Genomic DNA, 115343 nt, shown 5'->3' with positions numbered 1-115343 from the left:
CGAGTAAAAAACAACCTGCACATGGTTGTTGGTTTATTAGCAAGTCAAGTTGAGTTTCTGCAAAATGAAGAAGCTGTTCAGGCCATTAATAACAGTCAGAACAGAATTCAGGCAATGTCACTGATTCATCAAAAATTGTATCAATCAGAGAATTTATCGATCATTGATATGCCTTCTTACATATTCGAATTAACAGAATATTTGAAAGATTCATTTGAAATTAGAAACTCAATCCGATTTATTTTGGATATAGACAGTTTTAATCTGCCTTTGTCGCACTCTATTCCAATTGGGCTTATTTTCAATGAAGCGGTTACAAATGCAATAAAATATGCCTTTCCAGATCATAAAAACGGAATTATTACTATTTCGCTTAAAGCGCTCGAAAACAATAAATACATATTAATGATTCGTGACAATGGCATTGGGCTTCCACCCGATTTTGACCCTTACAACAATCCTTCATTAGGAGTAAAGTTAATGCATGGACTTTCTGCGGATATCGATGGAAAGTTTCTCATCACGAATGCAAACGGTACAAAAATAACGCTGGAATTTATTTTTAATAAAAATAGTTCTCATTAATTATTGGCAAAATGGCAAAACCACTAAAAATACTTATAGTTGAAGATCAGTTTGTTGAGGCAAATCACTTACGATTAATGCTGAAAAAAGCGGGGCATTCTATAATTGGGATGGCACGCTCTGTTGCTGATGCCAAATATTATATTGCGCAGCAAAAACCTGAACTGGTTCTTTTGGATATTTTTCTTTCGGGAAAAGAAACCGGTATTGATCTTGCAGAAGTACTGAAAGATGATAACATTCCTTTTATTTATCTTTCGGCTAATTCTAACGAAGAAGTTCTCAGCAAAGCTAAATTGACGCATCCTTACGGTTTTTTAGTAAAACCTTTCAGGGAAAAAGATTTATTAATTACCATTGAAATTGCCGAATATCATCAGGAACACGGCATCGAATCTACAATCAGAAAAGAGCTTTTATTTCAAAAACAATTAAAAACAATAGTAACAAAAAACGGTACTTGGGACGACAGAGTTCTTACGATTGTTACCGCCTTGCAATCTCTAATTTCTTTCGATCTGGTAATGGCAATTTTTTATATAAACAATAAATTATCCAACAGGGTTTTAGGGTATTCAAGAACCGGTTTGCACGAATACCAAAAAATAGGAATTGAAGAATTACAAAATATCACTGCTTTAAAAGAATCTGAAATAAATGAATTACGAAATAAGAGCAAGGTTGAGACTGAAGCAACTTTTTATAATGATCAGGATTTTATAAAAATATGCGATAAAACGCCAATCAAAAAGATGATTGCGAATTCAATGAATATGAAGTCTAATCTTATGCTTCCTGTTCCTTTATCTCTCAATGAAAATGGCGGACTGTATTTGTCTTTTTTCAGCAGACAATCTAGTAATTACAATAAAAACCATTTAAGATTATGCGAAAGACTTCAGGAACCTTTAATTTATGCAATTGAAAATTTAATCAGTCATGATAAAAAATTAGACCAAAAAAATAATTCAGCAACAAATGATGATTCTCCCAGAAATACAAAAGTAACGGGCTTCGAATCGATTGTAGGCAAAAGTCCCATTCTGCTAAAGTTATTTGATCATATACTGCAAGTTGCTCCTGCTGATACCACAGTTTTAATCACCGGAGAAAGCGGTACAGGAAAAGAAAGTATTGCGCATAGTATTCAGCATCTTTCAAATAGAAAAGAACAGCCTTTTATCAAAATTAACTGCTCTGCCCTTCCTCCGAGCCTAATTGAATCTGAATTATTCGGGCATGAAAAAGGTGCTTTTACAGGCGCTTCCGAAAGAAGAATCGGCAAATTTGAACAAGCACATAATGGTACTTTGTTTCTAGATGAAATTGGTGATATGCCATTGGAAATGCAGGCAAAACTGCTTCGGGCAATTCAGGAAAAAGAGATTGAACGTGTCGGCGGTAATCTTCCCATAAAAGTAAATGTCCGTATCATTGCTGCAACTAACTGTAATTTGGAAAAAGAAGTTGCCGATGGCCGTTTTAGGCTTGATTTATATTATAGACTGAATGTCTTTCCTATTCAATTACCACCACTGCGAGAGCGTAAGGAAGATATTGGTCTTTTGGCTCGTCATTTTATTGCTGTCTACAGTGCTAAAACAGGAAAAAATGTAACCGAAATAGCCGAAAGCGCCCTTAAAAGTCTTTTATCCTATCAATGGCCCGGAAATATTCGCGAACTTGAAAATCTTATTGAAAGAAGTGTTCTTTTGGCAAAAACCGAAACCATTGAACATATTCCGCTTCCCGCTTTTGATGAAATCAAAATAAACAACAACTCAAATGAATGGTATTTCAAAACCATTCAGGAAAACGAAAGGGAACATATTATCAATGTTTTGGAAAAATGCAACGGCAGAATCAGAGGCTCAGGCGGTGCATCAGAAATATTAGGGCTTCCTCCTACTACATTAGCTTCAAGAATGCAAAAACTCGGCATAAAGAGAAGCCATTTTTAATTGTTAATTATTAATGGTTAATTGTTAATTGCCTAACTGTTGTGATGAAAGTAACTTGAAATCTCTTTAAAATACTAATAATTAACCATTAACAATTGATAATTAACCATTATTAACGACGTTATTACGTTGTCTTATTTTCGTCGTACGACGATATATAGTTATTTTAAAATCAGCATAAAACACATAATAAACTAATAATCAATTAGTTGCAAATTAGGTTCGGTTTTAGTTTACACTTTGGCATAACATTAAAACGTGTATTATGCTAACCGAAAACCCTACAACTATCCTTTTTATCACAGGTGCATTTGTCAGCCATAAATGCTGGGACGAATGGAAAGTCTTTTTTGAAAACAAAGGATTTAAAACCCTGGCTCCGGCATGGCCATACAAAGATGCTCCAGCTACTGTTTTGCGCGACCGTCATCCCGATTCCCAAATTGCAAGTCTGCGCTTAACCCAGCTAATAGAACATTTTGAAAATATTGCCAAAAACCTTCCTGAAAAACCAATTGTTATCGGCCACTCAATTGGCGGACTAACAGCTCAAATACTTTTACAACGCAATTTAGCATCAGCTGCAATCGCTATACATTCGGTTCCTCCTCAAGGAATTATGACCTTCAAATTTTCATTTTTAAAAGCCGGCTGGGGTCCGCTTGGTTTTTTTACCTCTGCAAAAAAAACATTTTTAATGAATTTTAGCCAGTGGCAATATGCTTTTACAAATGGAATGCCTGAAGAATGGCAAGATAAGGCCTATTGCGATTCTGTAATTCCTGAATCTAAATTAATCGTTCGAGATACTATAACAGCGGCTGCAAAAGTAGATTTTAAAGCGCCTCACAAACCATTGCTTTTAATTGCCGGATCAACAGATCATACTATTCCCGAGTCGTTGAATTATTCCAATTACAAAAAATATTCAGACAAAGATTCTATAACAGATTTCAAGGTTTTTCCTGACCGAAATCACTATGTCTTAAATCAGCCTGGATGGCAGGAAATCGCTGTCTTTATTGAAAACTGGATCGAAAAACTTCCAGTTCAAAATTTATAATAACCAATTATTTTTTAACTAATTAAAATTTTAAAATCATGAAAACGAATTTAGTAAACACCACTTTTTTAAACCTTAAAAGAAAAGCTATTCAGGTTTTAGCCTTCGGGCTTTTATTATTAACTTTAATTTCCTGTAATAAAAAAGCAGAAGAAACTCCTTCAACAGAAGCAAAACCCGCAGAATCAACTGAAACGGCTCAAGCAGCACCTGCAGATCCGCCTACAAATTTCAAACATGCTACTGCTGAAGTCAACGGAATCAAAATTCATTATGTTATTGGCGGTAAAGGAGATCCGCTTGTTTTAGTTCATGGATTTGGTCAAAACTGGTATATGTGGAATCGTTTATTGCCAGAATTGTCAAAACATTTTACTGTAATTGCTCCCGATTTAAGAGGTGTTGGCGAATCAGACAAACCTGAGGGCGGTTATGATAAAAAAACGATGGCATCTGATATTCACGAATTGGTAAAAAAATTAGGGTACACGAATATCAATTTGGCAGGACACGATATCGGACTTATGGTAGCATATGCTTACGCTGCACAATACGGAAGCGAAGTTAAAAAAGTAGCTTTAATGGATGCACTTTTACCTGGAATTGAGCCTGTTTGGTCTAATGTGAAAGGATCTGCATGGTGGTTTGGATTTTTTGCATGGCCGGCTTCTGGAGATATTGTAAAAGGAAAAGAAAAAGAATTCTTGACTAATTTCTGGCCAGTTGTAGGACACGTAAAAGATCCTTTTACAGCCGAAGAATCTGCAGAATTCATTAGAGCTTATGCTGTTGAAGGCGGTACAACTGCAGCTTTTAAATGGTTTGGTGCTTTTGACCAAGATGGAAAAGACAACGTAATTTTCGCTAAGAAAAAACTAAAAATGCCATTATTGGCAATGGGCGGAGAATATTTCGCAGCAGCTTTTCTTAAAGATCATTCCAAATTAGTTGCTGAAAATGTTACAGAATCAAAAATTGCTGGCTCAGGTCACTGGTTAGTTCAGGAAAATACAGCACAAGTTCAAAAAGATTTACTAGCCTTTTTCTTGGCTAAATAATTAAAGTCATGAAAAATCTACTATTATCAATATTGCTTTTTGTTGGGCTTTTATCTCAAGCCCAGCAAAAAGCAGATTTAATTATCTACAACGGAAAAATTGCAACGATGCAAAAGCAAAACGAATTTGTTCAAGCAATTGCAATAAAAGACGGAATTATTCTGGATACAGGAACTGAGAAAAATATACTCTCCGTTTATAAATCTTCGGCAACAAAATTAATTGATGCCAAAGGAAAAACTGTAATTCCGGGGCTTAATGACAGTCATATGCACGTCATTCGAGAAGGTTTAAACTATAATGCTGAATTGCGCTGGGACGGTGTAAAAACCTTAAAACGCGCCATGGAAATGCTGAAAGAGCAAGCAGCAAGAACGCCAGATGGTGTTTGGATCAAAGTTATCGGTGGCTGGAACGAATATCAATTTGAAGAAAAAAGACAGCCCACAATTGACGAAATCAATGCCGCAGTTCCTGATAAACCGGTCTTCATAACTTATTTATACGGCAAAGCTTTCCTGAACAAAAAAGGAATTGAAGTTTTGGGTTATACGAAAGATACTAAATATGAAGGAAGTGTTTTAGAACAGGATGCTAACGGAAATTTAACGGGCTTAATGTATGCCAAAGAAACGCCAAAAGCAATTTACATGACAATGGGCCTCACAACAAAATTGAGCCCGGAAGAACGTGTAAACAGTTCGATTCAGTATAATCATGAACTCAATCGTTTCGGACTTACAAGTGTAATTGATGCTGCGGGCGGAAATCAAAATTTCCCTGCCGATTATGTTACTTCATTGGAATTGGCAAAACAAAATAAATTGAGTCTCAGAATTTCCTATTATTTGTTTGCGCAGCAAAAGGGCAAAGAATTAGAAGATTACGAAAAATGGGTTGCCACAACTCAAATCAATAAAAATGATAATCTGATTGTTGCAAACGGTTATGTTGAAGAAGGTGCCGGAGAAAATATTGTCGCATCTGCTGCAGATTTTGAAAATTTTCTGGAACCGAGAATCGTTTTATCGGATGAAATGGAAAAAGATCTCGAACCTATTATTCGGTTATTAGCTAAAAACAAATGGCCTTTCAGACTTCATGCAACTTATGGAGAATCGATTGACAGAATGCTGAATGTTTTTGAAAAAGTAAACAAAGAAATTCCGTTTAACGGATTACGCTGGTTCTTTGATCATGCCGAAACTATTACACCTTCAGAACTGGAACGTGTAAAAAAACTAGGCGGCGGTATTGCGGTTCAGTTCAGAATGTATTATCAGGGGGAATTGTACAACAAATTGTACGGAGCTCCAAAAACACAATTGCCTCCAATTAAAAAAATGCTTGAACTCGGAATTCCAGTTGGTGCCGGAACAGATGCTACCCGAATTTCAACGTTCAATCCTTGGGTGTCATTACATTGGCTTCTTACAGGAAAAACAATTGGCGGTATGCAGTTTTGGCCAAAAGATCAGACTTTGGACAAATTCACGGCTTTACAATTATACACTTCGGGAAGTGCATGGTTTTCGGGCGAAGAAAAAGACAAAGGAAAATTAATAAAAGGAATGTACGCCGATTTAGCGATTTTATCTGATGATTATTTTTCACTAAAACCAGATGATGTTCGAAAAATCGAATCGGTTTTGACGGTTGTTAACGGTAAAATTGTTTATGCTTCCGCGGAATATAAAGCGTTGAATCCAGAAATTCCTGCTGTAATTCCAGATTGGTCTCCTGTGAAATATTTTGGAGGTTATCAGAAATAATGGCACGCTGAATGAAATGAGAATGGCACGCAGATGACGCAGATTTGAGCAGATTGACACTGATTTTTTTAAAACTAATCTGCGAAAATCTGTTTCATCCGTTCAATCTGTGGGTAAACTTTTAAAACATTATAAATATTAAATCATGAAAAATTATAAATCCATTTTAATTGCTATGCTTTTTGCAGTCGCATTTTTTTCGACACAAAATACATACGCACAAATGCCAATGCCACCCGAAGTTCCTATTTGGGATGCCAATAAAGTGACTTTACAATTACATAAAATATCCGAGAATGTTTATGCCGTTTCGCCATCGACAACCGAAACTGAAACGACAAAGGGAATTCCGCAGGCAACTTCTGCGGGTTTTATTGTGGGAGACAAAGGCGTTTTGTTAATTGAAACCATGTTAAATAAAAGATTATACGATCAGTTGTATAAATTGATTCGTTCTGTAACGCAAAAACCAATCGTTTATGCAGTAAATACCAGTGATCACGGAGATCATTGTTTTGGAAATTATCTTCTTCCGAAGGAAACAATTTTAATTCAAAATGAATTCTGCAAAGATAACCTTGCCAAGAACTACGACGGAATCAAACAATTTATGATCATGCTTTTTGGAAAAGACCGCGGGATAGAACAAAGTGTATATCGTCCCGCTGATCTAACGCTTGCAGTCAATCAAAGTTTGAAATTGGATTTGGGAGGCGGTAAAATTGTAGAAATCATCAATGTTGGAACCGCACAGTCTCCAGCGGATTTGTTTGTATTTCTTAAAGATTCAGATAAAAATGTATTGTGGGCAGGAAATCCTTTTATTGCTGAAAGTCCAACAATTCCGTGGTTATTTGATGGTTATTTTCTGGAACCGGTTCGTAACCTTCAAAAAATTTATGATATGATCGGCGATAATGATGTTGTGGTTCCAGGACACGGCCGAATTACTAATAAAAAAGGAATTAAATTTACTATTGATTATGTAAATGCTTTAAAGAAAAATGTTGAAGACGCGGTTAAAAAAGGAGAAACATTAGAACAAGTTAAAGCTTCGGTTACGATGAAAGAGTTTGATAAAGGCTATGTACTTTTTAACTGGCTGCATTACAATTTCAATATTCCAAATGCGTATAACGATATTAAGAAAAACAGTTTAGGCAAATAGCCATGAAAAAAATTATTTTATTATTTCTTATTTGTATGCAGCTTCAGGCTCAGTCATACCCAGATTTTAAACCATTGCGGTTTGACGAAAATTATGAAGTGTTACAAAAAGATACGGTTAAAAAAGATTGGTACAAAACCATGAAATATCTGCCTCTCTCCTCTTCGGGAAAAACGTATTTGAGTTTTGGAGGGGAAGTAAGATATCAATATTTCTATGCCAAAAATGAAAAATGGGGAGACGATCCTGTCGATCACGACGGCTATATCTTAAACCGATTTTTGCTTCATGCTGATTTTCATGCCAGTCGCTATTTCAGAGCTTTTGTACAGCTTCAAAGCAGTAATGCCAACAGCCGAATTGACCCGAGTCCGGTTGACAGTGATCCGCTTGAAGTACATCAAGGTTTTGTGGATATTAATCTGATTACAGAGAAAAACAAACTGCTGCTTTTTAGAGCGGGAAGACAAGAATTAAGCTATGGCTCACAGCGTTTAGTTGCCGTTCGCGACGGACCAAACAATCGCCAGTCGTTTGATGCTGCAAAAGCTATTCTAGGTTTTAATAATTATCGCGCTGATTTATTTTACAGCCATTATGTAGTGGCGCAAGATGGCATTTTTGATGATTATTCGAATAAAAAAAGACAGTTTTGGGGAAGTTATTTTGTCATCAATAAAATTCCTGCCATCAAAAATATTGACCTTTATTATTTAGGATATCAAAGAGCAAATGCCAATTTTGATGATGCGAGCGGAAAAGAGCTTCGTCATTCTGTTGGAACACGTATTTGGGGAAAATATGACGAATGGCGTTATGATGCCGAAGCCGTTTATCAGTTTGGAGATGTGGATTCTAAAGACATTAAAGCCTGGACGGTTTCTCTAAACACTGGATATAGACTCACTTCTGTTGTTCTGCATCCCGAATTTGGTTTTAAAGTCGAATTAATCAGTGGAGATAAAACAAATGGAGACAACAAATTAAACACCTTTAATCCGTTGTTTCCCCGAGGCGCATATTTTGGTTTGGCCTCTGTTATCGGGCCTTCCAATCTTGTTGATTTTCATCCGTCGATCAGTTTAGAATTGGCCAAAAATATTGATTGGGTTATTGATTATGATATGTTTTGGAGATACAGCAGCGAAGACGGAATTTACGGTCCAAATACCGCGATGATTTATCCGGGAGATTCAACAACTGCGAAAGAAATTGGAAAGCAACTGGAAAGTGAAATTATTTACACTCCAAATCAATACCTGTATTTTAGAGTTGAAGCAACCTGGTTTCAAGCCGGAGATTTTTTGAAAGCTGCCAGTGCAGGAAAAAATATGTTTTTTACAGGAGTTACTATGCAACTTAAATTTTAATGACTTTATAATTTAAACACATAGAAACATAGATTCATTGCTGTAAAAAGGCGTTTCACTTGCATTAACAAACATAGGCTATGTGTTAAATGACTTGTCATTTTTTTTCAATCTTTATCAAAGGAGTTAATCCAAAATCTATGTTTCTATGTGTTAAAATATTTTAATGAATTATAATATACAAACAATGACAACAAGAAGAAATTTTATAAAAATGGCGGGCTTAACAGGCGCAGCTGTAATGGCAAATCCTGTTGATACATTTTCAAATACTATAAATGAAAATAAAATGGAATCTGAAATACAAAACAAATGGTTAGATGGTTCACGTTTGGTTGTTTCTGTTTCTATGCAGTTTGAAGCCGGTGGACAACCCGAAAACGCAGAAAGTCCGTTTCCTCAAAATATGCAAAAAGGCTATATTGATCTGCCCGCTTTAACTTGGTATCAATATGGTTATAAAGAAGGGATTCCCAGAATGCTGGACAATTGGGATAAACACGGCATAAAAATCACATCGCACATGGTCGGTTCTGCTGTGCTGCAAAATCCTGCTCTTGCTAAGGAAATAGTACAGCGAGGCCATGAAGCCGCTGCGCATGGTATGAATTGGAGTTCCCAGTACGCTATGTCGTATGAAGAAGAGAAAAAATTTATTAAAGCAGGTGCCGATGCTATAAAACAAGTAACCGGATTTACTCCTGTTGGATATAATGCAAACTGGCTCCGTCGTGGAGAAAACACCATTAAAATTCTGCAGGAATTAGGTTTTACGTATCACATTGATGATTTAAGCAGAGATGAACCATTTATAATTCAAGCAAATAAAAAAGATTTTGCCGTTGTGCCCTACACCATTCGCTCCAATGATATTGTCTTGATTGAAGGTAAAAACTTCTCAACTGACCAATTTTTCAATCAGGTAAAAGCAGAATTTGACCAGCTTTATGCCGAAAGCGAATCGAAACGCAGGCAAATGTCTATAAGCTTTCATGACAGGATTGGCGGAACGCCGCAAATGGTTAAAACAACATCTGATTTATTAAACTATATCAAAAGTCATAAGGGCGTCAGTTTTAAACGAAAAGATGAAATTGCTAGAATGACTTTAGAAGATAAAACTTCAATCAGAGAATAGTAACTTTACATTACAAAGGTTGAGTGAAGTCGGCGCCAAAATCCAAATTTCTCCTATAACCCAAAATGTGATGCCGTCACATAATCAATTTTTATAGTCCCCTTTCTTTTGTACCCTGCTTCTCAATAGAATAATTTTTAATAAACGTAATAAATAACATTATGAAAAAAACATGGTTCATTACAGGAACATCTCAGGGAATTGGGCTTATTTTGGTCAAACAATTATTAGATCTTGGATATAATGTTGCCGCCACTGCCAGAAATATTGCAGCCTTAAAAGAAGCAGTTGGAATTTCGTCATCCAATTTTCTTCCGTTAGAAGTTAATTTAACTGATGAAAAAAGTGTCTCAGAAGCCGTTGAAAAAGCCGTAACACAATTTGGCACAATTGATTATTTGGTAAATAATGCCGGTTATGGTTTAATTGGAGGGATAGAAGAAAGTTCTGATGCTGAAGTGCGTGCTAATTTTGATGTTAACGTCTTCGGTTTGCTGAATGTAACGAGAGCAGTTCTTCCTCATATGAGAGCAGCAAAATCTGGGCATATTATTAATCTTTCATCCGTTTTTGGTTTAGTGGCCGGAGCTGGCTGGGGAATTTACTGTAGCACTAAATTTGCAGTTGAAGGCATTTCTGAAGCTCTTGCTCAAGAAGTTAAGCCTTTCGGGATCAATGTCACCATCATAGAACCGGGTTATACGAGAACTAATTTCTTAAATAGCTCTTCGCTTATTGTGGCAAAAAATCCAATTGATTCTTATACGGATATTCGTGATAGTGTAAAAGCGCATCAAAATGATATTCCTGGAAATCAAGCAGGAGATCCAGACAAAGTAGCCAATTTAATTATCCAAGTTACTAAAAATCAAGAGCCTCCTCTTCGATTACTAACAGGATCAGATGCTTATAAATATGCGAATTACAAAATTGAATCTTTAAAAAACGAAATTGAAACCAATAAAGAACTTACTTTTTCCGCAGATTTTAAGTAAATGTTTGCAAGTCTGTTAAAATCAAAAAATGTCTCAGATAAAGTCTGAGACATTTTTTACATTTCACTCTTCACTCTTCACTCTTCACTCTTTACTCTTTACTCTTTACTCTTTACTCTTTACATTTGCATAAATAAAACTGACAAATGGCTTCATCATCTATAAAATTTCCATCGAAATTACCTTTCGCTTATTATCTAAACCAAGATGTTCTTTTTCTAGCTAAAGATCTTTTAGGGAAAGTGCTCTGCACAGAAATTGACGGAAAAATAACTTCCGGAATTATCGTAGAAACAGAAGCTTATTTTGGCATTCAGGATAAAGCGTCACATGCTTATGGAGGCAGACGAACGAACCGAACTGAGATAATGTTTGGTGCTGGCGGTGTTTCTTATGTTTATTTATGTTACGGTATTCATCATCTTTTTAATATTGTCACTTCGGTTGAAGGCGAACCGCATGCCGTTTTAATCAGAGCAATTGAGCCTTTAACAGGAAAAGAGATTATGGAAGAAAGACGAAATATGCCTTTTTCTAAACCTGCAATTTCATCTGGTCCAGGCTCGGCAGCAAAAGCTCTCGGAATTGACAGTTCATTTAATAAAAAGGATTTGGGCGGAGATGAAATTTGGCTGGAAGATCATGGCATCAGATATACTGAAGAAGAAATTGCTGCCACACCTCGCGTAGGTGTTGCGTATGCTCAGGAAGATGCGCTTCTGCCTTGGCGCTTTTTTATTAAAGGAAATAAATATGTGAGTAAACCTAATAAGATATAACTTAAGTGATTTACTTATTTAAATCTAAAGATTTTTAGTTTTGATTTCATCCATTATCCGATCGATCTCTTTTTTCATCCAATTAATAGCTAAATATGTTCCTCCGCCGTTAATGTTTTTTACTAGGACTTTATTATTTTCCCAATCCAAAATATATAGCCCTAATTTCGGAGCGTAATTATCATTCTTTCGAACAGCAGCACTTTCGTAATCGAAATATATAGGTTTTGAATTTTGAAAATAAACGTTTAAAGTAAAAACATAAAAATGTTCAAGATCTTTAGGATAATTTACATAAGTAACTTTATAAATTTCGTTTTCCTTCTTTACTACGGTTATCGTTTTCTTATCAAAAGGTGATTCATTTGGTCTATTCTTTACTCTGAAACTTTTAACGTTCAGCGATTTATCATCATCAATTTGATTCATCCATTTATCGGTTTGCAAAACTTTAGAATCATCATATAAAGAAACCATTGGATTTCCTCCCGTATTATAGATTACATAACAAAATTCACCTTTGATTTTTACTAAAGCCATTGCCATTGTACAATACCTGTCACCTTTATCATAATACAACAGCTCATAATTTTTGATTTTATTTTCGGCCATGCAAAATGCAACGATTGCTATTTCATCAGTATAATCAGTACGTTTCCAATTAAACATACTGGAATTATAGCTGTCACTTCTATAAAATTTTTGAACTTCAGCACGTTTTGCAGTAACCAAATCGCGGTACTGAACATTCTTCTTGTCTTGTTCAAGATTTCCATTGCTTTTTAGTAAACAAAAAATACTATCTTTTTTGTAGTAATAATATAATCCTAAATCTCTGTTTGGAGTAAAATTCCCAGAACAGTCACCACTTTTGGTAATTTTTTCCAAATAAAAACAGATGTAATTTTTGTCTATGATTTTGTATTTACCTTTAGTATTCGTAAAACAATCGTTTCCACAAAATGCGGTATAGCCACTTACAAAAGTTTGATCAGGATGAAGTGAAATATAATTTCCAGACCTAATCTGCTCTCCATTATTAGGATATAGCCAATACTCTTTCGTTTCGACACTTTCTATTAATTCACTTATACTCCAGGTACCTTCTAAATCAGTGATTTTGGGATTATGTTTAACTGCATCAAAACCTTGATAGCTAGAACCTTTATCGGTAAAATTTTCAAACTCTTTTTGCTTTTTCATACAGCTAATAGCCAAGCAAAACAGAAGTAATAAAAAAAATGATCTCATAAATTGATTTTTAGTAATGATACTATTTATTTCTTTTAGATTTAGATATCCAATTATCTTTTATCCAAAAACAAATAATGTATCAGTACTATAGAGCACATTTTTTATAAAAAGGTTGGAATTACTTCAAAAAAATCAACTTATTTCCAAAGCATTTGCAAATGACGCTTCAGGTTTTTGTTTTGGAAAATATACTTCGAGAGCTTCATCATTTTGTTTAAAACTAAGCGTTTCTCCAGTGCTGACTAGTTTAATCTTTTTTATTTTCTCAGTATGATAAGTTTTTTTTGCGCCTAAACTTTTAATAACTGCAGTTCCGTTTTCTGGCCACTCCATAACAGTCGCATAAAGAATTTTGTCCTTTTGCACAAAACGAATATCTTCAGCTGTAAAAGGCTTTCCTTTTCCTTCGTTGAAACCTTGAGCTGTTAACGCTCCAGCACTTCCCTGTTGTGGGCCTTCGCCAAAAATTTTCCATGGGCGCGTACCATAAATACTTTTGCCGTTAAGTTTCATCCAAGCCCCAATTTCTTTTACAATTTGGCGTTCCAATTCGTCAATGCTTCCATCACCTCTTACTGGAATATTAAGCATTAAATTTCCATTTTTACTTACTACATCAATTAAAGTGTGAATAACCGTTTTAGCCGATTTATAACGCTTATTTTCATAAACACTTCGATCATAATGCCAATGACCAATACAAGTATCTGTCTGCCAAGGCAAAGGTTCAATTTCATTGCTTTGTCCTTTTTCAATATCCCACACTATAGCTTTTTTTTGCTGTTCGTCTAAAATTTTTCCGGTAATTACGGCTTGAACGGTTTTATTTTTTTGAACACTTTTATTATACAAATGTGCTGCAATACGCAAACCTGCATCGCTGATTGGCCAAAGCGGCAAGGCTGTATCGTCAAAATAAAGCATATCAGGATTGTATTTGTCGATCAAATCAATTGTTCTGTTATGAAAGTTTTCCATATAGGCTTCTGATGGTTTTGCTACTCCACTGCCCCAATTCCATTGGCTGTGTATTCCGCCGTTATCGTCACTTTTTTCGCTTAATGGATGATTTTGAGCGTACAGTTCCTGCGGATCTAAACCTTCCCACCAAGTTCCTTTTCCATCTGCTTTCGTTAATTTTCCATCATATGGCACACCAGCCAAAGGACCATTTATGTCAGAACGCTGTGCAGTTTCAAACCAGCTCCAGGCATGTGCTGCGTGAATGCTCACTGCAAAAGGAAGATTGGCTTTTCGGGCCGCTTTTTCCCAACCTGCTATGATATCTTTTTTAGGTCCCATTTTGGTTGAATTCCAATGAGGCTGATATTTGCTGTCATAAAGATCCAAATTATCATGATGATTCGCCATCGCCATAAAATATTTGGCTCCGGCATCTTTATACAGACTGACTAATTCTTCGGGATTCCAATTATCTGCTTTCCAGACATTGATTACATCTTTAAAGCCAAATTTAGAAGGATGACCGTATTTTTCTACATGAAATTTATATTGTCGAGAACCTTCCTCATACATGCCTCTTCCATACCAATCACCCGCTTCAGGCTGGCATTGAGGTCCCCAATGCGCCCACATTCCAAACTTTGCATCACGAAACCAATCTGGAACTTGATATTTGGCCAGAGAATCCCAAGTGGGTTCAAAAGGACCTTTGAAAATAGGTGCAGTTAAAAGTTCCCCTTTAGCCAGCAAAGGTGATAAATACAAACCCATTAATCCTGATGCTGCTAATTTTAAGGCGCTACGTCTATTCATTTAATTTATATTTTTTTTGCTTTTCAGCGTTTTTACCAATTCGGATAATCTTATTTCAGATTTAATTTTCTGCATTTATTTACAAAAAAAGCATTGCTTTTATCTGTTTTAATACTAAAATTCAAATCATTCAAAAGCAAATATATTTTATAAGTGATATATTTGTTTTATTCAAATCCGATTTTTTATTATTCAAAAACGACTTTTTATTATGTTCAAAAGTAATTTTAAACATTCTTTCTCTTTATTACATGTAGATTATGTGAAACTGTATCAAAACTGGAATTACAACAATGTAATTAGTCCCTATTATCGATTGTATTACATAGATGAAGGGAAAGGATATATTTCTGATAATTATGGCCGATTAACTTTAGAACCTGGAAATTTATATCTCATTCCAAGTTTCACCATATGCAATCTAAATTGTGACGACTATTTAAGTCAGTATTTTATTCAATTTTTTGAAGAATCACCAGACGGAATATCGCTATTCAACAATCATAGACGCGCCATGAAAATTCCTGCCGAAGAAATTGACATAGCGCTAATTAAAAAACTGCTTAAAAGTAATCCCGGAAGAGGAATCAATCGCTCTGAAAATCCAGAAGTTTATGAAAAAGAAGCGTTTTACAAAGAATATTTGTCTTTGAACAACAAAATGAAAACACACTTAATCTTTGAAAATCAAGGAACACTTATCCTTTTAATTTCCAAATTCCTAAGATTAACTAGTTTCAAAATAGACGATACCAAATCTATTTCTTCAAAAATCTTAGATACAATGAGTTATGTGCAGATTAACTTAAGTAAAAATATAACGGTTGCACAATTGGCGCAAAGAGTAAATCAAAATCAAGATTATTTTTCGAAACAATTTTTAAGTCATACAGGACATCGACCTTTGAATTACATTCACGAAAAAAAAATCGAAAGAGCGCAATACCTGATTGCTACTACAAACAAGAGTTTTCTTGAAATTGCTTTAAATACCGGTTTTTCAAATCTGCCTCACTTTTCAAAAATATTTAAAAAGACAATTGGCATTACTCCTGGAGAATATCGTAAAAACACACATTTTTGAGCTCAATCGCTAGCAATTTTTTTATTCCTGAATAAAAGATTTTTCATCACTTAAGATTTCTCCTGTTTTGCCATCAATTTTTATTATTCTCGTTTCTTCAATTGTTCTTATATCTATTGAATAACAATAATTGGTAAAAAAATACAGTCGCTTGTATGGAAATCTGTCTATTGTTAATGATTGATAATTGGTATCGTTAATCAAATCAATTTGCAGATCTTTCTTGAGCAAACCGGTTAATTGTTTTACTGTAAAATCATAATCTTCATCATAATTTTTCCAGTTTGTTAAAGTACCTTTTTCATCATAACTTTTCCATATACCAACTGGCATTCCATAAAAATATGAAAATTCATTTACCAATAAATTAGTCGATTTATCATAAACAAACGTATGCTTAAAACTATGATTAACAGCTATTATTTCTTTTTTAAAGTGCTCTTTTGCTTCAGACAATTTGATAATAGTATCTTTTACAGAATATTCATAAGTACTATCAATTTTATTCTCATTGAATTTTTTCAAATCAAATTTTTCAGAAGACTTTGCACTAAATTTTTTAGGAGATATTGTTTTTTTATCACTACAAGATAAAATACAAAGCATCGTGAATACTATTATTATTTTTTGTTTCATAAACTACGTTATTATCTTTAAAATTGTCCGTAACAAATTATGTAGACGGCGAAAATGAAATGGAATATCTGCATCTCACCTTTCTTCCATTTAGTTCTGCGGGGTTCCATTTAGGTAATAACTTTAGAACTTTAGCAAACGCTGTACTTGAACCATAACCGGGATTCCTAGGGATTCTAAGATTGCTTAAACTCCCATTTTTTTCTATTACAAAAGTGGCATAAATCCTTGAAGTTTCACTGCCAACTAATTCTGTGGGTACAATATAATTCTTATTCAAAAAACTGTACAATTTATCAATACCCCCAGGATACTCAGGTTTAACTTCGACGGCCTGAGAATCGTATATATAATCAGGGTCACTTGGATCCAAAACCTTACCGTCTGTATAGTTAACACCGGCATATTCTTTAGGATCTTCGTAGATCGCAAAATTTTTATGAAAATGATCGTACACCAAATAATCATACTTTTTGTTTTGCATAAAAAGTATTACCGTAAACGAACTCCTTATTTTTTTGGCATATAAAACTTTTGGTTTACTAAGTTTTAACTCGGGATGATCCGGAAAAAAATCGGAAAGCATTTCTTTCATTCCTGTTTTATTTGTCGGTCTCCATTTTAAATAATGCAAATTAGGAACCCCGTTATTTCTATCAAGGGAATCTATTAAAGCAGAATATTTTACGTTTTGCAAATCATTTTTAATTTTACCATCACTTTTAATGAATTTTATAGATACTGTATCTTTGTAGATAAAAAATAATCCTTTATCCTGATTTGGATTTGGATTCAGATTTGGGTCACAATCACCTGCAGTTTCGACTTTTTCCAAAAAGAACCGAATATGATTCTTATCCTGCATTTTATATTTCCCAGTGTTTCGTCTAAAACAGTCTAATGCGCATGGAGCCGACTTTCCGCTTTCAAATGTATTATCAGCATTTAACTTTATATAATTTCCGTAACTTATTGCTTCAGCTTTATAAAGATTATATTCCGATTCCTCATCTGTCCCTATCAAATTATCACTTGCCCAGAAATCAACTAAAGCAATGGTCATTTCTGGGCTCTTTAATTTCTGATTTTTTGATATTGTATTTTGAGAATTACAAGTAATTATAATTCCTAAAATGGAGCAAACTATATAAATTGATTTTTTCATCTCACTTAATTTTTAATTATTCTCATCTTTAATAACAACATTATCAGCTGTTATAAAACGAATCTCTTCATTAGTATTACTGCAGACAAAATAGTTCTTGCTATCCTGATAATACACTGAATCATAAATCATTGGAATTACAATTTTATTATTTAAATCTATTACTCCTACTTTAAAAGGATCGGAAACTATTAGATATTTATTCTTCACAATTTGTAATATGTTTCCATATGAAACTGGAATTTTTACTGGCAGCATTTTATTTTCGTCAGCTTGTAGATCAATAATTCCATGCATTCCGTTTAAAGAAACAACCACATATCTATAATCTAAAATTTGAACCAAACTGTCATAAATAACAGGTATAATTAGCGTTCCCGATTTATTAACTAATCCAAATTTATTGTTGCTTTTGACTTCTAAATTACCCTGAAATTTAGAAAAATTGATTTCATCATAAGCTGGCGAAATTATTTCTCCTGCTGCATTGACAATGTACTTTTTAGAATCTTTTTCAATTATAAATAAATTATTAGCGAACGTTTTTTCAACTTTTGAATATCGCAGTGGAAAAATTAGTTTCCCTTTTTCGTCTAAAAATCCTTGCTTTCCGTTTTCGTAAATTTTATAAATTCTAGGAGCATTGTACTTCGTGTCCACCAGTGAATCACATTGCACTTGAAACAAGAAACTTCCTTGATTACTATAAACCATAGTTTTATTGTCCTTTCTGGCAATTATAGGGTTATAAAGCGTTCTATCTTTCCTGAAACCGTCAAATTCAATTGGCAGAATACTTTCTAAATTTGGGCCAAGAATTCCCATTTTATGATCTTTTGAAACTATAAAATTAAATGAAGGTTTTTGAGGCATTCGTTTGTCATTCATCTCTTTAATAATTTCAACATCATTGCTGTTAATTATTCTTTCCAGTAAATACTGCGTTTCTATTTTATCGTATTCAAAACTCAGCAATACATTGTTATTGCGGTCAATCATTCCGTATTTAGAATTCTTTTTTGCGATGTAAACAGAATCTACAGATGGAATTATGGTATCATATACAAAAGGAATGAAGATTTTTTCATCAACTTTTGTAATTCCATATTTATTTTCTTTTTTCTGAATTAGGTAGATGCGCCAATTATCTAAATATCTTATATCTCGGTTTCTATCAATTAATCGTTCTGCGATTAAATTTCCTTTTGTGCTGTATTTTTGAACCAGAACTTTTGCATCTGAAGTGGAATTATTATTTTTCATAACAGTAAAACCGCTGTCATCGTCAAAAAATAAATTGCCATTGACTTTTTGAATAACTTTATTTTCATCTAAACTAAGAAATATTGCTTCGTCAGAAGCTTTTATAATGGCAATCCCTTTTCTAAAATCAATCGCATAGTCTTTTTTAGGAAGCATTATACTTGCCACTTTATTTCCATTAGAAGAAACAAAATCAATTTTATCAGCAGCTTTATCTGACTTGTCGATACAAATTAAGATTTGTTCTAACTCCTCTTTTTTAGACTTTTTACCGTAAAGTGTAATTCTCTTTGACGCTTCATAAATTACATCATAAATATTAGATTTAATGATAATCTTTCCCTTATCACTGACAAGTCCGGGCCTTTTATCGTTTTCATAAAATTTATACAGTTTTCCTTCGGCCGAATAAATAGGATAATTTACATCTACATTTTGAAAAGTATTTTTTGTTTTCTGTCCGTTTTTATCAAAAAAACCGTACTTGCCGTTCTTCTCATAAAATATCACATTATTAGTTATACTTGAAATCTGATCTTTTGAAACTTTCTCATATAAATTTTCATCGATAATAGTTTCAAAATATTTATCTGTTTTAGCATAAATAAGATTTTTTGGATCGTAGACAATCTGAATTTCTTTAAATTTCGGTTCAATTAATTTTTGATTGTTTAGATCATAAAATCCAATTAATTTATTTGATTCTAGTTCGATAATTCTATTATTATAGATTTGTCGAATGTTGTATTTTTCCAAAATTCTAGAACTTCTATTATTTTCTATTTTTATTAAAAAGTGGTCGTCAGAATACTCATATCCTCTTTTTGATCTAAATTTCAAATTATAAAATTCCTCTCCTTTAAGAGTTGTAATTTTTTCAAAACCATAAACATATTCCGTAAACTTAGGAAAAACATAAATATCTTTTTTGCGCTGAACATCCACAATTCGGCATAAGTTGTCTTGATCTTTAACGAAATAAAATCCGTCTAAAAAAACCTTGATTTCTTTATAAGTAGCAGGAAAAAGTTCTTTGCCATCTTTATCAAAAAGCCCGAAATAATACGATTCACCTACGAGATAGTATTTATTATCAAAAGTCGCAACCGAATTATACTGTGCAGGAATAATCACTTTTCCATTTTTATCAATAACACCGGCATCTCTATCAGTATTGACAACTAAAAATTGATTTTCTAATCCGCTAAGAATCTGCGTGTAAATTGGCTTTACAATTTCGTTGCCCATTTTGTCATCAAGACCAAATAATTTTTGATCTTGAGGTTCCTCTTCATCAGCAAACTTTGTTTGACTTGATAAAATTCGATCCAAATTTGGAACTGCATAACTCCAATCTGTATAGGGATACTCTTTTTTGCTTAATCCTTTCTCTGTTTTTGATTCTGAATTTCCATATTCCTTTCCTTCTAAAGTGAATTTTTTGATTTTACTTTTGAAGCAGGTTTCAAGGTAAGTTTCTGTAGAATCTTTATAGTTTCCGGGATAACCTGACCGTATAAAATCATACTTTACATAAACATGATCAAACTGAGGTTTTACAATGGAAATTTTATCTTTTGCGACAGAAATCCATCCCCATAATTTTTGTTTTTTAGTAAAAAACAAAGTCGTGTTTATTTGTTCAATTTCATCAAATTGAGCTTCGGTGATTGTCTTATTAGCTATTGTTTTTAATCCAAACAAATTGTTTTTAGTATAAACAACTGCAACTGTATTTGAAAAATAATCAAACTCTTCTTTTATTGGATACTCATATTTTAAATTCTTCCAAACTTTATTTTTCAGACAATTGTAAAAATTATTTATCGAATCATAAACCGGTTCTGTGTCATATTTATCTTTTGTCAAATTGTAAATACCAAATTTTGAGTTCTTCTTTACAATAATAAGTTTGTCCTTATCTGTCTTTATTTGATTTTGCTGAAATATATCTGATCCTTTATCGAAAATAACAATTTCATCAAAAGCATTCTGTGCAATAATACGGTTTGTATTGAAATTTCGGACTTCGGTTTTATTATCTTTTTTAATAAAAAATCCATTTATATTTACATTAAAATATTTGTCAATATCTTGAATTTTATCGCAGTCATCAATCAAAAATTGTGCTTTTTCTGCATCGAATAATCCAAATTTATTTGAGTTTTTTTGAGTGAGAAAATAGTCTTGGTTTATTTGCTGTGCATATTTCAAATCATTTACAAGCAATTTTCCCTTATAATTGTACAGGCTTATTTTAGCATTTTCATCATTTGAAGTCAATATAATACACTTGGCAGGTGAAATTATATAATTCCCAAATGCAATAATTGTTTTTCCTGATAAATCAAGCAACGTTTTTTGACGATTTAAATTGGCAACTATATAATTTGAATTTCTTTCTCTCAAAGGAATTTCGTCATAAACTGGAGCAATTATATATTTTTTTGTATTGCTATTATAAAGACCAAAATGCGTTACTAATGAAGTTTTTACAACAACAATTTTAACGGAATCATTGATTACAGCTCCATCTTGAAATTTATAATCCAAGATTTCTTTGCAATGCTTTTTCCAAATATTAATATCAGTTTCGGCAAGCGTTTGTTCGTCTTTAATTTGTTCTAAAGTCTGCAAAGCTTCCTGCACATTTCCTTCATTAAAAAACAGGATTGCTTGTTGCTTCAAATCTTGATTTTGCGCAGGAGAAAGCTGTATTAGAAGCAGAAAGAAAAATAGTATTGGGGTTTTCATTTTTTATTAGGAACTATAAATTAGTCTGAGGTGTTATATGGCTAGTTTTCTTGTTGTTTGTACAATAAAATATTCCTCTATTAAAATAAACACTATCGTACTTAAACGGAATCACTATTTGATTTTGTGAATTTACCGCTCCATATCTTCCTCCTTTTTTTACTACATAATAATCTTCATTGATTTGTATAGTAATTTCCTCATATTGAAAAGGCAGTATCTGTTTTAAGTCTTTTGTATACAAGCCGTAAAGATTATTTTCGTCTTGAATTAATAAGTGTTCAAAATATTCTCCGATAAAATCTCTATTGTACTCAACTTGTTTGAAACTGACAACCGGCGTTTTATAAAGTATGATATCGTTTTTTGCAAGATAATATTTTCCTCCTGTTTCCTTTGAATTAGCCATTTTAAGCTGATCATCCCAACTTATGTATGGGTTTTTGTCTGTTATAACTCCGTTGTAATCTCTATATAGCTCTTTGCCATTTTTATACAGCCTGTAAGAATTATAATTAGAATTGACCGTAACACTATCTAGCACTGCAGAAAAAAACGGATTTCCCTTATGATCGTAAACATTAATCAAAGAATCTTTTTTGCTGATGATAAAACTTTGATACAATTTAATATTATCAAATACAGGTGGCAAAATCATTTTTGAAGTAGAATCAAAAAGTCCGAATTTATTTTTTTCTCTTACTTTATATGCCGAAAACATTGTTAAAGTGGGAGCATACAAATCTTTTACTTCTACCGTTTGAATATCGTCGTACTTACTATCTGTAACTAACTGATTATCTTCATTAATAATTCCAAATACATTATCTTTTTTACTGATAAATATTTTCCCGTTTTTAGATTCTAAAGAATCATATACAAATGGAATTCCGGCTTTTCCTTTAGAGTTAACGACGCCGTACTTATTATTTCTTTTTAAAATATAATTTTCATTAAAGCTTCCAGAATATTGCTGTTTCGTATCTACAATAGTGTCAAAAATAAATTGGCCATTACAATCGTATTTTTCATATTTATTTTTAGTCGCGCTAGCATCAATATAGGCTGCAGTATATCCAAAATCTTTGTCGTCATGAAATTGATTTGCTCTTATCTTCCAAAATATTTTTTTAGTTTTTAGATCATAAACATTTATTGAATCGGTACTTCTTATAATGATTGCGCCATTATTAGCGCTAAAATTCCAATTCCCATTATTCTTTACCTCAAACGTTGCAATAATTTCTTTTTGGCTTGAAATAATTTGCACCGTTTTATTTTCTTTCCCATATTTTGTACAAGCAAACAAATCACTATTATATTGTTTTAAATACTGGTTTTGTTCAAAATAACTATTTTGGTATTTATACATGTCTGGAAAATACTTCAATTGAATTTCATCATAAATTTCTGGTTCAATAATTATTTTACCGTCAAAATTTATTATGCCGTCTTTTTTTGAAGCGGTGTTTGAATTAAATCTGAAGTAAGAAGAACCCTCAAAAATTTTTAAAACAGGATATCTAAAATTAGTGGCTTGCAGATTTTTGTTCATTACCCCTATTTTATTCTCATCTTTAAAAAAATAAATGTCGTTTTTTATTTCATATAAAGGGTATTCTAAAGTTGTTTCATTACCGAAACTATCAACTACGGTATCAAATTGATTAACTCTGGTAGCAAAAAATCTATCATTAGCATAATCGTTAATAATATTAAAACCACGAATATCATCTATAATTTTTCCGTTTTTCACGTTATAAAAAACTACTTTTCCTCCCTGATAAGTATGAGCTCGTATATAATTAGAGTCTACAAATTCAAAAGAGTCTCCTTTCAATTTTTCAACTTTGTCGTCTTTAATTTTTAGAGCGGCTTTTATATAGGATTTCTCTTTTTTGCCAGAATTGTTCATTTCAGTTTCAGGTGAAAGTTCTGTAACAAAAACATAATCAGTTTTTGTTTTAAAATCAAAATACTCAATTGTAACTTCTTTAATAGTAGCCGGATAAAGCTGTATTCCTTTAGAATTAAAAATACTTTGCAATCCATTATCAGATGTTACAAAAAACACATCAGAATAAGGATCTTTATATTCGATTTTGGCATATTGAACCGGAATAACTTCTTTTCCATTGCGATCGATTAAACCAGCTTTTGAACCTTGTGAAGCAATAAATGTATTATTTTTAGCAAATTGGATTTTACTGTATGTAGGAGGCAAAACTTCTTTATAATAAATATCATCTAAACCAAACTTCCCATTTTTCTCAAATACACTCCTGTCAAAGTCATTTACTCTTGCATAATCATTGATATTTGTAATCGTAATCGACTGTTCAAAACTTACATAGTTTTTGTTTTTTATATCGTTTTGGACTTTAACATCTGGTTTTTCGCCATTTCTTAAAAACTTGGTTATTTTTTTGTTTTTATAACAGGCAATAATTTCAAAATAACCACCTAAAAGATCAATGTAGTCAAACTGTGGCGCTATAAATGCATCTCCTTTTTGAACACCAGTAAAACCCCATTTTTGCCCTTTTCTCAGCGTAAAAATACCATTCGACAAATATCTGATTTCATCAAAACTGGCTTCAACGAGAATTTTACCACTTAAATTCATCAATCCAAATTGACTGTTTTTCTTAAAAACAATTGCTTCAAATCTATCAGATTCCGGCTCACAGATTTCTTCATCATAAATCAGATTAATCCACTTTCCATTATAAAAAGTATTTCCAAGTTTATTGATTGAATCATAAACTGGTTCTTTATAATATTTATCTTTTGAAATGTTGAAAATGCCATATTTATTGTCTTTTTTTACTATTGTATAATAGCTGAAGAAAGACAACTTACGAATTGTATCTGTTACAAATGGCGCATTGTCTTTAGTATTTATAAGACTTGTAATTGCATTGTCAAAATAGTTGTTCTTATAATATAACGGTATATAATTATCAAATTTATGTGTGTCTATAAATTCATTTGCTATGATTTTATAGAGATAATATTGGCCGTTTTTACGAAATGGAAGCCATGTATTATTATACTCAATTCCATTTTCGTATGTAGGTCCGCTTGGGCTAAAAAATTGGTCAATATCATCAAAAATTATCTTTTTGGTGTTTGCATCAAATACCCGATACTTATTATTCGTGTTTTTAGTAGATATATAATTTGGATAAAACGTATTAAAAGTATTTAGATCTTTAAATAATAAATTTCCATTTAAATCAAAAACGCTTATACTAGTATCATATGAAAAATAATCATATCTAGTATTTTCAGCTGTCAAAACGTAATCTCCATAAATCTCAGAGGAGTGATAGCCTAAAGGAATAATAACTTTTCCTGTCTCAATATTTACAAATGCCTGTTTATTGTTTTTATAAACACTTTTATATTTGAAATATCGTTCATGAAAAGGAATCGAATCATAAACTGGCGCTAAAGTATATTTTTTAGATTTCTCATTATAAACGCCTTGCGATTTTAATACACTCGTTTTGATATACACTTTGTATAAAGAATCATTTAACTTCGTTTTCTTAACAAAATGATATTGCATTATATTTTCTAAATGTGATTTGTACAAATTAACATTTGTAGTTTCGAGAGTTTCTTTATCCTTAATCTTATTGTAAGTTTCATACGATTTTAAGAAATCACCATTATTATAATATGTTTCAGCTTGTTGACGCAATGTTTGGGAATTTTGCGAAAGCACAGCAAACGGAAGGAAAATGAATAGGAATAGTATTTTCTTTATCATATGTTTTACAGCGTAATTTGGGACATTAAAAGTGGATTTGGAAAACTGATGCTTTTCTTATTTATAAAGATGCCCTAAAATGTAAAAAGGTTGGAAAGATGTGAAAATATTTTTGAATTAAAAAAGGGAATCCCTTTTTCATTAAAATAAATATATCTTCACTCCCAACCTTTTTTGTTAAATTGTACTCTTTAGTATAAAACCTCATGTGAAAAAATAAATTATGTTGTTTAAAGCATTTCAAACCTATCTCCAAAACAAAAATAAAAGGAATGAAAAAAGTCTTAAGATAGGATATTACATTTTATTTATCCTAATCATGGCACCGCTTATGGCATACAACATTTTTATGACAACAGAAATATTTATTCCAGAGCAAGTACAATTAGCGAATCCTAAAAAATTATTTTCTGCTGTTATTTCTGAAATTGCAAAAATGGAAGAAAAAACGGATACTATTTATGTTTCAAAATATTCTTTTCATAACGATTGTCCTGAGATTTCATTCAAAACTTCTTACGAACAAAAAATAGAGCAAATCGAAGAAAGAAAAAAACCGATTCTTGATATCGACAAATCAATAGACGCTTTATATCTGGTTAACAATAAAGTAATTATAACCGGTAAAATAAGAAACACCAAGTCTTTTCAAAATGCTTTTATTGGCAACATCGACAAATACACTTTTGATAAAGAGCATAATAAAGACAAAAAACTGTATTATCTTCAATACAAAATCATCAATAAAAATAAGGTTGAAGTTTATGTCTACACCAATATTCAGCAACAAATATGGAGTTTTATTTTAACTCGGAAAAAGGATAAATGGGATCTAAAACTTTCATAACTTAATCTGTATCAAAAATCAAAAGCCCTAAATGTCTGTCAAATCTGAAGAATACTTGGATTTTTCTACCGCATTATTTTGAGCTATTTTTTGAATTTCTGCATCGATTTCAATATCGTTTTTGAAAATTATATTCAATGCATCAACAATTTCTTTCGATGTAATTTCATTAGAATAGCCAACAAACTGAATTAGCTTATCTTCTCTTTGATGCATTTTAAAACCAGCCAAAGGAAGCTCAGATAAACGATTGGAAATATCGATATTATTGATTTTTATATCAGATTTTGTAACAAAAACTACTGGATTTCGTGCTTCTAAATCAATTAAAAACGGAACACCATTTTCTATTTTTAAACTGCAAAAATCACCAGTCCTATAACGAATTAGAGGAAGAAATGGATTACTGCCTCCGGTCACAACTAATTCACCCCTTTCGCCATTTGGAAGTTTTATATCTTCATGTTCATCAAAAATTTCTAAAAATAAATCGGGCCGAATAACTTTATGCCCAATTTCAGTTGCAAAGGCAATATTTCTGCATTCTGTCATTGAATAAAGATCAATAATCGGACATTTAAAATAGTCTTCTAATTTGTTTTTAGTTCCTTTTGTTAACTTCATAGCTGAAGATATCAAAGCCTTGGGATTTAATTGCGGTTTTAAATCTAATAATGCCGTAAATGCTATTGGGTCGCCAGTCAGAATTTCTGGATTGTATTTTTCAAGGTATTTTAAAGTATCATCCGGATGATTCCAATCAGATGGATTTAGGTTTATTTTTAAAATGCCGGCGCCTTCTAAATAAGTTGATAAAGATGCGTAGGTCAACGTTTTTTCTTGCGCACAGATTAGAGCAATTGCAGTTGTATTGTTGCTTTTCGTAATAGAAATGTTAAACGCCGCAAGAACAGATTCTATTTGCGGAAGCCAGCTTGCTTGCGACACCGAATCAAAAAGAACATCTAATTTTGACCCCGTAGATCCGGAAGTATGATAGACCAAAAGTTCCTCTAAATTTGCTTCATTTGAAACAAATAAATAAGGAAAATTTCTAATATCTTCTCTTGAAGTAGTTGGAAAAACATCGAAGTCATTTCCTTTATTCTGATAAAATGGAACCGTTTTAAAACACCAATCAAAATAGTCTTTCAGCCAATTTGGAGTTTGGTCTTCATTCCAGAATATTTTGTTTTCATAAAATTTCTTCTTGTAAGCCTCCACTCTTAAAAGTTGTTCTGCATCTAATCGATCGCCACTTTTAAAATTGAATTTTGGCGCAAAAACATCTTGTCTAAGTTCATTTAAAAAACTTAAATCATCAAGCAACGGGAAACGTTCCTTGTCGGTTAATGCTATTTGTGGTCCATTACTCGCGCCCATAAACATTTGCCGCTTCACGGGCTTTTTGTTCGGCCATTTCTCTTTGAATTTTCATGATTCGTTCATGCGCTTCATACGATTCTTTTAAAACTCTATATCGCTCTTCACTGTTTATGGAAGATAATTTATCTGCTGCCTCATTATGATCTTCTCCGTAAGGTATAATTTCACAGCAATACAATAGCAATCGCACCATTTCTTCCGCACGTTCGTCATCAGAAATCCATTCATTATATTTTACATATACAGTAGCCTTAAGCAGTTCTTCAAACCAAAATTGATATAATTTATTTTCTATTTGAGGATTATTTACGAAATCTTGATGACTTAACAGCCAAGTCGAAATATGAATTGCCCGCCAATGATTATCATCAATCAGTTTTAAGTCGAAGTCTGTTGGATTTTTAAAATCCTTTTTCAAAAAATTATTGCTTACAATCCTGTAGGTATCAGAAATCAAGGCAATCGAATTTAGTCCTGCCTCTTCAAAAAAATCAGACGGTTTTAAATAAGAATCTGGACATTTTCTTAAATGTGTAACCAGTTCAAAAACATCATATTTAGACATAAGCATAATTTTGTTGTGAAAACTCTGATGCGAACTTTAAAAGTTCTGCTTCATTTGTAACATAATAAACATTCCATCCCATTTTTTCCAATCGAAGTACTAAATCTTTATGATAATCAGGCGGAGAATGTAAGACCATTGTTCCGTGTCCGCCCGCATTTTTTAATGCAATTTCGGCTAGTTCCCAATTTGTTTGTTCTGTTCCCGTATCAGCATCCAGCATACTGAAAATATCGTTATCCGTAACAATGACAATATGTGATCTTTTATCTGGTTTTACTTCAAACGGTTTTCGTAATCGTTCAATTCCGTAGGCATAACCAGTTCCTAAATAAGAAGTTAAAGTGGTCAGCAAATCGGTTTCATCTGTAATAAAACCATCTGTTTCCAAATAACTTCCGGGCTCACCAGAAAGACATCCCATCACAGAAGCTCCGGCACGCAAAGCTGATAATCCGATAATTGTGGCCGCCAAAATTAGCCAGGAAAAGTTATGTCTCGGATTTCCCATCGAACCTGAACAATCGATACCGAGGTAAACATTTAACGGATTTTTTGAAATAGAATTATCAGAATCTGAACCATATGTTCTCTTTTGCGTCGTTAATCCCGGAATAAGTTCTGGAGATAAAATAGCAGACTGAAGCCAATCTACTTCTTCAATAGCATCGCCAATATCCCAGGTTTCCAAGCCTTCTGGTAAATCCAACGATACATTTTCAGAAATTTCTACTGGAAAATCAATCAAATGCGGTAAAGCAATTTCTTTGTAATAGGCATTGATCAAACGCTGTTCATCTGCATTTGGGTTGACCTGTTTCATCAAATCAATATAACTTCCCGGTCCCATATAACCTTCTCTTGGGCCGTGTCCTCCTAAATCATTCTTTTCAAAACCTAAACTTTCCTTTTTATTTTTATCGCCATTTTCCTCTTTTAAGTCTATGGCTTCTTTTCGCATGTCAATAATCTCATCGTAGCCTTCTAAATCAAGTTTAGTCAAACCAGAAATATCCATAGCACCCTTTCCTGCATCTTCAGCATCTAGTAGTACTAAGATCTTTTTGCGGGCGTCTTGAAACTTTTTGTCATCCATCAAATAAGGATATACCATCACGGCAAAACGGCCTCCGCCATGAATCCAATTTTTCGAATAACTTCTTATCAAAGAGGCTAATAACGATGCATCAGAATCTATTTTTTTGCTATGAAGAGACATTTTTGTTGCCAATTCTCCCCTATTTAAACGCCACAAATATTCATAAGTACGCATCATCAGCGTCCAAAATTCAGAAAAACTATCCTCTGTATTAATCGCTTTGTAAACCTCTGACATTCTTAATTTATTGATGCGCTGTAATTTATCGTTTATTAAAAAATCAGCGTATAAATTAGACACCATTGGCGCTCTATCCTCAATACTCGGCAGTCCAAAACGAATTCGGTTCAATAAAATAGCATTGTCGTATAAATTCGCAGGCGTAAAAATATGATGCCCAATTTCATGTGCCAGCACTTCAAGAGAGTAATCCGTAATATTACGTTCGACAATTTCTTCTAAATTAATCACGATGCGATGATCTGTTAATCGAATCATTGCAAAACTGCCTGTAAGCCCTTCTTTGTAAGCGTCTTCATTCGATAAACACCAAATAGGTTCTTGCAAACGCAACATAGGATTCCATTCCAACTTTGCCTGTTGCCAATGCGATTTCCATACTGCGAGCGTTTCTTCTATTTTGGATTGATTATGCATTTCCAAGACTGTATAAATATATAAAATAGGAATTCTGTAAAGTAAAAACCAACGTATCTGGCGTTGCTACAACAGATGAAATTGCAGTTGTATCTATTTCATTACGCTCTTTTCCAAGCCATTTTTCTAAGCTTGTAATTCGTTTAGAATTTAATGAAATCTCTGTTGTGTCAACAGCTACAGCGGGAATTAAAACTTTTCCAAATTGATCCGCAAATAACGCATAACTGCTTTTTGAATCGGTTGCAAATATATATTCTCCTATTTGCGCTAATACTGGCGGATTTTCAAAAAATCCAGTCATACCTTTAAAACCGCCTTGAACTCCTTCAAATTTTGTATTATTATTTGCCCACGGATTTTCAAAAAATTGAGTTGCATTTTTAGTCGAACCGATAGCTTTGATAATGTTTTCCTGCAGACTTTCAGAAAGCGTTTCAAAATCAGCTTTCAAACGAATTCTCAAATGTGCCAAACCGCATTTCCAAGCATAAATACGTCCTACAATTTTAAAATCTTCTATCGTTTTAATTTCGGTACTGCTGCTCTCCACAAGTTTACACCATTGAATAGTTTTCTCTGGCACATGCACCTCAAGGTTTAAAAGAACATCATGCAGCAATGCGATGGTTTTTATCGGAAATTTTATCGCTAAATTTGGCATTTTGGCCAATAATAACCAGGCTTCTTTGTATTCGTCTTTATAACGAATTGCCATACCGCTTCCAATGAGTTTCAAGGATTCCAAATAAAGTGCTTTTACAACTTCATGAATTTTTTCTGAAGCAGTATCCAAAGCTGCGATAGCTTTGACAATAGGTTCAACAACTTCTACCATCCAACTGGCAATAATGTGAGCATCTAAATTGCCAAATTTCATTTCACTTTCATTGTACCATTGATTGTATAATGTGCTGTTATCGCTTAATTCAGCAATAAGTGGCGGGAAACTTATTTTTTCCATTGCAGCCATCTTTTGTAGTTTGTATAACGCTGATGCAAGTATTTCAGTTTTAAAATATCATCTGCCCTATATCCATACAACTTCTTCTCTTGCGACCATATCTGAAGCTGTTTTTCAATATTTAAAAGTCGATTATCAATTTCTTTTGAAGATATATTTTCGAGTCCTTTTTTAAATTCTGTTTCAAAGTCATCAACTGGATCATTTCTGTCTAAATCCTGGCTGACATATTCATCGCAAGACAAATCAAACAGTTGTCGCAACCAAACAATTCTGTCGACTCTATATACCTCGTTGCCCGCTTGGTCAAAAAATGGCGATTCTAAATGAGGCGTTAAACTATCATGCAAAACGAACGGCAAAACTTGTCTTACATCTTCTAATTCAACTTTTTTGTTACCTCTAAAATAAGCCAGCGACTTAGAAAACATCAATAAAGTCATTATTTTTCTAACCGATAAACCGTTTTTTGCCTGCGAACCTAAATCTTTAATCGGATCTTTTCCTGTTTCTTTTCTAAAAAGAGAACGCATGTCTATACCCGACAATTTTGCAGTGTCTTTCGTCATATATTCCAATCGATTCGATGCAGGTTCAAAAAACTCAAATTGACGGCAAAAAAACTCGATGCGTTTACGCAATTCAGGCTCTATCTGTATACCTCTAATCTGTTTGTTTATCGTATTCAGCTCTTCTTCAGTAAAAATAATTTCCTCTGGAATTATGGATTCTGGCTTGAAGTTGAGTTCTATGCGCTGCAATAAATCGTCAATAAATCTTGTATTAAAATGCATCGCTCTAATCACAATATCGATCCTGTCTTTTAAAGCTTCAATTACTTGATAAGTTCCTCCGCCCGCATCATCATTGGCAGTCAAATACCATGCGCCTTCCGGACATTCATAAATCTGATCGAAGATTTCGGCATAATTATCGGCCAAAACCGTTAATAATGCCGATTGTGTTCTGGTAGGAATTCGGTTGTATTCATCAATGATTTTCACTCGCATTCCGAGCCATTTTCGCCAAGCAATTCTGATGTCTGAAGTTTTTTCAGCCTTAACCATATCTGAAGGTAATGGATGACCTAACAAATCTGAAATTGTCATTTGTGGCTGACCATGCTGAATGGCACGCATTACGTCCTTTTTATCATATCCCGCCAACAAACCCATCAGTACAGAGGTTGCCGTTTTTCCGCGTCCTGGTCCGCCGACAATAAGACATTTGCCTCGTGCTGCTAGATTCAATAAAGGCATTAACACAAAACTGGAATAACTTTGATCTGTCGGCAAATAAACAGGCACTTTGCTGTCTCCAAATAAAAACTTTTTAGGATCATCATCATTGAATTCTATATCATAATACGGACTGATAACGGCGGTATTAGTGATCCAAAAATACGCTTGACGCAGCTTTTCATCCAAAGTAACAGCGTCACTAGCTTCATTTTGAGCTGTGTCGCTTGAATAAAGATCTTCTATTTGAAATTTGGCCGTTTTATGCGTTTCTTGAGGATTTGTAGGTGATTCTGGAACTTTCTTAAAAAATCCCATTGTTTTATTTATTAGATCAGACATAGTTATATTTTATTTCTAAGTTAGATTAAATTTACTGTTTTCTTTAGCAGATAGCACTTTTGACACTTGATCAATTCTTTCTTCAACGGTGCCCCTAAGCATATAATATTTAAGATTTCTGGTATTTAAGTCGTCAATTATTTTTTCCTGAAATTCTTTTCTTTTCACATCGCCAGATCGATCCCAAGTATCATCATAAGGAATATCAGTATCACATACAAAAATAATATCGTGTCTGCTTTCGGCTGTTTTAGCTAAATCTTCCAAGGCGGGAAGCGCTTTTCCATGATAATCTAGCGAAAACAAATAAGTAGTAATAGCATTCGTATCAGAGAATAAAAACTGATTGGATTTCAATACCAAAGCATCTTCTCTTTCAATATGTGTTTCCGCTATTTTTAAAAGATCTTCTAAGGTAAGCCTTTTATTTATTTGATGATTTTCCCAATATTCTCTTCCATATTCAGGCATCCATTGGGTATCAAAATGGACGGCTAATTTTTCTGCCAAAGTCGTTTTGCCAGTTGATGGCGCACCAAGCAATACCACTTTCGTAATTAAATCTCGATAAACCTTAGGATGAACAAATTCCTTGTTCGTAAAGGAATCATTTCTAATTTTCGTAGCTGATATTGGAACCGTATGCCGACTAATATCCACCTGTCTGTTCATTGCTTTCAACGCAATACTCATATGTTCACCATATGGTTCACTAGAATAAAAATGAGAAACTGTACGTCCGTCCAAAATTTTCAAGACATAATCTTCCTGAATTTTCATTATCTCAGCTGTATACCCGCTGTCGTTAGGTGAATTTACACCTTCAATAACTGTAATTTTTGGATAAATTTCACGTATCCAGCCAGCTCGTATGGATAAAGGAATATTGATTATAGGATCATCATAAACCAGTACTATCAATTCATCAACTTCGTTAATAGCAGTTTCTATTAATAGCTGATGTCCTTTATGGAAAGGGGCAAATTTTCCTAATGTCAATCCAACTGTATGCTTAACTCTCATAAATTAATTTTTGATTATATGCTTTTTTCCATTCGAAATAGCCAAATATTGCCATAATCAAAAAAAGCACGTACAATACTGATGTAAAATATAACTCTTTATAGGCATATACACCAATGGCAACCACATCAACAGCGATCCAAAAAAACCAAGACTCTAATACTTTGATGATCATCAAATATTGAGCGACAAGGCTTGCGACCATTATAAAAGCATCGATATAAGGACAAGATGCATCGGTTCTTGTATCCATAAAATATCCCACCAATATTGAAATAAAAACCGTTAAACCAATCCAAAGAATTCTTTTTGTCAGCAACGTAATACGCAATGTATCTTTATTAGCACCACCATACTTCCAACTGTACCAGCCGAATACCTGCAGAAATATATAAATAATATGCAAAATCATATCGGAATATAATTTTGATGTATAGAAAACAAAGCAATATAACATCACCTGAATTAACCCAAAAAACCAACACCAAATATTTTGTCTGATTGTAAAATAAACGGCTAAAAAACCGAAAATTGCGCCAAGAATTTCTATAACTTTATCCATAGTAGTGGATAAAGATATAATAATGAATTGAAATTTTAGGGGATAGATTGTATTTTTTGAAACAGTATTTATTCAAATTTCCTCATGCCCTTTTTAGTGCAAAAGGGCATTTATAAAAAAACGCTAAACCAAATAGTTTAGCGTTTTTTATATCTTTTTTAAAGACTATTTAATAGTCTTTTCCATAATTCAAATTACTATTTCACTTCTTCAAAATCGCCGGGTTTCCAGCTTCCGTTAAATGCTCCAGCTTCTGGTCCATAAATTCGAATGTAAGCAAACCATCCCCTGTTAGGCAACGTTTTGATCCATTGTCCTTCTTTTCCCTCAGGTGCTTTTGGCCCAAAATATAAATCTACACTCTGCCCTCCTATTTTGTCTTTCAATTCAAATAAAGAACGAAGTGCCGCTTTATTCTGATCTGTAATAACCTGACTTCTGGTTTGTGCATCATAAATGGTTATTGACCAAAAAAGCTTAGCCGGAACTGGTGTAGGCACTGTTAATTTATAGGTCTTGCCTCCATCAACATATTTTCCGTTATTATCTTTAAGTCCAAGCCAATATAAAGAGCCTCCGCCTTCTTTTCTTCTAAACATTGAAGGAGATGCTCCAATCGCCTGATAAAACCATGTCTCGCGTCCATCTAAATCTACATAATCAGCTGTATTGAAATCTCCATCTTCAAATCTTAATGCAACCCATTCCCATTGACGGTCTTTCCAAACAACGCGATCTGGACGACGATCTGCAAATGATTGTACTCGCATTTGAGCATTGGCTATTTTAGCCGCTTTTTGAAGGATTGCTTTTAATCTTGCATCGGGTTTAAAAGGTTGTCCTTTTTTAATCCCTAAAACCGCAAGTTCTCCATAATAATTTCGATATCCATCATACGCTGGTTCTCTCTGAATTACATCATTTAAATTTTCCCAATATTTTATATTAGTTTCCCACGCCACAGGTGTAGTGTTTTGCGGCTTATCTGTAAGTTCTATCCAAGCTGGCTCTTTCCAGTCAGATGGCTTATTTAACGGATACACTTTTATTGTTTTAATTCGTTCCATTGCCGCTTTAACATCACCGCCTACAGGAAGCGATCGTATACCTACCGTTAGATTATTTGAAGAAGATTTCCAAACATGGTAACCAGAAACTGGAACCGAACCTTTATAGTTTGGAGGAAGAAGAAGATGCTTTCCGCCATTTCCTGCATCAGGTCCCGGAATACCCATATCAGCAACCCAGCGCTGATTTACATCCATAGCAACCACAATCAGAGGGCCTTTTGGAATATCTATTATCATTGGTCCTTTAGACAAATCTATTGGAATTGGTCCATAAGGTGTATCAGAATTTAATGTAAAACCAATTTGTCCAGGTTTGGTATCTAAAGTCCCAAATGATTTATTAGGTACAATTTTAATACTGTCATTTCCTTTAACAAGCCCCTCGCCCGAAACCGTTGGATAGAAAAATTTGTAAGCTTGGATCGCTCGTGCTAAATCGGCATCATCATATGCTTTTTTAATCGTAGCTTCTGTAGGATATCCGCCTACAAATTCATAATCCGAAACTGAGTCAATGGTCCTGTCTGTATACTTTGTGTTTTCCGTTTCTTTTTTACAGCCGATTAGAGCTAAATACAGAAAAAAGAGATAAACTATTCTTTTCATATAAATTTGTTTAAATGGTTAAACATCATAAGAATATCAAAGTTATTGTCTCAAATCAATTTTAAATTGCTTCTTGAACCCAAATTATGTTTCATATTATAATATGCAACAAAGTTTTAATTATTCATTATAGCAGAATTAGCGATTTAGTATTTTTAAATCTTAACCAGATTAAAATCATATCCAGCAGATTGAGTATCAAAAATTAGAAAAAAATAAATTATCTTTATAGTAATACAAATTTCTTAAATAAAAATTCAAGCTCTTAAGAGCAAATTTTAAAATTAGAAAATTACAATAACAGCCATACCCCAAGTTAAAAAAAGCTATTTTTTAACAAACCATCACTCTTTTTTTATGAACGACACATCACAATTCCGAAGTTCCATTTTTAGACATCTTGATGGTTTAGCCACTGCGCCAGTCGCAATTGCATTGAAAAACAATTCCGTTTTAGCGTTTATTTTGGATAAAAAGCAAATGAAGCTTACAGAACTTGTAAATGCCTTTAAAGCAAATGAAGGTTATTTGAATATTGGTTTGAGAATTTTGGCTTCGCAAGGTTTTTTAGATTATGAAGTTGACAACAGCAGTCAAGAAATCACCATTTCTGTAAATAAAAAGACTGAAATTGCCTTTTCAATGTTTCATTTGTATGAAGATGTTGTCGATTTGCTTCAGTTTTCAGGACAGTTTCATCCACGTCTTTTTGAAGATGCTCCATTTGAAAAACTCGATTTAATCTTCGAGAAATATAAAAAGAATTATGATATTCTGCCCTCTGACGATTCTCTGACAAATAGTATACAAGAACAGATTTTAAAGCATATAGAAGGCTATTTAATTGGCCCGACAATAGTACGTTTGGCTATGAAAGGAATGTTTCATAAGTATTTTATGGAAACCTCTTTTAAACCCGAAGAATTTCATAAGTCGCCTGAAAATTTCAAAAAAATATTAGATTTTTTCGCTCATTTGGGATGGTTTACCGAAAAAAAAGGCAATTATCAATTTACAGAAATGGGATTATTTTTTGCAAAAAGAGCAAGCGCTTACGGTGTTACAGTATCCTATTTGCCGACATTTGCCAAAATTGAAGAATTGATTTTTGGAGATCCAGCTGTTTTACGAATGATAACTGAAGGCGAAAACGAAATTCATGTCGATCGTGAAATGAATGTTTGGGGAAGCGGCGGTGCGCACGACACTTATTTTAAGATTGTCGATGAAATCATAGTGAAACTTTTTAATCTGCCAATTGAAGAACAGCCAAAAGGAATACTTGATATGGGCTGTGGAAATGGTGCTTTTCTGCAGCATATTTTCGAAGTAATTGACAGGCAGACTTTAAGAGGAAAAATGCTTGACAAATATCCATTATTTTTGGTTGGAGCCGACTATAATCAGGCCGCATTAAAAGTAACCAGAGCAAATCTTATAAAAGCTGATATTTGGGCAAAGGTAATTTGGGGCGATATTGGACGTCCGGATCTACTTTCAGATGACTTAAAAGAAAATTACAATATTGACCTGAGAGATTTGCTGAACGTACGGACATTTTTAGATCATAATCGAATTTGGGAAGATCCTAAACACATCAATAAAGACAGAATAAGCAGCTCAACCGGCGCATTTGCGTTTAGAGGAAAAAGAATAAGCAACAATCTTGTCGAAGATAATTTATTGGAACATTTGCAAAAATGGTCGCCATATGTACGCAAATTTGGTCTTCTATTAATTGAACTGCACACTATAAATCCGAAATTAACAGCCAGCAATTTAGGAAAGACTCCTGCGACAGCTTACGATGCCACTCATGGATTTTCTGACCAATATATTGTCGAAATAGATGTTTTCAATAAAATTGCAGCTGAGGCTGGATTATTTCCCGATAAATCATTTTTTAGAAGATTTCCAGATGCCGATACCGCGACTGTCAGCATTAATTTATTAAAAGGCAACGCTTAACAACTATAAGAAATAAAAAAACTCCAAAATCAAATGACTTTGGAGTTTTTTGTTTGTTATTGTATTCTATTACATTTCGTTCAAATCGTTGAACTCATGTAAAGATTTTAATGTGCTTTCGTAGAATAAAATTGCAGCAATTAGATTTCCTTTATCAGAATAAGGCATCATCTTTCTTTGAAACTCTACTGTAGTATCTAAGAAAGTTGTAGTTCCTAACGCTTGACCATCTAATACTTTTTTGTGCTCATTATCGTCTGGAATACCTAAATCTGCCATAGTAACCCCTGGTTTAGTAACCAAAGCAATGTAAGGCAATGTTTTTACCAATACTTTAATACGCTCAATGTACAATTCTAAAAGCTCTCCTTTTTGCATACCACTCAATTCTTTTTGATCATGGTATTTACGGATTAAGGCTGTTGTACTGATAATACTTCTTGGAGCATTTTTTGCCTGTGCTGATACAGCTACAGTTGCCATGAAGCAAAGGAAACTTAGTAAGAAAATCTTGCTCTTCATTTGTTAGTAGATTTGGTTAATTGGATGGAAACAAAAATATATAAATTAACTTAAATTGCAACTTTATTGATTTATTTTTTGCAATTATTTTTTCATTTTACAGTTCTTGTAAGTAATTTATTGCATTTAATATTGAAAATGATCAGAATAAAATCACTAAGACTTGATTATTCTAAAACGGCCGGGATATTTAATCCAGATACTTTTTTTGTTGCCGTAATAATCCATATAGTCTTCGCAAACAAATACGGCATGTGCTGTTGACCATGCCACAACACCGCAAAATTCACTTCCTGATTCTCTTTTTAATTTTTCGATTTGTTTGCCTTTTTGGAACCCTAAATATTTGTAGATCGTTGGCGTATAGACTTCACCGCTTTCTAAATCCTCTAAGGCCTTATCAAAAGTAGCTTCTTTATCAATAATCTGTTTGTATTTTGCCATTACGGCGTAGGTCAATATTGCGTATTCTATAATTTTTTCGTTTTCGCAATTATCTTTGATACAAACAAAATCGGCAGATATTTTAGCTTTGCCTATTTCTTCATTATTTAAATTAAATGACTCATTATTTTTCAAAGTTATTTTTTGAAGGTTGTCATCTATTTTTTCAGTAACAAAAAGGTTGTCTAGTCCATAAATATTCAAAGAAGCTTTAATAAAAGCAATCGATGAGCAGTTTGTTCGTTCTCCCTGCTTAAAACTTTCGAATATTTTATCTGAACTTAATTGCGCGTAAGAACTTGACCAGACAAACATTAAAAATAAAAATATTGAAGTAACAGATTTCATTGTCTTTAGATTTTATAATTGTTTCTCAACTTATTTTTGGAATGCATTGATTTTACAAATCTATAAAAATCAGCTTATAGTTGAGCGAAAATCTTCATAGTTAAGTCAAATCGTATAATTTTTCCGTTTAAGTACCTGATAATGTTGGATTATTTTTAAAAATGTTAAAAACTCCGAACAAAAATAGCAGTAAAAAGAATATCTTTATGTTGAATTTAATATAAAAATACTTCATAATATTGAAATCAATTATATGGAAACAAATACACTAATTCAGACTGAAGCTTGGGTAATTTCTCTAATACTTTTTATATTAATGATTATTTCATGCTTTGCAGGAAAAAAAATCGGAAATTATATTCGGAACAAAAGACCTGCAAAAGAAAAATCTGCCGAAACTTCGTCACTTATTGCGCTGCTTTTTTTCTTATTGGCATTTACTTTTGGCATGAGCAGTGAACGTTATGACTCACGAAGAAAAATTGTTGTAGAAGAGGCAAATGACATTGGTACAGCCATATTAAGAAGTGATTTATATCCTGATTCAACAAGAACACAATTCCGAAAAGATTTTAAAGAATATGTCGAGGTCAGAATATCGTATTATGAAACAGGAGCAGATACAAAAGGAATTTTAAAAGCCGACAGTTTATCGCAGATAATCTCTGCTAAACTTTGGAAAAGAGCAACAAATCTTTCTAAAGATCCTAATAATCTCGCCGCAACACAACAAATGATACCCGCATTAAATGCCATGATTGATGTCGCTACTTCTCGCCTCGCCGGAGAAAAAGCAAAAGTACCGCAGAGTATTTTGGCAATGTTGTTTTTCCTTTCGATTATAACAGCATTTTACAGTGGTTATTCAGAAGGCCGAAATGGCAGAATTGATTGGTTAGTTCAGATTGGTTTTTGCCTATTAGTATCGCTGGTTGTATTATTTACAATGGATTTAGACCGACCACGAAGAGGCTTTGTCAATCTTGACGTACCCAACCAGACGATTATAGATTTAAGAAAAAGTTTTGAGTGATTTGTTTCGTAAAATAAACTTCATCAAAATGCATAAAATAAAAGGGATTATTTCATTTAGCATGAAATAATCCCTTTTTATGTAAATCTAAAAAAGATCTAAAATTTAAACGTCACATTTGCTGTTACACGCGTTGGATTTTGTGCAGCAAGCCTGTATGACCAATATTTTTCATTTGTCAAGTTATCAACCTTTAAACCGATTCTGTATTTTGGCTGATCGTAAAAAAGAGAAGCATCCAAAACTGTATACGACGGAATTGAGAATTTGAAAGTCGTTGTATTTGTCTGATAATATTCGCTTCCGTAAATACCTCCAAAACCAATTCCTAAACCTTGTGCACGACCTGTAACGAGTCTATAACTTGCCCATAAGTTAGCTGTTGTAGGAGATCCCGCAGTAGTTGGTCTTAAACCTTGAACACTGGCGTTGCTCTTTTCATATTTACTATCGTTATAGGTATAACCTGCGACAATATTTAATCCTGAAATTGGATTGGCAATAAATTCGGCTTCAAAACCTTTACTTACCTGCGTTCCGTCCTGAATTGTATAATTAAGATGATCTGGATCATCACGTGTTATGTTGGTCACAGCAATATCATAATAACTAAGTGTTGCCGAAATTTTATTAAGATCAAATTTAAAACCACCTTCCCATTGATTGGCTTGATTTGGTTTGAAAGTGTTCCCATTGAAATCAGAACCAGAAACATTGCTGAAACCATTCATATAATTACCAAAAGCAGCAACTTTATCTTTTACGATTTGATAAACCACTCCAAATTTTGGAGACACTGCAGTCTGATTGTAATTTCCTGCAATAGAATCCTTGCTAGGATAATACGTACCATGATTCTCATATTTATCAATACGAACACCGCCCATTACTAATAATTTCTCGGTTACATTTAAAACATCCGAAACATAAGCGCTATACGTATCTTCATCGTTTGATACAAAGTTTGCAAAAGTAGCAGTGGCAAACATTGGTTCCACTTTTTGGAGCGTAAAGTTATCATAAGCTGCACCTGGCTTCTTATAATCCATTGCTGGCATATTAACTGTAGCATCATTTCTTGTAGCACGCAGACTGTAAAAATCTACACCAGCCACTACTCTATTTTTAAGTTTGCCGATATTAAATTTTCCAATAAAATTTTGTTGAATATCGGTTCCATAAAATGGTGAATCTTGGTTGGTTACCTGTTGTCTTAATGTTGTAGCCGATCTCATTTGCAAAGCCACTACATAACCCTCAGACGAAGATCTTGTTCTTGACAAAATAGTTTGAGAAGTCCATTCATCAGAAATTTTATATTTTAACTGTGCAAAAATATTGTATTGCTGGCTCGTATAATTGATCGTATTATTAGCAAAAGATAATTTATACGGAATATTAAGCGCCTCAATGCTGCTTTGTGTGTTAGCCACTACAAAAGGAGCAAGTCTGGTTGGCGAAGTTGCTTTGTACATACTAAATTCTGCATCGATCAACAGCGTTAATCGATCATTGATTTCGTAGGAGAAACTTGGCGCAAAAGAAAAGTTTTTATTGAAACCAGCGTCTTGAAAACTTCTTTCACTGTGCAGTGCGGTATTAATTCTCAATAACGCGGTTTTGTCTTGATTTAATGGTGTATTCACATCAAAAGTTAATCGGTTAAGGTCCCAGCTTGCTGCTGAATAGGAAACTTCACCTTTAAAAGTATCAAAAGGCTTTTTGGTAACACGGTTAAACAATCCGCCAAATGATGATAATGTGCTTCCAAAAAGAGTTGCAGATGGTCCTTTGATTACCTCAATACGCTCTAAATTTGAAGGGTCAATTGTAGTGTATGTAAAACTTCCAACACCGTTTCTAACTACTTGTGGTGTAGGGAACCCTCTTGAAATTGAAGTGGTACGGCCTTGGTTTCTAACCTCTGCGATACCTGCTCCCGGAACATTTTTAAAAGCACTGTTGTAATCTGTCACAACCTGTTCCTTCATTAATTCTTTGCTGACCACAATATAAACCTGTGAGTTTTCGATGTTCTTCAAAGGCATTTTAGCAACATCAATACTTTCTTTTTTTGCAAATCTGTTTCCTCCAGTTCTAATAACTACATCATCTAAATTTTCAATCGATGAATTTACTTTGATATCAATAGAAACTGACGGTGCCTGATCTGTAATTTCGACAGTTTCTAAAGAAGACTCATAACCCGGCATGGTAACTTCTAAAGTATATTTTCCGAAGGGAACTTTTTTAAACTCATAATGGCCCGCTGAGTTGGTCACTGCCGTTTTATTAATTTCAACCAGTTTTACTAATACACCCTGACCAGCATTTCCTTCATTGGTAATTACACTTCCAGAAATTTGTCCCGATGAAGCAGTTTGCGCCTGAAGAAATCCAAAATTAAAGACAGTAAACAAAAGCATAATTACTGTATTTCTTCTAAAACTGGATGTTTTTATAAAAGAGGAAACTAAATGTAATGCTATTTTCATATTATTCTTATTTATACTTATTCTAAATTAAAGCGCAAAAGAACAATATAAATTTGAAAATATCAACTGAAGTAGGTTATTTTTTCTAAAAAAATCCTTAAAATAAACGTGTACAATACACTAACCTTTACAATTTGAAAGGTCTTATTATTATTTGGACTATTTCTAAAATACAGTTATATTTGCCCACAACACCTACGAATTCAGTTCTAGGAATACATCTTTTTCTTTATGATTTCAAAACAAATTAAAAATACAGCTCGCCAAATTCATTTATGGCTTGGATTAGCAACCGGAATTATTGTTTTCATCATTAGCATTACCGGCTGTATTTATGTTTTTGAAGAAGAAATAAGAAGTTTTTCAAAAGAAGAAAAATTATTTGTTCCAATTCAGGAAAAGCCTTTTGCTGGACTTGAAAAAATTGTCAGCAGTTTTCAGAAGGAATTTCCAAAGAACAAAATTACTTCTATCAAAGTCAATAAAAAAGTTCCAAATGCAGCTGTAGAACTTTCTACAAAAAAGAAAACTTTTTATTTTAATCCTTATGACGCTGCTTTGATCGGCAATGAAAAACAAGATTGGCTGACTGTTGTAAGAAAGCTTCATACAGAACTGCTTTTGGGCGAAGCGGGAGGTTTTATTCAACGCTGGGCTGTGGTAATTTTTGCATTGATGCTTATTACCGGATTAATTTTATGGTTTCCGAAACAAATGAGATCTTTAAAACAATCTTTGAGCATTAAATGGAGCGGTACTTTTAAACGAGTTAATTATGATTTGCACAATGTATTAGGATTTTATGCTTCCTTTTTTTTGATTGTAATTGTATTTACAGGTTTATTTTTTGCTTTTAAAGAAGTAAAAAGCGCTGCTGCTTTTGTAACAGGAACAGAACTTAGTGAAGGAATAAAAGTAAAATCTGAAACCGTTCCACAGAAAGAATCTTTGGCAGTGCGTTACGACCGAATCTACAAAACGGCAAATCAGAAATATCCAGGTGCAAACACTGTAACATTTTCAATAAAAAAGGAGAAAGAAATAAGATTACGAATGCTTTATCCTTATAATTGGTCGCGAAAACAAAATACATTTTATTTTGATCCTAAAACAGGACAAATGCTTCGTTACAAATTATACCAAGATTTTAATGCTGCCGATACTATAGAAGCGTCCAATTATGATATTCATACAGGAAGATTTTTTGGCTTATTTGGCAAAATCATAGCTTTTTTAGCAAGTTTGATTGCTGCAAGTCTGCCAATTACTGGATTTATTATCTGGCTAAAAAAGAAGAAAAAAACAAAGAAAAAAATGCCAGTAAAAGCTGTAAATAAAAAATTGAATAAGGCGGTCGTTTAAAGATTACATTCTAAATTTAATCTGCTTTATGGAATATTTTAACACATAGAAACATAGATTTTGTAAACTTATAAAAGGCGTTTCACTTGTATCAACAAACATAGCTATGTGTGAAAAATCTAGATTTTTTTCAAATTATCTTTTTTGATATTAAAATCTATGTTTCTATGTGTTAAATTACCTTTTTGCTAATTACCAACAAGACAGGCTAATTTATAATTTTAAGCTTTAACACCATAAAGAAAAATTCTCTTAAAAGCATAAATGGCAGGAAGTTTCGGGAAATTAGCCGCTACTTTTTCTTTAAATGTCTTAGTAAAAAACTTCTGTTGATCCTCTTCTAAAAATTCCATATACGGAATCAGTGCCGAACCTGAAATAAAATCATAAAGTGCATCATGATCTTGAGCGATTATAGGATATACCTTCGTCATAACTTGAATATTTTCAAGATTTCCATCAAACATTATCTGTGCATATTGATCCATACTCAAAACCGGAGAATCTCTTTTCCAACCTTTTAGATAACTTTTAAAAGGTTCTTCATCTGCCACTTCATATAATAATTTATTCAGCGTATTTTCTTTCTGAACAGGCATTTGAACTGCAAATTGTCCTCCAGAATTTAGTGAATCAATCAATTTTGGAAATAAAACTTCATGATGGTCTGACCATTGCAAAGCCGCGTTGCTGAAAACCAAATCCCATTTTTTATCAGAATTTGCGATGCCTTCAATTGTTGCTTGTTGAAAATGAAGATTTTCTGTCTCAAATGCTTTTGATTTCAAAAGCATTTCAGCCGAAGAATCAACACCTAAAAAGTTTAGCTCCTTAAATTTTTCTGCCAAAAAAATTGACTGCTCCCCTGTTCCACAGCCCAAATCAATAGCATTTCCAGATGCTGCAGGTTCTATAAGTTCCATCAAATCAACAAAAGGTTTAAATCGAATGTCTTTAAATTTATTATATATTTCAGGATTCCAAGGCATGTTTATCTAATTTACTAACTGTTAGTATTTAATTTATTCAATAAATCTGTTGGTGCATAGCCAAATCTCTTTTTAAATGCTGCCGAAAAATGCGAAAGATTTTCAAAACCAGTTTCATAACAAACATCAATTGGTTTCTTCCTTTTTTCAGCAAATTGATAATGTGCCAATTCCAATCTTTTCTTAGTGAGCCATCGCTGTGGTGTACTGTCAAACGTTTTGCTGAAATCTCTTTTAAAGGTCGTCAAACTTCTCCCTGTCAAATAACTGAATTTTTCTAAAGACAGATTGAACATAAAATTCTTCTCCATATATCCAGCTAAATCAATTTTGCCCGGCTCTTCAAAATTAGCCAGTACATTGTCAATGTCTTTGTCAATTGTCCTTAGAATCGTAATTGCTTCTGTAATTTTTAGAGAAGCAATATCTTCCGGAAGTTCTTCCATATCAAAATACGGAATCAATGATGCCAGACAGCTTTCCAGCAAAGGATGATTATTGAAACTGTATATTTTCTGCGATTGCAATGCTTTTGTTTTTAGATCCAATTTTGCATAAAAATCACGCAGTTTTTGTATTGATAAATGCATTACAACTGTTTTATGCGGCTGTCCGTCTTTTGGATAATTGATAATAGTTGCCAATTGATTTCTGGGTATTAAAAAAATATCCCCTTTTTTAAAAATATAAGTCGCATCAGCCTGCACAATTTTTGTTTCTCCGGAAATAAACCATATCAGCATATGATGCTCAAACATAATATCTGATTTGAAGAATGTATCTTCATATCTAGAAAGCTTAATATCTTCGGTAATGTATTTTGCTTCGTAATTCATCGTATTTCTTTCTAATAAAAAACACTGCTCTTTATTATTTAATCTTTATTCTTCTAAAGATATTAAAAAATAAAAAAGCAGTGTTGATTTTATTTATTATATGTCGAATTTAATGCCCGTCATTTCTTCACTTAAAGTCCACAAACGTTCAGCATTGGCTTGATCTAATGAATGAATTTTAACGCCCGGAGCTATCGAATCACCAATAGCAATTGATGCAATTTCTGAATCTTCGCAATAGACGCCACCAATATCATTCAGTTTTGGACTCACAGCGCACCAAACTGTAGTTGCAGCACCTTGAGGTATTGTTTTAAGAGAAGCTGCAACTTCTGGTTTTATATTGCCTTCAGCATCGCAAAAGCCCATTTTAATAAACAAATCTAATGGTGCTTCTCTGGCCAATTCAGTGCCTCCAATCGAACCTGGATGAAGTGAATAAGCTCTCACTTTATGTTCTTTAGCTCTTTCATCTAATTCTAATGCAAATAAATTGCTCGCAGTTTTTGACTGACCGTAAGCCTGCAATGTTTCATATTCGCGATTAAAAAAATTAGGATCATCAAAATTAAAATCGCCAAACTGATGTCCTTGAGAAGAAACATTAATCACTCTTGCTCCATTAGCCTTTTTTAAAGCCGGCCATAATCTGGCAGTAAGCTGAAATTGAGCCAAATAATTTGTAGCCAATTGTGATTCAATACCATTGCTGTTTCTGCGGAGCGGAACCCACATTATACCTGCATTGTTAATCAGTAAATGAAGAGGTCGATTCGAATCTAAAAATTTCTCAGCAAATGCGTCAATCGATTTTGGATCTGTTAAATCCATTGCTTCGACTTCAACATTTTCAATCGCTGCCAGATTTTTATTTGCTTTTTCAATATCTCTTGCTGCAACTATAACGGTTGCTCCTGCACTTGCCAGTACTTTTACTGTTTCTAGACCAATTCCAGTGTTTCCACCTGTTACGATTGCAATTTTACCTGCAAGGTCAATGCCTTTTATTACATCACTTGCTGTTGATGATGAATTAAATCCTGAATTAATCGGTTTTTGCTGTGCTCCTTGATAATTATTCTGTTCCATTGTTAGAAAATTTTTAATTGTTTCTTGATGGAACAAAGGTATAGGCGATACATTGCATCAATTTTGTTTAAACGTCCGAATGTACTTTGTTTAAACGTCCACAATATTTATACAGCAAAAACGGTAAATTACAATCCTTTTTTAGCATCATAAGGAATATATTGATCCCATTCCCATGGCGTATAGGTATCTGCAATTCCTGTTTCCAACAAATATTTTATTATCCCGCTTGTAGGATAACTGTTGGACATTATGAGCATTCCAATTCCTTTTTCAGGATACACAATACTATAATTTTGAAAACCGGAGCCCTGCCCTTCTTTAAAAGCGCCAACGCCATATGGTGATTTTAGAACTCCCCAGCCTAATCCGTAAGAAAGCTCAATTCCGTCATTCCAATTTCCATCTTCCAAGGCTCCGGGACCGAATTGATTTCTAGAATGAATACGAATCTGCGGACTGAACATTTCCTTATATGATTTTGCTTTCAGAATCTTTTTATTCAAAACTGCAGTAATAAATTTGCTGTAATCTTCAAAAGTAGTTTCAAGTGTTCCTGCTCCTCGTGGTGCATTGTCTTTATCTTTTTCTTGTTTTTTACCTTCTGTATCGTATCCGTACGCAAAATCTTTTTCAAATTGCGATTGCCATTTATAACTGGAAGAAGTCATACCAAGCGGTTTGAATATTTTTTCCTGAGCTAATTCTTCTAAAGGTTTTCCAGTAATTTTTTCAATTACGACCTGAAGATACGTCAATCCTTCTCCTGAATAACTGTATCTTGTTCCTGGCTCAAATTTTACTCGCAGTTTTTCATCAGATTCAAACCAGCGCCAATTTGGAAATCCGGCTGTATGATCGAGACACATTCTGGCTGTTATTTTTGTATATTCAGGACTGTCTTTCAAATCTTTATAATCCTCATGCCAAACCTTGTGCTCATACTCATAAATTGGTTTTGGAAGATAACTCTGAAGAGGTTTATCCAAATCTAAAACTCCTTCTTCAACAAGTTTTAAAACCAAAACAGCAAAAACGGCTTTGCTAAGCGATGCTCCGTATAAATTGGTATTTAATTGCAATTGCTTTTTACTTTCGACATCGCTGTAACCAAAAGTTTTAATATAAACAGGTTTTTTTGAATTAAAAACGGCAACGCCCAAACCTTTGACGTCGCCGTTTTTCATTAATTGTTCAATTTTTTTTGTCAGACTATCCGAAGAAATTGTGCTTCCGTCAAGCTTCTTTATTAAAACAGAATTTTGTGCCGTACTTCCAAAAATACCGGCAAAAAAAATAATCAATAACAGTTTTCTCATTTTCAAGTTTATTAAATTATTTATAGTTTTTTGAATTTATTTACTTTTAAACCTTCATTTTTAAAGCGTTTACTTAGCAAATAAACATATAACAATCTAATTATAAACTTAATAGAAAAACTAATACAATCAAAATTACTTTAATTAATCGATTTTAATTTCAAAACTGTTACCGAAAAAGGCTGTAGATTTACTACTGTTTTCTCACCTTTCAATTTATATTCTGTTTCTTTTGGACTTATTTTTTTAGGCTCATTAAATGTATTTTCATCCTGCAAATTCGGGCTTGTCAGTGTAATTACTGCACCTTTTGAAGCTAATTTTGCACCTTTCAAATCAACGGCAACTTCTCGCATCTCAGCTCCTGTATTTACCAGTTTTATAATTACTTCTTTTGTGTTGACATCTTTTACCGCAGATGCATATAAATTGTTTTCACCTATTACTGCTTTTCCGTCTTTCGTAATAGCCAATAAATCAGTTCCTTTATTGGTTGAAAATAATTGCTGTACATAATAATTGGCAGAGCCGAATGCTGTTAAGTTATTGAACCAAATCATATCTGGCGTCCATTGCCATGCTTCTTCATGCGCCATTAATGGAGCGTACGAAGTCATGTTTACCACTTCGGCATTTCTTTCCAATCCAGTCATAAAAGCAGCTTCAGAAAACGCACATTCCCAATTGTTTCTATTATTTGGATTAGCACCCGAAACACTTTGCGCTGCATATTCCCCGGCAAATATTTTTGGTCCTTTTCGGTCGTATTTATCGTAACGCGCTGCATTTTCTCTAAACCATTTCGGACTTTCATAATAATGTTCATCTATGAGTTCTGCATTTAACTTTTTAAGTTCCTGCATTCCAAAATCAAAAAACTCTCCATTTGGCGATGGTCCGCTGCCCGAAACAATTGTAATATTTGGATATTTTGCTTTAATCGCTTTTTCAAAAACTACAAATCTTTCAATATAAGCTGGTCCCCATTGTTCATTACCTACGCCAATAAACTTTAAGTTAAATGGCTGTGGGTGTCCCATATCCGAACGTAATTTACCCCAAACCGTATTCACTGAGCCATTTGCAAATTCAATTAAATCTAAAGCATCTTGCACGTACGGATCAAGTTCTTCCATTGGAGCTAATTCTCCTGTATTGTATTGACAAGCCATTCCACAGCTTAAAATAGGCAAAGGCGTTGCACCAATGTCTTCTGAAAGCTGAAAATATTCAAAGAAACCAAGTCCGAAACTTTGAAAATAATCTGGTGTTTGCTTGTGGCTGAATTCCATATTCCAACGATTGATCATGGTTCTTCTGTTCTCCACTTCTCCCACCGATTTTTTCCATTGATAACGATCTGCCAAAGTTCTTCCTTCCACAATACATCCGCCCGGGAAGCGTAAAAATCCAGGTTTCATATCATATAAAAGTTGTACAATATCTTTGCGAAGTCCATTTTTTCTATTTTTCCAAGTATCTTCCGGAAATACTGAAATCATGTCTAAATCTATCGTTCCTTTGCCTTCAAAAGTTATTCTGAGTTTGGCTTTTGCTTCCGTTTGAGTTGCTGTAAATTGTGCCGAATAATTTTTCCATTCATCAGATGTTGGTACAATACTCGTTTCACCAATAACCTTTTTATCTTTATCAATAAACTGAATAATTATTTTTTTGATGGCGCCTTCATGATTGGCCGCTTTTAATGAAAGATTATATTTTGCATCTTTTTTGACGCCCATTCCTCGAAAACCTTCATTAATGATTTCATATCCTTTTGGATCATTTACAAGAATTCTGCAAAAATTAGTATTGCTTTTATTTTCCGATACGTTAATAGGTGTTGCAACACCAGAATTCATATTCAAAGAAGATCTTTTGGTATTGGGCTGTTCCCATCCCATCAAAGGTTTGTCAAACTCAAAAGACCTGTTTTTAATCATTTCAGCATACAAACCTCCATCTGCAGCAAAATTGATATCTTCAAAAAACAAACCGAACATCGTAGGCTTAATTTTAGTGATGGTTTTACTAACATCAACTTCTAAAGTTGTCTTTTGGGCATGCCCAGAAATACCGCTAAATAATAAACTTCCTAAAATGATTTTTGTAATTATGTTTGTTTTCATTGCTTAGATTTTATGTTGAAATGTACTGCTTTTTAATTTCTTTAAAAAAACTTATTGTTTTTTCACCGCTTCATATTTCTCAAGAAAAGCCGATTCTCCGTCTAAATTATTCACTTTTAAAACATCTACATTTTTACTTTCAACAGCATATTTAAAATAATCCTGCTTATTGTTTCCCCAAGTCACAGCGCAATTTTGCACTTTTATATTTTCTGCAGTATCAAAATAAAATCCTGAAGTGCTTCCTTTTACAAAACCATCCACTTTTGACGGACGACGATCATACACTCCACCCGGGAAATTAGAAATTTTATTGATCGAAACATTGACGCCTTCAAAAACTATATTTTTAATTTTATCTTTAGTTTCTCCGCTCACAAAAACTCCATTCTCGCCTGTGCATTGAATATTGATAAAATAGATATTACTTATTGTCCCAACTTTTCCTTCCGTTGCTCCTTTCGGGAATCGCCAGTTTGCATCTTTATGATTGCCGCTGGCACGACTGAATGCTGTTACATAAATTGGTTCTGCCTTTCCCCACCAGGTATCTGTAGTCAAACGCCCTTCAATAATTATGTTGGAGAAAATGACATCGCTTACTGTTCCTTCGTCTCGATTTTGAATTCCAACTCCGCGGTTACTGTTTTTAATAATACAATTATTGAAGACTACCTGTCTGATTGCATCCATATTTTCTGAACCAATTTTGATGGCACAGCTGCTGCTGGTCATTGTGCAATTCGTTACCGTTATGTTTTCACAAGAGCCAAATTCTTCAAATTCTCTTCTGTTTTTAAGACAGATACAGTCATCACCGCTTTCAATATAACAATCGCTGATGCGAACATTTTTTGAATGGTCAATATCAATACCGTCACTGTTGCGGACTTTTAAACTGTTCAGTAAAGTAATCCCGCTAATTACAACATCATTACAACCAATAAGATGAACGGTCCAATACGCTGAATTTCCAATATGAACGTCTTTAATTCTGATATTTTTTCCTCCAATTAAAGTCAAAACATGTGGTCGTGGATCGAGAATATTAAACGGTTTTAAAACATAAGAATCTGCTAATTCTTCTCCCATAAAAGAAATTCCGTTTCCGTCAATTTTTCCGTTGCCACTAATAGTCAAATTCTCAACGTTTTTTCCGCCTATCCAGATTGTGCCTTCGCCTTTATTCTCTCGAAAAGCGCTTTCTGTATATAATTTTTCATCTGGGCTCGCTAAAATTTTTGCGCCTCCTTCAATATGCAAATCCACATTTGATTTTACATTAAAAGGACCTGCTAAAAATGTAAAGGGAGCAGGAATAAGTACTTGACCCCCTGTTATACTACAAGCATCTATTGCTTTTTGAATAGCAGCTGCATCATTCGTTTTCCCATCTCCTTTGGCTCCAAATTTTTTGACATCATATACTTTTTGAGCAGTCATAGTCAATGAAATACCAAAAGCAATTATGGCAATTATAGATTTTTTCATCATTTTATTTTTATTTATAAATCTAATTCTCTTGAATTTATCTCGCTGGCAAGACAAATGTATTTTGTATAGGTTCGCTTTTTCTCTTTAAGGCTTCTGCATCAAGCTTGCTCGAAGAAACATCCTTAAAAATAATTTGATTTATTTTATCCGAAGGAACATCGATCTTTTCCATTGAAAGTCCTTTTACATCATCAAAAACAAATGCTGGACGAAAATCCTCTTTTTCGTGGACTACTTTTATGTTTTTCATTTCAATTCCGTTGACATGACGAACGTAAAACCCAAACGAAGGCAATTCTCCAAACATGGTAAATTCAGGATATCCTTTCTCATTTTCAAGAACGTCTTTTAATCTGCTCAAAGGCAAATAGGCCATTCCTTTTGAAGCTCTGCCCGGATACGTAATTTCAATATTTTCTAGAACTACATTTTCAATAGAATATCCCGGAATTCCAGCAATTGAAGCCGGAAAAGGATTGTGAAAATAATCAACCTCTGGTCCGCGCATATCATAATCTATGTCTGGGCGCCCAAACGGAATTTGAGCTTTTACATTTTTAATAGATACATTCTTGATGTAACCTGGCTTTTCGCCATTTCTATGACCTAACCTAATTAAAATCGCATTTCCTGTGTTCACAGCTGTTATGTTTGATACTTTAATGTTTTCAATTTCAGCACCATCTACAGATTCAATTGCAATTGCCGATCTGAAAGTATCGTAAACCTTAATGTTTTCGATGGTAACGTTTTTGAAACTTCCGTATGAACCTGTTCCAAACTTAACGGCGCTCGCACTTGATCGTACCGTGCAATTTGCTATATAAATATTATTATTCTGCAGTCCCGGAGAATCCGATTTTAAACAAATTCCGTCATCTGCTGCGTTTACATCGCAATTGGTTACGCTTACATTTTCACAGCCGTCGATATCAATTCCATCATTATTCCAGTAAGCTCTGCTGTCAACTTTTATACGATCAACAACAATATTTTTAGATTGTTCAAAACATTGTACCCAACCTGAGCTGTTTTTCAATGTAATGTCAGTCATTTTTATTGAATCACATTTTACGAAAGAAACTAATTTTCCTCTTCCATCTGATGGACGCATTCTTCTGTAATTATAATTGGGATCGATTTTTATTCCAAAATGATGCAGACTATCAACCGCCAATGCCAATTCTCTTCCCTGACCGTCAATAATTCCCTTTCCTGTTATCGCTATGTTTTTTGAATTATAAGCCAAAACCAATGCTCTTATTCCTTCATATTTAGGATAATCATTAGGATTTGCACTTCCTAAAAGTATTGCTCCATCTTCAAAAAATAATTCAACATTATCTTTCAATACAATGCTGCCTGACAGGAATTTTCCTTTTGAAACAATTACTCTTCCTCCCTTATTTTTATATGCAGCATCAATCGCTTTTTGAATTGCTGTTGTATTTAATGTTTTGCCATCGGCTACAGCGCCAAAAGACGTCACTAAATAGTCTTTTCCTTTTGCGTAAATCCCAATATTACAACACAATAGGAAAAGCAAGATGATTGAACTTTTCTTTAAAAATCTTTTTTTAGTCATTTTTATATTTTTTAACTTTCATAGAACCTAAATCTTGCAAAACGGTTTACCAAAAAATGGTGTACAACGCGATTAAGATTCCACAAATAATAAATGATCCAACAACAAACTCTGATGATACTCCGAACATCGATTTATCGACTTCAATTTTATGCGCTTCGTTTTCCACTACTGGCTCCGGTTTTAAAATACTTAAAGCTCCCATAATTACTACAATTGCAACAAAGGTTATGCTCATTCGGTCTAAAAAAGGATAATCTGGAAAAGAGCCATTTGTCCATACTGGCAAAAATTTCAAAACTGCCGCAATTGGCACTGTCAGCAATGCGCCGGCAAGTCCTGCGGTCGCTGTCGTTCTTTTCCAAAACATCCCCAATAAAAACACAGCAAGAACGCCTGGTGAAAAGAAACCTACATATTCCTGAATAAACTGATAGGCTTGATCTAATGTTTTTAATGCTGGCGCTACAATAGCTGCAATGAACATGCAGACTACAACACAGATTCTCCCAATTCGTACCAATTTTTTTTCAGAAGCATTTTTATTGAAATATTTCCTGTAAATATCTAATGAAAAAATAGTCGAAATACTGTTTGCTTTTCCTGCCAAAGAAGCGACAATTGCTGCGGTTAGAGCAGCTAAAGCAATTCCTTTTAATCCAGAAGGCAATAAATTCATCAAGGTTGGGTATGCACGATCTGGCTTTAAAACTCCCGCTGCATCAAGCATTTCATGCTGAAACATTCCGTTCTGATGCATTACATACATTGCGATGCCTGGTAAAACAGCAATAACTGGAACTAATAGCTTTAAAAAAGCCGCAAATAAAATTCCTTTACGGGCCGTTTTTAAGTCGGCTCCCAATGCTCTTTGTACAATATATTGATTACATCCCCAATAAGCTAAATTATTGATCAGCATGCCTCCAATAATGACTGAAGTTCCAGGCAATTCAGCATAATGCGGATTCGATTTGTCAAATATCATTTGTAAGTGGCCCGGCGCTTCATCTTTTATAATAGCCAATCCTTTTAGAATGTCTTTGCCAAATCCAAATTGCTCTGAAAGCAAGGTTAATGCCAAATAAGTTGTAACCAAACCGCCCAATATCAAAACGATAACCTGAAACATATCGGTATATCCAATAACTTTCATTCCTCCTAAAGTAACTATAACAGAGAACAAACTCAATGCGATAATACAAAATTCAAAGCTCAGCGGCGCAATTGATGAAATTGCCAAGGCTCCCAAATAAATAATTGATGTAAGATTTACGAATACATAGATCAATAACCAAATTACGGCCATAATGGTACTTACAGTATCATTGTACCTTTTTGCCAAAAATTGCGGCATCGTAAATATTTTATTTTTAAGATATACCGGAAGGATAAAAACGGCAACGATAATTAATGTAGCAGCCGACATCCATTCATAAGAAGAAATCGCTAATCCAAGTGCAAAGCCTGAACCGCTCATGCCGATAAAATGTTCTGCCGAAATATTAGAAGCAATTAAAGATGCCCCAATTGCCCACCATGTAAGTGATCCTTCGGCTAAAAAATAATCATTAGAGCTTGTCGCTGCATTTTTTTTGCTCCTGTAGATATATATGCCGTATGACGTAACGATCACAAAGTAAATAAGAAAAACGATGTAATCTGCGGTGGTTAATGTATTCATAATTTGGTGGTTGACGGTGGTTAGTATAGTAAAGTTTTGCCTTTTAATTAAAGGACGGTATTCATCATAATCTTTTTATATTGAGTTCATTTAGTGCACATAATTACACTCTTAAAACATAATTTTTTTAATCTTAAAAAAGCCTTTCTGTTTGTTTTCAGACTTTTAAGAACCACTTTCGTTTGTACAGAAAATAAAGTAAAGCCAGCTGTACAATTGTGACAGACATGGTTGTAAAAACAGGCTGCCAATCTATTGACGAAAATTTAATAAGTCCTCCAAATACATAATCTGCGGTATGTTTAAAGTTTACTAATCCTTCGGAGGCCATATAAATCAAAATCGAATTTGAACCAATCAATATTAAAGGGAATGCCCATTTATTAAAGTGCAAGACATCAATTATCAAGTAAAAAAAGGTAAAAAACAAAATACTGAAGCCGCCAACAAAACAGACAAATGAACTTGACCACAGATGCTTATTAATAGGAAAACTATAATCCCACAAAAGTCCTATAACGATCAAAATAATTGCTGAAACTAGCATCATCAATACTTTTTGAGTTATCGAAAAATCATTTTTTGTTTTCAAAAATGTCCCGAGAAATATTCCAAGCAAAGCTGTTGCAATGGCTGGTATAGTGGAGAATAATCCTTCAGGGTCGTATACTTGACTGTGCAATCTTCCCGGCAAAAACATTCGGTCGATGTATCCTTCTAAAGAACCTTCTTTGGTTAAGATACCAGCTCCAAAACCAGGAACTGGTATCAGCTTCATTGCTAAAAAATAACCAATCAATATACCTATTAACCAATATATTTGCTTTTTTAAATCAAAATTCAGAAAAATCAAACCTGCAAAAAACCATGCTAGTCCTATGCGACCTAACACACTTGCAAAGCGGGTTTGATCAAATCCATCAAAGCGCAGCAGTCCGTTGACTACAAATCCCAAAATCAATAAAATACAAGTCCGTTTTAACATAGACACGTATATTTTTCTTTTTTCGTTTGATGGCAATTCCATGGGAGATGCAACACCTGCATTATTCACTTTCTTTTCGAACGAAAACGGCATTGAAACTCCGGCTACGAATAGAAATACAGGGAATATCATATCATAAAATGTGATCCCATCCCACTCTGTATGATGCAATTGCGACGACATCCAAACAAAAACCGGAATTGGAGCGGCTTTTGCCAAAGCATGAATAATGTGTTCACCGCTCATGATCCAAAACATCACGAACCCTCTCAACGCATCTAAAGAAGTTAATCTTCCATTATTGGTATTGTTACTCATTTGTTATTCAGTATTCAGTTTTTTTTAGTGTTCAGTGTTCAGTTTTTAGTGTTCAGTCTTGGCTTATAATGAGAACTGAATACTAAAAACTGAACACTGAACACTATTAATTATTTAATTGGTTTTATTACAAAACCGTAGTTGTATTCATTTCCTTTCAATAAATATTGCTCGTGCGGAGGCAATCCCCAGCTGTTGTCTCCTCCTAAACCTCGCTGGGTTAAATCAGTACATACGACAATTTCTTTTCTTGGTGTGATGTCACTGATATGCTGATTCTTTTTTGTTAAACCCGGATCAAAATCACTTGGATAATTATTCAAAGTACTCATCCCCAGAGACTGCAACCCTTTTATTTCAAGTCCATTGCCGTTTTTGTCTGAAAGTTTGAACCAGCGAACATCTGTTTTGTATCCGTTTTCCTGTGGGCGTGTGTACGAAACATACTGATCAGCAACTTTGCTTTGATAAATTCCTTTTAATGCCGATTCATTTCGATCAGGGTAATTTTCCCAAGGGCCTCTTCCATAATAATCAAGATTTTCAAAGTCGCTTTTTAAAGAAAAAATCATTCCGAAACGAGGCATTTCAGGCAATGGATTATTTCCTCTTTTGAAAGATGGAAGTATTTCTAATGAACCATCATTGTTCAAACAATATTTGATTATATAATCTGAAGAAACGTCATTAAGTTTCAGCTTTGCAACAATATAATTTTTTCCATTTTCCTCAGTTTGCTGAATTGATTCCAAAGTGTAATTATTGCCTGCAGTTCGCCAAACATTTGATTTTATTGGCATTTTATTTCCAAAATCATTATCTGTCGGCGCTCTCCAAAAATTAGGTTCTGGATATTGTTTAAAATATTGTTCTCCTTTTGAACTATAAAATGTTATTAATCCTGTTGATTTGCTAATCTTAACTGTAACATCTGAAGCAGTTAAAACATATTCGTTTTTATCCTCTTTTATATTTGATGAAGCATTCTTTTGAACTGCTTTTGCAAAATAATCGCCGCCTTCGATAACAAATTGTTCTCTTGCTATTTCAAAATTTTGAGGCATTAATTCAGAACCTATTTTCGTATTTGCAAAAACATTCAGTAAATATTCAAAACCTGGTTTAGCTGTTATTTTTGGTAAATCAATTTTAAACTCTTTTTCAGATTTTGGATTTAAATCAACATCGATTTGGCCTTCTTTTATAACTTTTCCATTTTCTAAAACTTGGTAGTTAAAGTTGTAACTCTTCAAATTTGTAAACCCAAAATCGTTTGTTATTTTAATCAATCCGTTTTTAATGTCAACAGCATGAAATAAAATATCCTGATATACTTTTTTAACTTCATATGCTGCAGGATTTGGTGTTCTGTCTGGCAAAAGCAATCCGTTGTTACAGTCGTTTTCATCATTAGTATAATTTTGGCTTCCCAAGTCACCTCCATAAGCCCAATACTTACGGCCTATTTCGTCTTTCGCTTCAAATCCTTGATCCACCCAATCCCAAATAAATCCGCCTTGCATGTTGTTGCTTCCGCGAATAATATCCCAGTATTCCTGAAAATTTCCGTTGCTGTTTCCCATTGCATGTGAATACTCACACATGATAAACGGACGACTAACTTCCTTTCGAGAAGCATATTCTTTCATGTAAGCAATTGTTGGATACATTGGGCAAACAACATCTGTGTTTTCGTTTTCTTTTGCTTGCTCAAACTGAACTAATCGGGTATTATCTCTTTTTTTTATCCATTTGTAAGCTTCTTTAAAAACAGGCCCGTTTGCAGATTCGTTCCCCATTGACCAAAGTATTACTGATGGCTGATTTTTATCCCTTTCGACCAAACTGTAAATTCGGTCCAAATGAGCCTCACGCCATTCCGGAAGATAACCTGGATTCGTTTTTGGATTCATCCAAATAAGAGGTTGTCCCTCGACTCCCATTCCGTGGCTTTCAATATTGGCTTCATCGATTAAATACAATCCATATTTGTTGCAAAGTTTCATCCATAAAACATTGTTCGGATAATGACTAAGGCGAACTGCATTGATATTAAATTGTTTCATCAATTTAATATCTTTCATCATCGTGGCTTCATCCTGATAATGTCCGGTAATAGGATTTGTTTCGTGAATATTTACCCCGTGAAACATGATTCTCACTCCATTTACCAGCAATTGCCCGTTTTTGAGTTCTATTTTTCTGAAACCAATTTCAGTAGAAACAGATTCTACGATATTCCCTTTTTCATTTTTTAGCGTAAGTACCAAATTGTATAAATTAGGAGCTTCAGAACTCCATAATTTTGGACTTGATACCTCTTGGGAGAAATTGATGGTCTGAATTTTATTTCCTTCGAAATTGATTTTTAGTTCTTTAGTAAAAACAGCTGCTCCTGAAGCATCAATCAATTTAGTTTCTAATTTTTGATTGTTTATAGCCGTTGAAGTCAAGTTTTTCAAATTGACATCAACACTTAAACTTCCGTTTTTATAATGGGAATCTAAATCAGGTTTTGCAAAAAAATCGGAAATGCGAATATGATCTGTACTATACACATAAACATTTCTATCAATTCCTGAAAGTCTCCAAAAATCCTGATCTTCAAGATAAGAACCGTCGCTCCATCTATACACTTCAACAGCCAGATTGTTTTTTCCTGGTTTTAAATATTTCGAAATATCAAATTCGGCAGGGCTTTTTGTATTTTCGGTATAGCCTACTTTTTCTCCATTAACCCAAATATACATGGCTGATGTTCCTGCTTCGAAATGAAGAAATACGTGTCTGTTTTTCCAATTTTCAGGCAGATCAAAATCTTTTTTGTATGATCCAACCGGATTATCTGAATGGTTTATAAAAGGAGGATTTCTTTCAAAAGGATAGGTAATATTAGTATAAATTGGAATGCCGTATCCTTTTAGTTCCCAATTTGAAGGCACTGAAAGCTCTTTCCAATTTATGGTATTAAAATCTGTTTTATAAAAATCTTTCGGGCGCTCATCTGGTGTTGGTGCCCAGGAAAATTTCCAATTTCCATTTAATGAAAAATACCAAGGCGAACTAATATAAATATCTTTTATTGCCGATGCTTCATCTGCATAAGACAGAAATGATGCACGCGCTGGCTCCCTATTTATCTGAAATACTTCAGGATTTTCCCAATCGTTTCTATTGTTTTTGTCTTGTCCAAAAACAATAGAAACGCAAAGGGTAAAAAGGTTCAATAAAACTATTTTAGTTCTTAAGTTCTTCATTAATTATTCTTTTATATGAAACCATAAAGAGTTACACCTGCAAGGTTTTGAAAACCCTGCAGGAAGAAGCTCTTAATTTAAAAAGGTTGTGATTTGTATTCTAAAAATTCAGTTTTTCAGGCAAATACTTAGCGACTAATTCTTTGTAATAAGGAAGCAAGGCTTTTACATCTGGTTTAACAGGTGCTTTTGTATATAAATCGTACGGATTGAATTTTTTAACCCATTCAAACATTTCTACATCTTTTTCATTCATCAAATGTGCATAGGCATTTTCTCTGTGCTGTGAGTAAAATGAATGATATCTAATCATATATAAAGCTGGATCTGGCAAATAATCTTTCATGATCTGATACAGATATTCGTCATGACCCCAGCTCATTTTTACTTTATCTAGACCACAATTTTCTGAATAAATACCCAATTTGGTATTAAACCTATTATCTGTAAAATCTGGATTATCTTTGAAAAATTCGGGATAGACTATTTTATCTGAATACGCACAGCCTACTGGAAAAGTATCCCCAACAACAGCCCATTGCGGTTCTCCAAACAAACATAAAACTTTACCAAGATCATGCAAAAAACCAGTTAAAACAAACCAGTCTTCGTGTCCATCTGCTCTGATAGCTTCTGAAGTCTGCAGAAGATGCTGTGTCTGATCTAAATCGATGTCTGGATCACTGTCATCAACAAGCGTATTTAAAAATTCAACAGCTTCCCAAATAGACAAACTCTTTTTGTTAAACTGCAAAAATTCCTCTTCTTTGCTGCAAACAAAATCATAGGTTTGATAAGTGTGATTCATTCTGTAAAACTCCTTAACGGTTTCTACTCTTTCTGAATCAATGTAATTTCTAAACTCTTCTTTTTCTTTTATATTTTCACTTGGATCAGGATAACGAATTAGCAAATCATCTTCCCATTCGTCCAAGTTCTTTAATGGCTTATCTGTGTCTATTATCTTTTTCATTTGATTTTATTTAAAGATTACTACACAAAAATATACTATCAAATAGAGAATTAAATGGACTAATTCGTCAAAAACATGGATAGTTTTCAATCACTTTAACTGATTTACAATACATTACAAAATAAATATTCGTTACTTATATTAATTATGAAAATGGTACGCAGATGACACAGATTTAAATCGATAAAACGGATTTTTATATTAAATCGGTGAAAGTCCGTTTAATCCGTTTTATCTGTGTGCTTTGTCTTATCTGTCCGAGCGGGCAGGCATATTACAAAATCAGCTCGTAATTAACTTACTTGGCGGGAAACCAAACTGCTTTTTAAAGCATCTACTGAAATATAGAGGATCATTAAAGCCAACTAATTCTGTAACTTCAGATACATTATATCTTTTTGTTTTCAAAAGCTGTGCTGCTTTTTTCAAACGTATGGTTCTAATAAATTCGTTTGGAGCCAAATCTGTAAGCTCTTTAATTTTTCGGTAGAGTTTTGAAGAACTTACACCTAATTTATCACATAGAAATTCTGTAGACAATTCAACTTCGCTTAAATTATCATTTATTAAACCTGTGATTTTTTCCATAAATTCTTCGTCGATAGGAGAATGTGTCAGCAAACCAACTTTGCTTTCTACTTCGCCTGAGAATTTTTCTTTTAACTCTAATCTCGATTTAATGATATTTTCAATAACCGTTTTTAGCAATGAAGGCTCAAACGGTTTTACAATATAGCCGTCGGCACCAACGCCGTAACCTCGGACCTTATCATCGTTTTCAGAAAGTGCGGTCAATAAAATAACTGGAATATGACTGATAAATTCATCTCTTTTCAATTCCTCACAAAATTCTAGTCCGTCCATTACGGGCATCATAACATCGGCCACACAAAGGATTGGTTTAATTTGTCTGCATAATTTCAGACCTTCCATTCCGTTTTCGGCTTCATAAACTTTGTAATAATCAGATAAATAATCTACCAGATATTTTCTTAGTTCGGTATTATCTTCTACTACAACTATTTTTTGTTTCAATTCAGTATTCTGGAGAATCTTTTTCACCGTTTTCTCTGGAATAGACATGCTTTGATTATCATTTTTCAAAACAAATTCAAATGCTTCTTTATCACTGTAAAAACTGCGATCGATTGGCAATTCAACAGTAAAAATACTTCCTTCGCCTTCTGTACTTTCTAATTTAATTGTTCCTTTATGAAGTGCCACCAACGATTTCACTAATGACAAACCAATTCCTGATCCCGTATTTTGATCCTTATTGCCTTTAACCTGATAAAAACGCTTGAAAATTTTCTCCTGACTTTTTAAGGGAATACCAATTCCATCATCACTTACTTCAATAATTAATCTGCCTTCTTCTCCATCTTTAAGCCTCATGAACAAGTCAACATTTCCGAATTTATTCGTAAATTTTAAAGCATTGGATAATAGATTGTATAAAATTTTATCATACTTATCATTATCAACCCAGCCCGTAAGATTTTCGTTTTCGGTATTAAAATTTAATGTGATGTTTTTATTGTAAGCCAGTTCTTTAAAGGATTCAAAGATATTTTTAGAATAAGAGATAATATCTGTCTCCGAAACTTTAAGTTTTAATTCGCCAGCCTGAGCACGTCTAAAATCTAAAACCTGATTCACAAGATTCAGCATTCGGCTTGCATTTTGATGAATCAAATTGTACCTGCTTTTTTGATAATCGCTTGCATTCCCTTCTTCTAATAATTGTTTGGCAGGGCCTAAAATTAAGGTCAAAGGCGTTCTTAATTCGTGCGAGATATTAGTAAAAAAACGAAGTTTTTCATTGTTGAGTTTAATATCCTGTTCACGTTTAATTTTTTCAGTTAATAATTCTTGTTTTAAGCGAATACGGTTTCTAATTTCTTTTCGAACAAAATAAAAAATAACCGACAAAAGTATCAGAAACAGAAACAATGCAAATGGCGTCAACCAAAAAGGAGGCTGAATTACAATTTCATAAGAAACGACTTTGCTCCAATGTCCGTCACTATTACTCGATCTGATCTTAAAAGTATAGCTTCCTGGATAAAGATTGGTATACTGAACCGTTCTTGAACTGCTATTTGTCGTAATCCAATCTTTATCAAAACCTTCCAGCATATATTCAAACTTATTAAGTTTTTCATTTGTAAAAGAAGGCGTCGAAAACTGAAGCGAAAAATCGCGGTTTTTATAATTTAGTTCGATCTTTTTGCTGTAATTCAAATCAGATGAAAGCGGTACTTGCCCGTTAATTTCGGCTCCCGGAACAATCTCTTCATTCTGAATTTTAAATTCAGTAATTACTGGCGATGGCGACCATTTATTATTGATTATTTTATCCAAAGAAAAATAAATAATACCGTTTTTAGTCCCTAAATAAATATTGGAACTGTTAAAATTGAAAAAACTGCTGGAACTAAAAACATCCAGTCTGTTCCCGCTTTTTACATGATAAACGTTTACATCTTTTAAATTCGAATTAAGTCTTGCAACCGTATTGTTGTTGATATTTAGCCATAAATTCCCCTTACTGTCTGACAACATATCTGTTATCCAGTTTCCTGATAACTCTTTGGGATTTGTAAGCGGAATGAAATTATCTTTCGAAGGCGAATAAAGACATAACCCAACACGCGTAGAAGCCCAAATTCTTCCTTTTATATCAACTAAAACATCACTAATATTATCATCGTGCGGTATACCTTTTTCTTGAGCATAAAGCGATTTGTAGATTTTTATATTGCCTGTTTTTGTATTGTATTTTGCTGCGCCAGTTTCGGTCGCAATCCAGACATTATTGTTTCTGTCTTTTTCAATAGCATTAATTTGAAAACCAGGAAGCAATTTACCCGTAGCACTTTGTACTTGCAAAGTCTGTGTATTCAATATCACTGCTCCTTCACCAAAAGAGCCAATCATAATGGTTTTATCATCAATCTTGCTAAATGCAAAAACCGGTGTTGTAGTAAACCCAACATTCACTTCTTTTGACGAATTGGTCAAATAATTATACACCAAAACATTCCCATTCCAGAGTCCGCAGTAAAATATTTTTCCGTCATCAGAATAAATACTTACCATGTCTTTTTTGTTGTTGTATAATGGTGCAAAACCTTTTGCATTAGATATAAAAAGTCCGTCGTGTCTTGTTTCGACAATTACTTTTCCGTCATACGTTTTTGCAAACCCTCTGATTCTAGGAGATTGATTTCCAATGTAATGAGAAATATCTTTATTGAGAATAAACTGGTTTTCGTACGGATCATATTTATCTAATCCATCTTCGGTACCAATCCATAAAACGCCTGAAGCATCAAAATATAACGCCGATACCAAATTGTCAACTATCGAAGTATCATCAGACAATATCGAATAATACCATTTATAATTCCCTTTTTGAATGTCTTCTAACTGATTACAAACCAATAAACCGCCAAGTGTTCCAACCCAATATTTTCCGTCTGGAGCTTTAGCGACTGACAGAAAATAAGGTCCCAAATTGTTTCTAATCTCTTTGTTTTCTATATAAAGATTTACAAATTTATTTGCTGCTTTATCCAGTTTATAAAGGCCTTCGCGGGTTCCTATAAAAATATCCGACTTTGCATCTTCATAAATAAAATTAATGTATGGATTTTTTTCCGCTGAATTGGGAACCAATAACGTATAATTATTTATGCGGACAATTTCACCTTTTGCATCTAAGGTAATTTTTGCGACCGATCCGGTTTCATAACTTCCAACCCAGATTCCGCCGTTTTTGTCTTCAAAAATTTCATTTACATATTGAAATCCTGGAATCGAAACTTTTTCAAAACGGTTTTCTTTTTGAAAAAACATATAAACTCCTTTGGTTTTGGTTCCTACCCAAATCCTTTTGAATTTATCCACATGTACGGCTCTAATTTCTTCATCAGGCAAGCTTTTTGAATTGTTTGCCTGAGGCAAAAATGTTGTAAATTCGTTGGTGTCGATTTTATAAAGTGTCAGTCCTTTTCTGGTACCAATCCATAAATTGTTTGAACTTTCATCAAGATCTAAAGCCGTGATATCATCATTATGCAATCTGTTTTCACTTGCCGAAGAACTCATGTATTTTTTAAACTGATATCCGTCAAAACGATTCAGTCCAGAGAATGTACCAAACCACAAAAAACCTTTTTTATCCTGAACAATATGACGCACAGAATTGTGTGACAGTCCGTTGTTGTCGTTATAATGATCAAATTTAATATTCTGAGAATGAGAATAATAAACAAAAATCAAACAAAAGAATAATATAAAGGAATTCTGTTTCATACAAAGAATTATATATGCAAGCTAATTATTTTTCGGCATTTAAAATCTTAAGATCTATTTAAGGTTTTATACGCTCTATAGTGTTGTTTTTTAAGTTGATTTTAAAATGATTTGAAGGCTGGCTGTTCATTGTCTTTAAAAATATTTTTGCCCATAAAACCAGTTTTTCATCGTCAGCTTTTTCAAGTTGTCTGCAAACGATTTGATATTGTTTTAATCTATTAAGACCAATTTCAGGAACCGCTAATTCATCCGCATTTTTTAATCTGTAAAAATCGAAAATCATATCAAGGCCTTTCCATGATTCAAAATTGTCAAGCTTTAAATTACGCTCCGATACTTCTTTTTCTATTTCTGAACTATTTTTATTGATCACTAACAAATCTTTGCCTGAAAGATTTGCAAACGACGCTAAGAATTTGACTGGAAAATCTTCTGGCAAAAACCGAAGACGCACTAATTCTTTTAAATGCCATTGTGTAAAATCCTCATAATCTTTAGCTTTCAAAATACCCTTATTCCAAATAGCGGGGCTTTTTATATTCTGTAAATGAGCATATTCTTCTTCGTAAAAAGGAAATAAACCATTAAATTTCGGAACAGAACCAACCACTACAGTTTCAATCTCAAAATCAGAATTTGAATGAATGGTAAGTATTTTATAAGCCGGTTTGTAAGCTGCTAAAGATGGAGTTTGAATATTGAATAATGTATTTCCGTTTGCCGATGTTTTAACTCCAGTATCGTTAATATGCATGTGTCCGCCAAAGTGAATCTGAATGCCAGCATCTGCAAATACCTGCGCTACTTCTTCTTCAGGAACTCTTGACAATTGCATTTTATCTGATCCAAAAAGATTTTTCATTTCTGCTGAGGCATTATCGTTAAAATCAACCATCGGATAATGACTGAAAGCAATCAGTATTTTTCCTTTTTGTTTGGCTTCCGCCGAAACTTTTCTGACCCACTCGATCAAGTGTTTTTTATAAATAAGAACGTTATTATAACCTATGCTTGCTCCTGAAAAATCATTTGGATTATTGGGTAAACCAGATAACTTTTCGTTAGGAACATAAGCATTCGCATCAATTGCCAGAAGCCATATACCTTTTGTTGGTTCAACTAAATAACTTGCATCTGGAAGAAATAGATTAGTGCCTTTTACAGCATAAATTCTCTTTTCTAAGACTGATTCATTTACTGCTTTATCAAAACTATAATCGTCATAGGAATAACTTGAAAAAGGTGTTTCCCAATACAAAAATTCTTTTCTTGGAAAAAATCCAAAACTGGCCATTTCATTCAAAGTCTCTTTATAGCCTCCATTTTTTATATCTGATGTAATAATGGGTTCTAACTGATTTTCTTTAGCTTTTAAAATACTTTTAGAACTGCTGATAATTTGTTCGTTGCCATCTTTTCCTAAAAAATCCGTTTTCGCTGCATCTTGAGCAAACGGTTTTGGTGCATCATGATTTCCAGTTGTTACAAAAAATGAGATACCATATTTTTTTGAATATCCATCCAGAATCTTTCTTAAACCTCTAATGTGAACTGGCTGTCCGTCATCGCTGAAATCACCCGGAAGCGCAACTTGTTTAATACCTCTTTTTGAAATATCGTCTAGAGCCGCAATAAAAGCAAAATAATTTTCATTGAATATTCGAGTCGAATGCAATTGCGAATTCATCGTTCGAATATTGGCATATTCTCCAGTTATAGGATTCTTGATTCCTTGATAATTATTATCCTGAAATTTCCCGAAAATGTCACCTAAATGAGCATCGGCAATAAAGGCAATTTGTTGCGATTTTCTTTCTTCTGGTTGTTTAATTTTACATCCATGCAAGGCAAACAAAAGCAATATTAAGCACGATATTCTAAACATGTAATTTTATTCTTTTTTATGACTATTCGTTACTTGTACCAATTTTTAAAATGGCACGCGGATGACACAGATTTAAACCGATAAAAACGGATTTTTATATTAAATCGGTGGAAATCCGTTTAATCCGCGTTATCTGCGTGCTTTCTTGAGTTATTTAGTACGTTTTTTGCCGACAATCATAATCTCATTTATATAAAACCTAGTTTCTATGTGTTAAAAAGAGACTTAACGAAACATAGCAATACTATTTTATGTAAGCTTCCAGTTTATCCAAAGTATTTAATTCCTGTTCTCTGGCGCTTGAAGAAATGATTTGCGTTTCTAAATTTTTTGTTGGTTTAGAAATCAGCAAATACTGTGTCCCGTCGTCTGTTGTTTTTTCATAATCTTTAGGATTATACTTAATTGCAGCTCCAATTTCGATAACTTCGGCAGCAACATCTTCAGGGTGTTTTCCCCAAACGGCAATATAATTTGTTCCTTTTTTAGTTTGAAAATCTTTAAAATAATTTACTCCAGTAGCAAATTGTACTTTTTCTCCAGTTAAACTAACCGCTTCAACTTTAGCTTCTCTTTTTCCAGAAAATACAGTTACTCGAACTAAAATATCAACTTTTTTTCCTTTGTACGGAACTCCTTTTGAAATCATTTCCATCCATGAAGTCGTGTCTGTTTTGCCAACACGTGCCAAACGATTCGTCACTGGATTTAACGGAACTAATTTTTCTCCATCCCAAAGTTTCACCCCTCCTAATCCTACAGTTGATGCCACTTTATAATAATCAGCTCCCCAGCCTTCTTTTTGCTGTTCTGGTGTTGGATACCAATGTGCCGCTTTTAATTCTAAACCTGGTTTTGCTTTAGAATAAACGTCAATAGCCACTTTATCACTAAAATAGATTCTCAAAGCCATCCATTCATTTTCGACTGCTGGTCCGTGATGTCCAATTGTTTGATATAAATCGCCTGATTCTGAGCCAATATCAGTCAAATAGGTAACTTTATCCGACTTCATATACAAACTTGTGTCGGTTTTATTTTGTGCAAAACAAACACAGCTAAACATAAGTGCGGTCAAAAAAGGTAATTTCATAATTTCAATTATTTATAGTTTTAAATTTAATTTTCGTAAATTTAAACTAACATTTTAATACTTTCACTATTACGCAAACGATTTCTCAAGAAATAGTCATTTTGTGATAAAATGGCGTAAATCCGGTAATATAAACATGTTCGCCACTAGTACGCAGACTGCCTTGATGATAGGTATATTCTTCGCTGTCTAAATTTTCAACGCTATAATGCTCACATTTTCCAGGGCCAAATTGTATTGCATCTCCGGTCGCTGAAGCTTCTCCAGATCCCGATTTTAGAAAATAATTCTTTTTACCGTCTTGTTCTGTTCCCTTTATCACAATTCCTTCGCTAAAACACATTTCAATGGTAACTTCAACATTTGGCGGACCGTCTACTTTAAAATCTAAATTTAAAGTGCCATTATTCTCTGTGATTTCAATTACTGTAGTCTGCAATTTTACGTTGCTTTTAACTCGTGAATCAAAATCCATTTTATTCCAAAAACGGCCATCTGGTGAAGGTGATAATTTATAATCTCCATCGGCTTTGCGAAATTCTGGAGCAAGAGGCTGGTAATAATCGCCTTCTTTGGTTTCTTTCAAAATATATTTGTTTCCTTCTTTTACAATTCCGTCACTGCTAAAATATCCCAGTCTGAAAAATGAAGTAGAAAGACGCATATATTTTAAGATTGCGTCTCCTTTGCGATACATTAAAAAGTTTGGATTTGAGGATCTTCCCGAAACAATTTGTAACGGTTTATCATTTCCTCCAAATAATGTCATCGAAGCTTTTCCACGTCTGATTCTGGCTAAATTTGAAACTGCAAAATATTTCTCGAAGTCATTTGTAACTTTGCCTTCAACAGAAATCTCTCTTTGAAGCTCTGGATTTTCCATAAAAAAAGCCAAAGAATCTGGGAGAATGTCGGTAGTAAATTCTGGAAGACTTTCGATAAGTTTAACCATGTACACAAACATTGGATTCTTGGTATGAATAGCCATGTATCTGTACTGCAGATAGAATTTGTTTACTTTGATATTCATAAATTGATCCTGTCTTTTTGAATCAACTGTTACCAAATCGCCATTTGTTTCGGTATAATAAAAATAAGTTGTCAAATTTTTATTTACGATATCTAATAACTGCGGTCGATGCAGTAATCGCGCCATTGTAATCAGTGCTTTATCAATTACGGCAGAATATACCCCGCTTCGCTCTGAATAATGTCCATCTTCATTCAGGTAAATTCCTTCGGCGAGCCATTGGTCAATTCTTTGCACATATCTTGCATCTGGATAAAGTGAATTTATATTGGCCAGCGCCGCACAAATTACCCATCGGTGATTTGGAGTATGAACGCCGCCGGTAATCATTGCTTCGCCGGCATTTAAAATGAACTTTTTTAATTTATCACTTATAACTGCTAAATCTTTTTGTTTGGCTGTATGCAACAAAACCGCTGCAGGAAAAATGTATTCTAAAATAAAAGCTGTATCGGGAGGTGATTGCCTGTTTCCTCCGGCATCCAGAGTACCATCGCTGTATTGTTCTTTCAGTAAAATATCTATAGCCTGATTCATTTTTTGAGCGACAGATTCAGATTTATAATATTCGGATTTTGAATTGGATATCGAAGCTGCTAAAACTGTTACAGCACCCGCTATTGGTCGAAAATTACTGATTCTGATTCCTGGTTCTGTCAGTTCTTTACTTAATATGATTTTAACTTTGGCATCATTGCTCGAAATGAGCTTTTGCATCAATAAAACATCTTCTTTTGCAGGATTATTATTTGAAAAAAAATCATTGGCAAAAGCTAAGTCACTTACTAAAGTTCCTGCCAGCGAAAGGCTTCCCAGCCTAAGAAATTCTCCACGGCTCATTTGATTTTTCATAAAATCTCATTTTGGTTGTGATAGTTAATAGTTTGCGTGCCGAATTGTAAAACCATTGGTCAGATGGTTCTTTTTTTTGATAAATTACTTATCTACAATTTTCACAAGCGTAAAATTTATTCCTAAAGGATTTTCGGTTATTTTACAGATTAAAGGAAAATTCGGATTTTTGATAATCCACATTTCGGTTTTATCAATTTGTGCTACAACATGAAAAGCATCAATTGTTTTTCCTTCTAAAACTACATTGCCTTTATCTGTTTTTTCGTCCAAAACATAGGTTGTATTATTATAAACGAACTTTTTATTTTTCACTAAATCTTGATAAGCCGATTGTGAAATCATAAAAAATGTCTCGTTCGGTTTTAATGCTAAAACAGGTGAAAATTCACCTTGATTAAAACTTAATGCATTTCCATTTTTCAATGCGCTTTGGCTGGTAATAATACTGCTTTTTACGCCTCTTGTTTCTAAATTAAACACAAGCGTGTCTTTCGACGTTTTAGTCAAAAGTGATAAAGACCTTGTTTGCCCATGCAATTTGCAGACGTAATTTAGCTCTGTATTATTTTTAATTGACGGCACATAATTTTGTGAAAATCCGAATTGGAATGATGCACAAAAAAGAATTGCTAAAATTGTATTTTTCATATGATGAATATTTTATTTTTTTGGTGGTAAAATTGTTGTTCCCCAATTTGAAGGTTTTGAATCCATTTCATAACTTAATTCACCTCCTTTAATAATATCATCGTGAGAAATCCATGCTTTGTTGTATGGTTTTCCGTTTAAAGATGCGGTCTTTATATATTTATTTTTAGCACTCATGTTTTTAGCGGTAATCTTAAATTGATTTCCATTTTCCAACTGAATACTTGTTTCTTTAATAAATGGCACATTCAGCAAATAATAAGGCTGACCCGCATTTGGGTATAATCCCATCATGTGAAAAGCAAGCCAAGATGACATTGCTCCCGAATCGTCGTTTCCAGGTAAACCTTCAGCAGAAGTATTGAAATTATTCGTGATAATTTCGTGAATTCTGTCACTGCTCAAATAAGGTTTCCTAATCCAGTGATACAAACAAGGCGTTAAAAAGGAAGGTTCGTTGGCAACATTGTACAATTTTGAATCAAAAAAGGTGTCCAGTCGTTTTTTGAACGCTTCTTCGCCTCCAGATTTACGAACAAGTTCAGGGACATCATGAGGAATGCTGAATGAATATTCCCAAGAAGTTGCTTCGTAGAAAAATACGCACCAATGGCAAACATACCAAGGCGACTCAATAATTACAGGCGTATATTTAAATGTTGGTTTTTGAATTTTTGATTCTCCAAAAACAATATCATCCAGCCAATTTCCAGACGCGTCTTTTGGCATAATAAAGCCTTTCGCTCCATTGTTTTCATAATCAGAACGCCATAGATTTTGCCAGCTGTCGGCCTGTTTCATGTATTTATCGTATAATTCCGTATAACCCAATCCCTTTGCGACTGTTGCAATATTGTAATCATTGTAGGAGAAATCAATTGTCATGTTTCCTGCTCTCGGAACGTTGTAAGGCACATAACCTAAACGCAAATACTCCATCAATCCGCCTCTTCCTTCTTTTTCTTCATTTCCTCCGGGAGGTACCGTAGCATCTTTCAACATTGCTTTTAATGCTAATTCATAATCGATTCCTTTTAGATTTTTCACAAAAGCATCTGCCACAACAACCTCAGCATTTGAACCGCCTTGTGTACGGCCGTTATCATTGCCGCTTCTACCTTCAGGCATATAACCTTCACGTTTATAAATGTTTAATAAGGCATTTACAATTTCAACCTGACGCTTAGAATCAATTAATGTAATCAGTGGACTTGAACTTCTGAAAGTATCCCAAATACAGTAAAAATCATCATAATAAGGCTCATCGTTTGTCCACAATGGATTTTCACCTGTTCGGTTTACTGGTGCTAGCATCGTGTGGTATAAGCCTGTGTAAAACATTTTTTTATACGCTGGAGATGTATCTTCTGAAAGCTTGATTCGGCTTAATAAAAGCTCCCATTTGTTTTCTAAACTTGTTAATACCGCATTAAAATCCCAATGCGGAATTTCAACCTCGATATTGTTTTTTGCTTTTAATTCGCTCAAGAACGAGATTCCGATTTTTACATTCAATTCTTGTTTTCCTTCTTTTCCAAAAGAAAGCAATGTCGCTGTTTTTTTTCCTGAATCAAATTGAGCCGTTTTATCGCTATAAAATTTACCGTCTTTCCAAGTAACATATTTTGCAATTGGCTGATCAAAAATAGCCCAGAAATAAACCGTATAAGCGCGTCCATTATTCCATCCACCACGGATTCTGCTGTAACCTCTAACTTCATGATCTGAAACAATTTCGATTTGTGAACCTACAAACTGCTGTGCTTCTCTTCCATCTGGTTCAGGTGATTCTCCCAAGAAAAATCCGGGATCGATTTTTAAATCTTTTGATGCATTTTTTGGATATGTAATTCGGTAAAACGCAGCTTTTTCAGCTGTTGTTATTTCAGTTTTGATATTATTTTCTTTGAAAACAGTTTCATAATATCCCAATTTTACATTTTCTTCAGCTCTATGTGAAGTTTGATCCAGTTTATCTAAAGTTCCCGAAAATGGCATAATTTGGATATTCCCGTATTTAGGACCTCCACCAGTTCCGCTAACATGAACTTGGCTGAATCCTGTAACTTCTTTTGGCAAAGCAAGCCATCCACTGTTTGAATTTACCGTACAATCTGGACTCGGTTTTACCATTCCGTACGGACAAGAAGGACCGACAAAAACTCGACCAACACCTTCTGACCCAATCATTGGATCTACGTTATTGTGAACCTGATTTTGTGCATTAATGGTAATGGTAAAAAATGATGATATTCCTAAAAAAAGTATAGTCTTCGTATATTTTTTCATCTGCTTATTTTATACTTTAATTGTTGTTTTATTTTAAAAATCTACTATTCCGGTTTATTAGCCATTTCTAAAATTAATTCGCCTCCGCCTGTAATATCTTTATGAGAAATTGTAAAATTCTCGACAGGTTTAGTATTGAATTTTGTTTTGCTTATATAAATATTTTCTGCACTGTTATTAACAGCTTCAATTACAAACTTTTTGCCTTTGTAATAATCCGGATTTAATTGAATGGACACTTTATTAAAAATAGGGCTTCCTATTTGATACACTGGATTTTCATCTGTTCCGCCATTCATTTGAAACAAACCAATCTTGAGCAATACGTTCAGACTTCCCATTAAACCTTGATCTTCATCGCCATTGTAACCCGTTGTTGGAGATAATCCGCTGAAAGTTTCTTTTATTACTTCACGTGTCCAATATTGCGTTAAATCTGGTCTTCCAATTAAATTAAAAACAAAAGAGGTTTGAATGGAAGGCTGATTTCCAAAATTAATTGGAATTCGGCTAAACTCCGGATGTAATTCTGCATCATGCGAAGTACCAGAGGTAAATTTCATTTTTTTGGCCGTTTGAAATTGCGTATTCAATTTTTCCACTGCTTTTTCATTTCCTCCCATCAATTTAACCAAACCATCAATATCATGCGGTACAAACCAAGTTGCCTGTGCGCCATTGGCTTCTATAAAACCATTTTCATATTTATACGGATCGTAATTTGCAAGCCATTTCCCATCAACATTTTTAGGACGCATCCATCCAGATGATTTGTCAAAAACATTTTGATAATTTTGAGATCGAGCTAAAAAATATTTATAGTCATCTTCATGATGTAACTTCTTAGCCAATTGAGCCAAAGTCCAATCCTGATACGCATACTCTAATGTCTGGCTGGCACCGTCCTGATGACTTCCAAATTGCCCTTCAGGAAGCGGATAAGGAACATATCCTTTTTCTAAATAATATTTCAATCCTCCTCCACTATCTGTATTATGCTCGTATCCGGCTTTTCCCATAATACCATTCAGCATATGATTTTTCTTCAAAGCGATATAAATTGATTCTAAATCGTCTTTTACAATTCCTTTTTGAACAGCAGTAACAATAAAAGGCGTAGTCGAAGCTCCGGTCATTACGTACGTATCGTTTCCTCCTGCAGGTCCGCGCGGAATCATTCCTCCATCTTTATAATATTGCATTAATGAATGTACAAAATCATCCATGATTTCAGGATAAGCGAGTCCCCAGAGCGTGTTGATTGTCCATTGCGCTCCCCAAAACGAATCAGAATTGTATTGATTGAACTTTGGTTTTCCTTTCGCATCAACTGGTAATTGCCCAATTCTGAACTTTTCTCCAGTATTATCTGGATAGGCACCATTTGCATCACTTATCATTTTTCTTCCCTGCAAAGCATGCCACAAATCGGTATAAAACCTTCTTTGATCATTTTCAGAACCGCCTTCTATTTTAATTCTTCCAAGCAGGCCATTCCATTCTTCACGCGACGCTTCAACTATTTTATCAAAATCCCAACTTGGCAATTCATCTTGAATATTAAATGAAGCATTTTCGATTGACGTATACGAAATACCAACTTTCATCAATATTTTTTTATCAAAATTACCAAAGTTAACCAAGTAATTTCCTGTTTTAGAATCTTTCTCTACAGAAGTAATCGGCGCATTTAATTTAATTTTAAAGAATACTTTTAAGGGTTTTGGACGTCTGAAATTAGTACTTAAAATCAATGAACCTGAAAGTTCATTGTCGTTATTTTTTTCTAAAATGCCGTCTGTATTTTCGCAAGGCCCTAAAATCGTATTCAGATTCAAAAGAATTGCTTTTTGAGTATTGGCAGGAAAAGTATATCTGTGAAAACCAACTCTTTTTGTACTCGTCAGTTCTGAAGTAATTTGATATCTGTCAAGTATAACCAACTGATAACCCGGAGTTATTTTTTCTGTTTCATGACTAAATTTAGAATAAAAATCCTTAAAGATCTCTTTTCTGTTTTCGTTAGAAACTACTACCGGCATTACTGAAAGTCCTGACATTTGCCATTCATGAACATGGCTGAATCCTTTTATGGTATCTGTGTCAAATTTATAACCACAACCCCAATCACCTTTAATTTGTGTATCAGGACTTAAATTTACCATCCCAAATGGACGGCTCGCGGATGAAAAGTAAAACCATCTTGAGTTTTGAGTATCAAGCAAAGGATACACCTTATCTACCAATTCATTTTTTTGGAGATAAGCTGTTTTTTCACTTTGGCACGATACTAAAAAAATAAGACATAAACTTATTCCTAAATATCCAATTTTATAAATTTTGCTTAATTCCATTATTTTGTCCTAAAAAAGTTTTGAACTTTCTATTTGCTGCTTTTAATAAAAAAAGGAGAAGAATTTTTTCTCTTCTTCTCCTTTTATAAAAAATTCATATCTATTTGCAATTTGCAGTTTTGATCAATTTATATTCTAATATCCAGGATTCTGGTCTAGCTTAGGATTTAAAGCTTTAGCGTAAGTTGGAACTGGAAAAATACGACGAGTAATATCCGAATTTGTTTTAAAGCCCCATTGACCTTCATATTTGCCAAATCGAATCATGTCATTTCTATGCCATGCTTCCCAAGCAAATTCACGGCTTCTTTCTTTGTACAGATCATCTAATGTTACAGCAGTCCATGCTGCAGATGTTGAACGATTAGAACGAACCATATTTACCAACGAAACAGGTGTATGTCCCAAAGTAGCATTTCCTCCACGAAGAATAGCTTCAGCTTTCATCAAGATAACATCTGAATAGCGTAAAAATGGAACATCGTTATTTTGGTTACGGCTTGTTGATGTATTATCAGGATAAAATTTAATGTTTCTATACCCCATATTCCATGCAATTTCATCATTCCCACAATCAAACAGTGCAGGATTTTGACGAAGAACAACATCAGGAGTTAAGTTTACCTGATATGTATAGGTTGCACCGCCATCTGATCCTGTATAAAATTGGTCATACCCTTTCTTTGTTGTAGTAACCATTACCGGAGTAACACCATCATTCATGTATTGCAGACCAGTTAACCATTGTTTATTACGAATGTCATTAGCATCATTAAAATAAGCGTAAAATGAAGGCAGCGTACTTCTTGGTGCACTAGGAGTAAATGGAAGTCCGAATTTTGCTCTTTCAGAACGTGGTACATCATAACGTGAATGATACATTTGCCCATTAAAACCTACTGATGTAGCTGAAGGATCAAAAGGTACAGCAAAAATAAATTCCTTCATTTGCGGACCATTATTTGGATAAAACATCTGAAGATAAGTTGCTCTAGGCTCAATAGAATACAAACCAGAATTAATTACAGCATCAGTTGCCGTAATACAATCGTTGTAACGTTGTGTTCCTGTATAAACTTCAGCATTTAAATACAATTTAGCAAGCATTGCATTTGCTGTTTGTTTATTTGGTCGGCCGTAAGTTGTTATTCCAGATGCAGGATTTAGATTAGGAATAGCATTTTTTAATTCTTTTTCAATGAAATTAAAAACTTCAACTCTACTAGATCTGGCTTTAGAACTAAATTCGCCAAATACCGTATCTAATGGCACACCGCCATAAGAATCCATCAACATAAAATAACTAATGGCACGCATTGTTTTTAATTCAGAAATCATTGTTGATTTTTCTGCACCTTTAGGCATATTTTTATCTAGAATAGCAATCGTCTGATTACTTGTTCCAATAACTCTTTCTGCCCAATCCCAAGGACCAACTCCATTATCTGCGGTCCAATCATGATAATGCTGACAAGCATAAGCTCTGTTGTCAAACCAGTTTCCTCCACGTGCAGGCATAATGGCTTCATCAGTAGTAATTGATTGTGACCACCACCAAGAAAATGCAAAATCGCCACGAAAAGCAGCATATACTGCACCAGATGATTGAATATATTGTGCCGAATTCTGAGGAAATACATCTGGCGTTAATTGTGTCGTAATTGGCACCTCAAGATCGTCGCAAGAACTTACTAGACCGCCGACTACAAGAAGAGGAAGTGCTAAATATTTAAGTATATTTTTCATAGTTTTTACAGTTTAATTTTTAAAATACCACGTTCATACCAAACAAAAATGTTGTGGTTTTTGGATAAAAGTTATTTGAATCTACACCAGGAGCTGTTCCTCCTTGTTCTACTTCAGGATCAATTCCGCTGTATTTTGTGATAACAAAAAGATTATTAACCGTTTCATAAATGCGGATTTTTTTAATATATCTGCCCACTTTCCCAAAATCGTAGCCCAAAGTCATATTATCCAATCGAATGTAGCTTCCATCTTCTATAAAACGAGTTGAATATTTGTAAGCATTAAGATCGTTTGGTGATTCATCTGCCGCAGACACAAGAATATTGTTTGTCATCGCCGTACTTGGTCTGAATAAATCAGCTTTCGTAGCATTGAAAATTTTATTGCCAAATACTCCACGGAAGAAAATATTCAAATCAAATTTTTTGTATGTAAAATTATTATTCCATCCCATCATAAACTTAGGCTGTGCACTTCCTGCATAATGGTAATCTACACCAATTTGAGGGTTCGTTGTCAAACTTCCATCTTTAGCAACATATTGAGAAACACCTGCTGCATTTTTTCCTGCATATTGAAGTGTAAAGAATTGTCCAAGAGGTTTTCCTTCTTTGAAAATCTGCAAAGTACTTCCTGTTTGTCCGCCTCCATCAGGCTGTACTCTTCGTATTGAGTCTCCTCCAATAAAATATGGATTTGTCAATTTCGTGATTTCGTTTTTGTTGTGTGAAAAGTTTAAACTTGTTGCATAACTAAAGTTTTTAGCCTTAACCACATTAGCATTCAACGTAACCTCGACACCTTTGTTTGACATGTTTCCACCGTTTGCAACGATTGTTCCTACTGGTACAAGCACTGGATTTACAGAATAGTTGTAAATCATATCGGTTGTTTTTTTGTCATAAACCTCTACAGATCCTGATAATTTTCCTTTTAATACTGTAAAGTCAAGACCAATATTGGCTGTTGCTGTTTTTTCCCAGTTCAAATCTGGATTTGCAGCCTGATTTGGTCCATAAGCTCCGACTTGCTGTCCGTTATAATAAAATGTACCTAAACTTCCTGAGATAAATTGAGCCGTGTAAGCATTAAATCCTGAAGAGTTTCCTGTTTGACCCCAGCTTGCACGAAGTTTTAAATCTGTAAAGATTTCTTGGTTAGCCATAAAACCTTCTTTATCAATTCTCCAAGCTCCACCTACTGATGGAAAATATCCCCATTGATTGTTTGCTCCAAATACTGACCCTCCATCTCTTCTGATTGATCCTTGTAAAAGGTATTTATCTTTGTAATTGTAATTTAAACGCCCAAAGTAAGAAATCAAACGTTTTTTCTGATACGCTTTGCTATCTCCAAAATCTACTCTATAACCTGAAACCGAACTATAATTCCCTAAAGCAAGATTGTTATAGCTCACATTGTCTACTGGGAAATTAGTATTTGTTGCTTGAAATCCATCTCCTAAAACATCTTCCTGCCATGAATAACCCACAACTGCTTTAAGTTTGTGATTTCCAAAAGCTTTATCCCAATTCAAGAAACTTTCGATAATTGTATTGTTGGTCTGGTATGAATTTCTCAAAGCTGATCCGTTTACACCAAAGTTTACTAATGTTTTTGTTTGAGGTGGATCTGGATTGTTATAGAAATTCGCACTATTATATTGCTGATAATAACTGTCATAATATTCACCATGCAATGAGTTTAATTGTTGGTAAGACAAATTCAAGTTATAAGTAAATCCCCAAGGAAGTTTTACTTCTGTAGTTAAACTAGCAACAAGGTTATTTGTTTTTGTATCATCATCTGCATGATTCATCATTGCAACTGGGTTAAAATAACCTGTCTGGATGAAATTTTCAAAATAACTTCCGTCAGGATTTGTTACAGGAGAAACTGGTAAATGATTTATCGATTGCTGCAATACTGTGTTACGCTGTGGTACATTACTGTATTTACTGTTTGAGTTGGTAACATTCAAACCAAATTTAACGTTATCATCAAAGGCATTTTGCTCAATTGCCAAGTGTGCAATTACGCGTGAAAACTCATTTCCTTGCAAAACTCCTTCTTTATTGATATAACTTACACTTGCAAAATAATTACCATGTTCGCCTCCACCGCTCATTGAAAGATTTTGAGTTGTTGACGGCGTGTAACCTGGTCTAAGAATTGCTTTTTGCCAGTCCGTATCTGCTCCTTTATCATTTTCAGGAGTAAAACTTAATTTATTTTTGGTTACAAAATCTCTCAACTGAGTTGCATTCATCATATCCAACTGATTTGATACTTTTTCAAAACCAAAATAATTACTGTAGCTAACTTGAGATCTGTCTTTGCTTCCTCTTTTTGTTGTTACCATAATTACACCATTTGCAGCACGATTACCATAAATAGCTGTTGCAGCGGCATCTTTCAATACATCAATTGTAACAATATCGTCAGGAGCAATAATAGAAATATCTACGCCCGGGATTCCGTCCACCACATAAAATGGCCCTTGAGAACTGTTTAACGTTGATGCTCCACGTAAAACCACTGAAGAAGCTTTAGTAGGATCACCACTTGTTGAAACATTCAAACCTGAAACCTTACCCTGAAGCAATTGACCAACATCAGCAATTACTCCATTATTTAAATCATCTGCTTTTACAGATGAAACTGCAGTTGTTAAATTTTTACGAGATCCTTTTCCGTATCCAACAACCACAACTTGTTCTAAGTTTGTAGTGGTTGAAGCTAATCTAATTGTAATATTTTGTGATCCATTAAGTTTAACGCTTTGATCAACAAACCCGACAAAAGAAACTAAAAGGGTTACATTTTTATTTGAAACAGTAAGTTTGAATCTTCCGTCAAAATCTGTCATGGCACTGTTTTTAGTTCCACTTTCAATTACATTGGCTGCTGGTAATGGCATGCCTTTGTCGTCCAAAACTACACCGGACACATCTGTTTTTTGTGCCCAGCAATTGAATGAGAGGCTTGTAAAAAACACTAATAATAATAGTTTAAGTTTTTCCATATTATATTTAAGTTAGTTAGTTAAATAATTGTTAAGCGAAAATAGAATTATGCTTTGTTTAATGAATGGACAGATTATTCATAAACATGGATATTTTTAATTATCCCAGCAAAATAAGGGTTTTCAGCGCTTATTTCTTCACAGTATATTGCTTTAAAAAAGTTAAATCTATTATAAAGCACTGCCTATTAAAAGTTATTAATTTATGATTGTTTTATAATTCTCACAAATCTTGCTGCCTGCATTTTTCAGCAATGTTTTAATTCTTTCAATTAATCCATTTTTGCACTTTCGCACCATTTTATCTCCCATTCATTTATAGCTTCAACCTCTTTCACTTCATCAAATGATTTGTTAGTGATAACTGATTCTCGTTGAGCCTCTAAAAACATTTTCCATCTTGGCCAATAAAATCCTTTATACATACCGCCCCATGCTCTTGAAGCATAATCATTTAAATGCCCATTTCCACCCCAAAGTGTTATTATGGTTTTTGCATTTTTCAAATATAATTTTGATTCTGATTCAGAACTTCCATAATTCCACGCCGATTCCAGCCAATTTTTCAAATTGTTTAAAGGCTGTCCCTTCATCATATTGTCTATTTCTAAAGCTTGTTTTTCTATCTTTTTAAATAATTCATCTCCTTTTTTCAAGTCTTTTGAATTGTAAGCCGCTACACATTCCATCAGCATATCATCAATACAAAGCGAATAATAATGTCTTGAGGCATCGATCAAATCATATTGAAAAAGATTCTTTTTATCAAAATTCTTAGCTTCTTTATTCAAAATATCCAAAGCCTGTTTCAGCTTTTCCTTATCGCCGGGATTTCCTTTAAATTCTGTTATTTTTAAAGTCGGTTTCTTAAAAAACAAATAAGCTCCCGCTTTATCATTCCACCAGCGTGTTTCCCAATATTTTGTACTGTAAACCGATTCAACCAATAATTGCCAAGCCTTAAGAACTTCAGCTGCATTGTCTTTGCCATATCTGGCTTTCAGATAGCGCTCTAGCCAATCATTTACGGATTCATTTCCCAGCGTCCACGGAAGATCATAAATATATTCGTAAACCGCAGCATTATTGTTCAAACCTTCCGGCATAACGCCGTAACCTACAACATTCCCTTTGTTTGTGTTTTTCATCAAACTAATAAGTTCATTTCTGTAGAAATTGAAATCTCCATAAACTGGATTAGATCCTCCATAATTATGAACATAACCGTATGTCCATTGTTTTCCGTAAAATGCCTCCTGATTTTCCCACACTTTATATCGATCATTCGCATAATCCTGAATAATCATTCGATCATTAGGAACTTTGCTAAGAAAAGCTCTTGTTGCTTCTTTCGTCCAAAATTCCTTATTATCTCCAAAAAGCCAGCCCTGCATTACCCATTTTGCTTTTGGAGCGGCTGCATCAATAGCTTCAAAAATTGTTTTTCCGTAATCTGCCAATTCTTCATTTTTATGTCCCTCTGAAACTGGAGGCACTATTTCATTAAAAGAATCTGCCAGATAAAAATCAGATTCACCATAGATTTTAGTATAAATTTCTATAAAACGTTTTCCAATCTCTTTAAACAACGGATCTTTAGAATCTAATAAGTAAGTACTTTCAAAACCTCCTCCCGACCAAGATTTTAATTCACTTATTTTTGAATCAGGATGTTTTTCTGCAAATGCTTTCGGAACATATCCGCTAAAAGCAGGCACTACAGGATGCATACCCAATGCTCTCATTTTTTTCAGAATCTTCTTTTGAACCTCTTCTTTTTTATTTATAAATTCTTGTGGCAATGGTCCATCAAGACTGTTTATATTTCCCATTCGCTGCCAAGGCAAAAATGCGGGTCCTGCAAAATGTTCTCTTAATTGTGCGTCTGTTACGCCATATTCTTTCCAAAGCAATTGCCAAACTGCTTCTTGTCCTTCTAAAGCTGTCGGCAAATTAATTCCATGCAATGCCATCCAGTCAATTTCTTTTTCCCAACGCTCCCAGTCCCACCACGGAGTTGTGTAACCAAAAGTACAGGCGTTCAAATATTCTCTATATTTAAAAGGAGTAGCTTCTTTTTTCGAATAAGCCGGCCAAGTTTTAGGCAAATTGACTCTGTTTCCTTCCCAACTCACTAAAACAGCACCAATATCTCTAAGAAAATGATAAGCCGCATAACAAATTACGGTATTTGATGTTCCTTTAATTTTTACTGTATTTGCTGTTGCTTCAACTTCAAACCAATCTGAATCAGTTTCTTTACTATCTATAATTTCCAACTTAAAATCGTTTGCCTTATTACCAATAAGCTTTTCGATTACAGCAAAAGAACTTTTTGTATTTTCCTTATTTTGAGAATACACATTGAAAATCAAAAAAAATAGTACAAGAAAATAAGTAAAAGTGCCGCCTAAAGCTGTCTCTTTTTTAATTTTCGAATAGTCTGTTTTCATATTATAACACATTTAAAAAATTTATTATTTATCATTAATAAAACCCGGCTGAAAATTGGCTGTGAATTAAAACTCCTGAATTTTAAAAGTTGATGTAGTCAGGTTTAAAAAAATTAAGGCTTAGATTTCAGATTCAGACTTATAAAAAAACAGGAGATTATTTTATTAATCTCCCATTTTAATAAAACCATAAAAAAACAAACTTAATTTTCCACATAAAAATCCAATGCCACTCTTAATGCCTGCAGTATGCAAACTCATTAGATTTTTACTTGAAGTAAAAGTATATATAGTGATTTTTTAAACAATGGACACATTATTCAACATCATAGACATTTTGCCCAAATGCCGGCTGTAAACACCTAAAAGCGATCTGAATTACACGTAATTTAATAGAAAACAATATTGAATCGAATTATACGATTTCTATTTTGCTTGACTAAACAAATGAATAAAACAAAACCGGAAACATTTTAATTATATAACATTAATCTGAAATCATGTAAACGAAAGGAAAATCTTATTCATACTTTCATGGATGAATTAATACCAAAAATTCTAAATTCTATGAAACATTTTTACTTCAAAATACCCACTGCTGTTTTTTTAATTTCGATTATAAATGACAGCTGTGCTTCCCATTGCGATGATGAAGAATACAACGCTGATCAAAGAGCGGATTTTAATTATAAAACGGATAATGTAAAGTCCAAAATTGACTAATAAATTCCCCATTTATTATTTTAAAATTTATTGAATCGAACTTATTAATTCACCTAAATAATGCAGTTCGCATAATTATCATTTTTTAAATAAAAACCAAAAACATATATGATTTATAGAAATATACTGCAAATTGATGATGATGTTGATGATTGCGAATTTTTCATGGAAGCTCTGCAGGCCGTATCTGATGCCGATTATACAGCAATGCACAGTTCGGTTGAAGCACTCAACAAATTAATTCGTCAAGAACTTAGTCCCGATATTATATTTCTTGATTTGAATATGCCAATTATGTCGGGTTTTGAATTTTTAGCCGCGATTAAAATGCAGAAGCTTATTCAGGATATTCCAATTGTTATTTTTTCAACTTCACAATTTGAAGAAACAAAACTAAAAGCCAGAAGTTACGGTGCAAAAGAATTTATTTCGAAACCAAGTGATTTTAATGAACTTAAGAAGATTATCAGTGATTTCACGATATAGCGAATGCGCAATTTTTAATTATTTACTATGGTTTTCTTAAGAGAAAAACAATGAAATTATCGACTCAAATAATTTTAGCCTTTACGTTTATCATTTTGCTTTCTGCTGCAGATTCGTATACTAATTACAGACTGTCGCTCAAGGTAAATCAAAACTCTCAGTTTCTTTCAAAATCAGAAGCCGTAATTCGCAATTCAAATAAAACGCATAGAGCCATTTTACAAATGCAAAGCGCTGTACGAGGATATTTACTGACTAATGACTCCACTTATTTGGTACCTTATTACAGCGGAATAGAAAAAGTACCTGGCTATTTAATAGAACAGCACACGCTCATTGACAGCAACCAAATTCAATCTTCCATTCTAGATTCAATAAGTGTTCTTCATGGTGAATGGCTTTCTTATACATCTGAATTAATTCGGGCAAGAAGAGAAAACCCGACAACGTATCAATATCTTTTAGACAATAAACTCAAAAAGCATATCGGGAAAAATATCAACGACTCCATTACCAAAAAATTCAAAACATTTGATAGAATCGAATATAAAACTCGAACACATCATTCTGAAATGCTGTTGCATTCTTTAAACAAAGCCAGAACTTATTCATTGGTCTTTTTATCCCTAACCATTTTTATCGGAATATGCAGTACCGCTTACATCGTAATGATGATTACAAAACGAATCAACTCGATGGTGCGTGTGGCTGATACGATTTCGAAAGGACGTTTTACAATTGTTCAGGATTATAAAAATGATGAACTGAGTGCACTTGCATCGTCTTTAAATATCATGTCGCGCCGTCTTGAAAAGAATATTCAGGAATTGGAAAACAAAAATGACGAACTCAACAAGTTTGCTTACGTCGTTTCCCATGATTTAAAAGCTCCTATTAGAGGAATTTACAATGTAATCAGCTGGATTGAAGAAGATTTATCAAGCGAACTCTCTCCTGCGCTGCGAAATTACCTGAATATTATTCCGAAAAGAACACAGCGCATGGAAGCTTTGATCAACGGCCTTTTAGATTACGCCCGAATCAACAGAAAAACTTCACCCGAAATCGTAGATACTAATGCGCTTGTCCATGAAATTGCCCAATCAATAGTTCCGAGAAATTTTAAACTCGAAATAATTAATCTGCCAGAACTTTTTACAGAACGCTTAAAACTGGAACAGGTATTTTCAAATTTAATCAGCAATGCGGTTAAATATGCAAAAGCTGAAAATCCATTTATTGAAATAAAAGCTACGAAAGTGCACAATGTTTATGAGTTTTCAGTAGAAGACAACGGAATTGGCATCGATGAAGAATATCATCACAAAATATTTGAAATTTTCCAGACCCTGAGAGAGAAAAACGAAATGGAAAGTACCGGTGTAGGATTAGCCATAGTAAAAAAAATTATTGATGATCAAGGGGAAAGCATTCATGTAGAATCAAAATTGGGCGAAGGAACCACATTTACCTTCACCTGGCGAAATAACAAACAGTATGAGAAAGCCTAATATTTTATTAATCGAAGATGATGAACTCGATACAATATCTGTAGAGCGTTCATTAAAAAAACTGGAGATCAAATATGATCTTCACACTGCATATAATGGTCTTGAGGCACTTCAAATGCTAAGAAAAACGGAAAATCCGCTAATTCCAGATGTTATTCTGCTGGATATCAATATGCCAAAAATGAACGGAATCGAATTTTTACAAATTCTGAGAACTGACGAAAACTTAAAAGACTTGAAGGTATTTATTATGACCACTTCGTCGGAAAGCAGTGATCGGGAAACCGCCGAAAATTTAGGAATTTCAGGATATATCATAAAACCGCTGAATTACACTGATAATACAAAAAGATCAGATTCTATGGATGCTTTCGTGCAATTTCATCTAAGGAAAATTTTATTGAATGAAAACGGATAAAACAATTATGAATTGTGAATTATTAATGAAAAGCGAAAAACTCATAACTTAAAATCGCCAAATCCGCCAACCAAAAACTAAACCTGCTACAACGCCACCAATTATGAAAAATAAAATTCACAACAATAAAACACCAAAAAATGACGTGCTGATCGCTCTGCCTGTCATTACAGATGAAAAAACAGCTGACCGCAGAAGCAAGAAAAACAAAACCGAGGAATCAATTCTCAGTGATGCTGAATTTTTGAAGATTTTGCTGAAAGTCAAAAACGGTAATTTTTCGCAGCGTTTTCCAACCGATCAAGATGGAACAAAAAGGGCTATCTGCGATACTTTGAATGAAATTATTGACCTGAATGAAAGAATGGTTTTTGAATTTCAAAAAGTGGGAAAAAGCATCGGTAAACAAGGAAAATTGACCAACCGCGTTGTACTTGACGGCGCACGCGGTTCCTGGAGTTCCTGTGTTGATTCTGTAAATACTTTGATTTCAGATCTGGTTCACCCAACGATTGAAATTGCGCACGTAATTACATCAGTTGCAAAAGGGAATTTATCACAGGAAATGCCTTTGTCAATTGAAGGGAATCCGCTTCAGGGAGAATTTTTAAGAATTGCCAAAGAGGTAAACGGAATGGTAAAACAGCTGAACCTCTTTTCGATGGAGGTTACGCGTGTGGCGCGTGAAGTGGGTACCGAAGGAAAATTGGGCGGTCAGGCAAAAGTTCGCGGTGTTGGCGGTGTTTGGAAAGATTTGACTGATTCTGTAAACAAAATGGCCAGTAACCTTACCGGTCAGGTTCGTAATATTGCCGATGTAACAACGGCCGTGGCAAAAGGAGATTTATCCAAAAAAATTACCGTTGACGTAAAAGGAGAAATTCAGGAATTGAAAAACACCATTAATACGATGGTGGATCAGCTGAATTCTTTTTCTTCTGAGGTAACTCGTGTGGCGCGTGAAGTGGGTACCGAAGGAAAATTAGGAGGTCAAGCACAAGTAAAAGGTGTTGGTGGAACTTGGAAAGATTTAACAGATTCTGTGAACCAAATGGCCTCAAATCTTACCGGACAAGTTCGAAATATTGCCGACGTAACAACTGCGGTAGCAAAAGGTGATCTTTCGAAAAAAATTACCGTTGACGTAAAAGGAGAAATTCTGGAACTGAAAGATACCATTAATACGATGGTGGATCAGCTGAATTCCTTTTCTTCTGAAGTTACACGTGTGGCGCGTGAAGTTGGTTCTGAAGGAAAACTCGGCGGTCAAGCCAAAGTGCGTGGTGTCGGCGGGGTTTGGAAAGATTTGACCGATTCCGTAAATCAGATGGCATCCAACTTAACGGGTCAAGTTCGTAATATTGCCGAGGTTACAACAGCCGTGGCAAAAGGCGATTTATCTAAAAAAATTACAGTAAACGTTGAGGGAGAAATCCTTGAATTAAAAAATACCATCAATACCATGGTGGATCAGCTGAACTCTTTTGGTGCCGAGGTAACACGTGTGGCGCGTGAGGTTGGTTCTGAAGGAAAACTCGGCGGTCAGGCCAAAGTGAAAGGTGTTGGCGGAACTTGGAAAGATTTAACCGATTCGGTGAACCAAATGGCATCGAATCTTACTGGTCAGGTTAGAAATATTGCCGAGGTTACAACGGCCGTGGCAAATGGAGATTTATCGAAGAAAATTACAGCGGTAGCCGAAGGAGAAATTCTTGAGTTGAAGAAAACCATCAATACAATGGTGGATCAGCTGAATTCCTTTTCTTCTGAGGTAACGCGTGTAGCGCTTGAGGTTGGAACCGAAGGAAAACTCGGAGGTCAAGCCAAAGTAAAAGGCGTCGGCGGAACATGGAAAGATTTGACCGATTCCGTTAATCAAATGGCATCCAACTTAACCGGACAGGTTCGTAATATTGCTGAGGTTACCACAGCCGTTGCAAAAGGCGATTTATCACGCCAAATTACAGTTGATACCAAAGGAGAAATTTTAGAGCTTAAAAACACCATTAATACCATGGTGGGCCAGCTGAATTCATTCGCTTCCGAAGTAACTCGTGTGGCACGTGAAGTTGGTACCGAAGGAAAACTGGGCGGACAAGCACAAGTTGAAGGTGTTGGTGGAACCTGGAAAGATTTAACGGATTCGGTAAACCAAATGGCATCGAATCTTACCGGACAGGTTCGTAATATCGCCGAAGTAACAACTGCCGTAGCAAAAGGAGATTTATCACTCCAAATTACGGTTGACGTAAAAGGAGAAATCTTAGAGCTTAAAAATACAATTAATACCATGGTGGATCAGCTTCGAGGCTTTGCTTCGGAGGTTACAAGGGTTTCGCGCGAAGTTGGTACTGAAGGAAAACTGGGAGGACAAGCAAATGTTCCCGGAGTTGCCGGAACTTGGAAAGATTTAACGGATTCTGTTAATCAAATGGCAGGAAATCTTACTGCTCAGGTACGTAATATTGCCGATGTGGCGATTGCCGTGGCCAATGGAGATATGTCCCGAAAAATTACCGTTGACGTTCGAGGGGAGATTCTTCAATTAAAAGAAACCCTGAATACGATGGTAGATCAGCTTCGTGAATTTGCTTCAGAGGTAACTCGTGTGGCGCGTGAGGTTGGTACCGAAGGAAAATTAGGTGGTCAGGCAAACGTTCCCGGTGTTGCCGGAACTTGGAAAGATTTAACGGATTCAGTGAATCAAATGGCAGGTAACTTGACTACTCAGGTTCGTAATATTGCCGAAGTTACGATTGCCGTTGCCAACGGAGATATGTCGAAAAAAATTACGGCCGATGTTCGTGGAGAAATTCTGCAATTAAAAGAAACCGTAAATACCATGGTGGATCAGCTTCGTGCTTTTGCCTCTGAGGTTACGCGTGTGGCACGTGAGGTTGGTACTGATGGAAAACTGGGCGGACAAGCTTTCGTGCCTGGTGTTGCGGGAACCTGGAAAGATTTAACGGATTCGGTTAACCAAATGGCATCAAACTTAACGGGTCAGGTACGTAATATTGCCGATGTAACCAAAGCCGTAGCAAATGGCGACCTTTCGAAACAAATTACCGTTGACGTAAAAGGAGAAATCCTCGATTTGAAAAACACTTTCAATACGATGGTGGAACAGTTAAATTCATTTGCTTCTGAGGTTACTCGTGTGGCGCGTGAAGTTGGTACCGAAGGAAAACTCGGCGGTCAATCTGAAGTAAAAGGTGTTGCGGGAACATGGAAAGATTTAACAGATTCGGTTAACGTAATGGCGTCTAATCTAACAGGACAAGTTCGTGGAATCGCAAAAGTCGTAACATCTGTAGCAAAAGGAAATCTGAAACAAAAATTATCTATCGATGCTAAAGGTGAAGTTGCGCAATTAACCGATACCATCAACGAAATGATTGATACACTCGCTACTTTCTCTGATCAGGTAACAACCGTTGCTCGTGAAGTTGGTGCGGAAGGAAAACTCGGTGGTCAGGCAAATGTTCCCGGAGCTTCTGGAACTTGGAAAAACCTGACGGAAAACGTAAATCAGTTAGCCGCGAATCTTACTACTCAAGTACGTGCAATTTCTGAAGTTGCATCGGCAGTAACGCAGGGAGATTTAACGCGAACCATTGGTGTTGAAGCAAAAGGCGAAGTTGAAGCACTTAAGGATACCATCAATCAAATGATTTACAATCTTAAAGCAACAACATTGCGTAATCAGGAACAAGACTGGCTGAAATCGAATTTAGCTAAATTTACTCAGATGCTTCAAGGTCAAAAAGAACTTAATGCCGTTACAAAAAAGATTCTTTCAGAACTTGCAGCGGTTGTTACTGCGCAGCACGGCCTTTTCTATATTTTGGAAGAAAACGAAGATTTCATGGACTCAAAACTGAATTTAATTGCTTCGTATGCCTACATTAAACGTAAAGATTCGATGACGCAATACGCAATGGGCGAAGGACTTATTGGTCAGGTTGCAATTGAAAAAGAGCGTATTATTTTAAGTAATGTACCAAAAGATTATATCCGAATTAATTCGGGGCTTGGTGATGCTAAACCGCAAGACGTTATTATTCTTCCTGTTCTTTTTGAAGGCCGACTTAAAGCGGTTATTGAATTGGCTTCTCTTGATACTTTTAATCAGACACATTTAGATTTCCTTGAAGGATTGACAGAAAGTATCGGGATTGTATTGAATACGATTGAATCGAATTCAAGAACAGAAGAATTATTGGTGCAATCACAATCTTTGGCAAGCGAGCTAAAAAGTCAGCAGGAAGTATTAAAAAACACGAATGAAGAATTAGAAGAAAAAGCAATTTTGCTGGCCAATCAAAAAGAAGAAGTAGAACTCAAAAATCAAGAAGTTGAGGTTGCCCGAAAAGCATTAGAAGAAAAAGCAGATCAGCTTACTTTGACCTCAAAATATAAATCAGAATTCCTGGCTAATATGTCACATGAATTGCGTACGCCTCTGAACAGTTTGCAGATTCTAGCCAACGAATTGATCGCCAACCGTGACGGAAATTTATCTGAAAAACAAATTCAGTTTGCTAAAACAATCAATTCTTGCGGAGATGACTTAATTCAGCTGATTAATGACATTCTGGATCTTTCTAAAATTGAATCTGGTTATATTTCTGTCGATTATAATCCGATTAGTTTTGCCGAAATCAGCCGATTTGTGGAGTCGACCTTCAACCCTATTTCTCAGGCAAAACATCTTAATTTTGAAATATTAATGGATGCTAATCTTCCCGAGGTAATGGAAACCGATTCGCAGCGATTAAATCAAATTCTGAAAAATCTATTGTCTAATTCCTTTAAATTCACTGAAAAAGGTGCTGTTAAACTGAATATTTATAAAGCAGATAATAATTGGAAAACCAAAAACAGCAGTCTGGAAAATGCTGAAGCTGTAGTGGCTTTCGAAATTTCAGATACCGGAATTGGAATATCAAAAGAAAAACAAAACATCATTTTTGAGGCATTCCAACAGGCAGAAGGATCTACAAGCCGTAAATATGGAGGAACTGGTTTAGGATTATCGATCAGCCGCGGACTTTCAGATTTATTAGGTGGCAGTATTGAATTGGAAAGTGATACTAACATTGGAAGTAAATTCACCCTGTTTTTACCTCTTAAATTTGTTCATATTGCCGAAATTGAAGATATAAACGTCAATGAAGAAATGAATGTTATTCACGCCGGAAAAAGCCGTTTAAAATCGCTCCCTTCGTCAAGTTTTAACAAATCAGACATTGATTTGTATTTTGCAGATGAAGTTGGAGACGACCGAGCCATTATCAAGCCTGATGATAAAGTGTTGTTAATTGCTGAAGACAATCTGACTTTCGCCAAAATTTTGTTGGAAAGAGCCCATCAGCATGATATCAAAGCCGTAGTAACAACAAAGGGAAATGATGTAATTGACTATATCAATCAGTTTCATCCTCATGCGATTACAATGGATCTTAACATGCCCGATACGAGTGGATGGAAAATTCTGGACCGACTGAAAACTGATTTTACGCTACGACATATTCCGGTTTATATTATTTCAGGTGAAGATGAAAGGAACAAAGGTTTAAAACGCGGTGCCCGAAACTTCCTCGTTAAACCTGTAAAAAATGATGTATTGACCGCTCTTTTTAATGATATTCATGACTTTAAAAATAAAAAAGAAAAGAATTTATTAGTTGTAGATGATAATCAAGCCGAATTAAACCGAATTGTCCAAGCCGTTGAAGGAAGCGATATTTCGATATCAACAGCTTTAACTGCAAAAGATGCTGTTGAACTTATTAAAGAAAAGTCATTTGATTGTATTATCTTAGATTTAGTGCTTCCAGATGCTGATGGATTAGATTTAATAAGTGATCTTGAAAACAACATCAGCGGGCAGGAAACAGCCATAATTATTCATTCTGCCGGCGATGTCAACAAAAAACAGCGCAGTAAACTCAGCCGATTTGCACACAGCATTATTACCAAAAGCGCTGTTTCAATTGACGAACTTGTAGATCAGACGGCGCTATTTCTGCATCGTGTGCACAAGGATTTGCCGGAAAGTATGAAACAGCTCATTGAAACTTATTATTTGAAAGAAGATGTTCTGATCAATAAAAAAGTGCTTCTGGTTGATGATGATGTCCGAAATTTATTTGCGCTGACAACTGCTTTGGAACGCTTTGGATTAGATGTTATCAGTGCTGAAAGCGGTCATGAAGCGATTGAAATTTTAAATCAGAATACCAAAATGGATATTGTATTGATGGATATCATGATGCCAGAAATGGACGGTTATGAAACCATGAAAATCATTAGACAAAATGCCAGACATAAAGATTTGACTATTATAGCTGTTACAGCAAAAGCCATGAAAGGAGACAGACAAAGATGTATAGAATCTGGTGCGTCTGATTATATCACAAAACCGGTTAATGTGGAGCAATTATCTTCGTTGATGAGAGTTTGGTTAAAATAATATTTTAAATAAAAACAAAATGGAACGAACTCCTGTTAAAATATTATTAGTTGATGATAAAAAGGAAAATCTGCTTTCGCTTCAGGTCATTCTGGCTGATTTGGGTTTTCAGTTTGTCGAAGCATCATCTGGCAAAGATGCCTTGCGCATTCTCCTTAAAAATCAGGATTTTGCAATTATTCTGATGGATGTGCAAATGCCTCTTATGGACGGATTTGAAACGGCTGAACTCATTCGCCAAAGCGATAAACTAAAGCATGTCCCTATTATTTTTCTGACCGCCAATATGAACACTTCCGATTATATTTTTAAGGGATATCAATCTGGTGCGGTCGATTATATGATTAAGCCATTATCTGCCGAAATTCTTAAGGCAAAAGTGATGGTTTTTACAGAATTGTATAAAAAAAATCGGGAATTACAGCTGAAAGAAGAAGAAACAAATGCGCTCAACGCCAAGATTACGAAAGCTAATGAGGATCTTGCTTCACAATATCTAGCGATCGAAAAATATGCAAATGAACTAAAAAGAAAAAATACGGAACTTGATGCCTTTACACATATTTCAAGTCATGATCTTCAGGAACCATTGCGAAAAATTCAAACTTTTTCGAACATTATTCTCGCTAAAGAATATGATAATTTAAGTCCTGACGGAAGATTAAAGTTTGACAGGATTTTGTATTCAACCAATCGGATGCGGGAATTAATCAATGATCTTTTGGCCTTTTCAAGAACCAATATCATCGATCGTATTTACGAAAATACCGATCTTGAGATTATTGTCGACAATGTAAAAGAAGCGCTTAAGGAAAATATTAAAGATAAAAATGCCTTAATTATTACCGATTTTCACGGAACAATCAATATCATTCCGTTTTTGTTTATTCAGCTTCTTGAAAATTTGATCAATAATTCGCTTAAGTTTTCTCAAAAGGAAATTCCGCTTCAAATCACGATCAAAAGCCGAATGGGCACGGGCAAAGATTTGCACAATGACAAATTAATTCCACTGGAAAATTACTGTCATATCAGTTTTCAGGACAACGGAATAGGTTTTGAACCTGAACATAGCGAAAAAATATTTGGTGTTTTTCAAAGACTTCACACCAGAGAAATTTATGACGGAACCGGAATTGGCCTCGCGATTGTTAAAAAAATAGTTGAAAATCACAACGGCGTAATTATGGCATCTGCACAGCCTATGAAAGGTGCAACTTTTGACATTTTCATTCCGCAGTAATTTTATTTCAGTGAAGATCTTTTGAATATGAAAAACTCGCTGGGTATAATTATTTTCAACACATAGAAACATAGATTTTGTAAACTTATAAAAGGCGTTTCACTTGTATGAACAAACATAGCTATGTGTAAAAATCTAGATTTTTTTAAAATTATCTTTTTTTAATATTTTAAAATCTATGTTTCTATGTGTTAAATTACTTTTTTGCTAATGTAGGACCAAAGAATTATTAGAACATAAAAGATATCCTTTCAAATTGGGAAATCTAAAAGAGTCCTTCAAACTACTTCCTGCGATTTACTGAAGATTTCTCGGTATTTTTGTCACTATCTTCCTCAATTACTTTTTCTCTTCTAAATGTTAGTATTTTACTTCTTATAATAAGCAAACAGACAGAAAATCCAAAAAAAATAATTGACAGCAAAATCATTTCTAAAATTAAGCTGTTCTCGGGTATATTATATAACATATTTTTGTTTCAATCTTTGAAAAGAAAATTTCTATCGTTCATTGCTTAATTGTAAACCTAAAAATGTTTGTTTAAGCCTGCATTCCCTCCTATCTGAACTTTTAGTCCATTCTAAATATTTGAAATTTTTCAAATACTTTCCTTCTCAAAATTTTTCTTTTCAAAAATAGTGTTATTTTTACACTTATTACTGTTTTTTGAACAGCAAACTTTACTAACCGACCAAAATACCGCAAAAAATGAGATATTTCTTTCTTAGTTTTCTCCTGTTTACCATGTCAAATTCGCTTCAAGCGCAAAAACATTCGACATTAAGCCCCGATAAAAATTTAAACCTTGAAGTTTTTGTAGTTGACGGGCTTGCTTATTATCAAGTATTTTTCCAAAATGAGAAATTCCTCGATACCTCACCTTTAGGATTAATAAGTTCTGCTGGTGATTTTACCAAAGGGCTTAAATTAATTGGCAGTAAAACAGCCAAAATTCAAGAATCGTATAAATTAGACCGCTCTAAAGTTAGTCAGGTAAATTATAAAGCAAATGAAATAAAATACAGCTTTACGAACACGAATAATGACACTATAAATATTATTTTCAGAGTTAGCAATACCGATATTGCTTTTAGCTATTTGATTCCGAAAAGCAAAAAAAACAGCGGAAATTGTATTATAGAAAAAGAAATTACTGGTTTTAAACTGCCTTTAAAATCAACTACTTTTATTACACCACAAGCGCCTCCGTTGAGCGGTTGGGAGAAAACAAAACCATCCTATGAAGAAGAATACACACGAGAAGAACCTATTCCAACAAAATCGCAATATGGTTTAGGTTTTACTTTTCCGGCACTTTTTCATGTTGAAGATAAAGGCTGGCTGTTAATTTCAGAAACTGGTATCAGCGGTAATTATCCCGGAACTCGATTGAGCGACGCATCTTCAGATGGAATTTATACAATTAGTTTTCCACAAGAAGGCGAAAACAATCATAACGGAGTAACAACAGCTTCTGGAGTTTTTCCAATGCAGACTTCATGGAAAACTATTACAGTGGGCAAAACTTTAAAACCAATTGTTGAATCTACTGTATCAACAGATGTTGTAAAACCACTCGTAAAAACTTCAAAAATATTCAATGCCGGCCGTGCAAGCTGGAGCTGGATTGTCTGGCAGGATGAAAGTTGCAACTACAATGACCAAAAAACTTTTATTGATTTGGCAGCTGATATGAAATGTGAGTATATTTTAATTGATGCGCTTTGGGACGTGAATATTGGAAAAGAAAAAATGGCCGAATTAGTTGATTATGCAAAATCAAAAAATGTAGGTGTTTTGCTTTGGTACAATTCTAATGGCAATTGGAATACAGCGCCGCAGACGCCAAAAAATAAAATGAATACATCAGAAGCCAGACGTGCAGAAATGCAATGGCTGCAGCAAATTGGCGTAAAAGGCTTAAAAATAGATTTTTTTGGAGGAGACAAACAGGAAACCATGAAACTCTATCATGATATACTTACTGACGCTACAGAATTTGGGCTGAACATCAATTTTCACGGTGCAACGCTGCCTCGAGGCTGGGAAAGAATGTATCCAAATTATATGACCAGTGAAGCAGTTCTTGCCTCTGAAAATTTAGTTTTCCAGCAGGCATTCAGTGATCGATATCCTTCAACAGCAACCATTTATCCTTTTACAAGAAACACAGTTGCTTCAATGGATTTTGGGCCTGTTTTTCTAAATAAACGTTTGAATCGTGAAGCAAATAAAGGCACTATCCGAAAAACTACAGATGCTTTTGAAATGGCAACAGCAGTTGTTTTCTTTTCGGCCGTACAGCATTGGGGATTAACACCAGAAAACTTAACTGAAAAACCAGCTTACTTATTTGATTACCTAAGAAATGTTCCAACCGTTTGGGACGAAACCGTTTTTATTGACGGTTACCCTGGAAAATACTGCGTAATTGCCCGCAGAAAAAATACAAAATGGTACGTTGCTGCCATCAATGGTGAAAATAAAGCAAAAACTATTACTGTAAATTTACCAATGCTGAAAGGCAAAAATGTTTCTATCATAAGTGATGGCGAAGGTCAGGAATCAAAATTCAACACTAAAAAACTAGAAAATGTTTCTTATAATCTGGAACTTTCTGCAAATGGAGGAACGATTATATTTATGCCTTAAATTTTTAAATTTAAACACTAATAAAAAAGCTGAAATTTTACAATTTCAGCTTTTTTTATAATTAATCTTGATCTTTAATTCCGAATTTATTCTTTCTTCGTAAATCCTTTTCTGGTCATTTCTCCCCATCCTTTGGTTCCCATTACTTTTTCTTTATAACCAATTAAGGCCGAATACACCGTTAAGGGATGAAAATACAACGGCTCAATAAAAGCAGCCAAAAGCAGTTTAAAAAAATCAACGTGTTTTGGGTATTTGTGAAAAGTTCGTTCTTCACTAAAAAGGGCCAAAACCGAAAAGAAAACGGCAAAAGTATACACAAAAAGTACCAGTAAAAGGAAGAAATGCCAGTTCAGCAAACCTAAAAGTATAAATACAAGTGTTATTACAAGACCAATAAATTCAATTCCCGGAGCCAGAAATTCAAATAATGCCCAATAAGGCACGCTGAGCATTCCTAACAATTTGTATTTCGGATTCATAAACATTCTTTTATGAAAACTGAGTGTTTCAATTGTTCCTCTCATCCATCGGCTTCGCTGTTTTTTGAATATTTTAAAATCTTCAGGAGCTTCTGTCCAGCAAAGTGGATCTGGAATATAACTTACCGAATAAGGCAGTTTGTTTTCAAGCATATAACGGCGCATGCGCACAACAAGCTCCATATCTTCACCTACTGTTTTTGTGCTGTAACCGCCAGCCAGCAAAGCAATTTCTTTATCAAAAGCACCAAACGCACCGCTGATGAGCAAAAGTCCGTCGAGCCTTCCCCACGCCATTCTTCCCAGAAGAAAAGCTCTTAAATACTCCAAAACCTGAATCCTCGCAATCATATTATCGGGAATATTGACTTCGACCAAACGTCCATTTTTGATCACACATTGATTTGCAATTCTGACCACACCGCCTGTTGCGATAATACGTTTTCCGTACGATTCTAAAAATGGTTTTGCCAGTTTTAACAGCGAATCTTTATCTAAAATACAATCGACATCAATACAAACTACATACGGATTTTGCGCAATATTTAATCCAACATTTAAGGCATCGGCTTTGCCGCCATTTTCTTTATCGGCTACAATTAATTTTTTAAATGCAGCGTTTCTGGACGTATAAATTCCTTTTAGTTTTTTGGTTTCAATCTGTTCATGAAAATCAAATTCGGTTAAAACTAGATCATATGTTTTAATCAGTATTTCCATTGAGTTATCCTTGCTTCCATCGTTGACAACAATAACTTCATAATTATTGTAATTTAAAGAAAGTAACGACTTTACATTTTCTTCAATTGTAAAACCCTCATTGTATGCTGGCGCAATTAAAGAAAGTTTTGGAGCAAATTCGCTTGTAAGAAGCACATCATAATCAACAAAACTATTTTTTTTAAGATAGCTTGTAAGTGCTTTTGAAGAAAGATAGGCTAATATAAGATACGAAGACATGATCAAGATCGCATAGCCCAAAATTAGGACGATGTATAAATCCAGAAACCATGTTAATTCGTTATTTAAAAAATCCATTGGCTTATAATTAAACAGTTAATGACTGTAATACATTCTGCGCTTCGTATTTGATTGTTGTATTCGGAGCTCTATCAATCAATTGCGCTACATACTTAACTTTCTGTGTAAGCTTCAGCTCTTTAATAAGTTTCAATCCGAGTGCAATCACAGTTGTGTTTTTTGATTCTAATAAAAGTTCAACGCCTTTTGTATCGCCTATGTCGTGTTTTTTAAAAGCACTAATAATGTTGACTTGCGTCCAATCGTCAATAGGATCAGGATGTTCTACAAGATTTACAATACCTTTTATTCCGGCAAGTTTAATACCGGCGTTAATTGCAGTGATTTTTAATGTCTTCTTTTTCTTTTTAGAAAATGCAATAATACTGTCAAATGCTTCGGTGATATTAAATTCAGAGAGTTCCGTAATTCCTTTGCATTTTATTTCCCAGCTCAGATTTTTAAGTTTTTTGAACGAATCGTTAATTAATCCAGAGTCTTTATAAAACTGTTCCAATTTTTGGGCATAAACGCCATCATAATTTTTATGAAGATTTATAATCGTTTCTGTTACCGTTTCTCTAAAAAAGGCTTTTTTGAAAAGCAAACTGGTCTCTTTATCTTCTTTTAAAACAGAAAATAAAACATCTTCAAAAACTACAGCCGACATCATTTTTTCGATTACTAAACTGTACTCCGTTTTAAGTCGGGCTCTTTTTATTTTTTTATTTCGGCTCCAAATAATAATCAGATACAAAAACAAAGAAGCACCAACAAACAAACTGATCGAAAAAATCAGAAATGGTACAACCCAATCGCCTTTTTCATATAGTTCCCAAACTTTCATCATAATTAAAAGCGTTTAGTAACAATTAACTGCACATTGAACCTATTTCTGTATTGATCAGGAACATATTCCTCTCGTTCATATAAAAAAATAGGGCGTACAAAAAACGATTCGCCAATTCTATGCTGATATTGCAGACCAGCGCGATACGCTTTTAAAGGCTGTGTAAAACCATTATAGAGATATAAGTACGGAACAGTTCCGTATTGAAGTTCAAATCGGATCAAATTTTCTTTTTCCTCATTAACTTTCTGAACACTTAAAACATGCGAAAACAAAGCATTTCCTGTATCATAATAAGGTCGGTAAGCAAAGGTATAACTGCCCGAATTATAAGCAATTTGACCTGTAAGCAATGTTATATCATCTGAATCGAAATGCATGAATCGGACTCCGAATGCAAAATCAAATTTTTTAACCGGCGCGAAATAATATTCTAAACCCGTTTTTGCAACAGGAAAAACAGTTTGACCTGTTGAAATACCTGCGTTTGCATACAAATAACTTTTGTTTTTGAAGGTCTGATAAAAATCAGTTTCAAAAAGCATTTCGGTATCATTGTTTACATTTCCAACATTTGCTCTACCGACAATTGCTGAACTGCTGAATTTATGCGAATATTCGACATAGCCATAGTGCAAAGGCGACTGCCCCGGATTTGAAGTAGAAATATTAAGATAAGAAGCCGAAACTGCATTTTTAGCTTTTTTGCCAATAAGCGTGCGAATCCCTCTAAACGGCTGTGTACTGTTGTCTGCCAAAGATGCTTTTTCTATGATTTCTAAGGCTTCTTGATCACGATTCAGTTTTTCAAGACAGGACGCTTTAATCTTTATAACATCTGCAGATTTTGAGTCAATTGCTAAATATTTATCACAGTAAACAATACATTTTTCATATTGTTCTGACCAAAAATAAGTGTTGATAATAGCCAGCAAAGCATCCGGATTTGGATTTGCTTTATCTGTTAACGGTGTTAATATTTTTATTGAAGATGGATAGTCTTTTTTCCAGCTGTAAACTCGTCCTTCAAAAACCTGAATATCTTCATTTTCGGGAAATTTTGCACGTAAAGGCGCAATTAATGATAGCGCTTTATCAAAATTGCCTTTTTCTGTTTCTTGTTTTGCCTTTGTCAGAACAGCATCAATATTTATTTCTTGTCCAAAAGTAACGGAAGAAACAAATAACATTATGATTGAATAATATAGATACTTCATCAAGCTTTGATTTTTAATAGCTTATTAATTCGCACTAAAAGAACAGCCGGACTAATTGGTTTTGCAATAAATTCATTGGCACCAATATCAAAAGAGTCCAGTTCCGTCTGTTCAACGCCAGAAGAAGTAAGTATAATTATGGGAATATCAGAATTAATAGTTTCCCTGACATATTGCGTAATTTCCATTCCGCTGATGCCAGGCATATTTATGTCGGTCAAAATGATGTTGTAGTTATTTTTTTTGATGGCATCAAGCGCATCTTTTCCGTCAGAAAACTGGTCTACAGTAAATCCTTTGGACTCGAGGAAAAAAGACAATGATTTGCGTAGGATATCATTATCTTCGGCTAAAATTATTCTCATTGGTAGTGGTATTTGGAGGCAAAATTCAATTTATACTATCCTTGTATTGTAAAGCTAAGGCTTATTTCTTTGGTATCAAAGCTCCTTTAAGATTTTAACGGTCTCTTCAATCCCACATTGTACAATGTTTATTTTATCGGCAGTTTCTGAAGTAAATTCACCTAATGAAGCTTCTTCTTCAACAATATTTAAACAATTCGTAAGATCTGTCAGCATGAAAATATCTAAACTGGCTTTCATATTGTGCGCCAGTTTTTTTGTAGTATCATGATCGTTATTTTTAAATGCTTCGATTAATTGTTCTGTCTGACTCGGAATTTTTTCTAGAAAAAGATGTATCATTTCTTTTCTAAAATTCAAATCACCGCAGGCCATTTCGTCTAAAATAGAAAAATCAATAATTCTCTTTTTTGCCTGTTCAGGATCTTTGCTCATTACCGCTTTTATCGCTTTTAAAAGTGCTGGCTGTTTAAAAGGTTTTGGCACATAAGCATCCATTCCAACTTTATAACAGCGTTCTTGTTCACCTACAAGCGAGTGCGCGGTCATTGCGATAATTGGAATATTCAATTTCATTTCATTTCTGATATATTCTGTTGTCTGGTAACCGTCTTTAACCGGCATCTGCAGATCCATCAGAATTAAATCATATTTATTTTGTGATAGAAGTTCAATTCCTTCTTCGCCATTTTCGGCAATATCCAATTCGAAACCAAAATTATGAATCACGCTTCGCACTAATTTTTGGTTTAAAACATTGTCTTCGCAAAGCAATATTTTTAAAGTGCCGAGTTCATTTTTTGATAAAGGTTTTACAGTCGATGCTACCGCAGATGTTTTTTTGTACGAAATGACAAAGAAAAATTCTGAACCTCTTCCCTCCTTGCTTTTTACCTCAATTTTAGCATTTTGCAATTCAACTAATTGTTTTACAATATTTAGCCCGAGTCCGGTACCGCCAAATCTTCGTGTTGTACTTTCTTCTGCTTGAGTAAAACGTTCAAAAATAGTTTTCAGTTTAGCTTCTGGAATACCAATTCCGGTATCTTTAACCGAAAATCGCAATGCATAATGATCATCGGTTTCCTCCACTTTTTTTACTGAAACCGTAACATCGCCATCATGCGTAAACTTAAGTGCATTGCCAATCAAGTTCACCAAAATCTGATTCAAACGCACTTGATCGCCTACAACAGTGTCTGGCATATCGGCATCTAAAAAAAGATTGAATTCTACTTCTTTTGGAACTTTTACTTTTAATAAATTATAGACATGTTTCAATGTCTTTTTTAAATTAAATGGTTCTGCATCAATGGTCAAATTTCCAGATTCAATTTTAGAAAGATCCAGAATATCATTTACAATCAAAAGTAGATTTTCACCTGCAATCTGAACACTGTCAATGTAATCGCGCTGTGTTTCATCGAGTTCTGTCTGTGCCAAAAGATCAGTAAAACCAATAATTGCATTTAATGGCGTTCTGATTTCGTGACTCATATTGGCCAAGAAACTGTCTTTGGCAAAAACGGCTCTTTCGGCAATTTTTTTCTGCGCCGCTAATTCAATATTTTTTGTTTGAATTTCTAACTGATTTATTACGTGTTTTGCAATAATCGAAAGTGCATTTCGCTGATTTTCATCTAATGTTTTAGTGACATGATCTATCGCACAGATGGTTCCAATATTAAAACCGTCTGGTGTTGTAAGAGGCACTCCAGCGTAAAATCTTACTTTGAAACCGCCAGTAACATTAGGATCGTCTTTTAAACGTTCATTCAAAAAAGTATCGTTAATTTCGACCAATTTTGATTCCATTATAGTGTATTTGCAAAAACTGATTTCTCGCGGTACTTCTGAAACTCCTATTCCAATTTCAGATTTAAACCATTGCCTGCTTTCATCTATAAACGAAATATGAGCAATGGGAACGCCGCAGATATAGGAAACAAGTTTTGTTGCGTCATCAAAAGCATGATCAGGAAGAGAATCTAATATATTATAACGTTTTAAGGCTGCTAAACGTTCAAATTCGTTGTCTGGAATTGGGTTTTCTATGCTCATTTAGTAAGTGGTAAAAGCCGATAAAGATAAAGCATTTCAGCCAAAACTCCGCATAAATTGTGGTAAGATGACTATTTTAATAAGCCCGAAGATGACGCAGATCAAACGGATTTTCACTGATATTATATAAAAATCCGTTTGATCTGCGTCATCTGTGTGCCATATACAAAACTTAATCATCCTTAAAAACAAAAACAGCAGTAAAAAATTACTGCTGTTTTCTTCAATATAACCAACAACTAAGTAACCAAACAAACTTATTTTTAATCTGGGTTTGCCAGTATTTTATATAATTCAGCGTTTGAAATATAGAACTGATTCTCGATGCTGATTTGCGACAATTTTGCACTTACCAGATTATTTTCTCTGGAATTAATCAGGAAAATAGAGCTTTCTCCGAATGAAAACAGTTTTTCTTCTGAAGTCAGCATCGTCAAATAGTCTTTTACAAGATTATCGATCACCTTTTTTTGTCTTTTTAAAGACGCTATTTCTGTCTGCTGTGCTTTAATTTTATTTTTAAGTTCCAGTTTTTGCTGTTCAATATCAAACCGAATATCCTGAATTTTAAATTTTGCCAATTTTAAGCTTCCTCTCTCCTTTCTCAAGAAAATCGGAATACTGAAATCGACATTGAACTTATAATCATCGGCATTAAAAGAACTGAAGTAAGAAGGCTCCGAAATATAATTGTAACCGACATTTAACTTTGGAAGCAATGAATTTGCCTTTAGTTTCCTGTTGATTTCCAGCATATCCATTTTAGTTTCTAAAGCCTGAAGTTTGGGATGTGATTCCAGACTTTCAACACTTACCATCATGGCATCAGTTTTTAATGTTGTTTCCAATGTTTGAATCAGGTTTTCTTCTGGCTTGACCATTTCATCTAATTCAACCGGAACATTTTCAATCCATAAATAATTGGACAGATACAATTTTGCTTTAGCTAATTTCAGATTTCCATTTTCAACATTCAACTGTCTGTTTCGCACTGTAATTCCGGCTTCAACACTATCAATTGCCGGAGCGTCGCCTAATTCAATCAGTTTTTTTACGCCTGCAAAACGAGTGCTTGCAAAACCTAAATATCGGTTGTAAAGCGCTGCTTCGTTATAGCTTTTTCTCCATTCAAAATACGCTTCGCTGGCTTTGTATAAAACTTCAATCGCTTTCAGTTTTCGTTGTGCATCACTCAATTTCAGCTGTAATTTCCCTTCCCTGACATCGGCCATTCGCTGATTGATGAACATTCCCTGTCCTAAAGCAACACTTACGCCAAGAGAAGTCAAACCTGCTTCAGGAGTTTTGTTCTGCGGATTAAAGTATTGCCCGTCAGTATCATCAAAACCAGCTTTTATTTCGATTCCGTACCAAGTCGGGATTTTAAAACTGCTGTTTAAAAGCGAATAATATTCGGTTCCTTTAAATTCTTTTTTGCTGTAATCGACTTCTATTTTTGGATCAAATCCACCGCGCGCCACCATAAGCGCCGCCTGAGCAATACTGATTTCAAGATTGGCCTGTTTTACCAGTGGATGATATTTTTTTACATATCCTAAAAATTCGTCATAACTTAATTCTTCTTTATTAAAATCCTGACTGTACGAAACAGAAAATCCGAATAAAAACAAGAGAAAAAATAGTCTTGCAACGTATTTCAAATTATTTTTTGTCTTTGCCATATTTTGCCTCTTTTTCATCTGCCTTGTAATAATTTGGCGGAAAACCATTTAGGTTTCGCCATACTTCATACCATACAGAAACCGTTTCTAATAAAGCAATACTTTGTGCTCCTGCTCCAATACTCAATTCTTTTGGCCATTTATTATCTTCGCCGTCTGGTGAAATAAGCACTCTGTATTTTCCATTGGAACTGATAAAATTTTCAATTGCCACGATTCGTCCGCCATAAGTACCATAAGATAATCCCGGCCATCCTGAAAAGACGATTCTTGGCCAACCGTCAAACCATACACGAACTTTTGCACCGCGATGTACTAAGGGCAAATCGATTGGATCAACGTAGGTTTCAACCGCAATATCATAACTTGACGGCATGATGCTCACAATTGGAGTTCCTTCTTTAATAGTTTCGCCAAGACCGGCCAATAAAGCACGGTTTACATAACCGCTTTGTGGTGCAGTGATATAGTATAAACCATTTCTAAGTCGGTAATTTGTATACTGATTTTCTAACTTATTTACCTGAGCTTCTGTATCATATTGCGTACTTAAAGCTGTGAATTTATCGCTTGCTGATTTCGAAATTTTCTCAGCATATTCAGCCGAAATTCGGTTAATTTCTACTCTTGCGTTTATCAATTCGTTTTTACTGCTTAAAAGTTTATTTTGCTGTGTGATGATATACGCTTCAGATTCCTGAAGTTTCAATCTTTTTTGTTCAACATCTGTCATTGGTTTCAAACCTTCTTTATTCAAAGCGGTCGAACGGTCAAATTGTGTTTTGGCAATTCGCAATTGCGTTTTCACAGCCTCAAGATCCATACTGTCACTTTTGATTTTCAGCTGTGACTGTTTTATTTTATTTTGAGCCTGTTGCAGTTTCAATTCCCTTTCTGTACTAAGCGATTTCGCCTGAACTTCAAGAGAATTTACTTTATCGCCATACGAAGCAACTGCCATTTTTTTGGCATCAACCTGCTGTTTTGTATTGCCAACAAGATTTGGATCCAAATAATCTTCTTTTACTTCAGAAATAAAAACAATGGTATCGCCTTTTTTCACATAATCACCTTCCTGCACGTACCATTTTTCGATTCTTCCGGCAATCGCATTGTGTACTGTCTGTGGTCTTTGGTCTGGTTTTAATGTGGTAACCGAACCGCTTCCTGAAATATTCTGCGTCCAAGGAAGAAAAAGACATCCAACAGAAAACAATAAAAATCCGATTATGACTCTGTTTAAAATTTTATAATGAGGTCTTCGGGCAACGTTTGTAATAGACGTGTACTTTCCCGGAGTTATAAGTATATTATTATCTTTAGATATATTGAGCATGGTTATAGCTTTATGTCGTTAATAATTTTTCCGTCGTCAATCGTTATCATACGGTCGCATTTGTTCTTCCAAATATCATTTTTAGAAGTTACGATTACCGTCCAGTCATTTTCTTCAGAAAGTAAAAAATCAACAATTTTTCCTGATGTCAGTTCGTCCATTTTATCAACTGGATCTTCAAGGAATAATATATTAGGTCTATGAACGATACTTCTGGCAAGCAATATTTTTTGGATATCTGAAGCCGAAAGTTCATGCCCGCCCGGATGAACCTGATGTTCCAAACCGTTAGGGAACGTTTTAATATCTGGTGTCAAACCAACGCTGTCTAAAGCCCATTTTAGATCATCATTATTTAATGCTTCATTACCAAAAAGAATATTCTCTCGAATTGTACCTGCAAAAAGTGTATCACCTTGTAAATAAGTACCAGACTGTGCTCTGTAACTGTCTTCATCGAGACGATTCATAAAAGTATCTGTCACATACATTGCGCCGCTTTCTGGCTCGAGCAATCCTGCAAGCAATCGAAGCAGTGTACTTTTTCCGGCACCGTTCGTTCCGCGTAATATTATTTTTTCGCTCTGATTGACTTTCAGGTTGATATTTTTGAGCGATTTTTTATTGTGATCTGGATAATTATAAGCAACACTTTCGGTTTCGATTGTAATTCCGCCTTCATTTATTGCTGATTTTTCGGGAATACATGCAGTTTCCATATCGGTAACCTGTCCAATTTTTTCTACAGAAGTTAAAACATCATAGAAAGATTCCAGTCCGAAAATGATTTTTTCTACTGAATTGATCAGCAACACGATAACAATTTCAGCTGCTACAAACTGCCCAATGTTCATTTGATGATGAATTACCAGAAAACCACCAATTGATAATAAGGCAGCCGTAACAATAACTTTAAAAATAGTAAGCTGAATGTATTGCTTTTTCATAACCTGAAAATGCTTTTCACGGTTATCTACATATTGTGTTACATAGCCGTCATTACGCTTCAATGCGTATTCAAAACCGCCTTTTCTGCGAAAGCTTTCTCGGTTTCTGGCAATTTCCTGAATCCAGGCCGCCACTTTATATTTGAATTTTGATTCGTTAAGACTCGTTTCAAGACCATCTTTATATGAAAATTTGAAAATGATATATAAAATAGCTATAAACAAAAGCCCGATTACCATAAAGAAAGAATGGTATAATACTAACAAAATGATACCCAGACCAACCTGCAGAAAAGCAGTACAAAAGTCAAGAAGCAGTTTTGCTGTTCCTTTTTGAACCATTAAAGTGTCGAAAAAACGGTTTGCTTTTTCGGGAGCATATTCAGAATACATTTCTTTGAATTTGATCAAAGGCATTCTGTACGCGAATTCAAAAGAGGAACGCACAAAAATTCGCTGCTGCAGGTTCTCCACAATTCGGAGCTGCAGAATAGTCAAAATACCGCCAAAACCAACTCCGATTGTTACCAGAATTACTAAGACAATCCAAGAAACACTCAGCTGTCCGCTTTGAATAAAATTGATAATAGCCTGAATTCCCAAAGGAAGAGAAAGGTTTACTAAACCGGCAAATGCGGCGTAAAATATAATTTGATATACATCGCGCTTATCTAGTGTAAGCAGGTTGTAAAAACGTTTAAAAGGTGTCATGAATTTATGTATAAATATTACATTAATAGATAATTATTAACATACGAAAAAACTTATACTAGGGATTTAGTACATAATTTTTTGCATCAGAAAAAATACTATTTATGCAATGTTTTGGGGAGGACGCAAATGAATTTTGCCATGAAATCCAAAAGAAAAAATTGGATTATTGATATATTTATTGCCTTTAGCATTAACCTGAAAATACAGATGGGCTATTGAGGAATCAAAAGGAATTATATATTCGAATAATGGAATCCCTTTAGCTTGTTTTGTTGTTTTTGATTCTTTTGTCTCGTAATCATCTAATTCTTCAGAGATTCTGTCACATTTGAATATTTTTTTTAAGAAATTGCAAGTTATTCCTTTTACAGAATGCTGTTCAGTGTTGTTATTTACAATTCTTGCAAATGTTCCAGAAAAATTAATACTGTTCATTAAAAAGTACCCGATCAGCAACGCATGAATGCATTTACAAAAGATACTATTTTTAATTTTACTCAACATTTTTCTATTCTTAATAAGGGCGCAAGTTAGAACGAAATTTTCGGCGCTACATTAAAATAACATTAGAATTGAGTTTGTGTCTGTTATTTTTTTCTTAAAGAAAATGGGGGCCTTTTTAAACTCCTTTAATTGCATTTTTCTTCTGAAGTTTTTTCCCTTTTTACATAATTATAGAAATATTCATAACACCTTTTTATATTTCGATTTGTTAAAAAATAAGCCTTATACAGACTTTAATTTACATAAGACCTTCATTAATAGCTCATTTTCATGTTGCAATATCTAATTTATTGTTTCATTTTATAACTTGAAACATTAAAAATCCCCATCTCACTTCTACTTTTTATAACTTTGAGAATCCCACCCATACATTTCAATCGCAACCTGCAAATCACACAACGCAATAGTTAATTCATACAATGTAATTATTAATTTAAGACGGTTTTAAAGTCATTTCTGCCGCCTTTAAAATTCTGATTGCTTATGCCACAATTTTACTTATATCCTGCGGTTATTAATTTTTCTAAAAAACTGTATTTAGCAATTATTCTAATAATTTTAAGTACAATAGGCGCAAATGCTCAAAACTGTACTGTAAATGCAGGAGTGCTCAACACTACTATTTGTGAAACTGATGCTTTAGTTTTGACAGGGAATAGTCCAAGCCCGATTATTGGTACAGTTTTATGGACTCAGATATCTGGACCTGCTGTTGTTATCAATTCTCCAAACAGCCCAAGTACAAGTATATCAGGATATACTGGAGGAAATACTTATATATTTAGATACAGTGCCACTTGTGGAGACGGAGTTTTGTCATATCAAGATAAGGTAGTCAATGTCAAACCAATAACAATTGCTAATGCAGGAGGCAATATTACAAGCTGTCCTAACAATAATGGTACATTAGCGATTATTGGGAACGCTCCTCAAAATACTGGAGAAACTGGTTATTGGGAAATAGTTGGCGCAAATAATTCCGGTGTTGTAATTAATTTTCCAAATTCAGCAACCTCAACTATAACTTTGCCAGCTACGAGCTGCGGGGTTACGACACTTCAATGGGTTATTGAAGGGCCAGAATTTGCACCTGGACAGCGCTGCCGAACCACATCGCAGATTACTGTTACCAATTATGGAGGATTTAAACCCGTGACAGCTGGACCAGATCAGACTTTAAGCAATTGTTATACTACAACTCAGTCAACAAATCTTATCGGATCTTATGGCGGATGTGGCCTTAATGGACAAAACGGCCAATGGACTTTTGTTTCAGGACCTAATACGCCAACTATAGCTAATCCGAATTCAAATAATACAGGAATTTCAAATTTAGTTGAAGGAACTTACACTTTCAGATGGACTGTAACCGGTGCTTGTGCATCTGGCAATGATTTAGTTGTAATTACCGTACCACCGGCAACGCAAGATGTAACACAGCTGCCAGGCGGAGACGAAAATATATATTTTTGTGACAATACTATAAATCAGGTTACGCTTGTTGCACAAACTCCTTTATATGCCGGTGAAACTGTCGCTTGGTCACAAATCGAGGGAGATACGGGAGCCGTAATTGTTTCGCCTACAAACCCAACCACATTAGTCACTAATATTTCGTCATCAGGAGGTCCTTACCGATTCCGTTATACACTTACCAATAACAATACAGGCTGTATTTTCACTAAAGATTATGTTGTACAGTACAATGGGCCAACGCGAACGATTGTTGCGAATAATGGAAATGATATTGTAGGAAGCTGTAATGCAACTGTATTTACAATTCCGCTTGCCGTTACCGGAACAGGATCTAATCAATACCGAATTGTTAGTGGCCCAGCACTTTCACCATTAGGGCCATTCCCGACCGCACTACAAGATACAGGAAATTCACTGACATTAACACTGACTGCACCTGGCGATTATACTGTTGAATTTATTCGTAAACAAACTGGAGCATTAACGGTAGAATGTGATTACGGTTTTGACACTATAAATGTTTTGGTTTCTGGTGAGCCTACACCTTCTAACGCCGGAACTGACGTTAGCTTGCCTTGCGGTGATACTCAAACTATTCTTTCCGGCGTCAATACCGATGTCGGCTTGCATTTTTGGAGTCAGCTCAGCGGTCCAAATACGGCCATAGTAGCAGATAATTTTGCAGTTGACACACAAGTGAGCGGCCTTATTTCTGGTACTTACGTTTTTCAATACATAACGAAAGGTGGTGGTGCGACGTGCGGATTCTCAGTTTCTACAGTAACTGTATATGTTTCTGACAGTACAATTAGTAACGTTAATGCCGGTCAAGATCAAATAATCTGTACCAATTTACAGTTACATCTTGCCGCAATTGAACCAGATCCGGGCGAAATTGGAACTTGGAGTCAAGTTTCAGGACCAGATCCTATCACATTTTCAAATGTGAATGATCCCAATGCTGTTGCAAGTGGTTTTCTGACTCCTTCATCAACATATGAACTACAATGGTCAGTTTCCTATTTACATCCAGGACCCTCCTGTGGATCGGCAGTTACAGATAATCTAATCATACAAACAAGCAATCTTCTTGCTCCCACACCATCGGATGCAGGACCAGATGCTTGCTATACTTCTGGAACAACAACTTTTAACCTTAGCGGTAATACAACAGCACCTACTGAATTTGGAACATGGACAGTACAGCCATCAGCCGGAGTTATTATTGACGATGAAAATGATCCTAATACTGCAGTAACAGTTCCCGGAAACGGAACCTACGTATTTACGTGGACAATTGCTGCAAGACTTAGGACTTGTCTTCCTAGCGAAAGCAGTGTCTCTGTAACCGTAGCAGAAACACCTCCAGCAGCTAATGCAGGCCCTGATCAGGAAATTTGCGGTAATACTATAACAATGGCTGCAACACAAAGTGGAGGATCTATAGGCACATGGACTCGAATTTCAGGTGTTGGAAATTATACAATTAGCGATATACATGATCCCAATGCTGTCTTTACCTTTAATTACAGTGGTTATTATATTTTTAGATGGACAGTTGATGCCAACATTTGCGGTCAAGCATTTGATGATGTTAATTTAACCATTGGAATTCCACCTCATCAGGCAGTGGCTGGACCAGATCAAAATGTATGTAATAATAATACAGTTACAATGGCTGGAAGTACATACGACAGTTTTTTTGAACTGGGACAATGGTCAGTACTTACAGGCGCTCCAAATCAGCCTACAATTGTTAATCCTTCTGATCCTAATACTGTAATTAACGGTCTTATTGCGGGTACTTATACATTTAGATGGACCGTAACCGCAAAAAGCATCTTTTTGTGTCAAGGTACTTTTGATGATGTAGTAGTAACTGTAGACACACCTGCTGAAGCAGGTACTAACCAAACCTATTGTGATGTTACCAGCGTACAGCTTATGGCAGGTGAAAACTCACAAGGAACGTGGACACTAACAAGCACTACTGGAAATCCAAATGATGTTACCATCACCCAACCTAAAGTTAATAGTTATATTGCAAATGCAACTGTCGTACCTGGTAATGATTATGTTTTTACTTTTACAACCATTCCCACCACATTTCCAAATGGTACTACTTGCGCTGGAACGTCAGATTCTGTAAATATTACAATTTTTAGCGGTGCAAGCATCGATCCAAATGCAGGACCTGATCAGACTTTATGTATTAGTGATGTTTCAGGAACTACAGCTATGAGCGGAAACGTTCCTCCTCCAGATGTGACTGTGGCCGAATGGAGATTTGTCTATCAGCCAGCAGGAAGTGTTGCTGTTATTGACACTCCTACAGCGCCATTAACTACTGTTTCAAATCTGACTGTTCCCGGACTTTATATTCTTGAATGGGTATTTGAAAGTAATACTTGTAGACCACTTTCTGACATTGTACGTATTGAAATGAATGCACCACCAAGTACAGCAAATGCAGGACCTGATGATACAGTCGCTTGTCAGACAACTTATAAAACGGCTGCTGTACCACCAACAGTTGGTATTGGAACTTGGACTATTACAGCGCAGCCTGCGGGCTCAAGTGCTGTAATTGACAATCCTAACAGTCCAGTTACTACATTATCAAACGTAGAAATAGGCACTTACACCTTAACGTGGACGGTTACAAATGGGCCTTTTACTAATCCTTCTTTATGCCAGCCATCTTCAGATACTGTTGATATAATCTTTAATGATACACCGCCGTCTATTGCAGATGCGGGACCAGATCAGGAGCAGTGTAATGTAACAAGTGTTACGATGAATGCTGTACCTGTAACATCGGGTATAGGAACATGGACTCAAGTTTCTGGGCCAAATACCGCGAATATAGCTTCGCCAAATACTGAAAACTCTTTAATGTTTAATCTTATTCCGGGAACATATGAGTTTCTTTGGACCACTACCACATTAAATTTAAATGGCTGTACTTCTCAAGATTCAGTAATCGTAACGATATATCAAAATCCATCAACTGCTGATGCAGGACCAAATCAAATTGTTCCTCAATTCTCACCTATCAATCTAAATGCTGTTGCACCAACTATAGGCACTGGAACCTGGACACAAACTGGAGGACCAAGTACAATAGGTTTCACAGATCCTACAAGTCCAACTACAGCTGTTACCGGAACTATTCCTGGTATTTACACCCTGCAATGGAATATTAGTAACGGAAACTGTGCTATTTCAACAGACACTATGAACCTTACAATACTTGCAGTTGCAGATCTCGAATTAAATAAAACAGTTACACCAACAACAGGAAGTGTTGGCGATATCGTAACCTTCAATATAGATGTCTTTAACAACAACAATGCACAAGGCGGCACAGTAACAGCAACTAATGTTGCCGTAAGAGATCATATCCCTGTAGGATTTGTGATTGTTCCGGGGTCCGTTAACTCGGCAGGACAATATAATGTTGGAGATAATACAATTACTTGGACTGGACTGACTATTCCAAGCGGCAGTACATTACATTTGACTTTTAAAGCTACAATTCGAGCTGGTGGACCGTATGTGAATTCTGCAGAAGTTATTGGTTCAGATCAATTTGACCCTGACAGTACACCAAATAATGGTATTGCAACAGAAGATGATCAGGACGATGCAGCTGTAGTTTTAGATGTGGCCGACTTATCACTTCAAAAAACAGTTTCGCCTACTTCGGTCAGTATTAATGATAATGTAATTTTCACCATTAGAGTCACCAATAGCGGACCTAGCAACGCAACAGGAATAACGGTTTCAGACCATCTTCCGCCGGGATATACTTATGTAAGTGATAATGGAGCTGGAAAATACAATAACACTACCGGTATTTGGAATCTTGGCAATCTTAATAATGGAAACTCTCTTGCTTTACAAATTACTGCAAAAGTTAATGTAGCTGCTACTGCTAATTATGTCAATACTGCTGAAATACAAACCGCGCATCAATTTGATCCTGATAGTACGCCAGGCAATGGATTACCTGAAGATGATAAAGCAAGTGCAAATATAACTTTAAAATCAGCTGATTTAGAACTGACCAAAACCGTTACACCCACAAGTGGTGCTTCAGGAGATCAAGTAGAATTTACACTCGCTCTTCTCAACAAGGGTCCCGGAAATGCAACAGGAATTAGTGTACAAGATATTATTCCTGAAGGATTTACTTTAATTCCGGGGTCAGTATCAAATGGAGGATTTTATAATATTGCCAATACAACCCTCACTTGGCAAAATTTAGCCTTGGCAAATGGAGCGACCTTAAATTTAACTTTTAGGGCCATTGTAAATCAATTGGGCGGTTATCTAAACATTGCGCAAATAACAGCCAGTGATCTTAATGATCCAGACAGTACTCCTAATAATGATGATGGCGACCAAAGTGAAGATGATGAAAGCAATGCTCCTTTTACTTTTATCGGCCCAACTGCAGATTTATCCCTAACTAAAAATGTGGTTACCGGAAATACAAGCCCTGTGGTTGGAAGTCAAGTTTCTTTTGAACTCGTTATCAAGAATGATGGGCCAAATAATGCGACCGGAATTCAGGTTACCGATTTGCTTCCATCTGGCTATCAATTTGTAAATTTCAGTTCATCTGCAGGTCTTTATAACGAAACTACAGGAATATGGAATGTCGGAACTGTTGATATTGGAGTTTCTGAATCTCTAATTATTGATGCCAAAGTACTTCCTACGGGTGACTATTTAAATATTGCACAAGTAACAGCAAGCAATCTTCCCGACCCCGACAGTGCACCAAATAATGACGATGGAGATCAGAGTGAGGACGATGAAGATAGTGTTTTGCTAACGCCTGTTCAGCCACTTGCTGATTTATCTTTAACAAAAACGGTAAGTAATACTGCACCATTAGTGGGTTCAATAGTGACTTTTAAAATTATAACCACTAACAATGGACCTCAAGATGCTTCATTTGTTACTGTTACTGATTTGCTCCCATCTGGTTATACTTTTTTCAACTTTAATGCCACCAGCGGTACTTATGACAGCACTACGGGTATATGGTCATTGGATATTCTAAGAAACACCGAATCCGAAACCTTACAAATAAATGCATATGTAAACGCTGTTGGAGATTATACTAATATAGTTGAAATCACAAACAGCGATACAATAGATCCAGACTCAACTCCAAATAATGGTGTTGCAACCGAGGATGATTATGCAACTGCAACAACAGTTCCTGTTCAGCAATCTTCAGATTTGTCTCTTACTAAATCGGTGAATAATACAACTCCAATTGTTGGATCCGAAGTTACTTTTGAAATTATTGTTACCAATAATGGCCCTCAAGATAATAATGGTGTTCAGGTAACTGATTTGCTTCCGTCAGGTTATACATTTACTGGATATAGAATATCTACCGGTACTTATGATTCGGCTACAGGTATTTGGAATGTTGGGAATTTAGTCAATGGAAATTCTCAAACACTTCAATTGCTGGCTACTGTTAATCCTACCGGAAATTATACAAACACTACAGAAGTAACTGCAAGTGATCTTTCAGATCCTGATTCAACGCCTAATAATCAAGTTACAACTGAAGATGATTATGCCGAAGTTTCAACGGTTCCAGTCCCTCCATCAGCTGATTTATCAGTTACCAAAACTGTAAATAACGCAACACCATTAGTAGGTTCGCAAGTAACTTTTAGTGTTCAGGTAAGCAATGCAGGCCCTCAGGCAACATCTGGAGTGGCTGTTACTGATTTACTTCCATCAGGATATACTTATGTTTCATACAGTGCAACTGCAGGAAATTATGATTCGGTAACAGGATTATGGACTGTAGGCGCTTTATTGAACGGTGCTTCGCAAACTTTACAATTAACAGCAACTGTAAATCCTTCTGGTGTATATCTTAATTTTGCTGAAGTAACGGCAAGTGATTTACCAGATCCTGATTCAACTCCGAATAACGTTGTCACTACCGAAGATGATTATGCAGAAGTTACGACTGCTCCAATTCTGCAATCAGCTGATTTATCAATTACTAAAACTGTAAATAATACTGCACCTCTTGTTGGTTCGCAGGTAACTTTCAGTGTACAAGTGAGCAATGCAGGACCTCAGGACACGAATGGAGTAACGGTAACCGATTTGCTTCCGTCTGGATATACGTATGTTTCATACAGTGCAACCGCCGGAAGTTATGATTCGGCAACAGGATTATGGGCTGTTGGAAGTTTATTAAACGGCGCTTCTCATACTTTACAGTTAACGGCAACTGTAAACCCTGCTGGAGATTATCTTAATTTTGCTGAAGTAACGGCAAGCGATTTACCAGATCCTGATTCAACTCCGAATAATGTTGTCACTACCGAAGATGATTATGCAGAAGTTGCGACTGCTCCAATTCTGCAATCAGCTGATTTATCAATTACTAAAACTGTAAATAATACTGTACCTCTTGTTGGTTCGCAGGTAACTTTCAGTGTACAAGTGAGCAATGCAGGACCTCAGGACACAAATGGAGTAACGGTAACCGATTTGCTTCCGTCTGGATATACGTATGTTTCATACAGTGCTACTTCTGGAAATTATGATTCTGCAACAGGATTATGGACTGTAGGCGCTTTATTGAACGGTGCTTCGCAAACTTTACAATTAACAGCAACTGTAAATCCTTCTGG

70 protein-coding genes (1 of these 70 running past the window's edge) are annotated in these 115343 nt (G+C 34.5%); 23 read left to right on the top strand and 47 right to left on the bottom strand.

Going from position 1 to position 115343, the window contains the following annotated elements:
* The 10 genes from GKZ88_RS13530 to GKZ88_RS13485 all read left to right on the top strand — a co-directional run.
* Positions 1–585 carry the 3' end of a sensor histidine kinase gene (locus tag GKZ88_RS13530; protein WP_155102898.1) on the top strand. It extends 1026 nt beyond the left edge of the window, so only the last 585 of its 1611 coding nucleotides appear in the window; its start codon lies off the left edge, out of view; the stop codon is at positions 583–585.
* A gap of 11 nt (positions 586–596) precedes the next feature.
* The gene (locus GKZ88_RS13525) at positions 597–2546 is read left to right on the top strand and encodes a sigma 54-interacting response regulator (RefSeq protein WP_155102897.1); all 1950 of its coding nucleotides are present in this window, start codon (positions 597–599) and stop codon (positions 2544–2546) included.
* A gap of 265 nt (positions 2547–2811) precedes the next feature.
* Positions 2812–3609 (top strand): alpha/beta hydrolase, encoded by a 798-nt coding sequence (locus GKZ88_RS13520; protein WP_155102896.1) that lies wholly within the window; start codon positions 2812–2814, stop codon positions 3607–3609.
* Between the two features lie 38 nt (positions 3610–3647).
* Positions 3648–4667, top strand: coding sequence for an alpha/beta hydrolase (locus tag GKZ88_RS13515; protein ID WP_155102895.1), 1020 nt, complete (start codon positions 3648–3650; stop codon positions 4665–4667).
* Positions 4668–4675: 8 nt separating this feature from the next.
* Positions 4676–6439, top strand: a complete 1764-nt coding sequence (locus GKZ88_RS13510) for an amidohydrolase (RefSeq protein WP_155102894.1) — start codon at positions 4676–4678, stop codon at positions 6437–6439.
* Between the two features lie 145 nt (positions 6440–6584).
* Positions 6585–7607 (top strand): MBL fold metallo-hydrolase, encoded by a 1023-nt coding sequence (locus tag GKZ88_RS13505; RefSeq protein WP_155102893.1) that lies wholly within the window; start codon positions 6585–6587, stop codon positions 7605–7607.
* A gap of 2 nt (positions 7608–7609) precedes the next feature.
* A complete protein-coding gene (locus GKZ88_RS13500; RefSeq protein WP_155102892.1) occupies positions 7610–8977 on the top strand; it encodes an alginate export family protein in 1368 nt (455 codons plus the stop codon).
* Between the two features lie 187 nt (positions 8978–9164).
* Positions 9165–10115 carry a polysaccharide deacetylase family protein gene (locus GKZ88_RS13495; RefSeq protein ID WP_155103156.1) on the top strand — a complete coding sequence of 317 codons (951 nt, stop codon included), beginning with the start codon at positions 9165–9167 and terminating at the stop codon, positions 10113–10115.
* Between the two features lie 161 nt (positions 10116–10276).
* Entirely contained in the window at positions 10277–11110 is an 834-nt protein-coding gene (locus GKZ88_RS13490) for an oxidoreductase (RefSeq protein WP_155102891.1), read from the top strand.
* Between the two features lie 146 nt (positions 11111–11256).
* Positions 11257–11889 (top strand): DNA-3-methyladenine glycosylase, encoded by a 633-nt coding sequence (locus tag GKZ88_RS13485; RefSeq protein ID WP_155102890.1) that lies wholly within the window; start codon positions 11257–11259, stop codon positions 11887–11889.
* A gap of 24 nt (positions 11890–11913) precedes the next feature.
* Here GKZ88_RS13485 and GKZ88_RS13480 read toward each other — a convergent pair whose 3' ends face one another.
* Positions 11914–13140, bottom strand: coding sequence for a hypothetical protein (locus GKZ88_RS13480; RefSeq protein WP_155102889.1), 1227 nt, complete (start codon positions 13138–13140; stop codon positions 11914–11916).
* A gap of 135 nt (positions 13141–13275) precedes the next feature.
* Entirely contained in the window at positions 13276–14919 is a 1644-nt protein-coding gene (locus tag GKZ88_RS13475; RefSeq protein ID WP_155102888.1) for an alpha-L-fucosidase, read from the bottom strand.
* A gap of 211 nt (positions 14920–15130) precedes the next feature.
* Between GKZ88_RS13475 and GKZ88_RS13470 the strand changes: the two genes are divergently transcribed.
* Positions 15131–16003, top strand: coding sequence for an AraC family transcriptional regulator (locus GKZ88_RS13470; RefSeq protein ID WP_155102887.1), 873 nt, complete (start codon positions 15131–15133; stop codon positions 16001–16003).
* A 21-nt stretch (positions 16004–16024) separates the two neighbouring features.
* Here the strand turns inward: GKZ88_RS13470 and GKZ88_RS13465 are convergent, their stop codons facing one another.
* From GKZ88_RS13465 to GKZ88_RS13450, 4 genes are read right to left on the bottom strand one after another with little or no spacing between them, the layout of a single operon-like run.
* Entirely contained in the window at positions 16025–16639 is a 615-nt protein-coding gene (locus tag GKZ88_RS13465; RefSeq protein WP_155102886.1) for a hypothetical protein, read from the bottom strand.
* 37 nt (positions 16640–16676) lie between these two features.
* The gene (locus GKZ88_RS13460; RefSeq protein WP_155102885.1) at positions 16677–17804 is read right to left on the bottom strand and encodes a hypothetical protein; all 1128 of its coding nucleotides are present in this window, start codon (positions 17802–17804) and stop codon (positions 16677–16679) included.
* Positions 17805–17816: 12 nt separating this feature from the next.
* Positions 17817–21821 (bottom strand): WG repeat-containing protein, encoded by a 4005-nt coding sequence (locus GKZ88_RS13455; protein ID WP_155102884.1) that lies wholly within the window; start codon positions 21819–21821, stop codon positions 17817–17819.
* Positions 21822–21834: 13 nt separating this feature from the next.
* Entirely contained in the window at positions 21835–25599 is a 3765-nt protein-coding gene (locus GKZ88_RS13450; RefSeq protein ID WP_155102883.1) for a WG repeat-containing protein, read from the bottom strand.
* Between the two features lie 349 nt (positions 25600–25948).
* Here GKZ88_RS13450 and GKZ88_RS13445 point away from each other — a divergent pair, with 349 nt between their 5' ends.
* Positions 25949–26446 (top strand): hypothetical protein, encoded by a 498-nt coding sequence (locus tag GKZ88_RS13445; protein ID WP_155102882.1) that lies wholly within the window; start codon positions 25949–25951, stop codon positions 26444–26446.
* A gap of 27 nt (positions 26447–26473) precedes the next feature.
* On the opposite strand, the gene GKZ88_RS13440 is transcribed toward GKZ88_RS13445, so the two are convergent.
* The 8 genes from GKZ88_RS13440 to GKZ88_RS13405 all read right to left on the bottom strand — a co-directional run bounded on the left by GKZ88_RS13440 (position 26474) and on the right by GKZ88_RS13405 (position 35958).
* Complete coding sequence (locus GKZ88_RS13440; protein WP_196216480.1) at positions 26474–27829, bottom strand: AMP-binding protein; 1356 nt, start codon at positions 27827–27829, stop codon at positions 26474–26476.
* On the bottom strand, positions 27816–28397 hold the full coding sequence (locus tag GKZ88_RS13435; RefSeq protein ID WP_155102880.1) for a hypothetical protein: 582 nt from the start codon (positions 28395–28397) through the stop codon (positions 27816–27818). Before GKZ88_RS13435 ends, GKZ88_RS13440 begins: the two co-directional genes overlap by 14 nt.
* Positions 28390–30153 (bottom strand): hypothetical protein, encoded by a 1764-nt coding sequence (locus GKZ88_RS13430; RefSeq protein ID WP_155102879.1) that lies wholly within the window; start codon positions 30151–30153, stop codon positions 28390–28392. The genes GKZ88_RS13435 and GKZ88_RS13430 overlap by 8 nt, the downstream gene beginning before the upstream one ends.
* Positions 30146–31117, bottom strand: a complete 972-nt coding sequence (locus GKZ88_RS13425) for a hypothetical protein (protein ID WP_155102878.1) — start codon at positions 31115–31117, stop codon at positions 30146–30148. The genes GKZ88_RS13430 and GKZ88_RS13425 overlap by 8 nt, the downstream gene beginning before the upstream one ends.
* Positions 31105–32697: an AAA family ATPase gene (locus GKZ88_RS13420; protein ID WP_230392522.1), complete on the bottom strand. Its 1593-nt coding sequence runs from the start codon at positions 32695–32697 to the stop codon at positions 31105–31107. The genes GKZ88_RS13425 and GKZ88_RS13420 overlap by 13 nt, the downstream gene beginning before the upstream one ends.
* A gap of 15 nt (positions 32698–32712) precedes the next feature.
* Positions 32713–33720, bottom strand: a complete 1008-nt coding sequence (locus GKZ88_RS13415; RefSeq protein ID WP_155102877.1) for an AAA family ATPase — start codon at positions 33718–33720, stop codon at positions 32713–32715.
* Positions 33710–34282: a nicotinamide riboside transporter PnuC gene (gene pnuC / locus GKZ88_RS13410; protein ID WP_155102876.1), complete on the bottom strand. Its 573-nt coding sequence runs from the start codon at positions 34280–34282 to the stop codon at positions 33710–33712. Before pnuC ends, GKZ88_RS13415 begins: the two co-directional genes overlap by 11 nt.
* Positions 34283–34479: 197 nt before the next feature.
* Positions 34480–35958, bottom strand: a complete 1479-nt coding sequence (locus tag GKZ88_RS13405; RefSeq protein WP_155102875.1) for a DUF1254 domain-containing protein — start codon at positions 35956–35958, stop codon at positions 34480–34482.
* A 357-nt stretch (positions 35959–36315) separates the two neighbouring features.
* Between GKZ88_RS13405 and GKZ88_RS13400 the strand changes: the two genes are divergently transcribed.
* A complete protein-coding gene (locus GKZ88_RS13400; RefSeq protein ID WP_155102874.1) occupies positions 36316–37926 on the top strand; it encodes a class I SAM-dependent methyltransferase in 1611 nt (536 codons plus the stop codon).
* Between the two features lie 69 nt (positions 37927–37995).
* Here the strand turns inward: GKZ88_RS13400 and GKZ88_RS13395 are convergent, their stop codons facing one another.
* A complete protein-coding gene (locus GKZ88_RS13395; RefSeq protein ID WP_155102873.1) occupies positions 37996–38448 on the bottom strand; it encodes a hypothetical protein in 453 nt (150 codons plus the stop codon).
* 156 nt (positions 38449–38604) lie between these two features.
* Positions 38605–39240 (bottom strand): hypothetical protein, encoded by a 636-nt coding sequence (locus GKZ88_RS13390; RefSeq protein ID WP_155102872.1) that lies wholly within the window; start codon positions 39238–39240, stop codon positions 38605–38607.
* Between the two features lie 253 nt (positions 39241–39493).
* Between GKZ88_RS13390 and GKZ88_RS13385 the strand changes: the two genes are divergently transcribed.
* Complete coding sequence (locus tag GKZ88_RS13385) at positions 39494–40273, top strand: DUF4239 domain-containing protein (RefSeq protein ID WP_155102871.1); 780 nt, start codon at positions 39494–39496, stop codon at positions 40271–40273.
* Positions 40274–40371: 98 nt separating this feature from the next.
* Here the strand turns inward: GKZ88_RS13385 and GKZ88_RS13380 are convergent, their stop codons facing one another.
* Positions 40372–42768 (bottom strand): TonB-dependent receptor, encoded by a 2397-nt coding sequence (locus GKZ88_RS13380; RefSeq protein ID WP_230392521.1) that lies wholly within the window; start codon positions 42766–42768, stop codon positions 40372–40374.
* Between the two features lie 231 nt (positions 42769–42999).
* Between GKZ88_RS13380 and GKZ88_RS13375 the strand changes: the two genes are divergently transcribed.
* On the top strand, positions 43000–44130 hold the full coding sequence (locus GKZ88_RS13375; protein ID WP_155102870.1) for a PepSY-associated TM helix domain-containing protein: 1131 nt from the start codon (positions 43000–43002) through the stop codon (positions 44128–44130).
* A 221-nt stretch (positions 44131–44351) separates the two neighbouring features.
* Here GKZ88_RS13375 and GKZ88_RS13370 read toward each other — a convergent pair whose 3' ends face one another.
* The 21 genes from GKZ88_RS13370 to GKZ88_RS13270 form a co-directional block, all read right to left on the bottom strand.
* Positions 44352–45119 carry a methyltransferase domain-containing protein gene (locus GKZ88_RS13370; RefSeq protein WP_155102869.1) on the bottom strand — a complete coding sequence of 256 codons (768 nt, stop codon included), beginning with the start codon at positions 45117–45119 and terminating at the stop codon, positions 44352–44354.
* A gap of 14 nt (positions 45120–45133) precedes the next feature.
* On the bottom strand, positions 45134–45955 hold the full coding sequence (locus GKZ88_RS13365) for an AraC family transcriptional regulator (protein WP_155102868.1): 822 nt from the start codon (positions 45953–45955) through the stop codon (positions 45134–45136).
* A gap of 96 nt (positions 45956–46051) precedes the next feature.
* Positions 46052–47044, bottom strand: coding sequence for an SDR family NAD(P)-dependent oxidoreductase (locus GKZ88_RS13360; RefSeq protein WP_155102867.1), 993 nt, complete (start codon positions 47042–47044; stop codon positions 46052–46054).
* Positions 47045–47172: 128 nt separating this feature from the next.
* Positions 47173–48363, bottom strand: a complete 1191-nt coding sequence (locus GKZ88_RS13355; protein ID WP_155102866.1) for a serine hydrolase domain-containing protein — start codon at positions 48361–48363, stop codon at positions 47173–47175.
* 140 nt (positions 48364–48503) lie between these two features.
* A complete protein-coding gene (locus tag GKZ88_RS13350) occupies positions 48504–50492 on the bottom strand; it encodes an alpha-L-arabinofuranosidase C-terminal domain-containing protein (protein WP_155102865.1) in 1989 nt (662 codons plus the stop codon).
* 51 nt (positions 50493–50543) lie between these two features.
* Complete coding sequence (locus GKZ88_RS13345) at positions 50544–51986, bottom strand: glycosyl hydrolase family 28 protein (protein ID WP_155102864.1); 1443 nt, start codon at positions 51984–51986, stop codon at positions 50544–50546.
* 34 nt (positions 51987–52020) lie between these two features.
* Positions 52021–53571, bottom strand: a complete 1551-nt coding sequence (locus tag GKZ88_RS13340; protein ID WP_155102863.1) for a glycosyl hydrolase family 28 protein — start codon at positions 53569–53571, stop codon at positions 52021–52023.
* Between the two features lie 46 nt (positions 53572–53617).
* A complete protein-coding gene (locus tag GKZ88_RS13335; RefSeq protein ID WP_155102862.1) occupies positions 53618–55255 on the bottom strand; it encodes a sodium/sugar symporter in 1638 nt (545 codons plus the stop codon).
* Between the two features lie 157 nt (positions 55256–55412).
* Positions 55413–56558, bottom strand: coding sequence for a DUF5009 domain-containing protein (locus GKZ88_RS13330; RefSeq protein ID WP_155102861.1), 1146 nt, complete (start codon positions 56556–56558; stop codon positions 55413–55415).
* Positions 56559–56668: 110 nt separating this feature from the next.
* Complete coding sequence (locus GKZ88_RS13325) at positions 56669–59815, bottom strand: glycoside hydrolase family 2 TIM barrel-domain containing protein (RefSeq protein WP_155102860.1); 3147 nt, start codon at positions 59813–59815, stop codon at positions 56669–56671.
* A 100-nt stretch (positions 59816–59915) separates the two neighbouring features.
* Positions 59916–60788, bottom strand: coding sequence for an inositol oxygenase family protein (locus GKZ88_RS13320; protein ID WP_155102859.1), 873 nt, complete (start codon positions 60786–60788; stop codon positions 59916–59918).
* Positions 60789–61070: 282 nt separating this feature from the next.
* A complete protein-coding gene (locus tag GKZ88_RS13315; protein WP_155102858.1) occupies positions 61071–65108 on the bottom strand; it encodes a two-component regulator propeller domain-containing protein in 4038 nt (1345 codons plus the stop codon).
* Between the two features lie 58 nt (positions 65109–65166).
* On the bottom strand, positions 65167–66996 hold the full coding sequence (locus tag GKZ88_RS13310) for a metallophosphoesterase (protein ID WP_155102857.1): 1830 nt from the start codon (positions 66994–66996) through the stop codon (positions 65167–65169).
* A 244-nt stretch (positions 66997–67240) separates the two neighbouring features.
* On the bottom strand, positions 67241–68089 hold the full coding sequence (locus GKZ88_RS13305) for a DUF4861 family protein (RefSeq protein ID WP_155102856.1): 849 nt from the start codon (positions 68087–68089) through the stop codon (positions 67241–67243).
* An 85-nt stretch (positions 68090–68174) separates the two neighbouring features.
* Positions 68175–69971, bottom strand: coding sequence for a hypothetical protein (locus tag GKZ88_RS13300; protein WP_155102855.1), 1797 nt, complete (start codon positions 69969–69971; stop codon positions 68175–68177).
* 84 nt (positions 69972–70055) lie between these two features.
* Positions 70056–70622, bottom strand: coding sequence for a hypothetical protein (locus GKZ88_RS13295; protein WP_155102854.1), 567 nt, complete (start codon positions 70620–70622; stop codon positions 70056–70058).
* Between the two features lie 12 nt (positions 70623–70634).
* Positions 70635–72911: a GH92 family glycosyl hydrolase gene (locus GKZ88_RS13290; RefSeq protein WP_155102853.1), complete on the bottom strand. Its 2277-nt coding sequence runs from the start codon at positions 72909–72911 to the stop codon at positions 70635–70637.
* 44 nt (positions 72912–72955) lie between these two features.
* Positions 72956–75265 carry a GH92 family glycosyl hydrolase gene (locus GKZ88_RS13285; protein ID WP_155102852.1) on the bottom strand — a complete coding sequence of 770 codons (2310 nt, stop codon included), beginning with the start codon at positions 75263–75265 and terminating at the stop codon, positions 72956–72958.
* Positions 75266–75400: 135 nt separating this feature from the next.
* The gene (locus GKZ88_RS13280; protein WP_155102851.1) at positions 75401–77011 is read right to left on the bottom strand and encodes a RagB/SusD family nutrient uptake outer membrane protein; all 1611 of its coding nucleotides are present in this window, start codon (positions 77009–77011) and stop codon (positions 75401–75403) included.
* Positions 77012–77030: 19 nt separating this feature from the next.
* Complete coding sequence (locus tag GKZ88_RS13275) at positions 77031–80039, bottom strand: TonB-dependent receptor (protein WP_155102850.1); 3009 nt, start codon at positions 80037–80039, stop codon at positions 77031–77033.
* A 272-nt stretch (positions 80040–80311) separates the two neighbouring features.
* Positions 80312–82492 carry an alpha-N-acetylglucosaminidase gene (locus tag GKZ88_RS13270; RefSeq protein WP_155102849.1) on the bottom strand — a complete coding sequence of 727 codons (2181 nt, stop codon included), beginning with the start codon at positions 82490–82492 and terminating at the stop codon, positions 80312–80314.
* A 567-nt stretch (positions 82493–83059) separates the two neighbouring features.
* On the opposite strand from GKZ88_RS13270, the gene GKZ88_RS13265 reads away from it, so the two are divergent.
* From GKZ88_RS13265 to GKZ88_RS13235, 7 genes are all read left to right on the top strand, one after another.
* Complete coding sequence (locus tag GKZ88_RS13265) at positions 83060–83215, top strand: hypothetical protein (protein ID WP_155102848.1); 156 nt, start codon at positions 83060–83062, stop codon at positions 83213–83215.
* Positions 83216–83323: 108 nt separating this feature from the next.
* Complete coding sequence (locus tag GKZ88_RS13260) at positions 83324–83701, top strand: response regulator (RefSeq protein WP_155102847.1); 378 nt, start codon at positions 83324–83326, stop codon at positions 83699–83701.
* Positions 83702–83751: 50 nt separating this feature from the next.
* On the top strand, positions 83752–85212 hold the full coding sequence (locus GKZ88_RS13255) for an ATP-binding protein (protein WP_155102846.1): 1461 nt from the start codon (positions 83752–83754) through the stop codon (positions 85210–85212).
* Positions 85199–85630 carry a response regulator gene (locus tag GKZ88_RS13250; protein WP_155102845.1) on the top strand — a complete coding sequence of 144 codons (432 nt, stop codon included), beginning with the start codon at positions 85199–85201 and terminating at the stop codon, positions 85628–85630. The genes GKZ88_RS13255 and GKZ88_RS13250 overlap by 14 nt, the downstream gene beginning before the upstream one ends.
* Before the next feature lie 103 nt (positions 85631–85733).
* Positions 85734–92108 carry a HAMP domain-containing protein gene (locus GKZ88_RS13245; protein ID WP_155102844.1) on the top strand — a complete coding sequence of 2125 codons (6375 nt, stop codon included), beginning with the start codon at positions 85734–85736 and terminating at the stop codon, positions 92106–92108.
* A 19-nt stretch (positions 92109–92127) separates the two neighbouring features.
* Positions 92128–93351: a hybrid sensor histidine kinase/response regulator gene (locus GKZ88_RS13240; RefSeq protein ID WP_155102843.1), complete on the top strand. Its 1224-nt coding sequence runs from the start codon at positions 92128–92130 to the stop codon at positions 93349–93351.
* Positions 93352–94059: 708 nt separating this feature from the next.
* Positions 94060–96003, top strand: coding sequence for a glycoside hydrolase family 97 protein (locus GKZ88_RS13235; protein ID WP_155102842.1), 1944 nt, complete (start codon positions 94060–94062; stop codon positions 96001–96003).
* Between the two features lie 86 nt (positions 96004–96089).
* Here GKZ88_RS13235 and GKZ88_RS13230 read toward each other — a convergent pair whose 3' ends face one another.
* From GKZ88_RS13230 to GKZ88_RS13190, 9 genes are all read right to left on the bottom strand, one after another.
* Positions 96090–97523 (bottom strand): glycosyltransferase, encoded by a 1434-nt coding sequence (locus GKZ88_RS13230; protein ID WP_155102841.1) that lies wholly within the window; start codon positions 97521–97523, stop codon positions 96090–96092.
* A 10-nt stretch (positions 97524–97533) separates the two neighbouring features.
* Complete coding sequence (locus GKZ88_RS13225; protein WP_155102840.1) at positions 97534–98355, bottom strand: hypothetical protein; 822 nt, start codon at positions 98353–98355, stop codon at positions 97534–97536.
* 2 nt (positions 98356–98357) lie between these two features.
* Positions 98358–99572: a YaiO family outer membrane beta-barrel protein gene (locus tag GKZ88_RS13220; RefSeq protein WP_155102839.1), complete on the bottom strand. Its 1215-nt coding sequence runs from the start codon at positions 99570–99572 to the stop codon at positions 98358–98360.
* On the bottom strand, positions 99572–99937 hold the full coding sequence (locus GKZ88_RS13215) for a response regulator transcription factor (protein WP_155102838.1): 366 nt from the start codon (positions 99935–99937) through the stop codon (positions 99572–99574). The genes GKZ88_RS13220 and GKZ88_RS13215 overlap by 1 nt, the downstream gene beginning before the upstream one ends.
* Before the next feature lie 75 nt (positions 99938–100012).
* Positions 100013–101998 carry an ATP-binding protein gene (locus GKZ88_RS13210; protein WP_155102837.1) on the bottom strand — a complete coding sequence of 662 codons (1986 nt, stop codon included), beginning with the start codon at positions 101996–101998 and terminating at the stop codon, positions 100013–100015.
* A gap of 263 nt (positions 101999–102261) precedes the next feature.
* Positions 102262–103680: a TolC family protein gene (locus GKZ88_RS13205; RefSeq protein WP_155102836.1), complete on the bottom strand. Its 1419-nt coding sequence runs from the start codon at positions 103678–103680 to the stop codon at positions 102262–102264.
* A complete protein-coding gene (locus tag GKZ88_RS13200) occupies positions 103661–105016 on the bottom strand; it encodes a biotin/lipoyl-binding protein (protein ID WP_155102835.1) in 1356 nt (451 codons plus the stop codon). Before GKZ88_RS13200 ends, GKZ88_RS13205 begins: the two co-directional genes overlap by 20 nt.
* 2 nt (positions 105017–105018) lie before the next feature.
* A complete protein-coding gene (locus tag GKZ88_RS13195; RefSeq protein WP_155102834.1) occupies positions 105019–106674 on the bottom strand; it encodes an ATP-binding cassette domain-containing protein in 1656 nt (551 codons plus the stop codon).
* 102 nt (positions 106675–106776) lie between these two features.
* The gene (locus tag GKZ88_RS13190; RefSeq protein ID WP_230392520.1) at positions 106777–107112 is read right to left on the bottom strand and encodes a hypothetical protein; all 336 of its coding nucleotides are present in this window, start codon (positions 107110–107112) and stop codon (positions 106777–106779) included.
* Positions 107113–107664: 552 nt separating this feature from the next.
* On the opposite strand from GKZ88_RS13190, the gene GKZ88_RS13185 reads away from it, so the two are divergent.
* On the top strand, positions 107665–115343 hold a 7679-nt coding region (locus tag GKZ88_RS13185), incomplete at its 3' end, for a DUF11 domain-containing protein (RefSeq protein ID WP_155102832.1).

The organism is Flavobacterium sp. LC2016-01 (assembly GCF_009711135.1).
Classification (GTDB): Bacteria; Bacteroidota; Bacteroidia; order Flavobacteriales; family Flavobacteriaceae; genus Flavobacterium.
This window is presented reverse-complemented; position numbering and strand designations above follow the sequence as displayed.

Bases quoted from the DNA above. Each gene is read 5' to 3' on its own strand.
- GKZ88_RS13340 (WP_155102863.1), bottom strand. From the start codon at position 53,571: ATGACTAAAAAAAGATTTTTAAAGAAAAGTTCAATCATCTTGCTTTTC.
- GKZ88_RS13285 (WP_155102852.1), bottom strand. From the start codon at position 75,265: ATGGAATTAAGCAAAATTTATAAAATTGGATATTTAGGAATAAGTTTA.
- GKZ88_RS13510 (WP_155102894.1), top strand. From the start codon at position 4,676: ATGAAAAATCTACTATTATCAATATTGCTTTTTGTTGGGCTTTTATCT.
- GKZ88_RS13345 (WP_155102864.1), bottom strand. From the start codon at position 51,986: ATGATGAAAAAATCTATAATTGCCATAATTGCTTTTGGTATTTCATTG.
- GKZ88_RS13335 (WP_155102862.1), bottom strand. From the start codon at position 55,255: ATGAATACATTAACCACCGCAGATTACATCGTTTTTCTTATTTACTTT.
- GKZ88_RS13280 (WP_155102851.1), bottom strand. From the start codon at position 77,011: ATGAAAAATATACTTAAATATTTAGCACTTCCTCTTCTTGTAGTCGGC.
- GKZ88_RS13355 (WP_155102866.1), bottom strand. From the start codon at position 48,363: ATGAGAAAACTGTTATTGATTATTTTTTTTGCCGGTATTTTTGGAAGT.
- GKZ88_RS13305 (WP_155102856.1), bottom strand. From the start codon at position 68,089: ATGAAATTACCTTTTTTGACCGCACTTATGTTTAGCTGTGTTTGTTTT.
- GKZ88_RS13330 (WP_155102861.1), bottom strand. From the start codon at position 56,558: ATGAGTAACAATACCAATAATGGAAGATTAACTTCTTTAGATGCGTTG.
- GKZ88_RS13500 (WP_155102892.1), top strand. From the start codon at position 7,610: ATGAAAAAAATTATTTTATTATTTCTTATTTGTATGCAGCTTCAGGCT.
- GKZ88_RS13485 (WP_155102890.1), top strand. From the start codon at position 11,257: ATGGCTTCATCATCTATAAAATTTCCATCGAAATTACCTTTCGCTTAT.
- GKZ88_RS13395 (WP_155102873.1), bottom strand. From the start codon at position 38,448: ATGAAGAGCAAGATTTTCTTACTAAGTTTCCTTTGCTTCATGGCAACT.
- GKZ88_RS13505 (WP_155102893.1), top strand. From the start codon at position 6,585: ATGAAAAATTATAAATCCATTTTAATTGCTATGCTTTTTGCAGTCGCA.
- GKZ88_RS13470 (WP_155102887.1), top strand. From the start codon at position 15,131: ATGTTCAAAAGTAATTTTAAACATTCTTTCTCTTTATTACATGTAGAT.
- GKZ88_RS13445 (WP_155102882.1), top strand. From the start codon at position 25,949: ATGACAACAGAAATATTTATTCCAGAGCAAGTACAATTAGCGAATCCT.
- GKZ88_RS13490 (WP_155102891.1), top strand. From the start codon at position 10,277: ATGAAAAAAACATGGTTCATTACAGGAACATCTCAGGGAATTGGGCTT.
- GKZ88_RS13220 (WP_155102839.1), bottom strand. From the start codon at position 99,572: ATGAAGTATCTATATTATTCAATCATAATGTTATTTGTTTCTTCCGTT.
- GKZ88_RS13350 (WP_155102865.1), bottom strand. From the start codon at position 50,492: ATGAAAACAAACATAATTACAAAAATCATTTTAGGAAGTTTATTATTT.
- GKZ88_RS13455 (WP_155102884.1), bottom strand. From the start codon at position 21,821: ATGAAAACCCCAATACTATTTTTCTTTCTGCTTCTAATACAGCTTTCT.
- GKZ88_RS13520 (WP_155102896.1), top strand. From the start codon at position 2,812: ATGCTAACCGAAAACCCTACAACTATCCTTTTTATCACAGGTGCATTT.
- GKZ88_RS13295 (WP_155102854.1), bottom strand. From the start codon at position 70,622: ATGAAAAATACAATTTTAGCAATTCTTTTTTGTGCATCATTCCAATTC.
- GKZ88_RS13310 (WP_155102857.1), bottom strand. From the start codon at position 66,996: ATGTTTAGAATATCGTGCTTAATATTGCTTTTGTTTGCCTTGCATGGA.
- GKZ88_RS13320 (WP_155102859.1), bottom strand. From the start codon at position 60,788: ATGAAAAAGATAATAGACACAGATAAGCCATTAAAGAACTTGGACGAA.
- GKZ88_RS13390 (WP_155102872.1), bottom strand. From the start codon at position 39,240: ATGAAATCTGTTACTTCAATATTTTTATTTTTAATGTTTGTCTGGTCA.
- GKZ88_RS13325 (WP_155102860.1), bottom strand. From the start codon at position 59,815: ATGAAGAACTTAAGAACTAAAATAGTTTTATTGAACCTTTTTACCCTT.
- GKZ88_RS13275 (WP_155102850.1), bottom strand. From the start codon at position 80,039: ATGGAAAAACTTAAACTATTATTATTAGTGTTTTTTACAAGCCTCTCA.
- GKZ88_RS13450 (WP_155102883.1), bottom strand. From the start codon at position 25,599: ATGATAAAGAAAATACTATTCCTATTCATTTTCCTTCCGTTTGCTGTG.
- GKZ88_RS13270 (WP_155102849.1), bottom strand. From the start codon at position 82,492: ATGAAAACAGACTATTCGAAAATTAAAAAAGAGACAGCTTTAGGCGGC.
- GKZ88_RS13460 (WP_155102885.1), bottom strand. From the start codon at position 17,804: ATGAAAAAATCAATTTATATAGTTTGCTCCATTTTAGGAATTATAATT.
- GKZ88_RS13385 (WP_155102871.1), top strand. From the start codon at position 39,494: ATGGAAACAAATACACTAATTCAGACTGAAGCTTGGGTAATTTCTCTA.
- GKZ88_RS13245 (WP_155102844.1), top strand. From the start codon at position 85,734: ATGAAAAATAAAATTCACAACAATAAAACACCAAAAAATGACGTGCTG.
- GKZ88_RS13475 (WP_155102888.1), bottom strand. From the start codon at position 14,919: ATGAATAGACGTAGCGCCTTAAAATTAGCAGCATCAGGATTAATGGGT.
- GKZ88_RS13260 (WP_155102847.1), top strand. From the start codon at position 83,324: ATGATTTATAGAAATATACTGCAAATTGATGATGATGTTGATGATTGC.
- GKZ88_RS13300 (WP_155102855.1), bottom strand. From the start codon at position 69,971: ATGAAAAATCAAATGAGCCGTGGAGAATTTCTTAGGCTGGGAAGCCTT.
- GKZ88_RS13495 (WP_155103156.1), top strand. From the start codon at position 9,165: ATGACAACAAGAAGAAATTTTATAAAAATGGCGGGCTTAACAGGCGCA.
- GKZ88_RS13360 (WP_155102867.1), bottom strand. From the start codon at position 47,044: ATGGAACAGAATAATTATCAAGGAGCACAGCAAAAACCGATTAATTCA.
- GKZ88_RS13365 (WP_155102868.1), bottom strand. From the start codon at position 45,955: ATGAATTACGAAGCAAAATACATTACCGAAGATATTAAGCTTTCTAGA.
- GKZ88_RS13255 (WP_155102846.1), top strand. From the start codon at position 83,752: ATGAAATTATCGACTCAAATAATTTTAGCCTTTACGTTTATCATTTTG.
- GKZ88_RS13250 (WP_155102845.1), top strand. From the start codon at position 85,199: ATGAGAAAGCCTAATATTTTATTAATCGAAGATGATGAACTCGATACA.
- GKZ88_RS13210 (WP_155102837.1), bottom strand. From the start codon at position 101,998: ATGAGCATAGAAAACCCAATTCCAGACAACGAATTTGAACGTTTAGCA.
- GKZ88_RS13420 (WP_230392522.1), bottom strand. From the start codon at position 32,697: ATGTCTGATCTAATAAATAAAACAATGGGATTTTTTAAGAAAGTTCCA.
- GKZ88_RS13265 (WP_155102848.1), top strand. From the start codon at position 83,060: ATGAAACATTTTTACTTCAAAATACCCACTGCTGTTTTTTTAATTTCG.
- GKZ88_RS13380 (WP_230392521.1), bottom strand. From the start codon at position 42,768: ATGAAAATAGCATTACATTTAGTTTCCTCTTTTATAAAAACATCCAGT.
- GKZ88_RS13435 (WP_155102880.1), bottom strand. From the start codon at position 28,397: ATGTCTAAATATGATGTTTTTGAACTGGTTACACATTTAAGAAAATGT.
- GKZ88_RS13195 (WP_155102834.1), bottom strand. From the start codon at position 106,674: ATGACACCTTTTAAACGTTTTTACAACCTGCTTACACTAGATAAGCGC.
- GKZ88_RS13225 (WP_155102840.1), bottom strand. From the start codon at position 98,355: ATGATGAAAGTTTGGGAACTATATGAAAAAGGCGATTGGGTTGTACCA.
- GKZ88_RS13240 (WP_155102843.1), top strand. From the start codon at position 92,128: ATGGAACGAACTCCTGTTAAAATATTATTAGTTGATGATAAAAAGGAA.
- GKZ88_RS13400 (WP_155102874.1), top strand. From the start codon at position 36,316: ATGAACGACACATCACAATTCCGAAGTTCCATTTTTAGACATCTTGAT.
- GKZ88_RS13525 (WP_155102897.1), top strand. From the start codon at position 597: ATGGCAAAACCACTAAAAATACTTATAGTTGAAGATCAGTTTGTTGAG.
- GKZ88_RS13205 (WP_155102836.1), bottom strand. From the start codon at position 103,680: ATGGCAAAGACAAAAAATAATTTGAAATACGTTGCAAGACTATTTTTT.
- GKZ88_RS13415 (WP_155102877.1), bottom strand. From the start codon at position 33,720: ATGAGAGTTAAGCATACAGTTGGATTGACATTAGGAAAATTTGCCCCT.
- GKZ88_RS13480 (WP_155102889.1), bottom strand. From the start codon at position 13,140: ATGAGATCATTTTTTTTATTACTTCTGTTTTGCTTGGCTATTAGCTGT.
- GKZ88_RS13405 (WP_155102875.1), bottom strand. From the start codon at position 35,958: ATGAAAAGAATAGTTTATCTCTTTTTTCTGTATTTAGCTCTAATCGGC.
- pnuC (WP_155102876.1), bottom strand. From the start codon at position 34,282: ATGGATAAAGTTATAGAAATTCTTGGCGCAATTTTCGGTTTTTTAGCC.
- GKZ88_RS13315 (WP_155102858.1), bottom strand. From the start codon at position 65,108: ATGAAACAGAATTCCTTTATATTATTCTTTTGTTTGATTTTTGTTTAT.
- GKZ88_RS13515 (WP_155102895.1), top strand. From the start codon at position 3,648: ATGAAAACGAATTTAGTAAACACCACTTTTTTAAACCTTAAAAGAAAA.
- GKZ88_RS13230 (WP_155102841.1), bottom strand. From the start codon at position 97,523: ATGGATTTTTTAAATAACGAATTAACATGGTTTCTGGATTTATACATC.
- GKZ88_RS13375 (WP_155102870.1), top strand. From the start codon at position 43,000: ATGATTTCAAAACAAATTAAAAATACAGCTCGCCAAATTCATTTATGG.
- GKZ88_RS13425 (WP_155102878.1), bottom strand. From the start codon at position 31,117: ATGGAAAAAATAAGTTTCCCGCCACTTATTGCTGAATTAAGCGATAAC.
- GKZ88_RS13215 (WP_155102838.1), bottom strand. From the start codon at position 99,937: ATGAGAATAATTTTAGCCGAAGATAATGATATCCTACGCAAATCATTG.
- GKZ88_RS13200 (WP_155102835.1), bottom strand. From the start codon at position 105,016: ATGCTCAATATATCTAAAGATAATAATATACTTATAACTCCGGGAAAG.
- GKZ88_RS13465 (WP_155102886.1), bottom strand. From the start codon at position 16,639: ATGAAACAAAAAATAATAATAGTATTCACGATGCTTTGTATTTTATCT.
- GKZ88_RS13440 (WP_196216480.1), bottom strand. From the start codon at position 27,829: ATGGGCGCGAGTAATGGACCACAAATAGCATTAACCGACAAGGAACGT.
- GKZ88_RS13290 (WP_155102853.1), bottom strand. From the start codon at position 72,911: ATGAAAAAATATACGAAGACTATACTTTTTTTAGGAATATCATCATTT.
- GKZ88_RS13370 (WP_155102869.1), bottom strand. From the start codon at position 45,119: ATGCCTTGGAATCCTGAAATATATAATAAATTTAAAGACATTCGATTT.
- GKZ88_RS13235 (WP_155102842.1), top strand. From the start codon at position 94,060: ATGAGATATTTCTTTCTTAGTTTTCTCCTGTTTACCATGTCAAATTCG.
- GKZ88_RS13430 (WP_155102879.1), bottom strand. From the start codon at position 30,153: ATGCATAATCAATCCAAAATAGAAGAAACGCTCGCAGTATGGAAATCG.
- GKZ88_RS13190 (WP_230392520.1), bottom strand. From the start codon at position 107,112: ATGAACAGTATTAATTTTTCTGGAACATTTGCAAGAATTGTAAATAAC.